This is a genomic window from Microbulbifer elongatus, from assembly GCF_020524885.1.
GTDB classification, from domain to species: Bacteria; Pseudomonadota; Gammaproteobacteria; order Pseudomonadales; family Cellvibrionaceae; genus Microbulbifer; species Microbulbifer elongatus_A.
Genome location: NZ_JAIVKJ010000001.1, coordinates 519044 through 634386, shown reverse-complemented (window position 1 = coordinate 634386; position 115343 = coordinate 519044). Strand labels below are relative to the sequence as shown.

Annotated in this window: 112 protein-coding genes, 1 other RNA gene and 1 riboswitch (2 of these 114 running past the window's edge); of the genes, 45 read left to right on the top strand and 68 right to left on the bottom strand. The window is 57.8% G+C overall.

Annotated elements, in window-relative coordinates; translation table 11 throughout:
* The 14 genes from ftsZ to mraZ form a co-directional block, all read right to left on the bottom strand.
* On the bottom strand, window positions 1-1097 hold the 5' portion of the coding sequence (gene ftsZ, locus LC059_RS02580; RefSeq protein ID WP_226702263.1) for a cell division protein FtsZ. 109 nt of this gene lie to the left of the window's left edge; the window shows 1097 of its 1206 coding nt (coding positions 1-1097); the start codon lies at window positions 1095-1097; its stop codon lies off the left edge, out of view.
* 76 nt (window positions 1098-1173) lie between these two features.
* Entirely contained in the window at window positions 1174-2409 is a 1236-nt protein-coding gene (ftsA, locus tag LC059_RS02575) for a cell division protein FtsA (RefSeq protein ID WP_226702262.1), read from the bottom strand.
* 92 nt (window positions 2410-2501) lie between these two features.
* Window positions 2502-3347: a cell division protein FtsQ/DivIB gene (locus LC059_RS02570; RefSeq protein ID WP_226702261.1), complete on the bottom strand. Its 846-nt coding sequence runs from the start codon at window positions 3345-3347 to the stop codon at window positions 2502-2504.
* Window positions 3348-3378: 31 nt separating this feature from the next.
* On the bottom strand, window positions 3379-4836 hold the full coding sequence (gene murC, locus LC059_RS02565; protein WP_226702260.1) for a UDP-N-acetylmuramate--L-alanine ligase: 1458 nt from the start codon (window positions 4834-4836) through the stop codon (window positions 3379-3381).
* Window positions 4837-4879: 43 nt separating this feature from the next.
* Window positions 4880-5974: an undecaprenyldiphospho-muramoylpentapeptide beta-N-acetylglucosaminyltransferase gene (gene murG, locus LC059_RS02560; protein WP_226702259.1), complete on the bottom strand. Its 1095-nt coding sequence runs from the start codon at window positions 5972-5974 to the stop codon at window positions 4880-4882.
* Entirely contained in the window at window positions 5974-7212 is a 1239-nt protein-coding gene (gene ftsW / locus LC059_RS02555) for a putative lipid II flippase FtsW (RefSeq protein ID WP_226702258.1), read from the bottom strand. Before ftsW ends, murG begins: the two co-directional genes overlap by 1 nt.
* Window positions 7209-8609, bottom strand: coding sequence for a UDP-N-acetylmuramoyl-L-alanine--D-glutamate ligase (gene murD, locus LC059_RS02550; RefSeq protein ID WP_226702257.1), 1401 nt, complete (start codon window positions 8607-8609; stop codon window positions 7209-7211). The genes ftsW and murD overlap by 4 nt, the downstream gene beginning before the upstream one ends.
* Before the next feature lie 59 nt (window positions 8610-8668).
* A complete protein-coding gene (gene mraY / locus LC059_RS02545) occupies window positions 8669-9754 on the bottom strand; it encodes a phospho-N-acetylmuramoyl-pentapeptide-transferase (protein ID WP_226702256.1) in 1086 nt (361 codons plus the stop codon).
* A gap of 12 nt (window positions 9755-9766) precedes the next feature.
* Entirely contained in the window at window positions 9767-11137 is a 1371-nt protein-coding gene (locus LC059_RS02540; RefSeq protein ID WP_226702255.1) for a UDP-N-acetylmuramoyl-tripeptide--D-alanyl-D-alanine ligase, read from the bottom strand.
* Window positions 11134-12678, bottom strand: coding sequence for a UDP-N-acetylmuramoyl-L-alanyl-D-glutamate--2,6-diaminopimelate ligase (locus LC059_RS02535; RefSeq protein ID WP_226702254.1), 1545 nt, complete (start codon window positions 12676-12678; stop codon window positions 11134-11136). Before LC059_RS02535 ends, LC059_RS02540 begins: the two co-directional genes overlap by 4 nt.
* Window positions 12675-14438: a peptidoglycan D,D-transpeptidase FtsI family protein gene (locus tag LC059_RS02530; RefSeq protein ID WP_226702253.1), complete on the bottom strand. Its 1764-nt coding sequence runs from the start codon at window positions 14436-14438 to the stop codon at window positions 12675-12677. The genes LC059_RS02535 and LC059_RS02530 overlap by 4 nt, the downstream gene beginning before the upstream one ends.
* Before the next feature lie 131 nt (window positions 14439-14569).
* Window positions 14570-14830 carry a cell division protein FtsL gene (ftsL, locus tag LC059_RS02525; RefSeq protein ID WP_264189149.1) on the bottom strand — a complete coding sequence of 87 codons (261 nt, stop codon included), beginning with the start codon at window positions 14828-14830 and terminating at the stop codon, window positions 14570-14572.
* A gap of 46 nt (window positions 14831-14876) precedes the next feature.
* Window positions 14877-15803, bottom strand: coding sequence for a 16S rRNA (cytosine(1402)-N(4))-methyltransferase RsmH (gene rsmH / locus LC059_RS02520; protein ID WP_226702252.1), 927 nt, complete (start codon window positions 15801-15803; stop codon window positions 14877-14879).
* 52 nt (window positions 15804-15855) lie between these two features.
* Window positions 15856-16299 (bottom strand): division/cell wall cluster transcriptional repressor MraZ, encoded by a 444-nt coding sequence (gene mraZ, locus LC059_RS02515; protein ID WP_226702251.1) that lies wholly within the window; start codon window positions 16297-16299, stop codon window positions 15856-15858.
* A gap of 586 nt (window positions 16300-16885) precedes the next feature.
* On the opposite strand from mraZ, the gene LC059_RS02510 reads away from it, so the two are divergent.
* Window positions 16886-17563 carry a phosphoadenosine phosphosulfate reductase family protein gene (locus LC059_RS02510; RefSeq protein ID WP_226702250.1) on the top strand — a complete coding sequence of 226 codons (678 nt, stop codon included), beginning with the start codon at window positions 16886-16888 and terminating at the stop codon, window positions 17561-17563.
* Between the two features lie 150 nt (window positions 17564-17713).
* Here LC059_RS02510 and rnpB read toward each other — a convergent pair.
* Together rnpB and rsmI are read right to left on the bottom strand one after the other, a co-directional pair.
* Window positions 17714-18078, bottom strand: an RNA gene (gene rnpB / locus LC059_RS02505) — RNase P RNA component class A.
* A gap of 99 nt (window positions 18079-18177) precedes the next feature.
* On the bottom strand, window positions 18178-19029 hold the full coding sequence (gene rsmI / locus LC059_RS02500; protein ID WP_226702249.1) for a 16S rRNA (cytidine(1402)-2'-O)-methyltransferase: 852 nt from the start codon (window positions 19027-19029) through the stop codon (window positions 18178-18180).
* A gap of 35 nt (window positions 19030-19064) precedes the next feature.
* On the opposite strand from rsmI, the gene LC059_RS02495 reads away from it, so the two are divergent.
* From LC059_RS02495 to LC059_RS02480, 4 genes are all read left to right on the top strand, one after another.
* Entirely contained in the window at window positions 19065-20984 is a 1920-nt protein-coding gene (locus LC059_RS02495; RefSeq protein ID WP_226702248.1) for a penicillin-binding protein activator, read from the top strand.
* Between the two features lie 63 nt (window positions 20985-21047).
* On the top strand, window positions 21048-21407 hold the full coding sequence (locus LC059_RS02490) for a YraN family protein (RefSeq protein ID WP_226702247.1): 360 nt from the start codon (window positions 21048-21050) through the stop codon (window positions 21405-21407).
* A 27-nt stretch (window positions 21408-21434) separates the two neighbouring features.
* A complete protein-coding gene (locus LC059_RS02485; protein ID WP_226702246.1) occupies window positions 21435-22028 on the top strand; it encodes an SIS domain-containing protein in 594 nt (197 codons plus the stop codon).
* A gap of 3 nt (window positions 22029-22031) precedes the next feature.
* Window positions 22032-22631, top strand: coding sequence for a BON domain-containing protein (locus tag LC059_RS02480; RefSeq protein ID WP_319005064.1), 600 nt, complete (start codon window positions 22032-22034; stop codon window positions 22629-22631).
* Between the two features lie 101 nt (window positions 22632-22732).
* Here the strand turns inward: LC059_RS02480 and LC059_RS02475 are convergent, their stop codons facing one another.
* Entirely contained in the window at window positions 22733-23923 is a 1191-nt protein-coding gene (locus LC059_RS02475) for an acetyl-CoA C-acyltransferase (protein ID WP_226702245.1), read from the bottom strand.
* Between the two features lie 212 nt (window positions 23924-24135).
* On the opposite strand from LC059_RS02475, the gene LC059_RS02470 reads away from it, so the two are divergent.
* Entirely contained in the window at window positions 24136-24732 is a 597-nt protein-coding gene (locus tag LC059_RS02470) for a LemA family protein (RefSeq protein ID WP_226702244.1), read from the top strand.
* A 9-nt stretch (window positions 24733-24741) separates the two neighbouring features.
* Window positions 24742-26763, top strand: a complete 2022-nt coding sequence (locus LC059_RS02465) for a M48 family metalloprotease (protein ID WP_226702243.1) — start codon at window positions 24742-24744, stop codon at window positions 26761-26763.
* A 183-nt stretch (window positions 26764-26946) separates the two neighbouring features.
* Here LC059_RS02465 and LC059_RS02460 read toward each other — a convergent pair whose 3' ends face one another.
* The 8 genes from LC059_RS02460 to zapE all read right to left on the bottom strand — a co-directional run bounded on the left by LC059_RS02460 (window position 26947) and on the right by zapE (window position 34328).
* Window positions 26947-27564, bottom strand: a complete 618-nt coding sequence (locus LC059_RS02460; RefSeq protein WP_226702242.1) for a Yip1 family protein — start codon at window positions 27562-27564, stop codon at window positions 26947-26949.
* A gap of 205 nt (window positions 27565-27769) precedes the next feature.
* The gene (locus LC059_RS02455; RefSeq protein WP_226702241.1) at window positions 27770-28162 is read right to left on the bottom strand and encodes a ClpXP protease specificity-enhancing factor; all 393 of its coding nucleotides are present in this window, start codon (window positions 28160-28162) and stop codon (window positions 27770-27772) included.
* Window positions 28163-28185: 23 nt separating this feature from the next.
* Window positions 28186-28815 carry a glutathione S-transferase N-terminal domain-containing protein gene (locus tag LC059_RS02450; protein WP_226702240.1) on the bottom strand — a complete coding sequence of 210 codons (630 nt, stop codon included), beginning with the start codon at window positions 28813-28815 and terminating at the stop codon, window positions 28186-28188.
* Between the two features lie 137 nt (window positions 28816-28952).
* Window positions 28953-31154, bottom strand: a complete 2202-nt coding sequence (locus LC059_RS02445) for a ubiquinol-cytochrome c reductase (RefSeq protein WP_226702239.1) — start codon at window positions 31152-31154, stop codon at window positions 28953-28955.
* Window positions 31151-31750 carry a ubiquinol-cytochrome c reductase iron-sulfur subunit gene (gene petA, locus LC059_RS02440; RefSeq protein ID WP_226702238.1) on the bottom strand — a complete coding sequence of 200 codons (600 nt, stop codon included), beginning with the start codon at window positions 31748-31750 and terminating at the stop codon, window positions 31151-31153. Before petA ends, LC059_RS02445 begins: the two co-directional genes overlap by 4 nt.
* A 502-nt stretch (window positions 31751-32252) precedes the next feature.
* Complete coding sequence (rpsI, locus tag LC059_RS02435; protein ID WP_043317418.1) at window positions 32253-32645, bottom strand: 30S ribosomal protein S9; 393 nt, start codon at window positions 32643-32645, stop codon at window positions 32253-32255.
* Between the two features lie 14 nt (window positions 32646-32659).
* The gene (gene rplM, locus LC059_RS02430) at window positions 32660-33088 is read right to left on the bottom strand and encodes a 50S ribosomal protein L13 (protein ID WP_010132512.1); all 429 of its coding nucleotides are present in this window, start codon (window positions 33086-33088) and stop codon (window positions 32660-32662) included.
* Between the two features lie 136 nt (window positions 33089-33224).
* Window positions 33225-34328: a cell division protein ZapE gene (gene zapE / locus LC059_RS02425; RefSeq protein ID WP_319005081.1), complete on the bottom strand. Its 1104-nt coding sequence runs from the start codon at window positions 34326-34328 to the stop codon at window positions 33225-33227.
* Between the two features lie 286 nt (window positions 34329-34614).
* Between zapE and LC059_RS02420 the strand changes: the two genes are divergently transcribed.
* Window positions 34615-35091, top strand: a complete 477-nt coding sequence (locus LC059_RS02420; RefSeq protein ID WP_226702236.1) for a YhcB family protein — start codon at window positions 34615-34617, stop codon at window positions 35089-35091.
* A 103-nt stretch (window positions 35092-35194) separates the two neighbouring features.
* On the opposite strand, the gene sat is transcribed toward LC059_RS02420, so the two are convergent.
* The gene (gene sat, locus LC059_RS02415) at window positions 35195-36385 is read right to left on the bottom strand and encodes a sulfate adenylyltransferase (RefSeq protein ID WP_226702235.1); all 1191 of its coding nucleotides are present in this window, start codon (window positions 36383-36385) and stop codon (window positions 35195-35197) included.
* A 383-nt stretch (window positions 36386-36768) separates the two neighbouring features.
* Here sat and LC059_RS02410 point away from each other — a divergent pair, with 383 nt between their 5' ends.
* Entirely contained in the window at window positions 36769-37680 is a 912-nt protein-coding gene (locus LC059_RS02410; RefSeq protein ID WP_226702234.1) for a S1C family serine protease, read from the top strand.
* A gap of 49 nt (window positions 37681-37729) precedes the next feature.
* Here the strand turns inward: LC059_RS02410 and hisD are convergent, their stop codons facing one another.
* From hisD to LC059_RS02385, 5 genes are all read right to left on the bottom strand, one after another.
* A complete protein-coding gene (gene hisD, locus LC059_RS02405) occupies window positions 37730-39046 on the bottom strand; it encodes a histidinol dehydrogenase (protein WP_226702233.1) in 1317 nt (438 codons plus the stop codon).
* Between the two features lie 82 nt (window positions 39047-39128).
* Window positions 39129-39767, bottom strand: coding sequence for an ATP phosphoribosyltransferase (gene hisG / locus LC059_RS02400; protein ID WP_226702232.1), 639 nt, complete (start codon window positions 39765-39767; stop codon window positions 39129-39131).
* 183 nt (window positions 39768-39950) lie between these two features.
* Window positions 39951-41213, bottom strand: coding sequence for a UDP-N-acetylglucosamine 1-carboxyvinyltransferase (murA, locus tag LC059_RS02395; protein WP_226702231.1), 1263 nt, complete (start codon window positions 41211-41213; stop codon window positions 39951-39953).
* Between the two features lie 40 nt (window positions 41214-41253).
* Window positions 41254-41487, bottom strand: coding sequence for a BolA family protein (locus LC059_RS02390; RefSeq protein WP_226702230.1), 234 nt, complete (start codon window positions 41485-41487; stop codon window positions 41254-41256).
* A gap of 103 nt (window positions 41488-41590) precedes the next feature.
* Window positions 41591-42247 carry a phospholipid-binding protein MlaC gene (locus tag LC059_RS02385; RefSeq protein WP_226702229.1) on the bottom strand — a complete coding sequence of 219 codons (657 nt, stop codon included), beginning with the start codon at window positions 42245-42247 and terminating at the stop codon, window positions 41591-41593.
* Between the two features lie 564 nt (window positions 42248-42811).
* On the opposite strand from LC059_RS02385, the gene LC059_RS02380 reads away from it, so the two are divergent.
* The 12 genes from LC059_RS02380 (at window position 42812) to yjgA (ending at window position 52472) form a co-directional block, all read left to right on the top strand.
* On the top strand, window positions 42812-43783 hold the full coding sequence (locus LC059_RS02380) for a KpsF/GutQ family sugar-phosphate isomerase (RefSeq protein ID WP_226702228.1): 972 nt from the start codon (window positions 42812-42814) through the stop codon (window positions 43781-43783).
* A gap of 31 nt (window positions 43784-43814) precedes the next feature.
* On the top strand, window positions 43815-44378 hold the full coding sequence (locus LC059_RS02375) for a KdsC family phosphatase (RefSeq protein WP_226702227.1): 564 nt from the start codon (window positions 43815-43817) through the stop codon (window positions 44376-44378).
* Window positions 44379-44488: 110 nt separating this feature from the next.
* Window positions 44489-45052: an LPS export ABC transporter periplasmic protein LptC gene (gene lptC, locus LC059_RS02370; protein WP_226702226.1), complete on the top strand. Its 564-nt coding sequence runs from the start codon at window positions 44489-44491 to the stop codon at window positions 45050-45052.
* Window positions 45039-45635 carry a lipopolysaccharide transport periplasmic protein LptA gene (lptA, locus tag LC059_RS02365; protein ID WP_226702225.1) on the top strand — a complete coding sequence of 199 codons (597 nt, stop codon included), beginning with the start codon at window positions 45039-45041 and terminating at the stop codon, window positions 45633-45635. Before lptC ends, lptA begins: the two co-directional genes overlap by 14 nt.
* Window positions 45636-45728: 93 nt before the next feature.
* Entirely contained in the window at window positions 45729-46454 is a 726-nt protein-coding gene (gene lptB / locus LC059_RS02360; protein WP_226702224.1) for an LPS export ABC transporter ATP-binding protein, read from the top strand.
* 232 nt (window positions 46455-46686) lie between these two features.
* Entirely contained in the window at window positions 46687-48162 is a 1476-nt protein-coding gene (locus LC059_RS02355) for an RNA polymerase factor sigma-54 (RefSeq protein WP_226702223.1), read from the top strand.
* A gap of 168 nt (window positions 48163-48330) precedes the next feature.
* A complete protein-coding gene (gene hpf, locus LC059_RS02350) occupies window positions 48331-48624 on the top strand; it encodes a ribosome hibernation-promoting factor, HPF/YfiA family (RefSeq protein WP_226702222.1) in 294 nt (97 codons plus the stop codon).
* A gap of 54 nt (window positions 48625-48678) precedes the next feature.
* Window positions 48679-49140, top strand: a complete 462-nt coding sequence (gene ptsN, locus LC059_RS02345) for a PTS IIA-like nitrogen regulatory protein PtsN (RefSeq protein ID WP_226702221.1) — start codon at window positions 48679-48681, stop codon at window positions 49138-49140.
* Between the two features lie 97 nt (window positions 49141-49237).
* On the top strand, window positions 49238-50098 hold the full coding sequence (gene rapZ / locus LC059_RS02340; protein ID WP_226702220.1) for an RNase adapter RapZ: 861 nt from the start codon (window positions 49238-49240) through the stop codon (window positions 50096-50098).
* A 39-nt stretch (window positions 50099-50137) separates the two neighbouring features.
* Window positions 50138-50407: an HPr family phosphocarrier protein gene (locus tag LC059_RS02335; RefSeq protein ID WP_226702219.1), complete on the top strand. Its 270-nt coding sequence runs from the start codon at window positions 50138-50140 to the stop codon at window positions 50405-50407.
* 139 nt (window positions 50408-50546) lie between these two features.
* Window positions 50547-51890, top strand: coding sequence for a magnesium transporter (mgtE, locus tag LC059_RS02330; protein WP_413231543.1), 1344 nt, complete (start codon window positions 50547-50549; stop codon window positions 51888-51890).
* Between the two features lie 51 nt (window positions 51891-51941).
* Window positions 51942-52472 carry a ribosome biogenesis factor YjgA gene (gene yjgA / locus LC059_RS02325; RefSeq protein ID WP_226702217.1) on the top strand — a complete coding sequence of 177 codons (531 nt, stop codon included), beginning with the start codon at window positions 51942-51944 and terminating at the stop codon, window positions 52470-52472.
* Window positions 52473-52485: 13 nt separating this feature from the next.
* Here the strand turns inward: yjgA and LC059_RS02320 are convergent, their stop codons facing one another.
* From LC059_RS02320 to mpl, 5 genes are all read right to left on the bottom strand, one after another.
* Window positions 52486-53091: a lipase family alpha/beta hydrolase gene (locus LC059_RS02320; RefSeq protein ID WP_226702216.1), complete on the bottom strand. Its 606-nt coding sequence runs from the start codon at window positions 53089-53091 to the stop codon at window positions 52486-52488.
* A gap of 178 nt (window positions 53092-53269) precedes the next feature.
* The gene (locus tag LC059_RS02315; protein WP_226702215.1) at window positions 53270-55885 is read right to left on the bottom strand and encodes an efflux RND transporter permease subunit; all 2616 of its coding nucleotides are present in this window, start codon (window positions 55883-55885) and stop codon (window positions 53270-53272) included.
* A 62-nt stretch (window positions 55886-55947) separates the two neighbouring features.
* Window positions 55948-56220 carry a SelT/SelW/SelH family protein gene (locus LC059_RS02310; RefSeq protein WP_226702214.1) on the bottom strand — a complete coding sequence of 91 codons (273 nt, stop codon included), beginning with the start codon at window positions 56218-56220 and terminating at the stop codon, window positions 55948-55950.
* Between the two features lie 10 nt (window positions 56221-56230).
* A complete protein-coding gene (locus LC059_RS02305; protein ID WP_413231542.1) occupies window positions 56231-56812 on the bottom strand; it encodes a flavin prenyltransferase UbiX in 582 nt (193 codons plus the stop codon).
* 70 nt (window positions 56813-56882) lie between these two features.
* Complete coding sequence (gene mpl / locus LC059_RS02300; protein WP_226702212.1) at window positions 56883-58265, bottom strand: UDP-N-acetylmuramate:L-alanyl-gamma-D-glutamyl-meso-diaminopimelate ligase; 1383 nt, start codon at window positions 58263-58265, stop codon at window positions 56883-56885.
* Between the two features lie 382 nt (window positions 58266-58647).
* On the opposite strand from mpl, the gene LC059_RS02295 reads away from it, so the two are divergent.
* Entirely contained in the window at window positions 58648-59916 is a 1269-nt protein-coding gene (locus LC059_RS02295) for a 6-phosphofructokinase (RefSeq protein WP_226702211.1), read from the top strand.
* A gap of 73 nt (window positions 59917-59989) precedes the next feature.
* Here the strand turns inward: LC059_RS02295 and LC059_RS02290 are convergent, their stop codons facing one another.
* The 5 genes from LC059_RS02290 to LC059_RS02270 all read right to left on the bottom strand — a co-directional run bounded on the left by LC059_RS02290 (window position 59990) and on the right by LC059_RS02270 (window position 65594).
* Complete coding sequence (locus LC059_RS02290; protein ID WP_226702210.1) at window positions 59990-61378, bottom strand: glutamine synthetase family protein; 1389 nt, start codon at window positions 61376-61378, stop codon at window positions 59990-59992.
* Window positions 61379-61487: 109 nt separating this feature from the next.
* The gene (locus LC059_RS02285) at window positions 61488-63305 is read right to left on the bottom strand and encodes an adenosylcobalamin-dependent ribonucleoside-diphosphate reductase (RefSeq protein ID WP_226702209.1); all 1818 of its coding nucleotides are present in this window, start codon (window positions 63303-63305) and stop codon (window positions 61488-61490) included.
* Window position 63306: 1 nt separating this feature from the next.
* Complete coding sequence (locus LC059_RS02280; RefSeq protein WP_226702208.1) at window positions 63307-64272, bottom strand: ribose-phosphate diphosphokinase; 966 nt, start codon at window positions 64270-64272, stop codon at window positions 63307-63309.
* 3 nt (window positions 64273-64275) lie between these two features.
* A complete protein-coding gene (locus tag LC059_RS02275) occupies window positions 64276-64941 on the bottom strand; it encodes a dienelactone hydrolase family protein (RefSeq protein ID WP_226702207.1) in 666 nt (221 codons plus the stop codon).
* Window positions 64938-65594, bottom strand: coding sequence for a phosphoribosyltransferase (locus tag LC059_RS02270; protein ID WP_226703170.1), 657 nt, complete (start codon window positions 65592-65594; stop codon window positions 64938-64940). The genes LC059_RS02275 and LC059_RS02270 overlap by 4 nt, the downstream gene beginning before the upstream one ends.
* A 93-nt stretch (window positions 65595-65687) precedes the next feature.
* Between LC059_RS02270 and LC059_RS02265 the strand changes: the two genes are divergently transcribed.
* Entirely contained in the window at window positions 65688-66698 is a 1011-nt protein-coding gene (locus LC059_RS02265; RefSeq protein WP_226702206.1) for a hypothetical protein, read from the top strand.
* A 25-nt stretch (window positions 66699-66723) separates the two neighbouring features.
* On the opposite strand, the gene LC059_RS02260 is transcribed toward LC059_RS02265, so the two are convergent.
* The 8 genes from LC059_RS02260 to LC059_RS02225 all read right to left on the bottom strand — a co-directional run bounded on the left by LC059_RS02260 (window position 66724) and on the right by LC059_RS02225 (window position 72141).
* Window positions 66724-67212, bottom strand: coding sequence for a GNAT family N-acetyltransferase (locus LC059_RS02260; protein WP_226702205.1), 489 nt, complete (start codon window positions 67210-67212; stop codon window positions 66724-66726).
* A 10-nt stretch (window positions 67213-67222) separates the two neighbouring features.
* On the bottom strand, window positions 67223-67630 hold the full coding sequence (locus tag LC059_RS02255; RefSeq protein ID WP_226702204.1) for a DoxX-like family protein: 408 nt from the start codon (window positions 67628-67630) through the stop codon (window positions 67223-67225).
* A gap of 9 nt (window positions 67631-67639) precedes the next feature.
* Window positions 67640-68098: a thiol-disulfide oxidoreductase DCC family protein gene (locus tag LC059_RS02250; protein WP_226702203.1), complete on the bottom strand. Its 459-nt coding sequence runs from the start codon at window positions 68096-68098 to the stop codon at window positions 67640-67642.
* 130 nt (window positions 68099-68228) lie between these two features.
* The gene (locus tag LC059_RS02245) at window positions 68229-68867 is read right to left on the bottom strand and encodes an RpiB/LacA/LacB family sugar-phosphate isomerase (protein ID WP_226702202.1); all 639 of its coding nucleotides are present in this window, start codon (window positions 68865-68867) and stop codon (window positions 68229-68231) included.
* Between the two features lie 171 nt (window positions 68868-69038).
* Entirely contained in the window at window positions 69039-69734 is a 696-nt protein-coding gene (locus LC059_RS02240) for a DUF6064 family protein (RefSeq protein WP_226702201.1), read from the bottom strand.
* Between the two features lie 36 nt (window positions 69735-69770).
* Complete coding sequence (locus LC059_RS02235) at window positions 69771-70703, bottom strand: aldo/keto reductase (RefSeq protein WP_226702200.1); 933 nt, start codon at window positions 70701-70703, stop codon at window positions 69771-69773.
* A 30-nt stretch (window positions 70704-70733) separates the two neighbouring features.
* On the bottom strand, window positions 70734-71150 hold the full coding sequence (locus LC059_RS02230; protein WP_226702199.1) for a hypothetical protein: 417 nt from the start codon (window positions 71148-71150) through the stop codon (window positions 70734-70736).
* Window positions 71143-72141: an LLM class flavin-dependent oxidoreductase gene (locus LC059_RS02225; protein WP_226702198.1), complete on the bottom strand. Its 999-nt coding sequence runs from the start codon at window positions 72139-72141 to the stop codon at window positions 71143-71145. The genes LC059_RS02230 and LC059_RS02225 overlap by 8 nt, the downstream gene beginning before the upstream one ends.
* Before the next feature lie 132 nt (window positions 72142-72273).
* Window positions 72274-72390, top strand: a riboswitch (TPP riboswitch).
* Window positions 72391-72444: 54 nt separating this feature from the next.
* Between LC059_RS02225 and LC059_RS02220 the strand changes: the two genes are divergently transcribed.
* From LC059_RS02220 to LC059_RS02205, 4 genes are read left to right on the top strand one after another with little or no spacing between them, the layout of a single operon-like run.
* A complete protein-coding gene (locus LC059_RS02220) occupies window positions 72445-74586 on the top strand; it encodes a TonB-dependent receptor (RefSeq protein WP_226702197.1) in 2142 nt (713 codons plus the stop codon).
* Between the two features lie 14 nt (window positions 74587-74600).
* Window positions 74601-74861: a YkoF family thiamine/hydroxymethylpyrimidine-binding protein gene (locus tag LC059_RS02215; RefSeq protein ID WP_226702196.1), complete on the top strand. Its 261-nt coding sequence runs from the start codon at window positions 74601-74603 to the stop codon at window positions 74859-74861.
* A gap of 3 nt (window positions 74862-74864) precedes the next feature.
* Window positions 74865-75503: a nicotinamide riboside transporter PnuC gene (gene pnuC / locus LC059_RS02210; RefSeq protein WP_226702195.1), complete on the top strand. Its 639-nt coding sequence runs from the start codon at window positions 74865-74867 to the stop codon at window positions 75501-75503.
* The gene (locus tag LC059_RS02205; RefSeq protein WP_226702194.1) at window positions 75500-76372 is read left to right on the top strand and encodes a choline kinase family protein; all 873 of its coding nucleotides are present in this window, start codon (window positions 75500-75502) and stop codon (window positions 76370-76372) included. Before pnuC ends, LC059_RS02205 begins: the two co-directional genes overlap by 4 nt.
* 48 nt (window positions 76373-76420) lie before the next feature.
* On the opposite strand, the gene crtB is transcribed toward LC059_RS02205, so the two are convergent.
* From crtB to LC059_RS02150, 11 genes are all read right to left on the bottom strand, one after another.
* Window positions 76421-77365, bottom strand: a complete 945-nt coding sequence (crtB, locus tag LC059_RS02200) for a 15-cis-phytoene synthase CrtB (RefSeq protein WP_226702193.1) — start codon at window positions 77363-77365, stop codon at window positions 76421-76423.
* The gene (locus LC059_RS02195; protein ID WP_226702192.1) at window positions 77355-78866 is read right to left on the bottom strand and encodes a phytoene desaturase; all 1512 of its coding nucleotides are present in this window, start codon (window positions 78864-78866) and stop codon (window positions 77355-77357) included. The genes crtB and LC059_RS02195 overlap by 11 nt, the downstream gene beginning before the upstream one ends.
* Entirely contained in the window at window positions 78863-80053 is a 1191-nt protein-coding gene (gene crtY / locus LC059_RS02190) for a lycopene beta-cyclase CrtY (RefSeq protein ID WP_226702191.1), read from the bottom strand. The genes LC059_RS02195 and crtY overlap by 4 nt, the downstream gene beginning before the upstream one ends.
* Before the next feature lie 24 nt (window positions 80054-80077).
* Window positions 80078-81139, bottom strand: coding sequence for a type 2 isopentenyl-diphosphate Delta-isomerase (fni, locus tag LC059_RS02185; protein WP_226702190.1), 1062 nt, complete (start codon window positions 81137-81139; stop codon window positions 80078-80080).
* On the bottom strand, window positions 81129-81620 hold the full coding sequence (locus LC059_RS02180; RefSeq protein ID WP_226702189.1) for a sterol desaturase family protein: 492 nt from the start codon (window positions 81618-81620) through the stop codon (window positions 81129-81131). The genes fni and LC059_RS02180 overlap by 11 nt, the downstream gene beginning before the upstream one ends.
* Before the next feature lie 14 nt (window positions 81621-81634).
* Window positions 81635-82843: an ABC transporter permease gene (locus tag LC059_RS02175; protein WP_226702188.1), complete on the bottom strand. Its 1209-nt coding sequence runs from the start codon at window positions 82841-82843 to the stop codon at window positions 81635-81637.
* Entirely contained in the window at window positions 82840-83829 is a 990-nt protein-coding gene (locus LC059_RS02170) for an ABC transporter ATP-binding protein (RefSeq protein ID WP_226702187.1), read from the bottom strand. Before LC059_RS02170 ends, LC059_RS02175 begins: the two co-directional genes overlap by 4 nt.
* A 9-nt stretch (window positions 83830-83838) precedes the next feature.
* Window positions 83839-84819 (bottom strand): polyprenyl synthetase family protein, encoded by a 981-nt coding sequence (locus tag LC059_RS02165; protein WP_226702186.1) that lies wholly within the window; start codon window positions 84817-84819, stop codon window positions 83839-83841.
* A 91-nt stretch (window positions 84820-84910) separates the two neighbouring features.
* The gene (locus LC059_RS02160) at window positions 84911-86137 is read right to left on the bottom strand and encodes a sensor histidine kinase (protein WP_226702185.1); all 1227 of its coding nucleotides are present in this window, start codon (window positions 86135-86137) and stop codon (window positions 84911-84913) included.
* On the bottom strand, window positions 86137-86814 hold the full coding sequence (locus LC059_RS02155) for a response regulator transcription factor (protein WP_226703169.1): 678 nt from the start codon (window positions 86812-86814) through the stop codon (window positions 86137-86139). Before LC059_RS02155 ends, LC059_RS02160 begins: the two co-directional genes overlap by 1 nt.
* Before the next feature lie 80 nt (window positions 86815-86894).
* A complete protein-coding gene (locus LC059_RS02150; RefSeq protein ID WP_226702184.1) occupies window positions 86895-89276 on the bottom strand; it encodes a TonB-dependent receptor in 2382 nt (793 codons plus the stop codon).
* A 34-nt stretch (window positions 89277-89310) separates the two neighbouring features.
* On the opposite strand from LC059_RS02150, the gene LC059_RS02145 reads away from it, so the two are divergent.
* Both LC059_RS02145 and LC059_RS02140 read left to right on the top strand, forming a co-directional pair.
* Window positions 89311-89595: a hypothetical protein gene (locus LC059_RS02145; protein ID WP_226702183.1), complete on the top strand. Its 285-nt coding sequence runs from the start codon at window positions 89311-89313 to the stop codon at window positions 89593-89595.
* Window positions 89596-89608: 13 nt separating this feature from the next.
* Entirely contained in the window at window positions 89609-90391 is a 783-nt protein-coding gene (locus tag LC059_RS02140) for an OmpW/AlkL family protein (RefSeq protein WP_226702182.1), read from the top strand.
* 165 nt (window positions 90392-90556) lie between these two features.
* On the opposite strand, the gene LC059_RS02135 is transcribed toward LC059_RS02140, so the two are convergent.
* Genes LC059_RS02135 through LC059_RS02125 form a run of 3 tightly spaced genes read right to left on the bottom strand, consistent with a single transcriptional unit; the run spans window position 90557 to window position 94656 of the window.
* The gene (locus LC059_RS02135; RefSeq protein WP_226702181.1) at window positions 90557-91735 is read right to left on the bottom strand and encodes an iron-containing alcohol dehydrogenase; all 1179 of its coding nucleotides are present in this window, start codon (window positions 91733-91735) and stop codon (window positions 90557-90559) included.
* Between the two features lie 8 nt (window positions 91736-91743).
* A complete protein-coding gene (locus LC059_RS02130; RefSeq protein WP_226702180.1) occupies window positions 91744-93141 on the bottom strand; it encodes an aldehyde dehydrogenase family protein in 1398 nt (465 codons plus the stop codon).
* Window positions 93142-93189: 48 nt separating this feature from the next.
* Window positions 93190-94656 carry a glutamine synthetase family protein gene (locus LC059_RS02125; protein ID WP_226702179.1) on the bottom strand — a complete coding sequence of 489 codons (1467 nt, stop codon included), beginning with the start codon at window positions 94654-94656 and terminating at the stop codon, window positions 93190-93192.
* Window positions 94657-95032: 376 nt separating this feature from the next.
* On the opposite strand from LC059_RS02125, the gene ppa reads away from it, so the two are divergent.
* Together ppa and LC059_RS02115 are read left to right on the top strand one after the other, a co-directional pair.
* Complete coding sequence (ppa, locus tag LC059_RS02120) at window positions 95033-95569, top strand: inorganic diphosphatase (protein ID WP_226702178.1); 537 nt, start codon at window positions 95033-95035, stop codon at window positions 95567-95569.
* A 112-nt stretch (window positions 95570-95681) separates the two neighbouring features.
* The gene (locus LC059_RS02115; RefSeq protein WP_226702177.1) at window positions 95682-96305 is read left to right on the top strand and encodes a DNA-3-methyladenine glycosylase I; all 624 of its coding nucleotides are present in this window, start codon (window positions 95682-95684) and stop codon (window positions 96303-96305) included.
* On the opposite strand, the gene LC059_RS02110 is transcribed toward LC059_RS02115, so the two are convergent.
* The 3 genes from LC059_RS02110 to LC059_RS02100 form a co-directional block, all read right to left on the bottom strand.
* The gene (locus LC059_RS02110; protein WP_226702176.1) at window positions 96294-96845 is read right to left on the bottom strand and encodes a hypothetical protein; all 552 of its coding nucleotides are present in this window, start codon (window positions 96843-96845) and stop codon (window positions 96294-96296) included. The genes LC059_RS02115 and LC059_RS02110 overlap by 12 nt on opposite strands.
* A gap of 120 nt (window positions 96846-96965) precedes the next feature.
* Window positions 96966-97724: a serine O-acetyltransferase gene (gene cysE / locus LC059_RS02105; RefSeq protein WP_226703168.1), complete on the bottom strand. Its 759-nt coding sequence runs from the start codon at window positions 97722-97724 to the stop codon at window positions 96966-96968.
* Window positions 97725-97811: 87 nt separating this feature from the next.
* On the bottom strand, window positions 97812-98540 hold the full coding sequence (locus tag LC059_RS02100) for a M15 family metallopeptidase (protein ID WP_226702175.1): 729 nt from the start codon (window positions 98538-98540) through the stop codon (window positions 97812-97814).
* Between the two features lie 366 nt (window positions 98541-98906).
* Between LC059_RS02100 and LC059_RS02095 the strand changes: the two genes are divergently transcribed.
* From LC059_RS02095 to LC059_RS02080, 4 genes are all read left to right on the top strand, one after another.
* Window positions 98907-99191, top strand: a complete 285-nt coding sequence (locus LC059_RS02095) for a TfoX/Sxy family protein (RefSeq protein ID WP_226702174.1) — start codon at window positions 98907-98909, stop codon at window positions 99189-99191.
* A 212-nt stretch (window positions 99192-99403) separates the two neighbouring features.
* Entirely contained in the window at window positions 99404-100291 is an 888-nt protein-coding gene (htpX, locus tag LC059_RS02090; RefSeq protein ID WP_226702173.1) for a protease HtpX, read from the top strand.
* A 67-nt stretch (window positions 100292-100358) separates the two neighbouring features.
* On the top strand, window positions 100359-101432 hold the full coding sequence (locus LC059_RS02085) for a S1C family serine protease (protein WP_226702172.1): 1074 nt from the start codon (window positions 100359-100361) through the stop codon (window positions 101430-101432).
* A 45-nt stretch (window positions 101433-101477) separates the two neighbouring features.
* On the top strand, window positions 101478-101822 hold the full coding sequence (locus LC059_RS02080; protein WP_226702171.1) for a Rieske (2Fe-2S) protein: 345 nt from the start codon (window positions 101478-101480) through the stop codon (window positions 101820-101822).
* Window positions 101823-101842: 20 nt separating this feature from the next.
* Here LC059_RS02080 and sfsA read toward each other — a convergent pair whose 3' ends face one another.
* Window positions 101843-102553 carry a DNA/RNA nuclease SfsA gene (gene sfsA / locus LC059_RS02075; RefSeq protein WP_226702170.1) on the bottom strand — a complete coding sequence of 237 codons (711 nt, stop codon included), beginning with the start codon at window positions 102551-102553 and terminating at the stop codon, window positions 101843-101845.
* Window positions 102554-102847: 294 nt separating this feature from the next.
* Between sfsA and dksA the strand changes: the two genes are divergently transcribed.
* From dksA to LC059_RS02025, 10 genes are all read left to right on the top strand, one after another.
* The gene (gene dksA, locus LC059_RS02070; protein ID WP_161860171.1) at window positions 102848-103285 is read left to right on the top strand and encodes an RNA polymerase-binding protein DksA; all 438 of its coding nucleotides are present in this window, start codon (window positions 102848-102850) and stop codon (window positions 103283-103285) included.
* A gap of 69 nt (window positions 103286-103354) precedes the next feature.
* Complete coding sequence (gluQRS, locus tag LC059_RS02065) at window positions 103355-104230, top strand: tRNA glutamyl-Q(34) synthetase GluQRS (protein WP_226702169.1); 876 nt, start codon at window positions 103355-103357, stop codon at window positions 104228-104230.
* 97 nt (window positions 104231-104327) lie between these two features.
* Window positions 104328-104504 carry a hypothetical protein gene (locus tag LC059_RS02060; RefSeq protein WP_226702168.1) on the top strand — a complete coding sequence of 59 codons (177 nt, stop codon included), beginning with the start codon at window positions 104328-104330 and terminating at the stop codon, window positions 104502-104504.
* Window positions 104494-107502: an ATP-binding protein gene (locus tag LC059_RS02055; RefSeq protein ID WP_226702167.1), complete on the top strand. Its 3009-nt coding sequence runs from the start codon at window positions 104494-104496 to the stop codon at window positions 107500-107502. The genes LC059_RS02060 and LC059_RS02055 overlap by 11 nt, the downstream gene beginning before the upstream one ends.
* Window positions 107503-107630: 128 nt before the next feature.
* Complete coding sequence (locus LC059_RS02050) at window positions 107631-109028, top strand: sigma-54-dependent transcriptional regulator (RefSeq protein ID WP_226702166.1); 1398 nt, start codon at window positions 107631-107633, stop codon at window positions 109026-109028.
* 1039 nt (window positions 109029-110067) lie between these two features.
* Window positions 110068-111534, top strand: coding sequence for a polynucleotide adenylyltransferase PcnB (gene pcnB / locus LC059_RS02045; protein ID WP_226702165.1), 1467 nt, complete (start codon window positions 110068-110070; stop codon window positions 111532-111534).
* A gap of 13 nt (window positions 111535-111547) precedes the next feature.
* Window positions 111548-112024: a 2-amino-4-hydroxy-6-hydroxymethyldihydropteridine diphosphokinase gene (gene folK / locus LC059_RS02040; RefSeq protein WP_226702164.1), complete on the top strand. Its 477-nt coding sequence runs from the start codon at window positions 111548-111550 to the stop codon at window positions 112022-112024.
* Between the two features lie 129 nt (window positions 112025-112153).
* Complete coding sequence (locus tag LC059_RS02035; protein WP_226703167.1) at window positions 112154-112798, top strand: deoxynucleoside kinase; 645 nt, start codon at window positions 112154-112156, stop codon at window positions 112796-112798.
* Between the two features lie 62 nt (window positions 112799-112860).
* Complete coding sequence (gene panB, locus LC059_RS02030) at window positions 112861-113676, top strand: 3-methyl-2-oxobutanoate hydroxymethyltransferase (protein ID WP_226702163.1); 816 nt, start codon at window positions 112861-112863, stop codon at window positions 113674-113676.
* A gap of 49 nt (window positions 113677-113725) precedes the next feature.
* Complete coding sequence (locus tag LC059_RS02025; RefSeq protein WP_226702162.1) at window positions 113726-114508, top strand: thioesterase family protein; 783 nt, start codon at window positions 113726-113728, stop codon at window positions 114506-114508.
* A gap of 3 nt (window positions 114509-114511) precedes the next feature.
* On the opposite strand, the gene zntB is transcribed toward LC059_RS02025, so the two are convergent.
* Window positions 114512-115343, bottom strand: partial view of a zinc transporter ZntB gene (gene zntB / locus LC059_RS02020; protein ID WP_226702161.1) — the 3' portion only. The gene runs 137 nt beyond the window's last position; 832 of the gene's 969 nt are visible here — the last part of the coding sequence; its start codon lies off the right edge, out of view — the gene reads right to left on this strand; it ends in the stop codon at window positions 114512-114514.

Below are 115343 nucleotides of genomic sequence, written 5' to 3'. Positions count from 1 at the left end.
CTGCCTCGCACATCCTGAGGCTCGCGTGCGGATTCCGCCGCTGCAGCCGGACGTGTTGATTCACGCGGCTCTGGTCGACGGGTGTTATCCACAACCTTGGTTGGACGTGCAACCTGAGCACCTGCCTCTCCCAGGCCAGCAGCAACAACGGTCACGCGCATCTCATCACCCAGCTTGTCGTCTACCGCAGTGCCGATTACCACGGTGGCATCATCAGAGGCGATTTCCTGAACGATCTGGCCAACTTCAGAGTATTCACCCAGGGTAAGTTCCTGACAGCCGGCCTCTTCGCTACCGGTGATGATATTCACCAGGATACCGCGTGCTCCCTGCAGGTTTACATTGTCCAACAGCGGGCTGCGAACGGCTTTCTCCGCCGCTTCTCGGGCGCGATTTTCACCAACTGCGGCGCCAGAGCCCATCATTGCCATTCCCATCTCGGACATGACGGTGCGCACATCGGCGAAGTCCACGTTCATGATACCGGGGCGGATCATCAGGTCGGCGATACCTTGCACCGCCCCAAGCAGCACATTGTCCGCTTCTTTATAGGCAGCCTTCATGGTGATCTTATTGCCGAGCACTTCCAGCAGGCGATCGTTGGGGATGGTGATCAGGGAGTCCACCTTGTCGCGCAGCTCGAGGATTCCCTCTTCCGCAACGGTGGTGCGCTTACGCCCTTCGATCATGAATGGGCGAGTCACTACCGCAACGGTAAGAATGCCCAGGTCTTTGGCGATCTCCGCAACAATCGGTGCACCACCGGTACCGGTACCACCACCCATTCCGGCAGTGATGAAAACCATGTCCGCACCGGTCAGCACTTCGGCAATGCGCTCGCGATCTTCCAGCGCAGACTGGCGACCCACGTCCGGATTGGCGCCGGCACCAAGTCCGCGGGTAATAGTATTACCCAGCTGCAGGATGGTCTGCGCTTCCACATCTTTCAGCGCCTGCGCATCGGTGTTTGCGCAGATAAAGTCCACACCGCCAACTTCGCTGGCGATCATATGCTTGACGGCATTACCCCCACCGCCACCAACACCGATCACTTTAATGACAGGCTTGTCCTGTACGCTATCTACGAGTTCGAACATTGCTGTTCCCCTTTTTTGCTCATGTCCAAATTTAATTATCGATCCAGGTAATTATTCTCTGCTTCAGGGCGCCAACTTACAGATTGCCCCTGAACCAGTGCTTGACCTTATCCCACCACTGGTTTTCGCTGCGCTGAACCGCGGGATTACTGCCTTTGTTGTCTTCCACCTTGATCGCATACATCAGCAGACCAACACCGGTGGAATAGATCGGGTTACTGACGATATCGGTTAGCCCCGAAATTCCCTGAGGTACCGCCAGACGCACCGGCATATGGAAGATCTCCTCCGCCAGTTCAACAGCACCTTCCATTTTTGAAGAACCGCCGGTGAGCACGATGCCCGCCGCACACAGGTCCTCAAATCCGCTGCGGCGCAGTTCCGCCTGCACCAGCGTAAACAGTTCGTCGTAACGGGGTTCCACTACCTCGGCCAGCGCCTGACGGGAAAGATCCCGAGGTGCGCGATCGCCCACGCTGGGCACCTTGATGGTTTCCCCTTCCCGCGCCAGCTTGGCCAGAGCGCAGGCGTATTTAATTTTCAGTTCTTCCGCGTGCGGCGTCGGAGTGCGCAGGGCCATGGCGATATCATTGGTGACCTGGTCGCCAGCAATCGGAATCACTCCGGTGTGGCGAATGGAGCCGCCGGTAAACACCGCAATATCAGTGGTACCACCACCGATATCCACCATGCATACGCCCAGCTCTTTTTCATCGTCAGTCAGGACCGCATAACTGGACGCGAGTTGCTCGAGAATGATGTCTTCGACTTCGAGACCACAGCGGCGAATACACTTCTCAATATTTTGTGCCGCGTTTACTGCACCGCTGACCAGATGCACTTTGGCCTCCAGCCGCACACCAGACATACCAAGCGGCTCTTTAACCCCTTCCTGACTGTCGATCAGGTATTCCTGTGGCAGGGTGTGCAGGATTTTTTGATCCGCGGGAATCGCCACCGCTCGCGCGGCATCGATCACACGGTCCAGATCCTGCTGGGTTACTTCGCGGTCCTTGATCGCCACGATTCCGTGGCTATTCAAACTGCGGATATGGCTACCAGCGATACCGGCATAGACAGAATGAATCTCACAGCCGGCCATCAGCTCCGCTTCTTCAACCGCGCGCTGGATGGACTGCACCGTGGACTCGATATTGACCACCACACCCCGTTTCATACCGGTAGAGCGGTGAGAGCCGATACCGACGATATTCAGTTCGCCGTCTCCGGTTACCTCACCGACAATCGCCACGACCTTGGATGTACCGATATCCAGACCGACGATCATGCGTGGTTCAGTTGTTTGCGTCATTGAATTTTCAACCTCGCCGGTCTTAAGCGCCGACCCACATTAGATATGTCGGATCAGGGCTGGGGCCGGCTTTTTATCTGCCTGTTTTGTTGTCAGTTTTCTGTTTTGTCTTTCGCTTTCCATTCCACCGCAACTGCATTGTTATAGCGGGTATCAACGCCCACAATTTTCTGCAGATGCGGTGCCAGTACGCCGCGCGTCAGGCTGAGGAAACGGCCCACACGCTCCAGCAGCTCATCGTGTCCGAGCTGCAAGCGGATACCGCTCACCAGCTCCAGTTGCCAGCCTGCCAGGTCGTCAAACGACAGGCGACGCACTTCCATATCTTTGGTGGTCAGCAACCCAGCCAGCGCTTGGTACTGCGCCATAATTCGCTCCACCAGCTCCGCGTCGCCGGCCAATTCTGGCAGGCGCAGCCCTTTCAGGTTCTCGGGCCGCGGTAACAGTTCGCCACTGGCAATCAGCAGCTGATCCCCGCCCCAGATGGCGAGGGGTTCAGCTTCCTCCACCATCACTTCCACTCCGTTTGGCCAGCGGCGGCTTACCGCCGCATTGACGATCCACGGATGGGCCATCAATGCCCCGCGCAACTCGTCGATGTCCAGCGAGAAGAACCCCTGACGCAAATGCGGCAGCAGGATATCTTCTACCTCAGTCTCCGTCACCGCGCGAAATGGCGCTTTGACCCGAACATTTTCCAGTGCGTCTACACGGCTTAATTCCACCGCGGGAGCCTGCTGCCACAACCAGCGGGCGCTGTACCCGAGGCCCGCGGCAACCAGTAAAAGAAAACTCACGGTCAGAGCCAGCCGCAGCGGGCGCAGACCAACTTCTTCGTTGGGATCCGGCAGCGCACGGGCGCCACGGGTCGCCTGCTTACCGCGGTCTTTTTTTTGTGGGGCCTTTTTGCCCCTGGTTACTGCCTTATCTTTTGCCACGAAGATCCAGCTTCCCGCTTGTGCTCACTGCTTATTTATCCGCTGCAGAACTATCGCCGAGGCGCCACTCCGACAGCTGCTGAGCCAAGCCTCCGACATTACCGGCGCCTTGAGTCAATACAATATCCCCCGGCTCCAGCAGATCTGCCAATACCGGTGGAACCTGCTCCACTTTTTCCACAAAGATCGGGTCTATCTGGCCGCGATTACGAATACTGCGTGCAAGTGTGCGGCCATCCGCACCAGGAATCACGGCTTCACCCGCGCTATATACATCCAGAAGAACCAGTTTGTCGACCTGAGAAAGCACCTGCACAAAATCCTCGAACAGATCCCGCGTGCGGGTGTAGCGATGCGGCTGATACACCATCACCAGCCGGCGCTCTGGCCAGCCGTCGCGCACTGTCTTGATGGTTGCCGCCACTTCCCGCGGGTGGTGGCCGTAATCATCCACCAGCATCACTTTTTCTGCGCTGGTGTCATCACTGACCGGATACTCACCGTAAATCTGGAAACGGCGTCCCACACCCTGGAATCCATTCAGTCCTTCGCGGATTGCCTCGTCACTAACACCTTCTTCCGTGGCCACCGCAATCGCCGCCGTTGCGTTCAGGACATTGTGAATGCCCGGAATATTTACGCATACATCCAGCGCACTGCCATCGGGGCGGTGTACCGTAAAACAGCTCCGCAACGGCTCCTGCTTTACATCGCTGATCCGAAAATCGTTGCTTTCATCAAATCCATAGGTGGTCACTGGTCGCGCCATGCGCGGTATGACTTCCTGAACATTGGCATCGTCACCACACACGACCGCGAGACCGTAAAATGGCAGGTTGTGGATAAAATCGATGAAGATTTGCTTGACCTTCTCGAAATCCCCACCGTAGGTCTCCATGTGATCGGCATCGATATTTGTCACCACGGTGACCATCGGCTGCAGATGTAGGAAAGACGCATCACTTTCATCGGCCTCCGCAACCAGATAGCGGCTCTCTCCCAGCGCGGCGTTGGCTCCAGCGCTGTTCACCAGACCGCCGATCACAAAAGTCGGATCCTTGCCATCGGCGGCAAAAATCGACGCAATCAGGCTGGTGGTGGTGGTTTTGCCATGGGTGCCGGCCACCGCGATGCCGTAGCGGTAGCGCATCAGCTCCCCGAGCATTTCTGCGCGACGCACAACCGGAATGCGATTATACCGAGCGGCTATCAGTTCCGGGTTATCACCGTAAATGGCTGACGAGTTGACCACCACATCCACATCGCTGACGTTTTCTGCGGTGTGGCCAATCTGCACCTTGATACCCAACTTGCGCAGTCGTTCAGTGACCTTGCTCTCGCGCAGGTCAGAACCGGACACCTCGTAGCCCTGGTTCTGTAGCACCTCGGCGATACCACTCATACCCGCGCCGCCCACGCCAATAAAATGGATACGGCGGATACGGCGCATTGCGGGCACGTGGTAATGGCTCTCGCCTTTTTCGCTCATGTTTTTACCAATACTTTGTCTGTTCTTACTTTCGCGAGACATATCAACACCCCATCTCTTCGCGACATGCGGCCAACACCCGGTCGGTCGCATCGGGCTTGGCCACGCGGCGCGCCGCCTCGGCCATAGCCAGTAATTTTTCCGGGTCGGCAAACAGCGACGCCAGTAACCGGGCCAACTCGTCTGCATCCAGGGCATCTTGCTGGATGACCCGCGCTGCCCCCGCCCGCTCTAACCATTCACCGTTTTTGGTCTGGTGATCATCGATGGCGAACGGAAACGGCACCATGATTGCGCCCAGTCCCGCGGCGGCAATTTCCGAAACGGTAAGCGCGCCGGAGCGACAAATCACCAGGTCGGCCTGCCCGTAGGCCTCTGCCATATCCGCAATAAATGGCACAACCTCAGCTTCTACACCCGCGCGCTCGTAGGCTTCTTTCGCCAAATCCAGATGCCGCTGTCCGGCCTGGTGTATCACCTGAGGCCTTACTTCCGCCGGCATTTTTGCCAGGGCTTCGGGCACCAGCTCATTGATTGCCACGGCCCCGAGACTGCCGCCAAGCACCAGCAAACGCTGCGGGGTGTTTTTCCCCACGCGCTCCGACGGCGCCGGCAGTTCAGCGATTTCCGTGCGCACCGGATTACCCACCTGCTGGGCCCTCGGCAAACCACTGGGGAAAGCCTCCAGCACCCGGCTGGCAATTTTTGCCAGTAAACGGTTAGTGGTACCCGCCACTGCATTCTGTTCATGAATAATCAGCGGAACACCGGCAAGTCGCGCCGCGACACCACCCGGTCCCGTGGCAAAGCCGCCAAACCCGAGCACCGCATCCGGTTTCACCTGCTTCACCACTGCACGCGCCTGCCAGATCGCCTTGCTGATTTGTAGCGGTGCTTTAAGCAGCGCCGCTTTGCCCTTGCCTCGAACACCTTCCACTGTGATGAAGTGCAGCGGAATTTCCGCTGCGGGAATAAGCTGTGCCTCGATACCGCGCATGGTGCCGAGCCATTCCACTGAGCCGCCCTGAGCCTGCAGGGCACGTGCCACCGCCAGCGCCGGAAACACGTGTCCACCAGTGCCGCCGGCCATCACCAGAAACTTTTTACCGGCAAATGGTGCGCTTGCCATGTCTTTCATTACGCAGCCTCCCCCGTTTTCCGGTCGCCCAGTTGCAGCGGATTGAAAATAGGCAGCTGACGAATCTTCGCAATACTCCCCTCTTCGGTCTGTTCTTCACTGTTCAATTCTTTCTGCGCACGCCAGGCGAGTCCAAACAGGGCAAAACACACCACCAGGCTGGATCCCCCGGAGCTCACAAATGGCAACGTCAGCCCCTTGGTTGGCAGCAGCCCGGAGGCGACCCCCATATTCACGAACGCCTGACCCGCCAGCAGCACAGCGATACCAAACGTCAGGAGCGCGGCAAAAAAGGCCTGTTTCTCCAGTGCCTTGCGCACCAGGCGCAACAACGCCCAGGTGAGTGCGGCGTAGAGGCCGATAACTACCAGGCCACCCAACATGCCCCACTCCTCCGCGAGAATCGCAAACACAAAGTCTGTGTGGGCTTCCGGCAGATAAAACAGTTTCTGCACACTATTCCCCAATCCCACGCCGAACCATTCGCCGCGGCCAAATGCGATCAGCGACTGGGTCAACTGGTAACCGCCGGCAAACTGCTCGCCCCAAGGGTCAAGAAACGTGGTCAACCGCTGCAATCGGTAGGGGCTGACCAGCGCCATCAATGCAAGTCCGCATGCGGCTAGTCCCACCAGCAGAAAAGTGTGCGGCAGTCGCGCACCGGCGAGAAAAACCATCGCCAACGCAGTGCCGGAAATGACCACCACTGAGCCGAAATCCGGCTCCAGTAACAGCAGTACCGCTACAATACCCAGTACGGAAATGGGCACCATAAAGCTGCTCCAGTGCCTCAGTTTCTCGTGACGCCGAGTCAGAAAGCTGGCGAAGAAAATCAGGCAACAGAACTTGGCAATCTCCGCGGGCTGCACGGTAATCGGTCCCAACGCAATCCAGCGCATACTGCCGTTAACCGCGCGCCCTACTCCGGGAATCAACACAACCAGCAACATTCCCAGGGCGAAGATCAGCAGGGTCCAGGACAGGTTGGACCAGATAGCCAGGGAAATCCTGCTCACAATAAAGGCCCCGACCGCCCCCGCGGCCAGAAATACCATATGCCGCTTGAGGAAGTACCAGGAGTCGTTGTACATGTCCGCGGCAAAAGCGATGGACGCAGAGGCCACCATCACCACACCGATACTCGCCAGTGCCAGCACACAGAAGGGCAACACCCAGGCGAACTCGTCGTACTGATCGTTCGCTGCCGCACTCAATTTTTTCTGTTCCTTACGGCTCACGATTCCCCCCCGGCGCTTTGCGCCGCAGAAGAGACGATCAATTCACGCACCGCGCGGCGAAAATCTTCACCACGCGCCTCGAAATTGCGGTACATATCGAAGCTGGCGCAGGCTGGGGAGAGCAGTACGAAATCCCCGCTCTGCGTCATCGCCATCGCCTCGGCAACGGCGTCATCCATCGTTTTTGCCGACTGGTGCGGTACCTTATCGGCGAACGCCCGGGCGACTTTCGGGCCATCCACTCCGATGGTCACCAACCCACGCAGGGTATGTGCCGCTTCTGCCAGAGGCGTGAAGTCCGCACCTTTGCCATCGCCACCAGCAATCAAAACAATTTTCCGCTCGCCTTCGGCGAGACCATCCAGCGCCGCGCGTGTAGCGCCGACATTGGTGCCTTTGGAGTCATTTACAAAGATTACGCCAGCAATGTCCGCCACACGCTCGCAACGGTGAGCCAGGCCGGTAAAGGTACGCAGGGTTTCCAGCATCGCGTCCATCGATAAGCCCACAGCGTTACCCAGCGCCAGTGCTGCCAGCGCATTGGCTACATTGTGGCTGCCTACCATGGCCATTTCATCGGTGGGCATCAGCTTTTCCGCGCCCTGTGCCAGCCACTTCTTACCTGAGGCCGAAATAACACCAAACTGCTGCAGATCGGGACGGTCGAGACCAAAGCTCCACTCGCGGCCCTCGCGCGACAATGGACCACGGGTGAGCGGGTCAGCGCGGTTGATCACGAACTGCTGCGCGTGACGATAGACCCGCTGTTTGGCGCGATGGTAGGCGGCCATATCAGGGTAGCGGTCCATATGGTCCGCGCTCATATTGAGAATGGTCGCTACGTCCGACTGCAGAGAGTAGGTGGTCTCCAGCTGGAAACTGGAGAGCTCCAGTACAAACATTTCCGGCAGCGGCTGGTCATTGGCCAGCAGATCCAGAACCGGCACACCAATATTCCCGCCCACACGCACTTTTTTCCCTGCGGCGTCCGCCATCTGCCCTACCAGGGTGGTGACTGTGCTCTTTCCGTTGGATCCGGTAATGGCAATCACTTTTGGCTGGGGCTGGGTAGCCGCCAGCTCGCGGGCAAACAGCTCGATATCACCAATGACGGGGATATCTGCCGCGACCGCTGCGGCAATCGCCGGCTCGGCAACGCCGATCCCGGGGCTCGCAATAATTTCACTGGCCGCAAGCAAGGTCTCTTTTTTCAGCGGGCCGCACTCGACTGGCACACCAGGAAACTCTTTGCGGAAGCTTTCGAGAGCCGGAGGCGCTTCGCGACTGTCTACCACAACCGGAGAGATTCCCTGGCGCAGCAGAAAACGCACTACCGATTGTCCGGTAGCGCCCATTCCGATCACCACTTTTTTCTCTGAGGTTGCGATGAGGCTCATTGGTTTTTTATCAATTCTCGTTTTTCGAATTCACTGTTTCAGTTTGTTACTGCGTCGCGTCAGCGCAGCTTCAGGGTCGCCAGCCCGGCGAGCACGAGCACCACGGTGATAATCCAGAAACGTACAATCACCCGCGGCTCCGGCCAGCCCTTCAGTTCAAAATGATGGTGCAGCGGCGCCATACGGAAAATTCGCTTGCCCGTCAGCTTGAACGACGCCACCTGCAGAATCACCGATACCGTCTCCATTACGAAAACACCGCCCATGATGAACAACACGATTTCATGGCGGGTAATCACCGCGATGATGCCGAGCGCCGCACCGAGAGCCAGCGCACCGACATCCCCCATAAATACTTGTGCCGGGTAGGTGTTGAACCACAGGAACCCGAGACCTGCACCGCCGAGCGCGGCACAGAACACCGCCAGCTCGCCCGCCCCCGAGATGGATGGAATATGCAGGTACTCCGCGAATTCCACATGCCCCACCAGGTAGGCAATTACCCCCAGAGCGCCACCAACCATCACTGACGGCATAATGGCAAGGCCGTCAAGGCCGTCGGTTAGATTCACTGCATTACTGGAACCGACCACCACAAAGTACGTCAGCAAAATAAAGGCAACGGGCCCCAGATTGATTGCCACATCCTTGAAAAAGGGCACAAACAACTGGGTCTCCGCCGGCGAAGTCGCACTCATATACAGGTAAATTGCAGCTCCCAGACCAGCCACCGACTGCCAGAAATATTTCCAGCGGGCGATCAGGCCGCGGGAGTTCTTTTCGACCACTTTCTTGTAGTCATCTACAAAACCCACCGCGCCGAATACAAATGTCACCAGAAGCGTGACCCACACCAAGCGATTGCTGAGATCGGACCACAGCAGCGATGCGGAAAAAATTGCCGCAAGTATCAAGGTGCCCCCCATGGTGGGGGTTCCCGACTTGCTCAGGTGCGATTGCGGGCCGTCGTCGCGAACCGCCTGCCCCACTTGCAAACGGTTCAGCGCGGTGATCATACGCGGCCCTACCAAAAGCGAAATACCGAGCGCGGTCAGCGCACCCAGGATTGCCCGCACCGTCAGGTAGTCGAAGACCGAGAAGCCTTTCCAAAACTGTTGTAAATATTCAGCCAGCCATAGCAGCATGGGTAAAACCTTTTATTGATTCCCGTTGGTCAGTGCCTGCACTACCAGTTCCATACGCGCACTGCGGGAACCTTTCACCAGCACGGTGGTGTTTTCATCCAGCTCCGGCGCCAGCGCCTTGATCAGGGCCTCGCGCTCGGAGAAATTCCGTTGTTTGTGTTGATGCCCGGCGGCAAATTCGATACTCGCCGCGGCACTCAGGGTCCCGAGGGTAAACAGCTGATCGATACCGCGCTCCAGCGCCAACCGCCCCATATCTCGGTGGGACTGGTCCGCCTCCGGACCCAGTTCAGCCATATCCCCAAGCACCAGGATTTTCTTGCCATCGCGCTGGGCCAGCAGCTCGATGGCGGCGGTTACCGAGCCCGGGTTTGCGTTGTAACTGTCGTCAATTACCGAGGCTCCCGACGCGCATGTAAACGACTGCATGCGGCCACCCACGCCGGCCGCTGAGCTCAGTCCCTCGGCGATTTCAGCCAGGGAAATACCGGCGGCGAAGGCGCAGCCGGCGGCCACAAGTGCATTGTGCACATTGTGTTCACCGAGGACCTGCAGCTGCACCGGATGGGATACGCCCTCGATGACCAAATCAAACGAGGGACACCCTCGGGCATCCAGCGCCACGTTGTCCGCGTGCACCGCCCACTGGTGACCCAGGCCAATTTCCAGGGTGCGTACACCTTCAGGCATCCGGCCGCGCCAGTAATCCGCATAGTTATCGTCGGCATTGACCACCGCGATACCGCCATTCTGCAGGCTGGTATAAATCTGGCCTTTGGCGGTGGCAATGCCATCGACAGAACCAAACCCTTCCACGTGCGCGGGCCGTACGTTGTTGACCACCGTAATTTGCGGCTTGGCAATTCCGCACAGATAACCGATTTCGTTCGGCCCACTGGCTCCCATTTCAACAATCAGCACCTGGTGCTCGGGCGCGAGGGAGAACAGGGTCATGGGCACCCCGAAATGGTTGTTCAGATTTCCGCGAGTCACGCACACCTTATGGCGCTGTCCGAAAATTGCCGCCAGCATTTCCTTCACAGAGGTCTTGCCACAGGAGCCAGTAATGCCAATCACAGGCCCGTCAAACTGCTCGCGACACAGTCGGCCGATCTGCCCCAGCGCTACGGTGGTATCAGGCACCACCCACTGCGGCAAATTCGATTTCTCGATAGCTTTTTCTGTGACAACACCAAGCACCTTGCCGTCCAGCTCGCCAAGAAAGTCGTGCGCGTCAAAATTCTCCCCACGCAGGGCAACAAACAGTGCATTGGCATCCAGCTTGCGCGTGTCGGTACACACTGCAGCGAAATTGACGGAGCCGTTAACCAGCTCGCCGCCGAAGCGCTGCTGTAACTGTTCAAGCGAGAGTGGTGCGATCATCCGCGACTTCCCTCCACTGCCTGCGCTGCGCGATCCGCGAGCGCCCGCGCCGCCTGCTCCCGATCGCAGAAATGCAGTTTTTCACCGGCGATCAGCTGGTAGTCTTCGTGGCCTTTGCCGGCAATCAGAATCGTATCGCCCGCAGCGGCTGTGTTAATTGCGTAGCGAATAGCTTCGGCGCGATCGAGTTTTACCTTGCATCGCTCGCTTTCGGCGCCCCCATCAATTCCCTCGACAATATCGTCGACAATGGCCTGGGGGTCTTCACTGCGAGGGTTATCGCTAGTGACGACGGCATAATCCGCAAGCTCGGTGGCAATACGTCCCATGGGTGCGCGCTTGCCGCTGTCGCGATCACCACCACAACCGAACACGCACCACAATTTTCCGCGGCAGTAAGGGCGCGCGGCCTCCAGCGCTGCGCGCAATGCATCCGGTGTATGTGCGTAGTCCACCAGCACGTTGATATCGTCAGAGCGATTATCGCCGTCGGCCACACGCTCCATGCGCCCGGGCACAGGCTGAATATTCGGGAATTCGGCCAGAATCTGATCCAGCGGCATTCCCGCTGCGGCCACAGCGGCAACCACGGCCAGCGCATTGTGAATATTGAAATCACCAATCAACGGTGTGCGCAGTTCACCCTCACCCCAGGGGGTAATCAGGTCTACGGCAAAACCGTCATCCAGACGCTTCAGGTTACGCACTTGCAGGTCACCGGACTGCAGTCCGTAGGTGATCACTTTCAAACCACGCAGTTTGCAGCGCTCGACCATCTGCGCACCAAAGGGGTCATCAATGTTGATCACCCCGCGCTTCAGCTTCGGCAGCCCAAACAGCTTCTCTTTGGCTGCGCCGTAAGCGGCCATATTGCCGTGGTAATCCAGGTGGTCACGAGTCAGGTTGGTAAACACGGCAGTGTCAAAAACCAAACCGTGCACGCGCCCCTGTGACAATGAATGCGAGGACACCTCCATCGCCGCAGCGCGCGCACCCTGCGCATAGAAGTCCGCATAATCCGCTTGTAAGCGCACTGGGTCCGGCGTCGTCAGGCCGGTTTCCTGCAGGGAGATTGCACCGTCTTCCCACACGCCGTTGCCGATGGTGCCCATCACCGCGGCACGGCCGAAATACTTCGCCAGCAGCTGAGAGGCAAGGTAAGCACAGGTGGACTTGCCGTTGGTCCCGGTTACGCCAACCAGATACATGGACTCGGATGGGTGGCCGTAAAAACGTCCGGCGATCTCACCCACGCGGGCTGCGAGACCCGGAACCGTTACAATCTGAACCCCCCTGTGCTCTTCGCTGCCGAGTTCTTCACCATCTGCAAGCACGGCCGCCGCACCGCTGTCGATGGCGGAATCGATAAATTCGCGCCCATCCACTACGGTGCCACGCAGGGCCATAAATACGTCGCCCGCCTTTACCTTGCGGCTGTCCAGCGCCACGCCGGTAACCTGGACATCCGGAATACCGGCGTAGCCGGGCACCAAGGTCACAAGGGAAGCCTTGCGGTTCGGCTGCTCAATCTGCTGGGTCACGATGTAGTACCTCTTTCGTCCAGCTGCGTCGCCAGCTGCTGCGTTGCAGGGGCGACCTTTTCCGGCGGCACCTGCAGCAGACGCATGGCGCCGGTCATTACTTTGCCGAATACTGGCGCGGCCACTTCACCGCCGTAGTATTTGGCGTTGCTCGGGTCATCAATCACCACCACCGCGGCGAGGCGGGGATTATCCGCCGGTACGAAGCCGGCAAATACCGAGCGGTAGCGGTTGTCGGCATAACCGTCACTACCCACTTTGTGCACAGTGCCGGTCTTGCCCGCCACACGGTAGCCATCTACAGCAGCGCGTTTGCCCGTCCCCTCTGGACCGATAACCGTTTCCAGCATGGCGGTAACTTGTCGCGCCAGTGCCGACTCGACCACGCGCTCACCCTCCGGCGCAGAATTTTTTCCTTGCGCCAAAATCAGCGAAACCGGGCGTTTGAGCCCGGCGTTGGCGACCACACTGTAGGCCTGAGCCAGTTGCACCGCGTTCACTGTTAAACCGTAGCCGAAGGCAAAGTTGGCGAGCTCGATGGGATGCCAGCGATCCCGGGTGGGCAGGATGCCCGGTGCCTCCCCGGGGAACCCGCTGCCAACCGCCTCACCGAGCCCCAGGCGATAGAAAAGTGCGCGCAAAGTTTCAGGCTCCAGGTCCATCGCCACTTTGGTGATCCCCACCTGGCTCGACTTGGTGATGACTTTCGTCAGGTCGATCTCTCCGTAGTTCACCGGGTCCAGCAGGGTTTTACCCGGCAGCCGGATATAACCTGGACTGGTATTTATGCGCGTGTGTGGCTGGTAGCGCCCGGTCTCCAGCGCCGCCAGCGCCGTCAGGGGCTTAATAGTGGAGCCCGGCTCAAACTGGTCGATCAGTGCGCGATTGCGCATTGCCGCCGCCTTAACCCCTTGACGGTTATTGGGGTTAAAGGAAGGCTGGTTGGCCATGGCCAGCACTTCGCCACTCTGGGTATCCAGAATCACCATAAAGGCGGAAGCGGCGCCATTCTCTGACACCGCTTTTTTGAGTTCCCGGTACGCGAGATACTGCAAGCGCATATCGATGGTGAGCTGGAGATCCCGCCCAGGGCGCGCCTCCTGCCTGATCGCCAGGTCCTGCACCGTGCGCCCCTTAAGGTCTTTCACAACCTGACGCTTTCCGGCCTCCCCCGCGAGAGACTGCTCGTACGCCAGCTCCAGCCCCTCCTGACCAAGGTCGTCAATATTAGTAAAGCCCAGCAACTGGGCAGTGACCTCGCCGGCAGGATAAAAGCGGCGGTATTCCTTTTTGCTGTATACCCCGGCGAGATCCAGCGCCAACACATTGTTGGCCCGCTCCGGCGTCATATGCCGACGCAGGTACATAAAGCCTTTATTGCGATACTTTTCCAGCCGCTTGGCGAGGCGTGCCGGAGGTGTACCGAGCGCTGAAGCGAGAGCGCGCAATTCTTCCGCACTCGCCTCTTTCAACAGCTGGGGGTTTGCCCAAATAGTCTGCACAGGAGTACTCACCGCCAGCAGCTCACCGTTGCGGTCCAGAATAGAGCCACGGTAGGCAGCGATTTCCTCGGTACGGATGGTGCGAGCACGGCCCTGATCCTGCAAAAAGCGGTACCCTTTATCCTGCTCCGGCAGCACCTGCAAGCCAGCGAGATGCACCACCAGGGCCACAGCCAGCAGACACAGCAGGCCAGCCACTAGCGCAAAGCGCCAGCGGGCAATTCCCGGCTGTTGTTGCTGTATTTTCACTGCACCCATGATTGAAGGTTTCCCTGCGCTGACTTCGCACTCTTTATAATTCGCCGATATCGGCTTTCATTGACCGCCCAGATGACGGCTGTGTTCACGATGGCTTTGTACCCGCTTGCTGCGAGTTTCTTTATTTGCCTTTATTTGCCTTTGGCGTTCACCAGCACCCTTTGTGAGGGAGTCGGCGCCCGCATTTTCAATTCTTCCCGTGCGACCTGTTCGATCCTGCTGTAAGCCGACCAAGCGCCGCGCTCCAACAGCAGCCGCTCCTGCTCGTAACGCAGTTCGTCGCGATGACGCTGCGCCAGCCCCAGCTTTGCGGTTAGCGCGCGACTCTGCTGTGTTGTGTGCACCACCCCCAGGGAGGACACCATCACCAGCAACCAGAGCCCTGCCAGCAACCACCCGTTTCCGCTACTCCCGCGCACGCCGCTCAACCCACCGCTCTCAGGCCAGGCGCTCGGCAATGCGCATCACTGCGCTGCGGGAACGCACGTTGTCGCCAACTTCCTCAGCTTCGGCCTTTACCGCCTTACCCACGGAACGCAACGTCTTGTGAATCTGGCTATCCATCACCGGCAACCCCCGTGGCAATTGCGGCCCCTTTTCCTGCTCGCGAATAAACCGTTTTACGATCCGGTCTTCGAGAGAATGGAAGCTGATCACCACCAGCCGGCCACCGGGTTTCAACAACGCCAATGACTTCTTCAATGCTGCGTGCAGATCATCCAGCTCACCGTTGACGTGAATCCGGATCGCCTGAAATACCCGCGTCGAAGGATGCTTACCCTTTTCCCAGGCCGGATTGGCCGCCTTGACCACCTCCGCCAGATCGAGGGTGCGCTCGAACGGCTTTTCCGCCCTTCTCCGCACAATGGCGCCAGCCATGCGGCGCGCGAAGCGCTCCTCGCCATACTCCTTGAACACACGGGCCAGCTCCGCTTCAGATTCGGTATTCACCCACTCCGCTGCACTGATGCCGCGACTGGTGTCCATACGCATATCCAGCGGACCATCCTGCATAAAGCTGAAGCCGCGCTCGGCCTGATCCAGCTGCGGGGACGAAACCCCGAGGTCCAGTAAAATACCGCTGACCTGACCAGCGTCTGCCGCTGCGGCCTGATCCATGTCAGCAAATGAGCCGTGCCAGATACTGAACCGAGGCTCATTGCCAAAACGCTGCTCAGCAAACTCGATCGCCTGAGGGTCTTTGTCGACGGCCAGGAGGCGACCAGACTCGCTCAGTTGTTCAAGCACCAGAGCGCTGTGACCGCCCCGTCCGAAGGTTCCGTCTATATAGAAGCCATCAGGATCCACCACCAGGGCGTCCACAGCCTCGCGCAACAACACACTGCGATGCAGATCTTGGGACACCCATCTCTCCTGCGATTGTCAAAATTCGTTAACAGACCGGTCTGCCGCCTCACTAAAGCGACAAAGAGGCCATCTCTTCGGGCATCTCGCCGTCGCCTTCGCTGTCATCCAGCCAATGCATCCAGCGATCCTCGCTCCACAACTCCAACTTCTTACCCTGACCCACCAGCATCAGCTTCTTCTCCAGACCCGCGTACTCACGCAGGGTCGGCGGAATCAGCACCCGGCCATTGGCATCTACCTGCAGCTCACAGGCGTAACCGATCAACAGCCGCTGGGCTCGACGGGCCACCTTGTTAAAGCTCGGCAACGCCTCGATCTTAGGAAGAATCTCGCGCCACTGTGCTTCAGGATAGACGAGTAAGCAGCGCTCTTCCGTATGCGCCGTCACAACCAGCCGACCACCGCAATCTTCCAGCAGCGAGTCTCTTACCCGCGCCGGAATGGCCAGACGCCCCTTGGCGTCCATATTGATTGCGTGACTTCCCAGATGCATGGATCAGGTTCCGCGATCGTTCCTGGCTGCTTTACTTTGTGATCGGCGGAAAAGTGTGCGACTTCACTCAAATGGGCGTGATTAACCACTCACTTCCACCTCAATCCCACTAAGCCCCACAAAATTCCACTTTTCTCCACCTACGACACTATAAATCTGGCCGACATAAAGTCAAGGAAATCGACGGTATCCCATGAGAAAAAGCCCAGTATTTTCGCGGGCTGCAGGCGAAGTGTTTACATTTCAGACAGGAATGCGGGCGGACAATTATTCAACAGAGCAAGCACTTACTTTTGCAAGTTCACAAGTTACTTTAAGTTTGCTCAGGAGCCTACTGACGGGGAAGAAAAAGCGTTCTTGCGAGTGACCACTAACCGAGGGCAGCCACAAGTGTTGGAAACTGCGCCACGCGGGAACGCTTGGGAAGGAAACCGAGCGCCGGCACCCCGACTGATCCACAGGAAAATTGACGCCGGGAAGTCACTTTAGAACGTGAAGGCATATAAAGATCAGCTTTTATTATTTTTAACCACGATCAACACCCTGTAGCTTTGCGATATCGGAAAACCAGCAGGAACTCACAGCCATGGGCCTTTCAGCAGGACTGAGCACACAGACCGCGCCCTCCCGCACCTTTCACCACGGTGCCGACCTGGACGCACTCAACCAGCGCTTCAAGGACAGCAAGCCCAGCGAGATCATGAAATTCACCATCGCCGAGGCGGAAAACCCGGTGGTCTTCACCAACTTTCGCCCGCTCGCCATCGCTTTCCTGCACCTGGTCACCCGCGCCAAGCCGGATATCCCCGTCATCTGGGTGGATCACGGTTACAACACCCCGGAGACCTATCGCCATATCGAGAATGTGATCAAACTGCTGGACCTGAATCTGCACACCTTCTCCCCGAAGATGTCTGCAGCCCACTTCAACGCGGTGTATGGCGGTATTCCACCCCTGGACACCCCCGAGCACGACTTTTTCTCTCGCACGGTCAAGCTGGAGCCCTTCAACCGCGCCATGCAGGAGCTGAAGCCCGACATCTGGCTAAATGGCATTCGCCACGACCAGAACGCACATCGCCAGGGCCTGGACATTTTCACCAAGGGTAACCACGGCACCGTCCGCGTGGCGCCAATGTTCCACCTCAGGGAAATTGATGTGGAAGAGTACGTTTACGAGAACGACCTGCCGGACAACGATGCGTACTTCGATCCCACGAAAGGGGAAGAACACCGCGAGTGCGGCCTGCTACTGCAAAAGTAAGACGACCGCACCGGGCATCAAAGAATTGGACAACAGGAAGATACACGGATGTACTGCCATGGATGGCACCTACATGGGTGCTTACACGGGTACTTGCAAGAAAGAATCTGGCCCATTGCGAATACACCGCAATGGCCAGACAACAGGAATTAGGCGAGTCAGCCGATAAGCCGGGTTCTGTCGCGGACAATCATTCATCTGGGATGCCTGTCACCAGACACCTCAAGCGACCTACCCGCCCTCAGTGCGGGTCACACCTGTAGAGGGCCTATTTGGTCTTGCTCCGAACGGGGTTTACCGTGCCACGAACTGTTACCAGTCGCGCGGTGCGCTCTTACCGCACCCTTTCACCCTTACCTGTGCTTCCGAGGAAGCCATCGGCGGTCTACTCTCTGCTGCACTTTCCGTAGGCTCGCGCCCCCCAGGCGTTACCTGGCGTTCCACCCTATGGAGCCCGGACTTTCCTCCATCTCACCACCCGAAAGCGGCTCGACAGCGATTGCCTGGCTGACTCGGCGCGAAGAGTAGTGAGCACAACGTATCAATGCAAGCGAAAAGCGAACTTCGTGGCGGCGCCGCTATCGGGGCGAGCTTTCATCTCAAGCTCGTCAGCCTCAAAAACCGTATTTCTGACCCAACGACCAGTTATACAGCAGCTTTTTGTTCACACCAGTAATCTCCGCCGCTACCGCCGCCGCTCGCTTGGGCGGCAACTCTGCCAGCAATAGCTTCATCACCCTTTCTGCCTCTGCGTCCAGCTCGGAGGACTTGCGCTCGGCCGCCCCCCGCACCAGCAGGGCGATCTCGCCACGCTGCTGATTGCTGTCCGCGCGCACCCACTCCACCAGCTCCGCCAGCGGCAGTTGATGGATTGTCTCGAAGGCCTTGGTCAGTTCCCGCGCAATAACCGCCTCGCGGGTATCCCCAAATACCTGCCGCATTGTCTCCAGGGTATCAAGCACCCGATGTGGGGCCTCGTAAAACACCATGGTGCGGGTTTCCGCGGCCAGGGCCTGCAAGGCCTTTTCACGCGCCAGGGGCTTGGCTGGCAGGAAACCCTCGAAAGTAAAGCGGTCACTGGGCAGGCCAGCGGCCGACAGGGCCGCCACAAAAGCGCAGGGACCGGGAATCGGGACCACCTTGATACCGCGTTCACGAGCTTCGCGGACCAGCCGGTACCCCGGGTCGGAGATCAGCGGGGTACCGGCATCAGAGATCAGTGCCACCGTCTGACCCTGCTCTAGACGCTGCAGAATTTTTGTGGTCCGCTGGTCATCCGAGTGGTCATGGTAGGCAACCAGGGGCGTTTCGATGGAAAAGTGAGAAAAAAGTCTCTGACTGTGACGAGTGTCTTCCGCCGCCACAAGATCCGCGGATTGTAGAACTTCCACAGCTCGCGGTACCATATCCGCCAAATTGCCAATGGGCGTCGCGACGATATATAGCACCGCTGTATCCAGCCCCATAGTTCACTCCAGAATAAGTTTTGTGGGAGAAGAATATGTCCGCCCTGTACCGGCGAATCCCCTTCATGATCAATGGCCTGGCGGCCGCCACTCTGACACTGGCTCTGGCCGGCTGTCAGACGCCGAGCAACCAGCCAAATACGCAGATACCGGCCGACCCGGCCAATATTGCGTCCGCCGACCGCCAGAGCGCCATCCGCCTGCTGAATGACGCTCGCCAGCTCGCATCACCGGAAAAAGACCGGGTGCAGCTGCAGGCGGCCGCCATTCTATACACTCTGGGCGATAACGCGACGGTCCGGCAAGCGGCCAGTAGCATTGACGCCGAACAACTGACCGATACCGAGTACGCAAAGTACGCCCAGGTCTACGGCGGCGCCCTCGCCGCTGACGATGAGTTCTTTACCGCGCTGGACCTGGTAAGTGCGCCGCGTCTGGAGCAATCCTGGTTCCAGATCCCCGCCGAAACCGCTCTGCCCCTGCGCAACCTGCGCGCCGACCTGTGGAGCCTGATGGGGGATATCGATAGCGGTATCGCCGAGCGCCAGCGTATCGCCCCGCTGGCACTGGATGACCAGACAATCGCCGCAAACAACGACGGTTTGTGGCAACTGCTGACCCAACTCCCCTCCCGGGAGCTACGTGTGCGCGCAGAAGAGAGCCTCGACCCGAAAATGCGCGCCTGGTACGAGCTGGCGCTGCTTGGCCGCGACACACAGGCCGACATCAGCTCCCAGCTGACAGCGCTGAGCCGCTGGCGCCAGCAGTGGCCGAGCCACACTGCGGTTTCACATCCGCCGCAGGCGCTGCAGCTGCTTGAACAGTTGGCGACCCAGCGCGCGCAGAATGTGGCGCTGCTATTACCGCTTTCCGGCCCCCTCGGCAGCGCCGGGCGCGCCATTCGCGACGGATTTATGGCGGCCTACTACAGCGCACTGGACGCAGGCGCACCCACACCCCAGGTTCAGGTCTACGACACGGGGCTGGACCAGCCATTCGAAGAAATTTACCAGACCGCGGTGAACAACGGCGCCCAGGCAATTGTAGGCCCCCTGGACAAGGGCAAAGTCGCCAACCTGCTGGCCACCGAGAAACTGCCAGTACCCACCCTGGCACTGAACTATGCCGAAGTCAGTGGTGAGCAAGGCCGCCTAACCCCGGACCTGGTGCAGTTCGGTTTGGCAATCGAAGACGAGGCCCGCCAGGTTGCCCGCCAGGCCTACAGGCAGGGGCACCGCCAAGCGATGATTCTGGCTCCGGAGTCCAGCTGGGGACAGCGTGGCCTGGAAGCCTTTACCGAAGAGTGGAACGCCCTCGGCGGCAGCATCACCGAAAGTCGCAACTACCGCGACAACACCAATTTTTCGCAGCTGGTGAGCGACGCCCTGCTGATCTCCGAGAGTAAAAACCGCGAGCGCGAGCTGCGCAGTAAACTGGCCGCGCCTTTGAAATTTACCCCGCGCCGCCGCGGCGATGTGGACATGCTATTCGTACTGGCTCAGCCGCAGCAGGCCCGCCAGATCAAACCCATGCTGTCGTTCTTCTATGCCGGGGAGCTTCCGGTATTTTCAACCTCTCAGGTTTTTGCTGGCAATGTAGATCGCCAGCGCGACCGCGATATAAACGGTGTTCGTTTCACCGCCATGCCGTGGCTGTTTGAGGACGATAACCAGACAAAGCAGAACATCGTCAAACAGGCCGCGCCTGCGCCGGCTTTCGCGCGCCTTTACGCGCTGGGTGCGGATGCCTTCCGCCTGTACCCGCGCCTGCCAATGTTACGGCAGTTCCCGGAGCAGCAGGTATACGGACTGACGGGCGCCCTGAGCTTGACCGCGGATGGTCGCATCGTGCGCGAACAAATCTGGGCAAAAATTGACCGGGGGGCTCCAGTGCCGATTACCAAAAATGATAGCGGCGGAACCGTGTCCCCTGACGGCAGCGTGCGTATCGATTAATCTCGAGCGTATTCTTTTAACAACAAGCTTCCTACGGACTCGGGAAGTGCGGATACCGACAGTATGGACACAACAAGTATTGGCAATCAGATGGAAGCGGTTGCCGAGCGGTATCTCATAAACGCAGGACTGCGCATCGTAGAGCGAAATTTCCGCGGCCGATTCGGCGAGATTGACCTGATCGCCCGCGATGGCAGCACCCTGGTTTTTGTCGAAGTGCGCTACCGGCGCAATCGCAGTTTTGGCGGCGCCGGTGTTTCGGTAGACTTCCGCAAACAACGCAAGTTGCTGGCAACTGCCAACGGGTATTTACAATATCGAAAAGTCGATTGCCCCTGCCGCTTTGATGTCATCACTATTGAGCGGGACTGTCACCGCGAATCGCTGAATATCGACTGGATAAAAAATGCCTTCGGGCAATAGGCTCACAAAATGGAAACCACAGAATAAATGGAACAGAGAGTAGTAACCCTGTTTCACCACAGTATTGAAGCAACCATGAATGCTGGTGAACTTTTGGCCCCCCTGATTGCCGAAGCCAGCGAAATGATCGTGCATACACTGCTGGCCGAAAACAAACTATTGATCTGTGGCAATGGCCTGAGCGGTGCGCTTTCACAAAGTTTTTCCGCACAGCTGATGGGCGGAATCGAAAGGGAGCGCCCCGGCCTCCCAGCACTCGCCCTGAATGGTGACGCAATCACCACCGGCACGGTTGCACGCAATCACGGGCGCGCCGATTCTTACGCGCGCCAGATTCGGGCGCTGGGCCAGCCGGGCGATCTGCTGGTGATAATCAGTACCGACGGCAGTGACTCCAATCTGGTGCAGGCTATTCGCGCGGCCCACGACCGGGAAATGGGTGTGCTCGCCCTTACTGGCGGTGAAAGCGATAGCGACTGCTCCGCCCTGCTGGATGTGCACGATATCGAACTGCGTGTACCTTCTGTCGTGGCATCAGAGGTTCACCAGGTGCACCTGTTGACCCTTTTCTGCCTGTGCGACCTGATCGACAGCAGTCTGTTTGGCGGATACGAGGAATGACCCATGCAAATGACTACAGGTAAACCCTTTATGAAACCGGTCAAGCTGGCCATTGCGGCCTGTGCACTTTCCATTCTCGGCGGCTGCGCCACTGTGCTGGACGCTACTCACGACGGCCCCATCCAGCCCGATCCAGGTGAGCGCAGTTTCGGCACCTATATCGATGACCAGCAATTGGAAACTATCACCAAGGTCAATATCGGCAAAGCCCACCCGGACTTGAAAGCGGCCAACATTGATGTGGTCAGCTTCAATGGCGTCGTGCTTCTCACAGGCCAGGTACCCTCCAACGAGTTGCGTAATCTGGCCGGCGGCACGGCGCAACAAGTCCACTCTGTGCGCCAGGTGTATAACGAGATCCAGGTGCGCGGTACCACGTCCATGCTTGCGCGCACCAGCGATACTTGGCTGACCACCAAAGTCAAAAGCGCCCTGCTGACCGACAAGGAAATCGACAGCGGTCGCATCAAGGTGGTAACGGAAAATGGCGTGGTCTATCTGATGGGCCTGCTGACTCGGCAGGAAGCGGAAAATGCGGCGGAAAAGACCCGCACCGTAGGTGGCGTGCAGAAAGTAGTGAAAGCGGTGGAATATATCGATTGACCGTATCGACTGACACTAGACAGATTGTCGCGCACAAAAAAAACGGAGGCTAGGCCTCCGTTTTTTTGTGCGCGACATAACTGTGGCTCAGAGTGCTCGATCTAGGGGCGCTCGATGGCCACCGCAGTCGCTTCACCACCACCAATACACAGACTGGCCACGCCCTTTTTGAGGTCGCGATTTTCCAGGGCTGCAAGCAGGGTCACGATGACTCGCGCACCACTGGCACCCAGCGGGTGACCCAGTGCACAAGCACCGCCGTTGACGTTCACCTTGTCGCGCGGCAGGTCCAGCTCTTTCATCGCCGCCATGGTAACGACCGCAAAAGCTTCGTTGATTTCGTACAGGTCCACATCTGCCGCTTCCCAACCGGTCTTCTTCAGCAGGTTAGCCATTGCGGAAACCGGCGCTGTGGTGAACCACTCCGGCTCGTGTGCGAACTGACTTTGCCCTTTCAGCACCGCCAGAATCCGGATGCCACGGGCCTTGGCTTCACTTTCACGCATCAGCACCAGCGCGGCCGCACCATCGGAAATCGAGCTGGCATTAGCGGCGGTAACGGTGCCGTCCTTGCGAAACGCCGGGCGCAGCTGGGGAATTTTGTCCGGACGCGCACTGCCGGGGCCCTCATCCACAGAGACTTCCACATCGCCTTTGCGCGTGCTGATGGTCACTGGCGAAATTTCCCGCTTAAACGCATCGGATTCGATTGCGGCATTGGCGCGCGCCAGGGATTCCAGCGCAAATGCGTCCTGCTCTTCCCGGGTGAAGGAGTATTTATCTGCGGTGCACTCAGCAAAGTTACCCATCAACTGGCCGTCGTAGGCATTTTCCAGGCCGTCGGTAAACATATGGTCGAGCACTTCACCGTGACCGAGGCGCATACCCGCGCGGGATTTGGGCAGCAGGTAGGGCGCATTGCTCATGCTTTCCATCCCGCCAGCAACTACGACCTTGGCATCACCGGACAACAGCGCGTTACGGGCCATCATCACGGTCTTCATGCCGGAGCCACACACCTTGTTGACGGTGGTGGTCGGCGTACCTTCGGGGATACCGGCACCCAGGGATGCCTGGCGCGCCGGTGCCTGACCCAGCCCGGCCGGCAATACACACCCCATCAGAACTTCGTCCACGTCGCTTGCGGCAACACCGGCGTCCGCGAGTGCGCCGCGAATTGCTACCGCACCCAGTTCCGGGGCACTCAGGCCAGACAGCGCGCCCTGCATTGCTCCCATGGGAGTGCGGGAAATACCAACAATGACCACAGGGTCTGTAACTTGCTCACTCATTCTGTTTTGACTCCAGATTTAACGGCAACCGCCACAAAAAGATGACCAGCATTGCGACGAGTCGTAATTTCGCGGCTGATTATACCCCAACTATTGCGTGCGTCGGCTATCCACCTTTCGTTGTATTGTCCATGGTAGTATCAGGCGCAACCTTGGGATAAACCCTTCCGAATCAACAAGACTGACTTTTCACAACAGGAAGAAGAGAATCAATGGAAGTTTCAACCGTCGTCTGGCTGGTGGTTCTGGCCGCACTGGTGTTTTACGTCATCAGCATCTACAACAAACTGGTTTCCCTGAAGAACCGCTATGAAAACGCATTTGCGCAGATCGAAGTGCAGCTGAAGCGCCGCTATGACCTGATCCCCAACCTGGTGGAATCCGCCAAGGCCTATCTTAAGCACGAGCGGGAAACCCTTGAAGCGGTAATCAGCGCCCGCAACTCCGCGCTCGCCGGCCTCAAGGCCGCTTCCAGCAATCCGGGCTCCGCCGCTGCCATGGCCGACCTGGGTAATGCGGAAGGTGTACTCGCGAATGCGCTGGGCCGCCTCAACGTGGTAATGGAAGCCTACCCGGACCTTAAGGCCAACCAGACGGTACAGCAGGTGATGGAAGAACTGACCAGCACCGAAAACAAGGTCTCGTTTGCGCGTCAGGCATTTAACGATGGCGTGACCGCCTACAACACCTTCCGCCAGAGCTTCCCCCCGGTATTCTTTGCCGGCTTTTTTGGCCATCGCGAGAACGGCAAGCTGCTCGAGTTCGCCGACTCAGAGGTTTTTCAGGCAGCTCCCAAAGTCCAGTTCTGACGTGCAGCCATGAATTTTTTTGAATATCAAGACAAGGCCCGCCGTAACTCCACTCTGCTGGTGGCGCTGTTCGCTGTCGCTGTGCTCGGGCTGATCGCCATTACCACGCTGTTTATCGCCCTTCTCACCCACTATTCCCGCGGCCAGGGCTCGGCATCACTGGTGCAGATGATCGGTGGGCTGGGCTGGGATACGGTGGCGACTATCGCGGTGACCATTACCGCAATTATTGCCATTGCCAGCTTTTTCCGCCTGCGCCAGCTGGCGGCGGGCGGTCGTGCAGTCGCGGAGTCGCTGGGCGGCAAAAAAATCAACCTAGCCCCGGAAGGGCTCGCCGAGCAGCGCGCTCTCAATGTAGTGGAAGAGATGGCCCTGGCATCAGGCACCCCGGTGCCCGACGTCTATATCATTGAGGACAGTGCCATCAATGCCTTTGCCGCGGGCTACAAGCCTTCGGATGCAGTAGTGGGGCTCACTCGCGGCTGTATCGAGCAGCTCAGCAGAGAACAGCTCCAGGGGGTTGTAGCGCACGAGTTCAGCCACATTTTCAACGGCGACATGCGCCTAAATATTCGTATCGTCGGGCTGTTGCACGGGATCCTGATCATCGGCCTGCTGGGTAGCTGGCTGTTGCGCGGAAGCCATTTTGGAGGACGCGACAACCGAGGGCGAGCGGCGGTATTCGGGATTGGTGCTGGACTGCTGGTAATCGGCTACACCGGGACCTTTTTCGGCAACCTGATCAAGTCTGCGGTCAGCCGCCAGCGGGAATACCTGGCAGACGCATCCGCGGTCCAGTTCACGCGAAGCAACCAGGGTATCGCCGGTGCGCTGAAAAAGATCGGCAACCACGCCCCTGGCTCCAATCTGCAGGCAGCCAATGCGAGCGAATTCAGCCATATGTATTTCGCCAGTAGTCTCAAGCATTCCCTGCTGGGTTTCTTTGCCACTCACCCGCCTCTCACGGCCCGGATCACCCGCCTGGATCCAGGCTGGAAGGGATTCGGCGCGCAAGTGACATCGCCCTCGCAGGCCGGATCAGCGATTGGCAGCGCTGCGACCTCAGGAAACGATATACACATATCCAGTCTTCATGAGGCAGAAACCTATGCCGCCGGCTCGGCGAGCGACGCAGGCACTCCCTATCAGGCACGCCTTGATCAGGTACTGGAAACCGTTAATAACAACATCGCAGCGCCATCAGCGGATCAGCTGGAGCTGGGGCGCAGCCTGCTGTCCCGTGTTCCCGCGGACCTGAAGTCGGCCGCGCACGACCCGTTTGCCGCCCGGGCATTGGTATACGGGCTCTTAATAGCTCCCCAGCAACGAGAAGACGAGCAGCAGCAAATTCAGCGGGATATTCTGACGCGCTCTGCACACCCCGCGGTGCTGAGGGAATTCAATAAACTTGAACCGTCGCTTGCGCGATTGCCACTCGAGTGTCGGCTACCGCTGCTCGACCTTAGTATTCCTGCTCTCAAGGCACTGGCACCGCAGCAGTATCAGATTTTCAAACGCAACGTGATCAAGCTGTTGCGAGCAGATGGCAAGGTAGAGATCTGGGAGTGGGCGCTTTACCGCGTTCTGGTGCACGGACTGGAGCCAAAGCCCGATGTTCAACGCAAGGTAACCAGCGGCACAAGCAAGGCTATTGCGGACGCCCAGCGATTCCTGCTGGCGACAATGGCCCACGCCGGGAATAGCGACTACCTGGCTGCAAAGCGTGCTTTCGAGGCAGGCCTGAAACAATTGGGGGCTTCCCCCACTCCCCTCCCTACCCGTTCAGATATTACCCTGCAGCGACTCGACAAAGCCCTCGTGATTGCAGCGGATACCGCGCCACTCAAGAAACCGGCGTTTCTGAAAGCGCTGGTGGTGACCCTCGCTCATGACGGGGTGGTGGAAGGCTCGGAGATTGAGTTACTCAGGGCGATCGCCGACTGCCTGGACTGCCCTATGCCGCCAGTGCTTCCGTCCACCAACCCAAAAGCCACGGAATCGATGCCCGTAGCTGACGTGCAGTCGGCATAGTATGCAAACCCGTGGCAGCTCCTAGCAGCCCTGGGCATAAACCTGTTTCAGTCGAGACACGCAAACAAGAAAGCCGGCAATTGTGCCGGCTTTTCTCTATGTTTTCTCTATGCCCCGCTGCACCACCCCCATCACACTGCCGCAGAAAACAGGCGCGGTGGGGGGCTCCCTGCGGGTTTCTCATCAAATATTCTGGTAAACGGGCCCCACTCCCATACCCCAGAGGATAACGGTACCAATACGCACCGTAACCAAAAGAACCAGCCCAACCGTCACTACCGACGACGCATATACGAAGGCCCTCTCCTTATCAATGTTCATCAGGATCGGTATCCCCTCGTAAATCAGGTAGACCGAATAACAGGTGGCCAGCAGTGTCACCCCGGCGTTCAACCATAGGCTGGGATACAACCCGACAAACCCCACCAGGAATATTGGCGTCGTCGCAAACACCGCAAGCGCGGTACCCTCATAGTGGCGGGTCTCTTCATCCCCTGGCACCCGGAACGACTTGGCCATCCAATTGATGAACTCACCAAAGATATACACACCAAACAGGATCGCAAAATACGTGATCACAGCCAGCGTCAGGGCGCTGGATGGTGTCAACTTTTCAACATTTTCCCCGATACGGAATCCCACCTGAGTCACGCCAATATAGCCCGACACTACCGGGATAAGTGCCAGGATCGGGACATGACTTAGAAAGACCTGCACAAATGAATGCTTGTCTGATCGGATTGACTGCCACTCTTTATCTGGGTTGGTAAAAATACCGATTGTATGGCTGAGTAATTTCACTAGGGTCCTCCTGCGCACCGCTTGATTGCAGTATCGGAAGGCCGTCGCCAATTCACCAATCAATAACAGGAATAAGGCGTCATTTTTTACGCCAGTGGCGTCCAGGGACGATAAAAAGAAGGGCTACGCCGATTTTTCGGGAAGCAAAAAGGAGTGGCAACGCGAACCCCGGTAGAAACCGGGGCTCATGTGCCGTGGAGACAGATTACTTAACCACCCGCAGGGACGGCTTTTTGGAGGGCTTTTTTAGGGTCGTTGGCGGCGTGGGCTCCGGGGGTTCCGGAGTCTCCTCGGGCTCGAACACCATTCCCTGTCCATTTTCGCGGGCATAGATCCCGACGACGGCACCGACGGGTACCTGAATATCCGTGGGCACTCCGCCAAAACGCGCATTGAAGCGGATGGCGTAGTTGTCCATGGTCAGCCCCATCACTGCAGTTTCAGAGACATTCAGAACAATCTGCCCGTCTTCGTTCACATGCTGTTGGGGAACGAGCACACCATTCAGATGGGTGTCCACCAACAGATACGGGGTGCACTTGTTGTCAGTGATCCACTCGTAAAACGCCCGCAACAAATACGGGCGATTAGAGTTCATCGGCGGTTTATTCAATCAGCACCTCAGGAGCGCATTTCGCGCTCAAACTCGGTCAGGCTCTGCTGGAATGCTTCGCGGGCAAACAGTCGGTCCATATAGTCCAGCAGCGGTTTGGCCTGCTTGGTTTTGGGCAGCGCAATTTCGAGCTGATCCAGGCGCCACAGCAGCGGCGCCATACAGCAGTCCACCAGAGAGAACTCTTCATTGAAGAAGTACGGCAGGTCGGTAAACATCGGGGCAATCCCGACCAGGCTGTCGCGCAATTCTTTGCGAGCTGCAGCCACATCTTTGCCGCCAGCGAGGATCTTATCCACCAGCGGACACCAGTCTCGCTCGATACGATGCATGATCTGGCGACTCTGCGCACGCGCTACCGGGTACACCGGCAGCAGCGGCGGGTGCGGGAAGCGCTCGTCCAGGTACTCCATCATCACCTTGGTCTCGAACAACACCAGGTCGCGATCTACGAGGGTCGGCAGGGAGTTGTACGGGTTGAGGTCCGCCAGCTCTGCAGGCTTATCGTCGGGATCAACATCAATAATGTCTACGGAGACCCCTTTTTCCGCCAGGACGATCCGTACCCGGTGGCTGAAATGACAACGACCATCGGAAAAGAAGGTCATGGAGGAGCGCTTGTTGGTCGGCACACCCATTGTGGAACTACCTCAATCTACTGGCCGGTGAATCCGGCCCATTCAAAAACGAAAGATGGTCAAAACGGAAAACGGGCGGTAGGGCCAATACCGGTATACCGGCGGCCCACCACCCGGGAAATCTGTTTGCCTGACACTCAGTGGTGAATGTCTTTCCAGTATTCGCGATTCAGCAACCAGGCAAAGACAAAGAACACCAGAATAAACGCCAGCACGTAAAAGCCGATGTTCTTGCGGGTCTCAGCCATAGGCTCAGCGATGTACTCCATGAAATTCACCAGATCGTATACCGCCTGATCGTACTGAACGTCATCCATAGAGCCTTTTACGCTGCCCACTTTCAGGCTGCCGCAGTCCGCATCCATGATGGCATTACCCATTTCGTCGCGTGCCACCTTGCCGTGATCACGCTTGGGGCCAGGCGCACATTCCGGCAGCCCCTGTAGCTCCATCAGAACATGGGGCATACCCACATTGGGGAATACCTTGTTGTTAACGCCCAGCGGACGACTGTCATCCTTGTAAAAGCTGCGCAGGTAAGTGTACAGCCATTCCGGAGAGCGAGCCCGTGCAACCAGGGTCAGATCCGGCGGAGTGGCGCCAAACCAGGTCTTGGAGTCTTCAGGGCGCATGGAGATCTGCATCAGATCTCCAATTTTGTCGTCTCCCAACACCAGGTTCTGCGTCATCAGCTCGTTGGGGATGTCCAGATCAGTGGCAACTCGCTCCCAGCGGGAAAAGTTGGCGCTGTGACACCCCATGCAGTAGTTCACAAAGTACTTTGCGCCGCGCTGCAGTGATGGTTTGTCGGTGAGATCCGTATTGATGTAATCCAGCTCAACGGAACTTGCTGCACCCACCGCCTTGATCGGAATAAACGTCAGCAGCAGAACCGAAATAATACCGGCGAACAGCACGATGAACGTCTTGCTTCCAGACGGGCTGGTCACGCGTGCCGGCTCCGGGTGTACCTCATCGCGAGCGGTCAGCCAGGGCAGAACCGCAAAGAACACCGCGAATACCATGGACATGGCGAACACGAACAGGCTCGCTTTGAAGTTCACCACCGCCATCCACAGGAACAAAACACCGAAAATGCCGCTCACAATCCAGGACGCCAGCCCCTTGCGGGTAGTCGGATTAGTCCAGATCGGCATGGTAACGAAGAAGGCGAAATAGAACAGGGTTGCGACCTGCGCCAGGAAGTTACGTCCAGGCGTCGGAGATTTCACACCCAGGTAACCCAGGATAATGAAGATCGCAGCGAACACCATCAGCAGCACTTTCGGCAGCCAGCCCTTGTAACGAATGGAGCGTACCGGGCTCTTGTCGAGCCACGGCAGCACAAACAGGATGGCAATAGCCGCACCCATAGCCACAAGGCCAAGGAACTTCGCCGTCAGCGGACCAATATCAATGGTCACCGCACGCAGAACCGCATAGAACGGGGTGAAGTACCACACCGGCGCGATATGCTCGGGCGTCTTCAGCGGGTTCGCCTCTTCAAAGTTGGCGTACTCAAGGAAGAAACCACCCATCTCCGGGAAGAAGAACACCACCACGCAGAAAGCAAACAAGAATACTGCGATGCCAACCAGGTCGTGCACGGTGTAGTAAGGATGGAAGGCTACGCCGTCCAGCGGTACGCCGTTCTCATCTTTGTTCTTCTTGATGTCGATACCGTCGGGGTTGTTGGAGCCCACTTCGTGCAGCGCAAGAATGTGCAGTACGACGAGCAGCACCAGAACCAGCGGTAGTGCAATTACGTGCAGAGAGAAGAAGCGCGTAAGCGTAATGCCGGAAATCAGGTAGTCACCACGAATCCATTGCACCAGGTCTTCACCGATACCCGGGATAGCGCCAAACAGGGAAACAATAACCTGCGCGCCCCAGTAGGACATCTGGCCCCACGGCAGCACATAGCCCATGAAGGCTTCGGCCATCAGCACCAGGTAGATACACATCCCGAAAATCCACACCAGCTCGCGCGGTGGCTTGTACGAGCCATACATCAACCCACGGAACATGTGCAGGTACACCACAACAAAAAACGCCGAGGCGCCTGTGGAGTGCAAGTAACGGATGATCCACCCCATCTCTACATCGCGCATGATGTATTCCACAGAGGCAAACGCGCCTTCTGCGGTGGGGCTGTAGCTCATGACCAGCCAGATACCGGTCAGCAGCTGGTTCACCAGAACCAGCATGGAAAGAACGCCGAAGAAGTACCAAAGATTGAAGTTTTTCGGCGCGTAGTATTTACCCATATGGGTATCCCACGCGCGATAGATTGGCAGACGCTGGTCGACCCAATCACCCAGTGCGGTTAGCCAGTTCATGCGCTGCCCTCCTGATCTACGCCAATTACGATTACGTCGTCACCCTCGTAGGAGTAAGGGGGCACTTCCAGGTTCAGAGGTGCAGGTACGCCGGTATAGACACGCCCGGCCATATCGTATTTGGAACCGTGACAGGCACAAAAGAATCCGCCCATCCACTGGTCGCCACCGAGGTCGGCAGTACCGACTTCCGGGCGGAACATGGGAGCGCAACCCAGATGGGTACACAGGCCTACAAGAACCAGGGTCTGAGGCTTGATCGCGCGGTTTTCAGGATTCACATATCCCGGCTGCTTGGACTCCTGAGACTCAGGGTCACGCAGGAAAGGAGCAACTTTAGACAGGTTATCCAAAGCCTCCTGGGTACGGCGTACCACGTATACGGGCTTGCCACGCCACTCGACGGTCACCATCTGGCCCGGCTCCAGCTTGCCGATATTATATTTGACCGGCGCGCCGGCGGCCTTCGCCTTGGCACTCGGATTCCAGGAAGCGACAAAAGGTACTGCAACTCCCACCGCACCAGCACCACCTACTACAGAGGTGGCCGCGGTCAGGAATCGACGACGCCCCACATTTACACCGTCATCACTCATGACGTAGTTCTCCCATCACAGCGCCCCATCACTTACTGCAAAGCAAGCGCGAAGCTGACTGGCCCAAACCCAAAAAAAATTCTGACAACCTTCCGTAATAAAGCCACGCTACCCAAACCAGCGGTGTATCAGGGCATACCGCGAGTAGTAGCGACGGCGCTGCCTAGTGGTTGAAAACCAGATAGAACAGGGCACCCGCACAGCAGCAAACGACTCACTACTGCAAAATCAGAGACTTACTACAGAAACTCCCCTACAAATGGCCCGCTCGCTTGACCATAGAACAAAGTGGCCAAACCCCAAGTGCAAGCGGATAGAAATTCGCGCAATGTTAAAGAAAATGCCAAATCGATACAAGGCGAAACCGGAAGGGAACATCGGCAACCTCGCAGCGAACTGGCGGCATTTTATACAATCCAGACCTGCAGCATCGCGCGTAGAAACCGCCGCAGGCAAAAAAAAGCCCGGCAATTGCCGGGCAAATAAATCGAGAAATTCTCGCTTAACGCTTGGAGAATTGCGGCTTCTTACGCGCTTTGCGCAGACCGACTTTCTTACGCTCAACGGCGCGAGCGTCGCGAGTTACGTAGCCGGCTGCACGCAGCGGCTGACGCAGAGACTCGTCGTACTGCATGAGAGCGCGAGTCAGGCCGTGACGGATAGCACCCGCCTGACCGAAGGAACCGCCGCCCTTCACAGTAACGTTGATGTCGAATTTTTCGACCATGTCGACCATTTCCAGCGGCTGACGCACGATCATGCGTGCCACTTCGCGGCCGAAGTATTCGTCCAGGGAGCGACCGTTGACGCTGATTTTACCTTCACCCTGCGCGATGAATACACGAGCGGTGGAGGTCTTGCGGCGGCCGGTACCGTAGTATTGAGTAGTTGCCATGAGAATGATTCCGTTTAGATCGACAGTTCAATCGGCTGCTGGGCCGCATGAGGATGTTCGCTACCCTTGTACACCTTCAATTTCTTGAACATGGCGCGACCCAGAGGGCCCTTCGGGAGCATGCCTTTCACAGCACTTTGAATAGTGCGCTCAGGCGCCTTGTCGATCAGCTTCTCAAAGCTGATGGATTTAAGACCACCGGGGTAGCCGGAGTGGCTGTGGTAGATCTTGTCTTTGGCCTTGTTGCCGGTCACGCGAACCTTCTCGGCGTTGATTACTACGATGTAATCACCGGTGTCCACGTGGGGCGTGTATTCAGGCTTGTGCTTGCCGCGCAGGCGGTGGGCGATCTCGGCGGAAATACGGCCGAGAGTCTTGTCCGCAGCGTCAACAATGTACCAGTCGCGAGTAACCGCTTCCGGCTTGGCACTGTAAGTCTTCATGTTATAAAACACCTGTATATGGCTCCCGAAATGGGGGCCGTCCCACGAAAAGAGCGCGAATACTACATAAGCGCCCAGGGCTTTTCAAGCAAAAATTGACCGATATATAACCAGCTGAGCAGGCACCGAACGCCGGCTATTCCGGCCGATGGGGCCGCGCCAGATACTCACGCGACTGCATCTCCTGCAAGCGGCTCATGGTTCGGTCGAACTCGAACTTAAGCTGCCGCCCGCTGTACAGCGACTCGATCGGTTCTGCAGCCGACACCACCAACTTGACGCGGCGGTCATAGAACTCGTCGACCAGATTAATGAAGCGACGCGCCTGACTCTCCATCCGCACATCCATCTGCGGCACATTGGCCAGCAGCACCGTGTGGAACTCCCGGGCGAGCTCGATGTAATCGTTCTGCGACCTGGGGCCGTCACACAGCTCCGCAAATTCAAACCAGGCCACATCGTCCGCCACCTTGCTGGCAACAATCGGACGCCCCTCGATATCCAGGGTCACCAACTCCCGGACCTCACACCCTTCCACCATCAGGCTAGCGAAGGAGCGGGCCAGGCTCTTGTCCGCCCCGGCATCCAGGGGGCTATGGTAAAGCTCCGCCATCTCCAGCGCCCGCAGCCTGTAATCCACACCATTGTCCACGTTGACCACCTTGGTGTGCTCAAGCAGCAGATCAATAGCCGGCAGGAAACGGGCACGTTGCAGCCCATCCTTATATAGTCCTTCGGGAACAATGTTTGACGTGGCAACCAGCGTGACGCCGCGCTCAAACAGGGCCCGCAACAGGTTGGCCAGAATCATGGCATCAGTGATATCCGACACAAAGAACTCATCGAAGCACAATACCCGCGCCTTGCCTGCAATGCGGTCCGCCACCTTCTCCAGCGGATTCTTCTCCCCTGCCAGCGTCCGCAGCTGCCGGTGCACGTCGCGCATAAACCGGTGGAAATGGGTCCGCTGCTTCTTTTCGAACGGTAGGGCCTCAAAAAACGCATCCATCAGATAGGTTTTGCCGCGGCCGACACCACCCCAGAAATAAAGCCCCTTTTCCGGCCCACCGTCCCGCCTCCAAAAGCGCTGCAGGCGACGCAACACACTGGCAGAGCCACTCTGGGCCGCCAGCAGGCGCTCGTAAAGATCCTGCAACTCTTGCACCGCAGCCATTTGCGCCGGATCTTCTACAAAGTCAGGGCGCTTGAGGTCTCGCTGGTACCTCTCCATTGGAGACAAACGCGAGAATTCAGATAGAGGCTGTTCCGTGACCATCCAATCAAAACCGTTCAGAGAAATTTATATCAACAACCGCAACCGGCAGGCGTCTCTGCCAGGACCGTGATAGGCAACATGTCGCCAAACACCAACAAGAAAGGCCGGAACTCGGCCAGGCGGCGCGCACTTTACCAAATCCGTCACGACTTGGCACAAACCACAGCAGGGCATGACCGGTGGATTTGCGTATAATGGGGGCACCGTCACGGATGGCTGGTGCCACAACTTATCTTGAGGAGGATGTAACGTGCACTCAACTTCAGTATTAATTCTGGTCGGCGTCGTCGGCCTGGCCCTGGGAGCCCTGCTGGCCTTCCTCGCGACACGCGGCCGCCAGAACATCGATCGCACCCAGGAGCTGGAATTGCGCCTGAAAGAAGCCAACACCAAACTGGAGGACTTCCAGGTACAGGTGAACGAGCATTTTGACCAAACATCCCAACTGGTTCACAACCTGACCCAAAGCTACAGAGATGTTCATGAATATTTGGCCAATAGTGCCATGCGCCTGTCCAGCCAGGACATAGGCCGCCAGATGCTGGAGGCCGGTAGCGGTCAGCTGAGCGACAACGACGAAAATCTGAGCGTATTCCCGCCGCGCGATTGGGCACCGAAAGAGCCCGGCTCAAAGGGTACACTCTCCGAGGAGTTCGGCCTGGAAAAAGAGGTGCAAGCCCCGTCGCCTGCGGTTGCCCCCTCCTCGGAAACAGCAGTTAATCGCTGACCGCAGGCCCTTCAATTAGCCGGCAGGCACAAAAAAAGGCGGGGCCATCCCCGCCTTTTTTGTGTCTGACCAATCCGTGTCAGAGCTTGAAGCTTCTGGCACTTTACAGGCTCTGATAGTAATCCATCAGAATCTGCGCAACTTCCGGGCGTGAAAACTCCGGAGGCGGCGCAATACCATTACCCAACATCTCGCGCACCTTGGTACCAGACAGCAGGATAAAGTCCTCTTTGGAGTGATCTGGCACATCGCGCATCATCACAACCTTGTTCAGCTTCTTGGAATAAGCGGTGTGGTCTGCACGGAAAATTTCGATCTCCAGTGCACCCTCAGGTACTTTTTCATCGAAAATGGTCTGTGCATCAAATGCACCGTAGTAATCACCAACGCCCGCGTGATCGCGGCCGACAATCAGGTGGCTACAACCACAGTTCTGACGGAATACTGCGTGTAAAACGGCCTCGCGCGGACCAGCATACAGCATGTCAAAGCCGTAACCGGTAACCATTACGGTGTTTTCGGGGAAGTAATCTTCCACCATCTTACGAATTGCTGCATCGCGGACATTAGCGGGGATATCGCCCGGCTTCAGCTTACCCAGCAGCATGTGAATCAGTACCCCGTCGGCCTCAACCGCATCCAGCGCCATCTTGCACAGCTCTTCGTGAGCACGGTGCATTGGGTTGCGAGTCTGGAATGCCACGACCTTGTTCCAGCCGTGCTCGACAAATTCATTGCGAATTTCCACTGCAGTACGGAAGGTATCCGGGAAGTCCGCCTGGAAATAGCTAAAGTTCAATACTTCGATCGAGCCGGAAATCAACTGACGGCCGGCGCTATTGAAGGTAGCCACACCAGGGTGTTTGTCATCCAGGGTACCGAATACAAGCTCGGCGATGGTGTTCACCTGCTCATCGGATACCGCCTCGATCGCCTCTACGTCCATCACCGCCAGAACAGGATTGCCGTCGACGTTGGGATCACGCAGCGCAATGCGCTTGGCACCAGCAATCGCGGAGGTGTCCTCCACCATATTCACCACCGGCACCGGCCAGAACAGGCCATCCACTGTGTGCAGGGATTCCGCCACACTCAGGGTGTCTGCCAGATTCATATAGCCTTGCAGCGGGTTGAAGTAACCAGCACCCAGCATGACTGCGTTGGCAGCGGCAGCAGAACTGACCACGATGGACGGCAGGGACTCTGCCTCCTGCATGAGCTGATGATGGCGCTCACTGTCGTAAACGAAACGGGGCTGCAGCTCGGCACTGCCGTGTGGACGAACCAGGGACATTGGGTACTCCTGAGGTTAATGCAATTTCGGACCGAATTTTGAGCGCAACATTATACGGATTCCTCTGCCGGGACCAAGCACAACCTCTTGAAGCAATGGGAACTCTTGGAAGGACAGAAGAGCTCAAAGACGTATAATGACCGCAAATCAAGGAGCCCCCGGTGTCATTACAACGTTTCCTGCAAGACTGGGCTATTCCAGCCCTTATTGGACTCGCGGTCGCAGCCGCGCTGCTACTGTTGTTCCCTCACCTGCAGGGACAGAGCGACAGGGTACCAACCGCTGCCAACTCTCAAGGCCCAATATCCTACGCCAGCGCAGTCAATCTCGCGGGCCCGGCGGTGGTTAATGTGTACAGCAGGAGACCCCTACGCAACCTTCCAATGGCTAACCATCCGCTGTTCCGCTATTACCTGAAAAGAATGACCCCGCTGCAGCGGGAGCGCTTGCGACAAAACCTGGGCTCGGGCGTCATCGTGAACGAAACAGGGTATATTCTGACCAACTTCCACGTTATCTCAGGCGCAGAACAAATTACCGTCCTACTAGCGGATGGGCGTGAGGCCCAGGCGGAGCTGGTGGGTTCTGACGACCGCTTTGATCTCGCCGTTCTCGAGATTGACCTCCCCAACCTGACAGCCATCGAAGTGGGTGAACCAGACAAGGCGCAGGTGGGGGATGTAGTGTTGGCGATCGGCAACCCGTTCGGCATTGGCCAGACGGTAACCCAGGGCATCATCAGTGCGACAGACCGGGATCTGGGGAACACTGGCGGGGGCAGCCTTCTACAAAACTTCCTGCAAACCGATGCGGCCATCAACCCCGGCAACTCTGGCGGTGCGCTTGTGGATGCCCACGGCCGGTTACTCGGTATCAATACCACGTCAGCACTAAACCAGACCGTGCCCAGCGTTAGCTTCGCGATTCCGGCGAATATCGCCCTCAAAGTCATGCAGGATCTGATTGAGTTCGGGCGGGTAGTACCCGGGTGGCTGGGAGTCTACGCAGACCCACTCACCGAAGATTTAGCGCGTGCGTTCAACCTGGCGTCGACCAATGGGGTACTCGTAACCCACATCCACAACCAGGGACCGGCACACCAGGCGGGCTTGAAACCTGGAGATGTGATCACCCACATCAACTCAGATCCGATCAATGATGGCAACCACGGCTTGGCCGCCATGGCCATGCTGCGTCCCGGCGAAGTCGTTAGCATAACTTATATACGCAACGGGAAAAGCATCACCACGCAGACCAGAGTCTCTGAAGCGCCCGAGCAGCAAGCTGAAGATTGACGCAGGAGATCGCGCACCGCGTCACCTGCCCCACTCCTCTCAGCAGCCTTCAGTTCCGACTACCTTTCACCCGGTATTCTGCCGAGCGGGCGTGCGCGTCCAGCCCCTCTCCTCGCGCCAGCGTCGATGCGATGCGACCAAGCTGGTCAGCCCCCTGCTCTGAGCAGTAAATGATCGAGCTGCGCTTCTGGAAATCGTAAACACCCAACGGCGATGAAAATCTCGCAGTACCACTGGTTGGCAGGACGTGATTGGGGCCTGCACAGTAGTCCCCAAGCGCTTCGGCGGTATAGCGCCCGAGAAAAATGGCTCCAGCGTGGCGAATGCGTGGCAGGTACCGCTCGGGCTGATCCACCGAAACCTCAAGGTGCTCCGGTGCAATTCGGTTGGAAACTTCGATCGCCTGCTCAATGTCCCGAACCAGGATCAAAGCACCGCGGTCCGCAATGGAGCGGCTGGCAATCGACGCCCGCGGAAGCTCTTCGAGCAGTCTCTCAAGCGCAGCTTCCACAGCGCTCAGGAACGCGGCATCCGGGCACAAGAGGATCGACTGCGCCTGCTCGTCGTGCTCCGCTTGCGACAGAAGGTCCATGGCGATCCAGTCCGGATCTGTCTCACCATCGCAGATCACCAGAATCTCTGAAGGGCCGGCGATCATATCAATGGCAACCTGCCCGAAAACCGCACGCTTGGCTGAAGCCACAAAAATATTACCCGGGCCCACAATCTTGTCGACCCGCGCAATCGTATCCGTACCATAGGCGAGCGCAGCTACTGCCTGGGCGCCGCCAATGGTAAATACCTTGTCCACACCGGCGATCGCCGCAGCTGCAAGCACCAGATCATTGAGCTGGCCGTCCGGGGCCGGCACTACCATCTGTATTTCATCAACCCCCGCCACCTTCGCCGGGATCGCATTCATCAACACCGAAGACGGATAGCTGGCCTTGCCACCGGGGACATAGATACCGACGCGCTCCATGGGGGTAATCTGCTGGCCAAGAATGGTCCCATCTGCTTCCTGGTATTGCCAGGAAGACTGCAGCTGGTGTTCGTGATACTCCCGTACCCGGCCAGCGGCGGCCTGCAAGGCATTACGGCTATCCGCTGGAATACGCTTTAAAGCCGCCTGTAACGCATCGGCACCCAGACAGAACTCTGCAGCAATTTCGAGATTGCGACGATCGAAGCGATTAGTAAATTCGATCACCGCCGCATCACCGCGCGCCTTCACCTGCTGCAGAATATCCGCGACAGCGGCTTCAACCCGATGATCGGCAACAGATTCCCAGGCCAGCAAACGGTCCAGGTCAGCGGAAAACTCCGGGCTACCGGCATCCAGCCGGCGAATGGAAAAATCACTCATAGTGTTCGATCGACAGGTATTCGGGAATTCGAAAATAAGCGCAATAATAACTTCAGCAATGGACCGGTGAGCCCGGAACAGCTCAGCCGGCCTTCCTAGCCTCTACCGCTTGCGCCAACTGCTCGATCAGCGCATTGATCGCGGTGTATTTCATTTTCATGGAAGCCTTATTGACGATAAGTCGGCTGCTGATATCGGCAATTTGATCCCGCGCTTCCAGCCCATTGGCTTTCAGGGTATTGCCGGTATCCACGATATCCACAATTTCATCGGCCAGATCCATCAGCGGTGCCAGCTCCATCGCACCGTATAACTTGATGATATCCGCCTGGCGCCCCTGGGCCGCATAGTAGCGTTTTGCGGACTGCACAAACTTGGTCGCCACCTTGATTCGCCCACTGGGCAATGGGGCGCCCTTGATGCCTGCCGTCATCAGGCGACACCGGGCGATATTCAGATCCAGAGGCTCATAGAGATTGCTGTCGTCGTGCTCCAGCAGATTGTCCTTGCCAGCAACCCCCATATCCGCTGCGCCATGCTGCACGTAAGTGGGCACATCCGATCCACGCAAAACCAGCAGGCGCACATTCTCCTGGTTGGTTTGGAATATGAGCTTGCGACTCTTGGCGATATCTTCCAGCGGCTCTAGGCCGGCCGCAGCCAACAGCGGCAGCGTTTCCTTGAGAATTCGCCCCTTGGTCAGGGCTATAGTGATCTGCATAACGATTATGATTATCTGAAAAGCCCGGCAAAAGCCGGGCCTGAAGATGATGGCAACTTTCCCTAATCCCGGAAGCTTATCGCCTCACGGAATCCTGCGCCAATACAAAACGAGCATAAATCTAGTAGAGAAACATCTAGCAAGACCAGCTAAGCACCAGCCATCCCCCCACTCACAGTAGGATCAGCCAGGCACCCGGCGAATATTTGCCCCCAACTGCTGCAACTTTTCCTCGATGCACTCGTAGCCGCGGTCAATATGATAAATACGATCTACCGTGGTGGTGCCTTCGGCAACCATGCCAGCGATGACCAGGCTGGCAGAAGCGCGCAGATCCGATGCCATCACCGGCGCCCCCTTGAGCTTTTCCACCCCGGTCACGATGGCGGTATTACCCTCTAGGACGATATTCGCCCCCATCCGGTTCAGTTCATGCACCTGGATCAGGCGGTTCTCAAAAATCGTCTCAACCACGGTCCCCTTCCCTTCCGCCACGGCATTCATAGCGGTGAACTGGGACTGCATATCGGTTGGGAAAGCCGGGTAAGGCGCAGTGCGGAAACTGACCGCCTTCGGGCGATTGCCCTTCATATCCAGCTCAATCCAGTTATCACCGATACTAAGATTGGCGCCAGCCTCTTCAAACTTGACCAGTACCGCATCGAGGATATCTGCGCGGGTATGGGTCAGGCGGACCTTGCCACGGGCTGCCGCGGCGGCGGCCAGGAAAGTACCGGTCTCGATGCGATCCGGCATCACGGTGAATGAACAGGGATTCAGGCGCGACACCCCGTGCACACGAATAGTGTCAGTGCCTGCACCTTCAATTTCGGCACCCATCGCCATCAGGAATTCAGCCAGATCGACAATCTCCGGCTCCCGCGCGGCGTTGTGCAGTACCGTGGTTCCCTCCGCCAGAGCCGCGGCCATCAGCAGGTTTTCGGTGCCGCCTACAGTGACCTTTTCCATGACGATATTGGCGCCTTTAAGGCGGCCATTACTGCGCGCGCGGATGAAACCCTCATCGATGGTGATTTCCGCGCCCATGGCCTCCAGCCCCTTGAGGTGGATATCCACCGGGCGGCTGCCTATGGCACATCCGCCAGGGAAAGAAACGTTGGCCACTCCGTGCCGAGCCAATAGCGGCCCAAGCACAAGAATGGAAGCGCGCATGGTTTTCACCAGCTCATAGGGCGCCGTCAGCTCGTTTACCGAGCGCGGGTCAATCTCCACCCCCAGCTTTTCATCGATAGTGACATCAGTACCCATGCAGCGAAGCAGGGTGATCATGGTGGTGATATCGTTCAGGTGCGGCAGATTGTGAATCTGCACCGGGCCATCGGCCAGCAGTGTGGCCGCCAGAATCGGCAACGCGGAGTTCTTGGCTCCGGAAATTTTCAAGGTTCCGGAGATGGGGCTGCCCCCTTCGATAATCAACTTATCCATTCGGTCTGGTTTCCAATCGCCTAGCGGTAATACCTACGTATTACTGGCCGGCCTCTTCAGGTGTCAGGGTTTTCATCTGCACGGCGTGCAGGGTGCCGTCGGCAATTTTGTCGGACAGCGCGCCGTATACCAGCTGCTGCTTCTTGAGCCGGCTCAAGCCGCTGAATGCTTCGCTGACAACGGTCAATTGCAGGTGGCTGCCTTCAAACGCCACTTCGACCTGGCTGCCGGGGATTTGCCCTTCTATCAGGGCTTTGATCTGATCTGGTTGCATAGATGGAGATACAGTCGAGTTAAAAAAGCGCGCAAGTGTAACGGAATACAGGTACTGGCGCAGCCGCCACTGGCGAGCCGCGCCCACTCTCATTGATGCAGAATCAGCTAACCTGATCCGCCGCCGACCAGCTGGCAATTACCTTGTCGATATCGCCACCGTTGGCCTGCATTGCTTGTGAGAACTGCCCGCGGAAGGTCTTGCCCAGATTGACGCCATTCAGAATCACGTTGATCAGCTTCCACTGGCCACTGCGGTTGCGCACCAGGGTGTAGGAAACCTTGGTTACGCCCTCTTTACTGCGGACTTCCTGCAGCACGTTGACGCGATTGCCGCTGGGCGCAGAGCCCGGATTCACCACTTTCACATCCATAGTGCCAAAGGTGGCTACACCGCGGGCAAAGGTTGCTACCAGGTCGCGACGGAAAGTACTGGCGAATTTGGCGCGCTGGGCAGGGGTCGCCTTCTTCGCATGGCTGCCCATAACGCCGCGGGCGATAAAATCAAAGTCCACGACAGGCGCCAGCACACGATCTACCGCTGAGTAGTAGCGCTGGGGGTTGGAATTGACGTTTTGCCCCTCGCTACGAATCACACCCAGGAGCTCATTAGAGACACCTTCTATCAGGGCGTAGGGGTTCTGTGCTGCAGACGCGAAAGGCGACATGCAACACAGTAAAAATACAGAAATCAGAACCCGAGCCTTGCTCGAAAGCCGACGGCTGGCGGTGCGGTTCAGGATTGTGGTGAGTGCGCTCACAGAATATCTCCCATTGGCAATTCGTCCCTTGGATGCACACAACACATAAAAGTGTCGCGGCGATACCGAAAATTTTCGCTGGAGGACTTTACAGGCCGAGTCGGGTCGCAGGGCGACACCACCAGGCCCAAGCCTCAAATGCTGCCCTCGATTAAACCCTTGGCCGGTCTCGGTAGCTGACATTAGCGGCGGCAAACTATACCATGGCCGCGTTTTGGACAAGCGGCACTGGGTCACTTTCGCTGCGCCAACGTGCAATGCATTCTCGGCAAACCTCTAGGCGCCCACATCCACACCGGCCCTGATCGACATTAAAAGGTTAGCACGTCAGCACCAGACGCAGCGGATTGCGGTAAAGCGCTCAAGCCGTTATCTGCAGCCAGCACAGCCGGGCACAAAACCTGGCTACAACGGCTGCCTAACAGGCAACGTGAACCGCGTCTCCCGGCACAATGCACAGGCGACCAGACCAGTCAGCCAGGCTTTTCTAAAATGAACTGAATTATCGCGGCCAGCCGCCCCTCGTTCGACGGCGCCGCCCCGGATCATCCAGCGAGAGATATCATGGGAACAGATCTGATCATACAGGCCGGACGCCGCACCATTGCCATGGAAACTGCGGCAGTAGCTGCCCTGGAAGCCCGAATTGGTGACGATTTCAGCAAGGCCTGCGAGCTGATCATGGCTTGTAAGGGCCGGGTAATCGTTTCCGGCATGGGCAAGTCCGGCCATATTGGCCGCAAGATTGCGGCAACTCTGGCCAGCACCGGCACCCCCAGCTTCTTTGTACATCCGGGGGAAGCTAGCCACGGTGACCTTGGTATGATCACCCGACAGGATCTGGTGATTGCCATCTCCAATTCCGGCTCATCCGCCGAAGTGCTCACGCTTTTACCACTACTGAAGCGCCTCGGCATCCCGCTGATTAGCATGACCGGCAAGTCGGACTCTCCTCTGGCACAGTCTGCCGACGTAAACCTGGATATCGCGGTGGATACCGAGGCCTGCCCGCTGAATCTGGCTCCGACGTCCTCCACCACAGTTACCCTGGTGATGGGAGATGCGCTGGCCGTAGCCTTGCTGGAAGCTCGTGGATTTACCGCGGAAGACTTTGCATTTTCTCACCCCGGCGGAGCCTTGGGGCGCCAGCTGCTGCTCAAGGTTGAGGACGTGATGCACGCCGGCGAAGAGTTACCCCAAGTCGCGCCCGAGACCCCTCTGGCCACAGCCCTGCTGGAAATGACCAGCAAAGGCTTCGGCATGACGACCGTGGTTGATAGTAGCGGACACCTTCTGGGAGTGTTTACCGATGGCGACCTGCGCCGGGTCATCGACCAGAAGTTTGAGCTAGACAGCGCCACCATGGACCAGGTGATGAGCCGGAGGCCAAAAACGGTCAGCGCCCAAACCCTGGCCGCCGAGGCGCTGCGCATTATGGAAGACAACAAGATCACCGCTCTGGTGGTCGAGGATCCGGAGCACCACCCCGTCGGCCTGTTGCATATGCACGATATACTGCGCGCCGGTGTCATCTGACACGCTTCGGGACCTATAAAGGAAAACAACCTTGAACGATGCAACCACAGCGCCCAGCGACCAGGAAATTCATAAGAAATTGAGCCGGGTCCGCCACCTGATTCTCGATGTGGACGGCGTACTGACCGATGGCCGACTGTATTTCGACAACCATGGTAACGAGCTGAAGACGTTCCACACCCTGGACGGACACGGCATCAAGATGCTGCAAAAGTCGGGAGTGGCCGTCGCCATCATTACCGGCAGGCGCAGTAACGTAGTAGAAAAGCGCGCGCACGACCTTGGCATTACCCGATTGATTCAGGGCCGCGAAGACAAATACAGCGCATTTCTGGAGCTGTTCGCGAACGAGCCCTACGATCTCGAAAATATCGCTTATATGGGCGACGACTACCCGGATTTACAGCTGATGACCCGTGTGGGCTGCCCGATTGCCGTCCCTGATGCCGCCCCACCTGTCGCAGAGAGGGCATTATTTACCACCAAACGCAGCGGTGGACTGGGCGCCGTGCGCGAGGTGTGCGACCGCATTATGCAAGCCCAAGGTACCTTTGAAGCCGCCCTGGCCCCGTACCTGGCGAAAAGCAGCTCGTAGCGCTCCCGAAAGAAGCTACCGGTAAAAATTGGAACCAAGCTCTCACGATGGCGCCTAACTGACAAGCTGAACGGGAAGTCGCCACAAGGGCACAAGGAAACACTCAATATATGCGCACCTGGCTACCACTGGTTATTGTGGTCACGCTGATCTCGCTTGGGCTGTGGTTCACCGAAAGCCCTCCGGAGCAGCTGATGGGCAAGCGCCCCACCCAGCAGGAACACAACAAGGCCGCGGACCTCATCATCCGGGGCGCTCGCACGCGCCACTACAACATCGAGGGCAACCTGGCGTACGAAGTGGATGCCGAGCGCGTCACATTTTTCCAGTTTGCCCGCCGCGATCGTGCCGACCTTACCGAGCCTCGCATGATGTTTTACCAGGGCGAGGACTCACGCTGGCGTACGGAGTCTCGCACTGGTGTCGCCTACAATAACGGGCAGCGCGTCGTACTGGAGGGAGATGTATCCATCAGGGAGCTGCCGGAGCCCGGCATTACCCTGAGCACCCCGAAAATCGAGATCCGCCCCCGTGAAGAATTCGCCGAGACCGACAAAGTTGTTACCATTACCGACGGCCCCAACCGCACTACCGGCACCGGGCTGCGCGCCGATCTCGAAAAAGACAAGGTAGAAATTCTGTCCGATGTGGAAAGCCTTTATGAAGCCCAGTAATTTCGCCCGCCATCGGCTGCAGGCGCCCCTCAACCTCACCGCCTTACGGGCAGTGACCCGCGCAGTTTGCGCCACCGCCCTTGGCGTCCTGCTGGTTGCCGCCGAAGCTCAGGCGCTACCAAATGATCGCGAGCAACCGGTGAAAGTATCCGCCGACAAACTAGAAGCCAACCGCAGTAAGAACCTGTCTGTTTACAGCGGCAATGTGGTGATTAGCCAGGGGTCACTGCAGATACGCGCAGATCGTGTGGAGGTACACGGCAATGCCAAGGGCGAGATCAATAAAGTCGTCGCCACTGGAGCCCCGGCACACTTCCAGCAGCAGGTTGAAGAAAGCACCAGCCCGGTCAAGGCGCGCGCCAAACGAATTGAGTTTCTTGTGAGCAGCGATGCCCTGAAGCTCACTGGCGAAGCCCTGGTCGATCGCGACGGCAACACCCTCTCCGCCGAGCGCATCGACTACGACCTCAACAGCGAGCAAATGCAGGCACAGGGCCAGTCGGAGAAAAAACGCGTGGAGATGATCTGGAAGCCCGAGGCGCAGACACCAGTGGAGCCACAGGCAGCCGATAACGGCCAGTAAGCCAGCCGCACCACCCGGGGCCCGACATACACTTTTATCGTACACACCAAGCTGAGGAAGCAGGAGCTGCCTCAGCGGAGACTGGAATTTGCCATGCCGACGCTAAAAGCGTTACACCTCGCCAAGCAGTACAAGAAGCGCAAAGTCGTTCAGGATGTATCCGTGAGCGTTTCCAGTGGCCAGGTTGTAGGCCTACTGGGCCCCAATGGCGCCGGTAAAACCACCTGTTTCTATATGATCGCAGGCCTCGTGCAGGCGGACGCCGGCCGAGTCATGATCGACAGCGAAGACATCACCGGCTTGTCTATGCATGGTCGCGCCCGCAAAGGCATTGGCTATCTCCCCCAGGAAGCATCGGTGTTCCGTCGCCTGTCCGTTTCCGACAATATCCTCGCCATCCTGGAAACCCGCAAGGACCTCAATCGTGTCCAGCGCAAGGAACAGCTGGAGGCCCTGCTGGAGGAGTTCCATATCACCCATATCCGCGACAGCCTGGGTATGGCACTGTCCGGCGGCGAGCGCCGTCGGGTAGAAATCGCCCGCGCCCTGGCCACCAATCCGGCCTTCGTCCTGCTCGACGAACCCTTCGCTGGCGTGGACCCCATCTCGGTCAACGATATCAAGCAGATCATTCGCCACCTGCGGGATCGCGGCATTGGTGTACTGATCACCGACCACAATGTGCGAGAAACCCTGGATATCTGCGAAACCGCCTTCATCGTCAGCGAGGGACACATCATTGCTTCTGGCAACCCAAGAGACGTGGCCGAGAACAAGCAAGTGAAAGATGTTTACTTGGGACACGAGTTCACTATTTAAGCGGATCATGACGGCTTCATCAGCCTGACCAGGGATTTCTTAGGCTTGAAGTACCCCTCAAAACCCGCGTGACCGAACGCGCATTATTTTTCGGCACGCTTATTGCTTAAACTGCCCCTTGTGTTCCGATTTGCTCCGGGGTAGTCTGCAGGAAATGAGCTAAACGCCGCCGCTTCAAGCATCAAATCTGCTGTGGCGCGCCAATGACAGAATTTTCTGCCGAACCTCCCTTATGAAGCAGTCACTCCAGTTAAAACTCGGCACCCAGCTGACGATGACTCCGCAGCTGCAGCAGGCCATACGCCTGTTGCAGTTGTCGACGTTGGACCTGCAACAAGAGATTCAGTCCGCGCTCGACAGCAACCCGCTGCTTGAATCCGATTTTGAGGATCATGCTGGCGAGTCCCATCAGGACCAGAATACCCCAGCCACTCCTGAAGGTCAGGAGCGAGAAGCCAGCGAACGCGAAAGCGCCAGCGAGGCCCAGAGCGACTCCAGCGCAGACGGCGACTGGAGCACTGAAATCCCGGACGACCTGCCGGTGGATACCCGCTGGGACGACATCTATACCAGTGGCAGCTACAGCGGCGGTGAGGGAGAGGATTATGCGTTGGAGCAGCGCAATGCCGCCTCAGAGAGCCTGCAGGATCACCTGCTGTGGCAATTGAACCTCACCGGGCTGACCGACAGCGACAAGCTGATCGGCGAGGCACTAATCGACGCCATTGCCCCAAACGGTTTTCTCGACGCCGACCTGGATGAAATGGCCGCGGCCTTCGAGGTCGAAACTGATGAAGTCCTGGCAGTCCTCAAAACCATTCAGCAACTGGAACCCGTCGGCTGCGGCGCGCGCGATCTGCGCGAAAGCCTGCTGCTGCAATTGCGTCAACTGCCGGAAACCACCCCCTGGATGGCCCAGGCACTTGTCGTGGTAGGCCAGCACCTGGACCTGCTCGGAAAGCGTGACTTCCGGCAACTGAGCCGCCGCACGCGACTTAACGAGACCCAGCTCGGCGAGGTGATGCGCCTGATCCAGACCCTCACACCCTACCCCGGCGAGGCTTTCGGCAGTGAAGAGCCCCAGTATGTGGTGCCGGACGTAATCGTGAGTCGCAAACAGCACCGCTGGGTTGTGGAGCTGAACCCGGAAACCACGCCCAAGCTGCGCATCAACGACGCCTACGCGTCCATGATCAAGCGCGCCGATAACTCCAGCGAAAATAACTACTTGCGGGACAATCTGCAGGAGGCGCGCTGGTTCCTGAAAAGCCTGCAGAGCCGCCACGAGACTTTGCTGAAAGTGGCCAGCTGTATCGTCGAAAAGCAGCAGGGGTTCTTTGAACTGGGGCCCGAAGCCATGAAACCCATGGTGCTGGCGAATATCGCCGAGACCATCGGCATGCATGAATCCACCATTTCTAGGGTGACAACGCAGAAGTACATGCTCACCCCCCGCGGCGTGTTCGAGCTCAAATATTTCTTCTCTAGCCACGTCAGCACCGATTCCGGCGAGGATGCATCCTCCACTGCCATCCGCGCCCTGATTCGCAAGTTGATCGACGGCGAGCAGCCCCGCAAGCCGCTGTCGGATAACAAGATCACTCAGGAACTTGACTCCCAGGGCATCAAAGTGGCGAGACGCACCGTGGCCAAGTACCGCGAGTCGATGGGAATCCCCTCCTCCAGCGAGCGAAAACGACTGGTTTGACATCACCAGTCACAAAACGGGACACCGCAGCCTCTTTTCAGACATTTTCCGGGCAACCAATGGTTAGATATTGAGTGTATCCTTCCATTCTGACGCACTTCCTAGTAGGGTTGCCGCCCTGTGCGGGGGTGCCGCCAGATTTGTGTTGCACCCTATGAGGAGAAATCCATGCAGATCAATATCAGTGGCCACCATGTAGACGTTACTCCGGCCATTCGCGATTACTGCGAGACCAAACTGGACAAGCTCTCCCGCCACAATGACCTGATTACCAATACCCAGGTCATTCTTTCCGTCGACAAACTCATCCAGAAAGCCGAAGCGCGGGTTCACGTGAACGGCAACAAGGATATTTTTGCCGATTCGGAATCTGAGGACATGTACGCAGCGATCGATTCGCTGACAGACAAACTCGACCGGCAACTGCTGAAACACAAAGAGAAGTTACGCAGTCACCGCTAGTCGTAACATCACCAGGTTACCGGCTGGCCTGTACCGCTAGATCATCAGTAAGTTATGACATTGGAAGCATTACTCTCTCCCCGCCTGAGCCTTTGCCATCTGGCGGGGAGTAGCAAGAAAAAGCTGTTACTCAATATCGCCCAAGCGATTTCAGAACAATACCCTGAACTGGATTCCGATACCGTATTCAACCAGCTGGTAGCACGGGAGCGCCTGGGCTCTACAGGGATTGGCGAAGGCGTCGCCATTCCTCACTGCCGCCTGCCCGGTTGTGACAAGCCCATCGGTGTGATTTGCACTACCTCTCCAGCCGTAGATTTTGACGCCATCGACCGCCAGCCCGTTGATCTGCTGTTCGCCCTGCTGGTCCCCGAGGACTCTGAGCAGGAGCATTTGGACACCCTGGCGGAAATTGCCGCCCTGTTCAGCGATAGCCGCGTGCGTGAAAAGCTGCGCGAGGCTAGCACCAGCGACGATCTCTACGCACTGGCCATCAACAGCGCCGCCGCGGCATAATAGCTCGCGTAATCCGGCAGCCACCCGCTGCCGGCCCTGCTCAAGTTAGCCATGCCGGCGCCGCACGGCCCCGGATTCAGCAAGGAGTGCTTGTTCTATGCGACTGGTCATCATCAGCGGCCGCTCGGGCTCCGGAAAAAGCTCCGCCCTGCAACTGCTGGAAGACGTTGGCTTCAACTGTATCGACAACCTCCCCGCGAGCCTGCTGCCAGAGCTGATCCGCCGGGTGGCAGAGCAGCCGTCCGAGGAAAACACCCAGCTGGCCCTTGGCATCGATGCCCGCAACCTGTGGCACGACGTGCGCCAGGCCCCCAAGGTGATCAACGACCTGCGGGAGAGCGGCATCGACTGCGATGTCATCTACCTGGACGCGCGCTCCCCAGTTCTGGTGCAACGCTTCAGTGAAACCCGCCGCAAACACCCCCTGAGCGACAGTCACACCCACCTGCTGGAAGCGCTGAACCGCGAAAAGGAGCTGCTCGCCCCGTTGGCCTCCATGGCCGACCTGGTGATCGACACCAGCAGCCTCAGCCTGCACCAATTACGCGACCAGATGAAATCCCGCGTGGTCGGCAAGGACTCACCGGGAATGGCAATCCTGTTCCAGTCCTTCGGTTTCAAACACGGCGTCCCGGTAGATGCCGATCTGGTGTTCGACCTGCGTTGCCTACCCAATCCTTACTGGATTCCGGAACTGCGCAACAAAACCGGACTGGATCCTGAAGTGGCAGAGTTCCTGCGTTCACATCAGGAAACCAGTGATATGCAGCGGGACATCACCAACTTTCTCGAGCGCTGGCTGCCTTCCTACCAGCAGAGTAACCGCAGCTACACCTCGGTTTCCATCGGCTGTACCGGCGGCCGACACAGGTCCGTCTATATGGTGGAGCAACTAGCCAAGACCTTTGCCGGCCAGTTTGAAAATATTCAAATTCGCCACCGCGAACAGCAGAAGTAATTCTGCCCAGAAGAGAACGAGAGCAGACAGTAGGCGCCTATGCAAAGAAGCCGCATCACAATCATCAACAAACTGGGGCTGCATGCCCGCGCTGCCAGTAAATTTGCCCAGACCAGTGCGCGCTTTTCATCAGAAGTGAAAGTGCTCTACGAAGGCAAAACCGTAGATGGTAAAAGCGTGATGGCACTGATGTTGCTGGCGGCAGGCAAAGGCGTGGAACTGGAGCTGGAAGTCTGTGGCCGCGACGAAGACTTGGCGCACGAAGCTATCTGCTCATTGATCAATGACCGTTTTGGTGAAGGTGAATAAGAAGCGAATATCACCGCCGCCATTACTGCAGTTTCCACACGTCTAATCGCTACCCATGCGAATTCTCGCCGTATAATGCCGGCACTCGCCACCCTCTCGAACATCTGGAATTCCTGTGCCCAAGCCCGTCAATACCGACATTAATTTCCGCGCCCAGAATCAGCTCGGCGAGCTGTACGCGGCGCTGGATAGTGGCACCGGACGCGAAGTCCAGCGCATGCTGGCCTCCCTCTCCCCACCGAGCATTGCGCAGCTACTGGAAAGCTCGCCACCCCGTATTCGCCAGGTACTTTGGAAGCTGATCGACCGCGAGGTGGAAGGCGAGGTACTCCAGGAGCTGTCTGACGAGATCCAGAGCCAAATCCTCTCCACCATGGACACCGAAGAAATGGTGGCGGTGATGGAAGGCCTGGATGCGGACGATGTGGCGGACATACTGCAGCAGTTGCCTGAGCGGGTGATGGCGGAAGTGCTCTCTGCAATGAGCGAGCGTGATCGCCAGCGGGTAGAAAGCGTGCTCGCCTACGACGAAGAGACTGCCGGTGGCCTGATGGATACGGAAATCGTATCCGTACGCCCCAACCTGCATCTCGACGTGGTACTTCGCTACCTGCGCCGGCACGAGCAATTGCCGGAATCCACCGACAACCTTTTTGTTGTGAACCGCAAGGACCGGTTTATCGGCCTGCTGCCACTCACCAAACTGCTCACCACCGACCCATCCGTCACAGTGCGCGAGATCATGGTCACGGACGTCGAGCCAATCCCCGCCGACATGCCCGACGACGAGGTAGCGCGACTCTTCGCCCAGTATGACTGGGTAACCGCGCCGGTCGTGGATGAGCAAAAGCGTCTGCTGGGTCGTATCACGATCGATGATGTGGTGGACGTGATTCGCGAGGACGCGGATCACTCACTAATGAGCCTCGCCGGTCTCGACGAAGAAGAAGATACCTTCGCTACCGTTAAACGCACTGCACCACGGCGGGCAATCTGGCTCGGTATCAACCTACTGACCGCGCTGCTGGCCTCCTGGGTGATCAACCTGTTCCAGGGCACCATCGACAAGGTGGTGGCGTTGGCGGTACTGATGCCCATTGTCGCCAGTATGGGCGGGGTTGCCGGCAGCCAGACACTTACGGTAGTGATTCGCGGTATGGCCCTGGGCCAGATAGGGCGAAGTAACCTGGGTTGGTTACTGTCGCGGGAACTGGGCAGCGGCGCGCTGAACGCGATTCTGTGGTCAGCGGTGATGGGCGGCATTGCAGCACTCTGGTTTGGGGATCAGCGCATCGCCTGGATTATCATTGCGGCCATGGTCATCAATCTGATCACCGCTGCACTCGCCGGAGCTATTTTGCCGGTGGCCCTGCGGGCGATGCGAATCGATCCGGCGCTGGCCGGCGGCGTAGCGCTCACGACAGTCACCGATGTGGTGGGTTTTATGTCCTTCCTCGGCCTGGCGACGATATTTTTTGCCTGATTTCTTTTCGCCCGCCATGTCGGGCGAGTCCAATTTTGTTTGAGACTTCTTATGCACAATTCCGACAACAATGACCCTTACAACGAGTTTGACGAGGATCTGCCCAAGAGCAAGACCCAGATCAAGGAAGAGATGCACCAGTTGCAGGAGCTGGGCAAAAAACTCACCGAGCTTAGCGCGGCCAAGCTCGCGGAAGTACCGATGGACGCTGACCTCGCCGAGGGTATCGCCACCATGCACCGGATCAAGTCCCGGGAAGCGCGACGTCGCCAGTTGCAGTATATCGGCAAGCTGATGCGCAAGGCCGACGTGGAGGCAATCGAAGCCGTACTTGAGAAACACAAGGAACAGGACCACCTGCACCTGCGCTTCGACCGTATGGCGGAAGAATGGCGGGAGCGGTTACTGACTCAGGGCAAAGAAGCCCAGAGCGCATTTTTCGATGCATTTCCGGGCGCGGATCACCAGCAGCTGCGCACCCTTATTCGCGAGTCAAACAAGGAAATCGCCAATAAGAAGGCCCCGACCAACCAGCGCAAGCTGTTTCGCTATCTGCGGGATTTTTTCATCCAGCAGAGCTGACGGCTGCGGAGTGCTAGGACGCCCCGCTCTCGAGGGCCCTGGTCAGCTCTGCAATCACGATGTCGATCACCGCTGGGTTCTGGGGTACCCAGCGGTGCAGGCTTACCGGCACCTGGTAAGTGTCACCAATCGGCAGGCGGGAACTGGTGTGCGGCACAATGGTGGTGTCATAGGGTGTCCAGATGGAAACCGGCGCCGCGCCCTCCAGCCCAGCCGCGTCCTTGTTCAGGTTCCCGAGAAACTCACTGCCGATGCGCAGTTGCCGCCCGCCCTTGTAGGGCAACAGATGCGCCCACAGGCTGCCAAAGTGGGGACTGGAGAGGGCAATAAACTTGTGTACCTTTTCCGCCCCACCCAAGCGTTGCAGATAATACCGCGCCACTATCCCCCCCATGCTGAACCCCACCAGCGCGCAAGTCTCCCCCTCACCCGCTAACTCCTCCACCAGTTCGCAGAGCTGCTCAGCCATGGGCTCCATCCCATACCAGCCACTGTTAGTCTTGAGGTGGATAGTACGTGCGGTAAACCCCGCTTTATGAAGCGCGCCCTGCATTCTCAACATTGACTTGCCCCGGTCGAAGATCCCGGGAATCAGTATTGCAACGCGACTTTTCTGCATACCCCTGTCAACCATGCGCCTGTAAACCACCTCTTGAATAATTGGCATCTGCCAATCCTCAAGTGTAGAAGCAGGCACGTGCGCTAGAAATAAAAAGGGCCCGGGGAGGGAATCCGCGGGCCCGAATATTCAGGTGTGAACGCTACGTCAGAATTCTAAAAGCGGTAGATCGACGCGCTCAGCTAATACACGCTTCAGCCACCGCTGGGGACTTTCCCGGCTCATTGCCCTCGGAAGGCCTGGGCAGAGGCTTGATCAGCACCAGTAGCAGCGGCAGCAGGGTCAGCGAGCCCAGCAGCGCCGCCGACATGGCCAGGGCTGTCAGCAGTCCGAAGTAAATTGACGGAACAAACTTGGACAGGGCCAATATCGAGAAGCCGGCGATAATCGTAATCGCTGTGTAGAACATGGCCCGCCCTATGGTCGCGTGGCTGCGATGCATGGTGGCGATATAGTCACCGTCTTTGGCAAACTCCTCGCGGAACCGGTAGAGGTAGTGAATGGCATGATCCACGCCGATACCCACGGTAATAGCGGCAATGGTAATGGTCATCATATCCAGGGGAATATTCGCCAGTCCCATGCCGCCGAGCACCACACAGGCAGCCAGCATGTTTGGCACCAGCGCGATCACCGCCAACCACAAGGAGCGGAACAGCACCAGGAACATCAACAGGATACCCGCAAACACCGCCCCCAGGGTGAGAATCTGGGACTTGAAGAGGCTTTGCAGCATATTGTTGTAAAGCACCAGCATACCGGTCTGGCGAACATTTTCCGGCGCCATGCCCATTTCGGTTTCCGCATAGGCGTAAATACGCTGGATCAACTCGTCGCGGCTCAGGTCAGGATCGGTTTCCATCACCCGCATGGTAATTCGCGCTTCCTGTTGGTCCGGGGACCAATAGGGATGGACCAGTACCTGGTTAATTTCATCCGGCAAGCTCTGGCGAGCCACCGCCAATTCGAAATCATTCAGGCCGCCATCGTTCAGGTCCTGCGCCACTTTGTACAGCGTCGCCAGTGACTGCACCTTGCCAATTTCCGGCTGCGCTTCGAGGAAGTCGTGTAGCCTTTCGATCTGGTTCAGTCCGGCCACAGTAAACCAGTAGGCGTCCGGTACCTGGCTTTCACTGCCGCTGGCAAAGGGGTCGTCTGCTGCAAATGGGTCTTCCGCAGCAAACGGATCCGCTTCTTCCGCCGCATCACTTTCTGATTCATCGCTACCGAAATCCGCTGCGAACGGGTCCTCTTCCCCTTCAAGCACCGCCTCGGCCTGCTCGGGTTTACTGAGCACGACATCCAGGTTGATGGTGCCTCCGAGACGCTGATCGATCACCAGCATCCCCTGATGGATTTCGGTGGAATCATCAAAGTAATCGATAAAACGGTTTTCCACTTTCAGACGGGAAATACCCACCGCACTGATAATCGCCGCCAGCACCGCCACACCCAGCACGATACCTTTGTGGTTTTCGGCAAAGCGGGAAAACAGCTGAGTAAATGCGTGCGAGTTATCTTCACCCTGCCCCGCGTCGCGCTTTTTAAGCAGCATCAGGCTCGCGGGAAGAATCAGGAACGACAACACCAGTGCCACGGTGACACCCATAGTCATCATCCAGCCGAAATCGATTACCGGGCGAATACCGCTGACCACCAGGGAAATAAAGGCCACCATGGTGGTAAGGCCTGTGTACAGGCACGGCTTGGCCATGAATGCCACCGTAGCGGAGGCCAGCTGGAACCGATCCCACTCCGGGTATTGGGCAAAATATTCGCGGTAACGCACCGCCAGATGGATGGTAACGGCCAGGGTGATAATCAGCAGCAGCGCAACAAAGTTGGCGGAGATCACCGTTAAACGCCAATCCAGCCAGGAAAGTAATCCCAACATCATCACCGCAGTGGTAACGCAGGTGACAAGCGGTAACAGTACCCAGCGTGCCTGCCGGAAAATCAACAATAGGGTAATCACGATAAACGCGAGAATACCGGCACCGAACACCACCAGGTCGCTCTGGATAAACGCGATCATATCCGAGGTGATCATGGTGAGGCCGCCGAGGAACAGCTCGGCGTTGTCATCGTAGTGGGTAAGAATTTCCCGCACTTCCTTTACCCGGTCACGCGCTGCAACCTCCTGCACAGTCCGGTGCTGCAGATATTCGGCGGTTACTTTTTCCAGCCGTTGGGCTTCCTCTGTATTCAAACCCTCACTGTTGCGCTGGCGGCGCAGGGCGTCGCGCTCGCGCACCAGATCCAGGCCTTCCTTGTCCAGCGTGAGGTTGAGCATCATGGCGGTGGTCTCGCCATCGGGGCTCAGAATCAGCTCTTTGTAGATAGGGCTCTCGAGAAATTCCTTGCGCGCCAGTTCCTTGTCCACACTGGAGCTGGACAGAGTACGAATACCCTCCGCTACTTCGGTGATGGAAAGCTTTGGACTATAAAGCAGGGGCACATTGAGGATCGACTGTACACCCGAAACGCCATCTACCATCGCCAGCTCATCCTGCAGGCGCCGCATTGTGGCCAGGGATTCGTCGCTGAACAGGTCACCGTTTTTATAGCGGTAGGTAACTACGAGGAAGTCACCGGAGTTATAACGCTCTGAAATCTCCCGGAAGAAATCCAGCGAGTCGTCCGTCTCCAGGGTCAGGGAATCCGCAGAGGCATCCAATTTGAATCGCGGTAGGCCCGCAGCAGCGGCAATGGTGAGCAGAGCCACTAGTGCCAACACGATCTTTGGATGTCCGAGTACCAGTTTCTCGTACCAGGTCTTCAAGCCCAACAACATATTCTGATCACTTATCTTCGTAATAAATCGTGTGCAGAGCACACGGTGTTTTGCTAATGCGATTATTTATCCACGTGGCCCAAATCGCGCTCAGGAAAAAGTACATCGCGCACTTTCTGCTTCAGCTCTTTTGCACCGGGGAAGCCGCCATCCCGCTTGCGCTCCCAGATCAACTGGTCGCCCACTAGAATTTCAAACACACCACCGCTTCCCGGCTTCAGTGCCACCTGCTCCAGATCTTCGGCAAAGGTGTACAGCAGCTCCTGGGCCATCCAGGTTGAACGCAGCATCCAGTTGCACTGCACACAGAAGTGAATGATGACGGTCTTTTGCATGATGCGTTTCTCAGCCGTCGCCCCAGGGGGGCAACAGGGACTGCTCGATATTTAACTGGCTCAGAATCCTGGCCACGACAAAATCCACCAGGTCCTCTACGGTCTGCGGCTTCTGATAAAAGCCCGGGCTCGCCGGCAGGACCACCGCCCCCATGCGGGTCAGCTTGAGCATGTTTTCGAGGTGGATTTCCGAATACGGTGCTTCCCGCGGTACCAGAATCAACTGGCGGCGCTCTTTCAGTGCCACATCCGCGGCCCGCTCGATCAGATTGTTAGATGCCCCGCAGGCCACCGCAGACAAAGTGCCGCCACTGGCCGGACAGATCACCAGGCTGTTGGCAGCACCAGTGCCCGACGCTACCGGCGAGAACCAGTCGCGTTTGCCAAACAGGGCCAGCTGCCCTTCTTCGGCACCATACAGCTCGCGCAGGAACGTCTCAATACGACCCTCCTCTTCTGGGAGGGCCACATCAGTTTCGGTATTAATCACGATGCGCGCGGCATCGGACAGCAACAGCCATACACGCACCCGCGCCGCCAGCAGGCATTGCAGCAGGCGCAGGCCGTACTGTGCCCCGGAGGCGCCGGTCATCGCCAGGGTTACTGTTTTGGGGAAAGTCGGCTCAGCCAAAGAGGTATCCGTTGTCCGCCCCGATACGGGGCTATTTGCCGTATTTCTGTTCCAGGGCGTGGAGCAGCCGCTGGTGTACACCGCCGAAGCCACCATTACTCATCACAATTACGTGACTGCCGGGCCCGGACAGTTCAAGAACGGATTCTACCGCAGCGTCGATACTGTGGAGAACCTTCGCCGGAACTGTGGAATGGTGAACCACCTCATCCAGGGACCAGTTCATCCCCTCCGGTTGATACCAGAGGACCAGGTCGGCACCGGCACAGGCACGCGCCAGCTGGTGCTGATGATGTCCCATACGCATGGTATTGGAACGCGGTTCAATCAATGCGATGACTTTATCTTTACCGACTTTGGCCCGCAGACCGTTCAACGTGGTCTCGATGGCCGTGGGATGATGGGCAAAATCATCGTACAGGCGGATCCCCTGAATGTCCCCGAGGCACTCCATACGGCGCTTTACACCGCCAAACTTGCCCAGCGCTTCCGCCGCCGTCGCCGGTTCAACCCCCACGTGACGGGCGGCGGCGATTACCGCAAGCCCGTTCTTCACACTGTGCAGGCCGGTCTGTTCCCATTGCACACTGGCCACAGTATTGCCTTCCAGCTGCACATCGAAGCGGCTGCCGTCCGCGGCCACGTTTACCGCGCACCAGTCTCCCAGGCACACGCCATCTTCCTGCTCCACATCAAAGCGCTGCACCTCACTCCAGCAGCCCTGATCGAGCACCTGGGTAACTGCGTCCTCCCGGGCGGCGATCACCAGGCCGCTACCCGGCACCGTGCGCACCAGATGGTGGAACTGCTTCTGGATCGCCGCCAGGTCCTCAAAAATGTCCGCATGGTCAAATTCGAGGTTGTTGATGATCAAGGTGCGCGGGCGGTAGTGGACAAATTTGGAGCGTTTGTCGAAAAACGCCGTGTCGTACTCGTCGGCCTCCACCACGAAGAAGGGAGTGCTCCCCAGGCGCGCGGACACATCAAAATTCTGCGGCACACCGCCGATCAGGAAGCCGGGGTCCATGCCCGCAAAGTCCAGCACCCAGGCCAGCATACTGGCAGTGGTGGTCTTGCCGTGGGTACCGGACACTGCCAGCACCCAGCGCCCACCGAGAAAATGATCGCACAGCCACTGGGCGCCGGAGGTATAGGGGAGCCCCTTCTCAAGTACCGCTTCTACCGCTGGGTTTCCACGGGACAGGGCGTTGCCAATGATCACCAGATCCGGCGCCGGATCCAGCTGCGCCGGGTCGTAGCCCTCGGTCAGCGTGATGCCGGCGCGCTCCAGTTGAGTGCTCATGGGCGGGTAAACATTGGCATCGGAGCCAGTGACCTTGTGGCCCTCAGCCACCGCTAATTGCGCCAGGCTGCCCATAAAGGTGCCACAGATGCCTAGAATATGAATATGCATGCCAGTTTGTTCACTCTGTTCAATACGGGCCCGAGCCAACCCAAACCTCAAATGTCGAAAGCGACGCCGCTTGAGACTGCCTGTTCACGCAATTATTCCCCGCTCTACGGGGAAATCCCGGTAAACATCTCGGCCCGGCGCGGTTTTTGCTTCTTTCCCTGTCAATGGCAGGAAGTGCGGGCAGTGCTCGAAAAATCAACGACGCGCAAGCTTATCACGGCCTTTTCCCACAGTAAGTGTCGAATGCCCGCAATTCCATGCAATTGCCATATGAATACATTAGACTTCGCGCCGCGTGAGGTAGCCGTCAAGAGCCGCCCGCCGCCTCCACCCCCGAGCCGAGGGTGACTTTAGACGAGAAACCGAGACCCATAGGACAGACATGTCGAAGAAGAACGCCTTTTACGCGCAATCCGGCGGTGTTACCGCCGTCATCAACGCCTCCGCCTGCGGAGTCATCGAGACCGCCCGCCAGCACAGCGACAAGATCGGCAATGTCTATGCCGGTCTGAACGGCATTGTCGGGGCCCTCAAGGAAGAGTTGATCGATGTCGGCCAGGAATCCACTGAGACCATCGCCGCCCTGCGCCACACCCCCTCCGGCGCCTTCGGTTCCTGCCGCTACAAGCTGAAAAGCCTGGAGCAGAACCGCGCTGAATACGAGCGTCTGATCGAGGTGTTCAAGGCGCACAACATCGGCTACTTCTTCTATAACGGTGGTGGTGACTCCGCCGATACCTGTCTCAAGATTTCCCAGCTGTCGGAAAAGATGGGCTACCCCATCCAGGCCATCCATATTCCCAAGACTGTGGATAACGACCTGCCGTTTACCGACAACTGCCCGGGCTTCGGCTCTGTAGCCAAATATGTGGCCGTCTCCACAAAGGAAGCGGCCCTGGACGTGGCCTCCATGTGCGCCACCTCCACCAAGGTCTTCATCGTTGAAGTGATGGGCCGCCACGCGGGCTGGATCGCCGCAGCCGGCGCCCTGGCTCAGGAGCAGGAAGGCGATGCGCCGCATATCATCCTGCTGCCGGAAGTGGCTTTCGACAAAGAGAAATTCCTCGCCAAAGTGCAACAAACCGTTACCGAGAAGGGCTACTGCGTGATCGTCGCCTCCGAGGGTGCCCAGTATGAAGACGGCACCTTCCTGGCAGATGCGGGCAGCGTCGATGCTTTCGGCCACAAACAGCTGGGTGGCGTGGCACCGACCCTGGCGAAAATGGTGAAAGACGAGCTGGGCTTCAAGTACCACTGGGCCCTGGCCGATTACCTGCAGCGCGCAGCGCGCCACATTGCGTCCGCTACCGATGTGGAGCAGGCCTACGCCGTGGGTAAAGCGGCGGTGGAAGCGGCGGTTGCCGGCAAGAACGCCATCATGCCTACCATCGAGCGCAACGGCACCACCACGGAAGACTACAGCTGGACCATCGGCGAAGCACCGCTTTCTGAAGTGGCCAACGTCGAAAAATTCATGCCCAAGGAGTTTATTTCCGAAGACGGTTTCGGTATCACCAAGGCTGGCCGCGACTACCTGGAGCCGCTGATCCAGGGTGAAGACTACCCGCCGTACAAAAACGGCATTCCCCAGTACGCGCGCCTGAAAAAAGCCCTGGTGGAAAAAAAGCTGATGGAAGGCTTTGACGTTTAATCGTCACCGGCCTCGCCAATAAAAAGGCCCCAACCGTTTCCGGTTGGGGCCTTTTTTGTGCGCCAGCGAAAAACTAGACGTTTAATAACAGGTGCTGGCGCTCCCAGGGAGAAATCTCCCGGTGGAACAGGCGCATTTCCTCATACTTCACCGCCGCGTAGAGCTGGCAGAAGTCCTCGCCCAGCGCCTGGCGCAACTCGCCCGCATCGTCAAAGATACGCAGCGCCTCATCGAAGGTTAGCGGGATATAGAAATTTTCTTCCTGCTCCTCATCCAGCTCCGACGTTGCGGGCGCGCTCGGCTCGATACCATTAATCATACCGAGATAACCACACACCAGACTGGCGGCAATCGCCAGGTAGGGGTTCGCATCCACCCCCACCACGCGGTTTTCCAGACGGCGATCCTGGGCACCGGAATTGGGAACCCGCAGACCGGTTGCGCGGTTGTCGTAGCCCCAGCCAATATTCGTCGGCGCACTGGAGTTATCCGCCAGTACATAGCGGCGGTAAGAATTCACGTTGGGCGCAATAAAGGGCATGATTTCCCGCAGGTGCTTCTGGGTACCGCCGATAAAGTAGCGAAAAAGATCCGAGGCGCTGCCGTCTTTTGCAGAGAACACGTTCTTGCCGGTATCAATATCCACCACACTCTGGTGAATATGCATAGCACTACCAGGCTGGTCGCGCATGGGCTTGGCCATAAAGGTGGCAAACATACCGTTTTTCAGCGCCGCCTCGCGGATGATGCGCTTGAAGTAAAACACCTGGTCCGCCAGCAGCAATGGATCACCGTGAGTCAGGTTGAACTCCACCTGCCCAGCACCGTCTTCCTGAATCACCGAATCGATATGCAGACCAGCGGCTTCGGCGAACTCGTAGATGGTGTCGATCACCGGACCGTATTCATCAATAGCGGTCATGGAGTACGACTGCAGGGAAGTACCGGAGCGGCCGTTGCGGCCAATCGGAGGCTGAATCGGCTCATTGGGATCCACATTCGGCCGGGTCAGATAAAACTCCAGCTCCGGCGCCACAATCGGCTGCCAGCCCCGCTCCCGATACATACCTATCACCCGCTTCAGCACATTGCGCGGCGCGCAGGGGATGGGGTTGCCGTCGAGGTCCTGCAGATCGTGAATGATCTGTAGCGCCGGCGTCTTCGCCCAGGGCACCGCCATGGCCGTGGACATATCCGGCACCAGCGCCATATCGCTTTCCGCCCACTGGTTTTCAATATCCATCTCCACATCCTGGCCGGTGATGGTCTGGTAGAAGATAGAGATGGGCAAGAAGATCGGCGTTTCCGGGGAGAACTTGTTCAGCGGCATCGCCTTGCCACGGGACATGCCGTTAAGATCCGGGACTATGCACTCGACCTCATCCAGGCGCCGGCCATTCAGGTAGGCGAGAAAGGCCTCGGGCAGGTTATCCAGCCAGGTAGTTACATCGGGCTGACTCATACGGGCTCCGTTAGGTTGTCCAAAAATATGGATAGGAACCCGCAGTGTAACGGAAATTCTTCGATTAAATACGGTGGGATTCAGCAATCAGTGTGAGACTCGCACAAGCCTATTCTCCCTCACGCTCGATACCGCAACAGTGGCTCACCGGCAGCTCGTCGATACTAGTGAGAATGGCGTCGGTGACAGGATTGGGACGAAACGTAGTGCAACCCTTGAGACCCAGCCTGAATGCTTCGCGATAAAGGGATTCAAAGTCAGCAAACGAAAAATCCACGGGCACATTCACGGTTTTGGATATGGCATTGTCTACATACGGTTGCAGCGCTGCCTCCATGCGCAAGTGTGCCAGTGGTGAGAGTTCGCGCGCAGACACAAACGACGGCGGCAACGATTCCGCGTCCCCTCCGCGCTCGCACCAGAGCTTCCACGCCGGGTCGACAATCTCGAACTCGCGGTATTCGCCCTGCTCACTCAACATCTGGCGCCGGTGTTGAAAATCGAACACCGGTTCCACACCGCTGGACACCCCATTTGCCAGCAGGCTGATGGTGCCTGTGGGCGCGATGGCGATCAGGTGGCTGTTGCGGATCCCCTTGTTGGCAATTCCCGTACGCAATGCTTCCGGTAGCCCTCGTATATCCGCACCGGCCAAATATTTGTCGCGGTCAAAAAACGGGAACGGCCCCTTTTCTGCCGCCAGGTCGATAGACGTTTGGTAGGCCGTATCGCGTACCCTCGCCATGATCCGCGCGGCGACCGCGCGCGCCGCGTCGCTGTCGTAATGGAGGCCCAGTGCAATCAGCGCATCCGCCAAGCCGGTGATGCCAATACCGATACGCCGGCTACCCTGCGCCTGCTTTTTCTGCGACGGCAGCGGGTAATGGGACAAATCGATCACATTGTCCAGCATCCGTACCGCCACCGCCGCGCATTCTTCGATAGCAGACCAGTCCAGATCCGCGCGCGCGGTAAACGGCGCCCGCACAAAACGCATCAAATTGATCGAGCCCAGGTTACAGGCGCCATAGGGAGGCAGCGGAATTTCACCGCAGGGATTGGTGGCACTGATCAGTTCGCGGTAGTACAGGTTATTGTGCGTATTGATGCGATCGACAAACAGCACCCCGGGCTCCGCGCAGTCATACGTGGCACGCATGATTTTCTGCCACAGCCCGCGGGCGCGAATCCGTTTCAATACCCGACACGGCAGTGGTTTCGGTGCGCCACTCCAGGTGCGCGGCAACAGCTCGCGGCCATCGCCGTCGAGCATCCGCTCGGGAAAGACCAGAGGCCAATCCCGATCCTCATCCACCGCCGCCATGAACGCATCGCTCACCAGAACCGACAGATTGAAGTGACGCAGTTCGCGGGCATCGCGCTTGGCGTCGACAAAGCGCTCGATATCCGGGTGGTCACAGCGCAGGGTCGCCATCATGGCACCGCGCCGACTGCCGGTAGAAAGCAGCGTAGCGCAGGTGGCATCCCAGATCCGCATAAACGACACCGGGCCCGATGCAATGGTGCCGGTATAATGGGCACGGCTGCCAGCGGGGCGCAGGGTGGAAAAGTCACACCCGATGCCTCCACCCTGCTGCATGGTGAGGGCCGACTCCTTGAGGCGCTCGAAGATCGCCTCCATGGAATCCTCGATATTGCCCATCACAAAACAGTTAAACAGGGTAACGCGGTGATCCGTACCGGCGCCCGCCAGAATGCGTCCACCGGGGAGAAAGTGGAACCCCTCCAGGCAGCGAAAAAACTGCAGTGCCCAACGCCCTCGCTGACGCCCCTCGACTCGTGCCAAGGCCCGCGCCAGACGACGCCAGCTGTCCTCCAGGGTGGCATCACACACCTGGTCACCAATCCGGTATCGGTACTTGGTGTCCCAGATAAAGCGGGAAATTTCCGCCTCAAAATAGTCCATGTCAGACGCTTAGCTGCGTCGCCGGACCACCCTCATGCAAGCGCCGGATAGCTTCCGCCAACAGCGGTGCGCAGTCGACCACCTGCAGGTGCGCTGCGGTTTGCTGTGGCAGTGAATTAGTGACTGCGACGACTTCGAGCGGCAGTTGCGCCAGCTCCGCGAGAGCGTTTGCGCAGAATTGGCCGTGGCTGGCAAGTGCAATAACGCGTGCTGCGCCGCCGCGATACAGGGCCTCGGTGGCCCTCTTGATGGTGCCGCCTCCCGCGATCAGGTCATCCACAACCAGCACACTGGCCCCTTCCACATCGCCCACCAGTACGCCGCCTGATAACTTGTCTCCGCTACGGTATTTCTCTACAAACGCCCGCCCCACCTCACAGGCAAGCCTTGCACCGAGCGCTTGTCGGAAAGCCTCCGCACGCTTGACCCCGCCTACATCCGGAGACGCCACGACCAGTGGGTTGTTATTGCCCACTAGTCGCGCTGCCGCAAAGTCCACAAACAACGGCTGCGCCGGCAAATGCAGGGTGCGGATACGGAAAGCATTTTCAAATGCGGCCAAGTTGTGTACATCCAGGGTTACCACTACATCGGTGCCCATGGATTCAAACAGCGACGCCACATAGCGGCTGGAGAGCGGGTCGTGCAATTTTGTGCGGCGATCCTTGCGCGCATAACAGAGATAGGGAATCACCGCCGTCACGCGCGCGGCACCGGCATCCTTGAGCGCACCGATGTAAAACAAAAGACGAATCAGCTTGTCGTCAACACTACTGTCGGCACAGCTATATAGTGATTGGATAAGGTAAACATCCGCGCCCTCAACTTCATCCAGGGGACGCAGCTTGTGTTCACCGTCGACGAAATCCCGCTCCTCGTGAGCCGCCAGCGGCTCGCCAAGCGCAGCGGCGACACGCCCCGCAAAATCCGCACCTATATCGAGGCTGAACAACTTCATGGGGCGCATTGGTCACTCATCCCGCAGAGTTTGCTGAAACCAGTAGATGGCGAGTGCCACAACAGATTCCAACGTACCCGGCTCCTCGAAAAGGTGAGTAGCACCAGGGACCAAATGCAGTTGTGGGTCGCATTGCATACGTGCCGCTGCCGCGCGGTTGAGCTCGATCACCTGGTAGTCCTCGCCGCCGACAATCAGTAACGTCGGCGCCACCACATGCGGCAACGCCTCACCCGCCAGATCCGGACGTCCGCCGCGAGATACCACCGCCTCCACCACATTCGCGCGACGTGCCGCAGCGATCAGTGCTGCCGCGGCACCCGTACTGGAACCAAACAGCCCAAGGTGTAATGCGCCTGTAGCCGGTTGTGCGACGGTCCAGTCCAGTGCCTCCACAAGACGTCGCGCCAGCAGCGCGATGTCGAAACGGTATTCCCGGGTGATTTCATCAACACGGTGTTCATCCGCAGTGAGGAGGTCAAACAGGAGTGTGCCTATTCCGGCTTCGTTCAGTGCCCGAGCCACCATACTGTTGCGCGGGCTGAAGCGACTACTCCCACTGCCGTGGGCAAACAGTACCAGGGACTGGCTGCCCGCTGGCAAGGCGAGAAAGCCCTCCAGTGGTCCTGCGCCGGTATCGATAAGTACCTCGCGCGGGAGCGTGGCGGTCGCACTCACGGTACTTCTCCGCGCAGGTTATCGGCCTCGCGCATCATCGCGATCACCTGCTCGTCACTAAGTTGCGTAAAATCCCGGTACCAGGCGCCGATAGCCCAAAAAGATGCCGGCTGCAGCGGGCACTCGACACGATCCGCAAGCCCGGCAAAGTGCTCCACGGTCGATGGCGGCGCGACCGGCACAGCAATAACCAGCTCTGCCGGGTGCTGCGCTCGCACAGCACGTACTGCGGCCTCCATGGTGGCGCCGGTGGCGATGCCATCATCCACCAAGATCACGCAGCGTTCCTCAAGTAGCGGCCAGGGGCGATCCCCCCGGTAGCGCCGGTCACGGCGCTCCAGCTCCGCTTGCTCCAGACGGGTCTCGCGCGCCAGATCTGCCTCGCTGACACCGCAATTCAGAATCACGCTCTCATTGAGGACACGAGCGCCGCTGCTAATAGCGCCCATTGCGAGCTCTTCGTGCCCGGGCACCCCCAGCTTGCGCACCAGCATAAGGTCCAGTGGCGCGCGCAGTTGACGTGCCACTTCCAGGCCCACAGGTACGCCGCCCCGGGGCAACGCCAGTACGATCACATCGTGGCGATCACGATATTCATCAAGGGTTTCTGCCAATCGGCGTCCGGCCTCACGGCGATTCTGAAAGGGCTCCATCACATACTCGCCCCCTATCGAAAAAGCAGAGAAATAAACAAATGGAGTAATACACTAGACTAGCAAACAGGTTCCGTTTAACGCTTTAAATGTATGCGCTCCGCTCACATCGAACTTCCCGGCCTTGAGGAGAAGACACAATTTCTGCTAAAGCCGGAGGTGTATCCGGAAGAAACAGCCTCGGTACGGCTAGTCGAAACCCACATGGCGCGAATATTCCTCACCGACCACTTCGTCTACAAGATGAAAAAGCCGGTGCACTTCAGTTACCTGGACTTCAGTAGTCTCGACAAGCGCTATGGTGCCTGCAGTGAAGAGTTGCGCCTGAACCGCCGACTGACCGACGACGTTTATCGGGAAGTAGTGGCAATTCGGATGTCCGCGGCGAACGGCTTGCGCCTGTCCGGGACCGGCACACCCGTAGAGTGGCTAGTTAAAATGCGGCGTCTACCCGAGAAAGCCTGCCTGGCAGAACAAATCGACGCTATTCAAGTGCAAGCCCTCGAGCCAATACTGCAACGGCTGAAAAGTTTTTATCGCACTGCCGCGCCAATATCACTTACTGCAGAGCAATATCTGACGCGGCTGCGCCAACGGGTGGAGTCTGTCCGCCAGGGGCTCTGCGTGGAAAAGCTCGCTCTGGACCGCATTGAGATCCAAAGCCTCACCGAGAGCCTGACCGCATTTACCCACTCCCACGACAAACTGATTGGGCAGCGTGTAGCAACCGGTCCCATCGTCGAGGGGCACGGCGACCTGCGACCAGAGCACTGTTTCCTCACCCAGCCCCCGCAGGTGATTGACTGTCTTGAATTCAATTATGTACTGCGCTGCGTAGACCCATTGGATGAGCTCTGCTACTTGGCGCTCGAATGCGAATTGCTGGGGAGATCCGATCTGGCCACAATAATCGTGAACAGCTACTCGATGGACGGCGCGCCGGATCCTAGATTGGTGGATTTTTACCAGTGCTATCGCGCGCTGCTACGTGCACAGTTAGCAGCGGCGCACCTACTGGACGATGACATAACGGATATTTCCAAGTGGCAACGTAAAACCCGAATGTACCTGAATGCCGCCGAGCTACACCGGCCAACTGCGTAGAATAACCCGCTCTACCAAAGCCGCTTTACGGTTGCAGCCATTTATACATAACCAGAGCGTCCACATATCCCTGATCTGGATGATTGAATGCACCGGGCAGGCGCCCAACCACTTCGAATCCCAGTTTCTGCCACAGCCGCACCGCGCCCTCATTGGAGGACGCAACAAAGTTGAACTGCATCGCCTCGTACCCAAGCTCCTGGGCAACATTTTGAGAGTGTTCACACATGGCAGAGGCGAGTCCCCTGCCCCGGGCACTGCCTGTCACCATATAGCCGCAGTTACACACATGGGAACCCGGGCCAGCCTGATTGGTTTTCAGGTAATAGGTACCGAGGATCTTCCCGTTTTCCTCACAGACATAAGTCTTGCGCGGTGCATCCATCCAGATTTTGCGGGCCTCGTCACGTGAGATTTCCGGTGCGTAGGCGTAGGTGTCCCCGGCGCTCACTACCTCATGAAAGATGGGCCAGATTTGTTCGAAGTCGGTTGGCAATGCTTCTCTTAATTCCATAAACCCTCCCCTACCGGCTAGCCTCCGCATTCTGCGCCAGAGTTGCTTCGGGCAAATTTTCTATCTGCCTCAGTGCCACCAGTGAAAGTATTAGTACACATAAGTTAGTGGTAACCGGATTAAAGGCGCCCATCGCCAGATTTGGTACAGCGAGTAGTGAGAAGATCAACAAGATAATCATGCCAACAGCCGTAACAACCAGAGGCCAGCGCTGCGTCCAAAACAGAACAACAGCAACAGAAAACAATATTTCCGATACACCACCGACTTTCGCCAGTAGTTCCGCATGCTCGATGGACAACCCCACAGACATATTCATTGCCAATTCATCTTTGTGTGGGCCAAGTAATTTGGGCACCAGACCATGATAGAGCCAGACAAACGCGACAGATAAGCGACAGAGGGCATAACTGCTCATGAAAGTTACCTATTTAGTGCGTTTTTTCTTGGTGAGAAATCGAGCTTCATCTTCTGCGCTGGGGACAACACACACCTCAGTTTTTCCGAACAACCGATAACGGTTGCGTGCGATGCGATCATAAGCCCAGTCGCGGATGGGCGATGGAATCAGTCGAAAAAAAGTCAGCGTCGGCCATGGAAACGGGAGCAGCCTGAGGATGCGCAGTATCGCATCAGACTTTACGTACATCTGGCGGCTCTCGACCAGAAGCAGGGTTTCATATGTGTCCAGCGGCATGCCAAAAAATGCCAGAATCGCCTGCCCTTCTTCAGACTGCACAGTAGCGAGCTTAAAACGACGATCGCGATCAAACTTCAACAGAAAACGCGCCCAGGCGGAGCATAGCCGACATACCCCATCGAACAGAACCACGCGATCACCGTCCTTAAGGTAGGGCACAGTATCGTTCAGGTTTCCATCGGACATTTGCGCAGATCCTTAGCCAATTACTTCAACCAAATACTTCAAAAGTGACGGACGACTATAAACAAAAAAGGCCACTCCGGATATTCCGGAGTGGCCTTTGGGAAAACGCGCTTGTCCAGCGCTACCTCACTCAGGAATCCAGCACACTGCGAACAAAGTCAGTTAACTCCTGGTCCTGGCTGTTCTCAAAGAAACAGGCCTGGAAGCGCTCGCCGGTTACCGCGGTTTTCACCAGCTCCGGGTCGATGGCCTTGAGACCGTCCAGGTAGGCTTTGCCGGTGGCTTCCTTAATGTGATTCAGGATGCCGGCGTTGGCGACCTGAGACTCTTTACGCTCCGGCGGGTAGCCCTGGCCTTTTACACCAGTGAAGGCTTTTTCAAACATGTAGCGGATATTCAGCTCCGCACCCCAGCCGAAACCCTTGGCGAAGGGGATAGCCAGCGCATTGCCATTATTGATTTGCGCAAATAGGAAGGCGTCCGCCGGATCGATGCAGTAGCCACAGGTGACGCCCGGGTAAGCATTCAGGGACATCAGCGCGCCTTGGCCGGTGCCACAGCCGCTCACCACAAAATCCACCGCTTTGGAGTTCAGCAACAGGCTGCCCATGATACCCAGGTGGATGTAGGTCAGGCGGTGATCGTTGTCGTCGCTCATACCGGTGTTGTACACGGTGTGACCCAGCTCGCCGGCAACCTCTTGCAGCTCTTTCAAAACCACAGCGTTTTTGGCTGCCTGGCTGAATTCATTCATCAATGCGATTTTCATAAATCGGTCTCCATTAGTCCCCGCCGTTGGCGGAGGGGGCGGAACATGAGCCGCTATCGGCAGTCGTTCAAATATCGAACAGGACAATGCGATGCGCACGAATTATTGGTCCGGGGAGTATATGTGTTTGGCCGATTAATAAAAACCGGTCAGGCAGATTTGCAAAGCCATTTAGCGGGAAGATCGGCGGTATGGGCGGCCAGAACCCGGGTGAGACTGCCCGATCAAGCTACCAAGTGCCGCGGCAACCACTGCAAACAGCGCTGGCCACCAGGGGGCCTCCAGCACCTGCAGGGTGAGCGCGGAGAAACTTATCCACAGCATGGGAATAATACAGGCCAGCCACTGTGCCCAGCCACGGAGGGCAATCAGGAAGACCCCGAGACTGACTATCGCCGTAGGGTCCGGGTGCAAGCCGAACACCTCTGCTTGCGTCCAGCCGGAACCGAGAACTGGCGCCAACAGCGGAAACATCAGCAGGCCAACCAGGGTAACCAGCACGCCGGTGATGGTGCCCCCAGACAGCAATCCAGCACGATGGGCAGCGCCGCGCCCCGAGATACCAAGCATTACGAGAAGAGCGGCCTGCACAATCCAAACCCAGCACAGGACATGCCCTGCCCAGTTCAGATTTGCATAGCGCTGCGCAAAAAAGGCCACCCCGACAAAACCCCACACCGGCGCGAGCAACAGGAGAGCGAGCCGAGCTTTGCCTCGCAATGCGAATACCAACACGGCAACGCCCAGCCCCAGGCTAAAAAGTTGTAACGGCCAGAAAGTTTCGCTTACTCGCTCCAGCAGGCGAAAATAAACGTCCGCACTGAAGGGAATAAAATCCTGAAGCTGATAGCTGTCCCATTCGTTCATCGTGCGCATACCAGGTAGGCAATTTGGGAGAGGCAATTACAGGGAATCGATATAGGCAGCCATTCTCTGTCGGGTACTGGCATCCGGTAGCGGCGCGGCGCCCGCCGCCATATTCTCATTCATATGCTCCACACGGGAGGTTGCCGGAATAGCGCAGTTAACCGCGGGGTGGCTGACAATAAACTTGAGCAGAAAATCTGCCCAGGTACGGCAACCAAAGGCTTCCGTTGCCCACTCGGGTACTTTTTCCCTGTGCTTCAGCCCCTTGATCAGGCTGCCACCGTCGTAGGGACGATTGGCGATAACGGCGACACCTTTTTCCTTCGCCAGCGGTAGCAACCGCGACTCCACTTCCCGATGGGTGATGTTGTAGGTCATCTGGGCGAAATCGAGCTCGGTCGTCGCCATCACCTGTTCGAATTCCTGATGACGACGGCCGTGGGAAGTGGTGATACCGAGATAGCGGATGAAGCCGCTTGCCTTCAGTTCACGCAAAACAGCGAGGTGCTCCTGCCAGTCGTCGAGATTGTGCACCTGCACCAGATCAAAAGTTTTCAGCCCCCAGCGATCGGCGAGGCTCGCGACCTGCTCACGAGTAGTACCGCCAGCGGGGCTCCAAACTTTTTCCGCACTGAAAAGCGTCTTCGGCATCCCCAGCTGCTTGAGTGCAAACCCGAGGGTATCCGGCGCGGAGCCATACATGGGAGAGGAATCGACCAGGCCACCGCCACTGGCGAAAAATGCTTTCAATACCTGTGTGCGTGCGGCGAGAAGCTCCTGATCATTTCCAACATTGAAGGTCCGCCAGGTTCCCATACCGATAACCGGCAGCGATTCGCCACTACTGGGAATTGGCTTGGTCTGCAATGCTGACGAATGTGCACTCACTCCCCAGGGAAAACCCCAGGCACTGACCACCCCAGCGCCCAGTAATTTGAGAAATTGACGGCGTAACGTCTGACCTTCCATGGTATTTCCCTCCAATCAAAGCTCACAATATTAAACCTTTTCACTCAGGGCGCGCGGCCGTGCCAAAGCAGTGGCAAGAATCAAAATAAAACAGGCAAGTACAAAGACCTTGTTAACGAACCAGTTGGTTCGCCAGATATCCCACTCAGGCTCCGCGAGAAACAGGGCAAACTTGATGACGATAATCACGATCTCCACTACCGACATCACAAGGGCAAGGGGGCGAAGGTAACCCGGCTGAGTGAGTAGCGCCCAGCCCAGCCATAGATGCGCGAGTGGCCACAGGTCCCAGTAAATATGACTGTCCCAGCGCGCGCCGCCGGAAAGCGCAACGGCGATGGGAAACAGGTATTTGATAAATACCGTCCAAGCCACCAGCAAAAAAAGGAAGTGGGCGAGGAACAATCGCCAGGAAGCCCGCCGGGCAGCCGGGCCACTCTCAACCATCAATCCGCTCCCGCAACACTTCCGCAGCCAATTCGAAGGATCGCAGGCGTGCGGTGTGGTCATAGATGGCACCGGTGACGATCAGCTCATCCACACGGGTGCGCTCGACAAAACGGTCAATCCACGCTGCAACCGTATCGCGCGTACCCACCGCGCTCTCCGCCAGCGCCTGCGCCACCTGCATCCGCTCGCCGGGTGTCGCTATGGTCTCAGGATCGTCCACTGGCGGTTTGATTTGGCCGGGTGTACCCCGGCGCAGGGCGACAAACTGCTGTTCGATAGAGGTCATCAGCTTGCGCGCTTCGCCGCCATCGTCCGCGGCAAAGACATTGATCGCCGCGGCCGCATAGGGTTCGGAAAGCGATGCCGACGGCTTGAACTGGGCCCGGTAGAGGTGCAACGCCTGATCCAGCATGGCCGGGGCAAAATGCGAGGCAAATGCGAAAGGAAGCCCCATGGCCGCGGCCAACTGCGCGCTGTAGAGACTGGAACCCAGCAACCAAATTGGCACCTCTAGCCCTGCCCCCGGTACCGCACGCACCCGCTGGCCCGGCTTTTCCGGGGCAAAGTAGTGCAGCAGCTCGCGCACATCTTCCGGGAACTGGTCCGCGGCGTGCAGCGGGTCGCGACGCAATGCGGTCATGGTGGCGCCATCGGTACCGGGCGCCCGCCCCAGCCCCAGGTCCACCCGGTCCGGGTAGAGTGCGGACAGGGTACCGAACTGCTCGGCAATCACCAGTGGCGCGTGATTCGGGAGCATGACGCCACCGGCGGCGATGCGAATTGTGTCGGTGCCCGCGGCGATATAGCCGAGAGCCACCGCCGTCGCCGCACTGGCCACCCCGGTCATATTGTGGTGTTCCGCCATCCAGTAGCGCCGGTATCCGAAGCGCTCCGCGTGCTGGGCCAGATCCAGAGAGTTCATCAACGCTGTGCGAGCGTCACTCCCCTCGGTGATGGGGGAAAGATCCAGTAGTGAAAAGGCGCGCATATCAACTCCTGTACGCGGTTGGTCTTTCACGATGGGTCGCAAAAGACAATTCAGTTATGACCATCGTAACCAACCTGTTCTCCGCAAACACCCTTGTTCCTGCGCCACGCCAATTCTGGTAGCATCGCGCCGGTAAAACCTAAGGGGTGGCGTAAGCCTGAGATGCGGCGGAATTCGAGAGAATCCTGCGGGCAAACCCTTGAACCTGATCCGGTTAATACCGGCGTAGGAATAGGTAGTCCTCCAGCTTCCCACTTCACGTCGCGCACCGGGTCTCTTTCACTTAAATACCGAGAGAGAGCCATGAATTCCAAACACTGCATCAAGCCCGCTCTGAAACCGGTCGCTCTGGCTGTCGTCATTGCACCTGCATTGACCTGCATTGCTGCCCCCGCTGAAACTGCCATTGAAGAAGTGGTGGTCACCAGCCAATTGCGTGAATCCAGCCAGCTCGACACCCCCACCAGCGTAAGCGTGCTGGATGCCGCCGACATTGAAACCCGCGGTGCCACTAACCTGGAGCAAGTGCTGAACCTTGCCCCCAACGTGAATTACTCCAGCGGCGCCTCCCGCGGTCGCTTTGTACAGATCCGCGGCATCGGCGAGCGCAGCCAGTTCATTGACCCGGTGAATCCATCCGTGGGCCTGATCGTCGATGGCATCGACTTCACCGGCCTCGGCCTTGCCGCCAGCACCCTGGACATGCAGCAGGTTGAAATCCTGCGCGGCCCGCAAGGCACCGTGTACGGCGCCAACGCGCTGGCGGGCCTGGTGAGCATGACCAGTAACGCGCCAACAGAAGAGCGTGCAGCGAGGGTATCGGCTGAGGCAGCTCACTACGGCGCCCACACGCTGTCGGCCGTATCCAGTGGCCCGCTGTCCGAGCAGCTGAGCTACCGCTTAGCTGTGCAGAACCAGCAGTCCGACGGCTATGTGCACAATCGATACCTGGGTCGCAAGGACACCAACAATATTGATGAGACCGTGGCCCGCGGCAAGCTGCGCTACCAGGCCAGTGACGACCTGCAACTGGACTTCACCCTCCTTTTCCTGGACGCGGACAACGGCTACGACGCCTTCACCCTGGACAACTCCCGCAATTCCCTGTCCGACCAGCCGGGCTGGGACCGTCAGGAAACCCTCGCCGGCGCGATGAACGCGCAGTGGAGCGGCAGCGGACTGTTCACCATCAAGTCCGTGCTGAGCGCCGCCAGCTCCGACACCGAATACGGCTACGACGAAGACTGGACTTACGTGGGCTTCCACCCCTGGGAATACAGCTCCACCGACAACTACCTGCGCAATCGCGACAACCTGAGCGCCGATGTACGCTTGATCTCTACGGAAGAAAGTCGCCTGTTCGGCGGCAGCACCGGCTGGGTCGCCGGTGTTTATCTACGCACCGAAGATGAAGCACTGGCGCGCAACGCCAGCTTCACCAGTCAGTTTAATACCGACAATGCGGCCGTTTACGGGCAGCTGAATACCGCCCTTGGCGCACGCTTCGAACTGGTCACCGGCCTGCGTCTGGAGCAACGCCGCGCGGACTACAGTGACTCGCTAACGGTTACCAGCGACACCAGCGAAGACCTGTGGGGCGGTAATATCACCTTGCGGTTCAGCGCCACTGACAACACCATGCTTTACGGCACCCTGTCCCGCGGTTACAAGGCGGGCGGCGTCAATGGCCGCATTATTTCCGCCTCGGAAAGCAACCCGGCCATTGGCAACGAGACCTTCCTGTTCGATACCGAAAGCATGCTGAACTACGAATTCGGGGTAAAAGGTGACTGGCTGGAAAGCCGCCTGCAGGCCCAGGTCGCCGCGTTTTACCAGGACCGCAACGACGTTCAGGCCAAGCAGTCCATTTTCAACCCGGAAGACTTTTCCTTTGATGACTACCTGGCGAATGCCGCCGGCGGCCACAGCACCGGTATTGAGGCGGAGGTTAACTTCCAGGCCAGCGATGCCCTGCAGCTCTTCGCCACTTTCGGTTGGCTGAACGCGGAATTCAAAGACTTTGTCAGCAGTACCCACGTAGACGCCCGCGACGACTACACCGGTGAAACGTCCCTTGTGGACCTCGGCGGCCGCGACCTGGCCCACGCCCCCAATTACCAGTACTTCACCGGTGCCGAATATGCACTGACAAACAACCTGACCGCGCGCGTAGAACTGGAAGGCAAGGACGATTTTTACTTTTCCAACAGCCACAACGAAAAGTCTACCGCCTATGAGCTGGTCAACGTCCGCCTCACCTACCGCGGCGACAACTGGGATCTATCCTTGTGGGGCAGAAATCTGACCGACGAAGTGATCTACACCCGCGGTTTCTATTTCAGCAATCAGTTCGGTAACAACCCGGCCAATGGTTATGCGCCAGAAGCCTACTACCAGCTTGGAGAGCCGCGCACTGCCGGCATCTCTGGCAGCTACACCTTTTAATCAGGAGTCTTGATATGCAACTCTCCGTTGAGATCAGCATGTACCCGCTGAAAGACGAGTACATCCCGGCCATCAAGGATTTTATCCAGCGCCTGAACGAACAGCCGCAGCTACAGGTAATCTCCAATACCATGAGCACCCAGATATTCGGTGATTACGATGTGGTTATGGATGTTCTGAAAGCGGAGATGGCTAAATCCTGGGAGCAGTTCGGGCGCGCAATTTTCGTGTGCAAATTTATCGACGGCGACCTCAATCCGAATATCGGGCTCTGACCCATGCTCTCCCCGGAAATTCGCGAAGCCATCGCCACCGCCTACGCCGCCATGACTCTGTGGGAAGTTGCAGCGGTAGTGCTGGCACTGACCTATCTGCTGCTGGCCATGCGTGAAAATATCCTGTGCTGGTACGCGGCCTTTGCCAGCACCGCCATTTACCTGTTCCTGTTCTGGGACGTCAGCCTGTTGATGGAATCCGCGCTGCAGATTTTTTACCTGGTGATTGCCGTATACGGCTGGTGGCAGTGGCGGCACCGCAATCAGGATGGAGAAACCCTGCATATCCACCGCTGGCCCGCCGCCATGCACATCTTCGCAATTACCGGCGTTGGCGTACTTACCCTGGTGTTTGGCTATATGCTGAATAACTACACCAGCGCAGCGCTGCCATATCTGGACTCCTTCACCACTTGGGGTGCCGTGGTAACCACCTATATGGTTACCCGCAAGGTTCTGGAAAACTGGCTCTACTGGATCGTGATCGACGGTGCTGCCATTTATCTGTACATCGACCGCGGGATGTATCTCACCGCATTGTTGTTTGTCCTCTATGTGATACTGGTCATCATTGGTTTTTTCCAGTGGTATACGCTGTACCAAAATCAAAGTAGCAGCCAGGACCAGACTGTTACCGCATGAACCTGAGCGTCGAATATCTAGTCGCCAACGAGTGGCAACGATGGAGTGACAAACCGCCGAGATTGATTTGCCCTCTGGATGGGGGGCTGACCAACCGCAGCTTTCTGATAGATACAGACGGTAAAAAACTGGTGCTGCGCATCAACGCCTCTAATTCTCAGGCTCTGGACCTAAACCGCGTCGCCGAGGCAGAGGCACTGCAACAGGCAAGCCCGAGAGACCTGTGCGCACCGCTGGTGTATGTGGATCCAGACCAACGCTACCTGCTGACCGAATTTGTCGACGGCGCGCCACTGGAAATCGACCAGCCTCAGACTATTGCCCAACTTGCACAACTGCTACGACAGATTCACCAGCTGCCACCGATTTCCGTACACCTGGATATTGCCGAAAAGGCGAGCCGTTACTGGCAGTCCATCGACAGGAGTTCAGAATTTTTTCCGGCACTGGCTCGGTTGCACCTGTTGATGGAACCGCAGCTTAATCAAATCAGCACATGTCCCGAGAACGATCGGCTTTGCCATAACGACCTACTGCCCGGCAACCTGCTACAGGATATGTCCGGCCAGCTCAGGGCCATTGATTGGGAGTACGCCGCATGCGGCGATCCGTTCTTTGACCTTGCGACAGTCACCGTAGGATACGATCTGGAACGGCAACAGCAGCGGGCACTGCTCACCGAGTACTTCCTACGGCCAGCGCGCGAAGCTGACCTGCAATGGCTGGACCACTGGAAGCGAATTTACCGCTACGTTTCTGTGCTTTGGTACGCGATCCAGCTCTCCCACTCACTAGGGAACACCTCGCCACAGATCGAACGATCAGCGCTGTACGCAGAAATTACTCAACTGCTGTCGAGTTTTTATTAGGCATCCAGCTGAATTTTGCTTTTTTGTGTATTTACTTACTGCCCACCTTTACGCTGGACGCTGCCACAGATTGCCAGATCTTGGCGCTGGCCTGTACCAGCGGGATGCCATCGCCTGAGCGAGTCCTTGCCCCAATAATCGCGTCTTGTCCACTGGACCGGTCGAGATGCGTGTGTCCCAGGCCCGGGCCCCCTGCGCTTTCACCTTGATCCCAATCTCCCGATAGACGCCGCGGGCGGTCGCGATGGCCCAGGCACAGCGAGGTGGCAAGGCCGTCAATCCAACCTGTGCGGATTCATAGTAGGGTTCCGCCAGATCAACCAGTTTTCGAGCCAGACCAGCCAGCGCCTCACGATACTGTGGCGCGCTCATCTCCTGCCGCGGAATGCCGGCTTCTTCCAGCCACTGTTCCGGTAAGTAGCAGCGACCGATCTGTGCATCCTCGATGACGTCACGGGCGATATTGGTCAGCTGAAAGGCCAGCCCCAAATCGCAGGCGCGATCCAGGGTCTCCTCATCCTTCGCGCCCATGATCCAGGCCATCATGATGCCCACCACGCCGGCGACGTGATAGCAGTAGTCCACGGTATCGTCGAAGGTGACATAGCGCCGCTGTGCCACGTCCATAGCGAAACCGTCCAGGTGGGCCAGAGGATAGCGCTCGGGAATCCCGTGGCGGAGTGCGACCTCCTGAAAGGCGGCGAAGGCCGGACTTTGCATTGGCTCCCCCGCGTAAGCGCGCCGCGTTAACTCTCGCAGCGCATTCAGACGCGACTCGCTGCTTTCGCTCCCAGTTTCGTGAGCTTCATGAGTTTTCTGCGAGGGAAAGCCCAGCTGCTGGTCGTCGATCACGTCGTCGCAATGGCGACACCAGGCATAAAGCATCATGGCGCTGCGCCGAGTGGCAGGATCGAACAACTTGGCGGCGGTGGCGAAACTCTTGGAGCCCGCGGCGATCGTCTGCGCGGCGTGCTGCCCGAGCTTATCCGTCATCGAGTCCCTCCAACATCAGGCCCGCGGTGGCTTTGGCGGAACCGATTACGCCGGGCACCCCGGCGCCGGGATGGGTGCCGGCCCCCACCAGATAAAAGTTGTCGATCCTGGCATCCCGGTTGTGGGGCCGGAACCAGGCGCTCTGGGTGAGCGTCGGTTCCAGGGAGAAGGCGGAACCCAGGTGGGCGTTGAGCTCCTCGCGGAAGTCCACGGGAGTGAAGTGCCGGCAGGTCACCAGGTGCGCCCGTAGCCCGGGAATATAGTGACGCTCCAGATAGCCGAGGATGCGGTCGCGGTATATCGGCCCCTGGGTTTCCCAGTCGATGTTCGCCTTGCCCAGGTGCGGCACCGGCGCCAGAACGTAGTGCGCGCTGCAGCCTTCCGGCGCCAGGCTCGGATCGGTGACGCAGGGGGAGTGCAGATAGAGGGAGAAATCTTCCGCCAAGGTGTCCGCGTTGAAGATTTCGTCGATCAATTCCCTGTAGCGGGGGCCGAAGCACACCATATGGTGCTCGAGGTCTTGCGGTGGTTTGTCCAGGCCGAAATAAATCACGAACAGCGACATGCTGTAGCGCTTGCGGCCCAGCGCCCTGCTCTTGCGGGCACCGCGGGGATGTCCGCCCAACAGTTTGCTGTAGGTATGCATCACGTCTGCGTTAGAGGCCAGCACATCCGTCGGAACATGCCGGCTATCGGCCAGGGTGACGCCGCTCACCCGATCCCCCGCGGTCTCGATGCGTTCCACTTCCGCGTTCAGTTCGAGGCTGCCGCCGAGGTCCTCGAATAACTGCACCAACCCCTGCACCAGGGCGCCGGTGCCGCCCCGTGGAAACCAGACGCCCCACTCCCGCTCCAGTGCGTGGATCAACGTGTAAATCGAGGAGGTGGCGAAAGGGTTGCCCCCGACCAGAAGGGAATGAAAGGAAAAAGCCTGGCGCAGGTGCGGGTCTTCAATGAATTTCGAGACCATGGAGTAGACGCTGCTCCAGGCCTGAAGCCGTGCCAGTTGCGGCCCGGCGGCGAGCATGTCGCGAAACGAGAGAAACGGCACGGCACCGAGCTTGCGATAGCCCTCCTCGAACACCGCCTTGGAATACCTCAGGAACTGACGATAACCTTCCACGTCTCGTGGATTGCGCTCGGCGATCTGTCGATCCAGAGCGGCTTGATCGTTGACGTAATCAAAGGCCGGGGCATCTTCCCAGCAGAGCCGGTAGAAGGGCGTGACCGGCAGCAGCTCGACATAATCCGCCATGTCCTTGCCCGCCAGTTTAAAAAGCTCTTCCAGTGCGGAGGGATCGGTAATCACCGTAGGACCGGCATCGAAGGTAAACCCCTTGTCCTCATAGACATAGGCCCGGCCACCGGGCTTGTCGCGCTTTTCCAGCAGCGTGGTCTGGTAGCCGCCGGCCTGCAGTCGAATCGCCAGGGCCAGGCCGCCGAAGCCGGCGCCGATCACCAGGGCGCGCTGGGGTTGGAGTCCGGGTCGGGGTCGTGTCATGTGCGTATTCCGAAGGAAGTGGATGCGATCTTTTGTGGTGAATTCAGCCGCACCGCCTTGAGTGCTTCGCCAAGCGGTACCGGCGGCTTACCCATCAGGATGCGCACCTTGTCTGCCCCGGTCAGGCGCCCCGCGTAAAAGCGTTCGATCAACGGTTCCGACAGGCCGTAGAAGCGCTGCATGACCTGCCAGCGTCGCTCCGGGCGGCCCGCCAGGAACAGCATGCGATTGAGCAGGCGAAAGTAGCTCTGGCGCTGCCATTCACGGGCGGCGAAGGCATGGATGGTCTGGAACAGCGACTCCGCATCAAGATTGCCAAGCTCGGCGATGCGCTCCGCCAGAGCCATGGCCTGAGGCAACGAGTAACCAGTGGTGGGGTGGAACAGACCGGCGCGCAGGCCACTTCGCGGCTGGCCCTGGGCGTCCTGCCAGAAGGCATCGAAATCGCCCGCCAGGGTGATCGGCAGCACGCCGCTCTCCTCTCGCAGCGTATCGACGATCTGCCAGCCGCGATCCTGCGCATAAGCGTCGATATGCGATCGCAACCGGGACGCGTCCACCTCCGGTCGATCCACATAGTGGGTATCCTCGATCAGCAGAGTGTCGTGGCTGAACGGCAACACGTAGACGAACCGGTAGCCGCCCTGCTGAGGCACGCTCGCGTCCATGAGGATCGGTTCTTGCAGACCGTGGGGCTTGCCCAGGCGCACTTCCCGCCCGAGAAATGCCTGATAGCCCAGGGTCAGATGCGCGCTGTCGGTCGGACCCCGGCCGTCGATCACCGCGTTCGCGTACAGCACCCGGCCATCCTCGAGCTCCACCCGGTCCGGGGAAACCCGGGCCACGCGCGTGTTGACCCACAGCCTGTCACCCAGGGCTTCTTCAAGAACGCGGGCGAAATCCCGGGAAAAAATGCTGGCATAGCCTCCGCTCAACAGACGCTCGCGGTGCGGAAATATCACTCGGTGCTGCGGCCAGCGTTGGCCTATCAAGGGGCCCAGCCAGGCATGTTGGGCTTCGGAGAGATCACCATCGTGAAACGACCAGGTGTGCTCACCACCAGGGCGGCGCTCGCTTTCCAACACCAGCAGACGCAACCATGGCTTTGCCTGTATCAGGCGCAGGGCGATCAGGCCGTTGGCCAGGCCGCCGCCCACCAGTATCAGGTCATGGCCCGGCGCGTTCATGGGTCATACCCCCAGGCGATAACCCTAGTCATGAGGCCCTTCCAAAGGGTCGCCGCGATCATCCAGCATTACCGCCGCACGCAAGGCATTTAGATTGGCACTGCCGGTACAAAAACAGGCGATAAGCAGCTGCTGAATGACCACCTCGAAATGCTCGATCACCGCCTGACTGGATTCGGTGGCACTCTTGAGAACTGCGGCGGCCTGGCCCACCAAGTCCGCACCCAAGCGTATTGCCTTCGCAGCATCCACCCCATCACGAATACCGCCGGAAGCGATCAGTGGCGTCTCCGGCAGGGTCTGGCGTACCGCCCGAATGGCTTGAGCAGTCGGGGTGCCCCAGCCAGCAAAAGCCATGGCGACCCGGCGCTGAGTCTCATCTGTCGCGCGTTCCGCCTCCACCGCTGCCCAGCTGGTGCCGCCAGCGCCGGCCACGTCGATCATCGCCACCCCCTCTTCCACCAGCGCCCGGGCCACTTCGGGGGAGATGCCAGCGCCCACTTCCTTAACCACCAACGGCACCCCGAGCGACCGGACCAGAGTACCGATGGCCTGGAGCACGCCACGCCAGTCCCGATCGCCGCCCTCTTGCACGGCCTCCTGCAGGGGGTTGAGATGGATGATCAGTGCATCCGCCTCGATCATCTCCACCGCGCGGAGTGCCCATTTGATTCCTTGGGGCTCCCGTAGCTGACCTGCGCCGATATTGCCAAGCAGGGGAATATCCGGGGCGATGCGCCGTAACTGATTCGTCAGCCCATGATCGCTGCCAGACTGTAGGGCGACTCGCTGGGAACCGATGGCCAGGGCAATCCCCAGATGTTGGGCGGCTTCCGCCAGGTGATGATTGATCGTGTTAGCCCGCTCGGCACCGCCGGTCATGGAACTGATCAACAGCGGCGCGTTCAAGGGTTTATGGAATAGCCGTGTGCTTAGATCGATATCGTCCAGGTGCAACTGCGGCAATGCGCAATGGGAAAAGCGATAGTCGGCAAATCCCGTATGTGTCGATGTACTGGCCCGACGCGCGTCCAGCACGATGTCGAGATGATCATTCTTACGTTTCACCAAACTGTCATCGGTCATGTTGCGCTCCCGAAGGCTGTTGTTGCTTTAAGCGTTTCTTGAGTTTCTTGACACCCGGTGCGTAAAGAAAACCGAAGGACACCGCACCCTCACGCGTGCGCACGGCATGATGTATACGGTGCGCCTGAACCAGACGCTTCAGGTAACCGCTCTTTGGCTGCCAGCGCATCGGCCAGCGCCGGTGAACCAGACCATCGTGAAACAGTGAGTAGACGACGCCGTACAGAGTAATGCCTGATGCGATTGCCATTAGTGGCTCCCAGTAAAGGTCGCCCACCGCAAACATGCCAACCACCACCAGCGAAAATACAACAACGTACAGGTCGTTTTTCTCGAACACGCCGTCAGTGGTTTCATGATGGGATTTGTGCCAGCCCCAACCCCAGCCGTGCATAATGTATTTATGGGCGTACCAGGCGAACACTTCCATTCCCAGGAAAGCTGCGATCATAAGCACGAGTGTCCACAACCAGTCCATCATGGATTGCTAGCCCCTTATGCCGGCGTCTTGAATAAAGGTACTGCCGCTAAAAGCAGGCACACCAGGCCAACGGCAGTCAATATACCGCCGGACTGAGCTAGCTGGGCCCAGCTGTCGCCGCGAATCAACGCCCCGTAAAAGCCTTCGATCGCCCAGGCATTTGGCGTAAACAGGCTCACCGTCTGCAACCAGTCAGGCATCATAAAACGCGGCACCATAGAGCCGCCGACGGCTGAAATGATGAGCACAAAAAATGAAGAAAAGGTTGTCGCCTGTTGTGTTGTTCGACACAGCGACAAAAGTAAAAGTGCCAGCCCAGCACTAGCGGCGGCGCAGGCAAATGCCATAACAATAACTTGCGCCAAAGCGCTCCCTATCTTTAGTCCAAAACCGAACCTTGCGACTAAAAAAATAGCGCTAGCCTGCAAAAATCCCAGAGTGAGCAAAAACAGAAACCGCCCCAGCAGTAAACGAGCATGCGAAGCTTTGCTCAGCAGGAGGCGTTCGGAGATACCGTTTTGGCGCTCTTCCAAACTGACCATGCCGGCGTTTACGGCGGACAACAACAAGAACAGAATTGTGGTGGCACCCGCATAGTAAGCAATGCCGCTAAGCCCAGATATAGAAGCTGGCGCCTGGCCATAAACGGGCTGAAATTCGATAAGCGCGTCTTCGGCAGCTGGGCTGTCGGATTCTCGAGCCATTGCACCTAAAGCGGCGTCCAAGCGCGCCTGCTGTTCGGGCGTGAAGCCATTCACTAAAGCTGCTGTACTTTGTGCAAGACGTTCGGCGAGAACCTGTGGTTGTTGGGCGGCCAGGCTTTGTCGCAACCAGCCTTGTAACGACAGGGCAGCAATTTCACGGGTAGGCTCGCTGACGATGGTAAACAGTGGACTGCTGCTATCGTCTGCTGGCCCGCGGATGATTACCGCGGTGTCGAAATTACCTTGTCGCACATCTTCCAGTAGTTGAGCGCGGTTCGAATCGGGCAATGCCGTAATCTCCACGTCTTTGGATTCTGTCAGGTACTGCGCGAAGTCCTGCATCACCGGATCTTCCGTTTCCAACACCAGCCCTACCCGTAAGTGCAAGTCGCCTTCTGCCGCGCCGGAGAAGATACTGGCAAATATGGCGAATACCAGGCTCGGCAAAGCAAATGCCAAAAGTAACGCGCCGCGGTCGCGCCACAAGCCCAGGGCCATCACCCGGAAAATTGCCCTCATGACGCCTGCTCCGACTCCGGCTCCGAATCCGGCTCCACCACAGAATCGGTTAGGGCACCGGTATAGTGCTGCATGACGTCTTTTAATCCGGGCCGGCGCACCGAGACCTCGACAAGTGCATCACGTTCTCCGTCAAAGTCACGGTAAAGGCGATCAATTAACGTATCCAGCGGCTGGTCACTTTGAAGCCACCATTCACTGCTCTCTCTACTGTCACGTCGAAAACCGATCACCTGTAGCCGCTCACAGAGTGCCGGCGGGAGCGGGTGTTCCATACGTACAACGAAAAACTGATCTTTACCGAAGGTTTCGTGTACTAGCATTTGCGGCTCGGCTAGGGCTCTCAGCTGGCCTTCATGAAGGAGGGCCACGCGGTCGGATAGCTCTTCCGCTTCATCCAACTCATGGGTAACAACGACCACCGTCGTGCCTTGCTCGGCGCGGCGGCGAATAAGGTCGTGAATTGACATGCGAACGCCCAGGTCGACCCCGGCAGTGGGTTCGTCCAGCACAAGTAGCGATGGCTGCGAGACCAGGGTAGCTGCCAGGTGTAAACGCCGTTGCATACCACCGGACAGCTGGTCTACCCGCACATCGGCCTTGTCTGTTAACTCGATTTCTTCCAGCGCCTGACTAACCCGTGCGCTTATTAGGTCACGACGGACACCGGTGCAGCGCGCGAAAAACTCCAGGTTCTCCCGCCCAGTCAGGTGCCGGTATAAACCCAGGAACTGGGGAGTGAAGCCGATGGAATGCTGATAGGCCTTGCCGGGAAAAAGTGCTTTTCCTGCAATAAATATTTGCCCAGAGGTGGGGCGCAACTTGCCGGTAATGGCGCGCAACAAGGTGGATTTCCCTGCACCATTCGGGCCGAGGATAGCGAGTATTTCCCCTGGACGCGCCTGCAAAGAAACGTCGTCTAAGGCCGCGTGGCTGCCGTACACCACCCGCAGTTGGTCAATGCTGAGAGCTGCCGTCGCCGTCATTCGCCGGGTTCAACTCCAGAGCCTTTGCGCCGCACCGTTGAAGGTAGCGAACTGTTCTTCCACGAGCGCTGCAAGTAAGGATTCCTCGTGCCCTGCCCTGCGCAACTGCTCTATTGCCATTGCTTGTGCGTCGCTCAATGCGCCACGAGCTTCTTCCGGAGTGTAAAGTGAAAGCAATGTGGTTTTCCCTGCATCCTGCTGCGTGTCCTTACCGGTCTCTTGCGCAAAGGTACTGTGGTCCAAGATGTCATCGTAAAGCTGAAACAACAGACCAAAGGCACGGGCAAAGCGCGTAAATGCCTCTATCGCTTCTGCATCCATCCCACTGAGCCGCGCACCGGTGACGACAGAAAACTCAATCAGACAACCTGTTTTCTGGTGATAAAGCTGTTCAATTTCGCTCTTGGCGCGCACAGGCTCATTTTGTAAATCAGCGATCTGCCCGCCAACTAATCCCATAGAACCGATAACATGACTGAGATGCGCGCTAATGGCGACTTTGGTAGAAGCATCCACGTTCGGGCAATTGGCGATAACGCCGTACGCGAGGTTAAGGAAGTTTATTGATGCGAGGATCGCTGTGCTTTCGGAAAAACGAATGTGCGTACAGGGGCGGTCACGGCGCATCGTCGCATCGTCCATACAAGGCAGATCGTCGAGAATCAGCGAAGCGGTATGCACCAGTTCCGATACGCAGGCCATACGGAGGAAGTGACTGTCAGTGGCCGAGTTCGCAGCCAGAAGTGTAAGAAGAGGACGCAAACGCTTGCCAGGTCCCAGTACAGCGTAATGCATGGCTTGATGCAGATGCGTGGGTGATATTTCTTTAGCTGGCAAAAGTTCCAGCAAGGTTGCGTTTACCATGCTCTTTAGATGGACCACTTCCATCATTGGAGCCGATACAGTAACTGGAGCCTGTCTCTTACAAGCTTGAGACCCGATAATCGCGAGTTCTGCGACCGACGCTTGCGGATTGCGAGTAAAAGTCACCCTATTCCCTCGGTTGAATTATTCTACACGTGACAGCATAGCCTACGGACGGCTTGCCATTGCCTGTGACTGCATGGAGGGCCTGCCATCGTCACCACGCAAGACGGGCGACAACGCGCGCCTCGTCCGCGTGCAAGGAAAAAGACCAGCCATTGCGCTCACACAGCCGTTGTACGATACCCAGCCCCAGACCATACCCTTGAGGCGACTCGGTCGGTGTGTACTGCTCTTCCGTGTCACTGCACACCTGATTGGTAACGAATAACTCTTGTTCTCTAATGCGAATCGTAATCGGCACCTGCCCATTGAGCGTGTGCTCGAACGCATTTCGCACCAGATTATTGACCGCGATAGAAAAAGCTCGTGGATGTCCGCAGACGCTGGGTTTTGCGAGATCGTCGATATCAAGATCGACACTCTTGCCATTTAGCAGGTGGCGCTGTTGGTCGACTGCCTGAGTGACCAGCGGCATCACAAGAAACTGCTCGTTGTACAACCCACTGTCGGTTTCGCGCGCGAGGCATAAAAACATTTCAATTGTGGAATTCATCTCGAACGTCGCATGCTTCACTCGATCTACCACTTTCGCGTCCGCCGCTGACAAATCGCTTTGTTCTAACAGCTCAAGCGCCCCCATAATCACAGTAATCGGCGTACGCAACTCATGACTGGCTGAACCGGTAAAGTACCTCTCCCTTTCCACAAATGCGCTGATACGCTCAAGCGTCTTTTCAATGGTCCTGGCGAGCACACCAACCTCATCATCGCCGAACCGACTGGACTCAATGCGTTTAAGGTCTTCCGCCGTCAGTTGCTCCGGGTCGATGTCTGCGACCACTTTAGCGAGCTGCGCGACAGGGGCGACTGCTCTACGCATCACAAGAACGCCCAACCCGAAACCAAGCGCCCCGAGCGCGCTCACGACACCCGAGATAACCAGCAGCAACCACCAATCCTCTGACGAAGCAGCCTCAATCTCAGAAACGTCGAAAACCACAAATGCGCGTCGCTGTCCATTGCCGCCAGGTACCACCGCAACATGCAACTCTTCGGCTTCGAACTCGTACAGTCCCTCATCGGGGTTTGTCTGCGCCCATTCCCTGAGTGACGCCGGCAAGCTACCAACTTCCTCGTATCCGCGAAGGTTCATCGTCAGAGATGGATAGTTTTCGGCGGCACTCTGTAGCTGCTGCGCCAGCACACGGTCTTCGCTCAACCGGATCGCAGCGAAGAACGCAAATCCCCAGACCACGCTGAGCACAGCAACACACATCGCGAAGGCAATGGCAACACGCGTGCGCAAACCGTGTCGGTACATTACTCGACTTCCTCCGCAATGCGGTACCCGATGCGATGCACCGTGTGAATGAGCGCGCTATCAAACGGCCGATCGACGACCTGCCGCAGTTTGTACATGTGCGAGCGAAGCGCGTCACCATCGGGACGCTCGTCGGCCCACAACAAGGTTTCGAGATCATCGCGAGCCACGACGGACGGAGCCGCCTCCATCAATCGCTGCAGCAGTCTCATCCCGGCGGGAGCAAGATCAATACGCTGCCCTGCGCGATGCACTTCCAGCGTGGACCTGTTCATCGTCAGATCACCTACCGTCAGCAGGCTGGAGGCCTTTCCCCGGCTTCGTTTGTACAGCGCCTGAAGTCGAGCGTGTAGCTCTTGTAGTGCGAATGGCTTAACCAGATAGTCATCGGCTCCCGCCTCGAACCCCTTGAGCTTATCGTCGAGTGTGTCTCTCGCGGTCAGCATAAGCACAGGGGTTTCTATTGATGCATCAGCGCGCAGCTTGTGACAGAAACTCAGCCCATCCATCCCCGGGAGCATCAGGTCCAGAACAATCACGTCAAACCGATTCTTCAACGCCAGGTGCATCGCACTGATCCCGTCATAGGCAAAATCCATAAGATACCCATGCTTTTCGAGATACGCGGCAATGTTCTCGCAAATACCGCGGTTATCTTCGACAACCAACACTCTGATCGGCGCGGCACCTAGCGCGTGCACCATCCGCTATCCCCTTTCCAAGTTCAAATTACCAGGCACTATTTACCACGCACTTTCTACCACGCATAATCCAACCGCAGACCAATAAGCGGCTCGGCCTCGCTATCATCTTGCACTACAACACCCCGGCGGTAGTCAAACTCAGACTCGTCGCTCGACGACGCGGCCGTTACGTTGATGACATCGAGAAAGGCGGTGACATCAATGGGACCGAATGCACGCCGGTAGTCAACACGAACATTTAACGAACCGGAACCATCAGTACGGCCTACATTTCGCTCAGTAATCTCTTTCGAGTAACGCAGAGGCTGCCCCGCCCCCAACACATCTGAGTGAATAATAAAGAGGTCATCCGGAGTACCGGAAAGGTATTTGTAGCGCCCGGCGACCTTCCAGCGACTGCTGATTTCCCAAGTCAGGCCGAGGGTAGCCACATGCTCACGGCTGAAGTCAGCGGCAACGTCACCGCGACCGTCTTTCCGGTCGACTACTGCATCGTTGTACGAATAGGTTGCGGTAGCGTAAATGCCCTCGCGAATCATACCGTTGGCCACAACATCGACGCCGTACGATGTGCCGTCACCAATATTCGCAAAGGTCCCGCTTGCCCGGTCAAGGTCTACCACCAGGCTATCGAGATTTTGATAATAAGCTTCCGTCAACACTGACCAATTGCTATTCGGGAAGTATTCATAACCGATACTGGCATGGGTAATTTCTTCATTCTCTAGAGCGTTCGATTCGTTCGCGGCCAGTTCCAAGAATCGTGGTGACTGGTGGAACATCCCGGCCGTTGCAAAATATCGAACCTTTGTACTCGGCCGCCAATTGACGCTGAATCTGGGCGACGCAAAGCTCTGGTCAGCAAAGCCATCGCGTTCAAACCGCATGCCTGTGCGGATATCCCAATCACCATGTTCAAACAGTTGCTCGATGTAACCGGCATAGTTAGTTTCTTTCTGGACGAGCGAAGAGTTGATACTCTCGGGAGTCAACACAACAAAGCGCTGATCGGGGTCTGGCCTGAAATCATCATCGTCGTAGACATATCGGATCCAATCGCCATCAAGAACGGTTTTGTAGTCCAGTTCAATCTGCGTAACTCGCGTACCGGCACTGAACACGCCCCACGGGTTCACCGTCTCGAAGTCGCTGCGCCAGCCGATCTCTGTCTCGGCCTCACCGACGGTAATAATGTTTTCCCGCACCGGAAACTCGGACGCAGGCGATCCCTCAGGTACGAGATCAGGAAATGATTCCCCCTCTGAACTGACCTTGTCGCTTGTGCGGTAGTACACCTTGTTGGTCCAGACAGCGTCTTCACCGACTAGAGAGCGCAACGTCATACCGTACAGATCACTATCCTGTTCAGAATCCTGCAGTGACGCATCCTCGAAATTGGGCGACGCAAACACGTGGGTTACGCCGCGAGTGTAGTCCTCGTGCGTATCCATCAACAGAACTTCAAACGTGTGGTTCTCGTTAACAGGGATCACCGACTTCACGATCACGTCTCTCAAGACCGGCTCGCCGATATCGAGCTCTTCGATCGTTTCAAACAAAGCGCCGAAATCCAGCCGTCGAGCAGAAACCAGCAAGGTAGAGTCTTCAGTAATACCGGTAGGACCGTCGTAACCAATTTCATAGCCCGCAAGGTCGTAACGAAAACTGGCGGAAGGACTGGGGTTGCCGTCGGCAACTTCCAGATTGAGTAGTGACGCCGCCCGGCCGCCATAAGCCGCACTCCACCCACCCGGTGAAAACTCGGCACCGCTGATCACATTGGGTGCGAAAATAGAGAAGCGGCCACCACCACCGACATCTTCCTCTTCACCCAATGTCGCATCAAAGTGCACCGCTTTATCAAAGGGAAAGCCATCCACGAATATCAGATTATCCCGGGGGCCACGGCCGCGCACACTGAAGCTCGCGAACTCACTGGCGGATGCCAGGCCCGGTAAACCATCCAGCGAAAGGAGCGGGTCTGCGCCGCCACCAACAGCACTGCGCAACGCCTCGCGATCGAGGTAGGTACTGTTAGCGGCTAATGCTTCCGCCTGCTGTGCTCGTACCTCCACTTCCTCGAGTGCCTGCTCGCCAAGTTCAAGTTCAACCTTGACGTTTTTGCGCGTAACTACCCGAATACTCGGCTCATACAGGGAATTGAACCCGCCTTTGGCGACGCTCACCGAATAGAGACCGGGATCCAGTTGATCAATGACGATGCGACCTTGAGCATTGGTCTGTACAGACCGCGTGCTATTGGTTTCCCGCTCCTCGAGCGTGATCTGCACGGATGAGAGTGGCCGGTCGGTATACTGGTCTTTGACGATGAAGGTCAATGCACCGGGTGCATCTGCGGCGTGTGCGACAAGTGGTAATCCCACCAGGTGCGCCGATAGAGCCAACCACGATACCTGTCTCAATTGCTTGCTCATGTTGCCATCCCAAATTATTGGCCGAATTTATTTGATGAAACGCTGGCAGGCTAGCAACACCAATGTGACCAAAATGTCGCTGGGGTGTGAAAACGAAGTGAAGGTGCCGAAGCTGATTACTATTCACACAGATGCGATGACTGAAGTTGCCCACCGTAAAAATAGTCAGAACAGCACATTGCGAATCTGGGTACAGCTCTTCTCGATACTATTTGAGTTCCCTTTCGTGTCAACAGATTGCGATTTTGGCACGCAAAGCTGGTTATTTTTTAAACTACAAAAAACGCTGTATTACACTTTTTATTCCACGGGTATTTAAGGAGTTACCTTGAATGAAACGGATGTTGAAATTTTCACCGATCTTGGCGCCTCTGGCTTTGGCGCTAAGTACTACCGCCTCGGCCAATCCCCTCGGCATGACCGGACCGCAGGATTTTATTGTCCGAGTGGGCGGCTATTATATGGAGCCCAATGAAGACCAGGTTAGCTTTGTCGACGAGACCTTCGAGAATTTCGATGCGTTTCGCTCTACCGTTGACCCAGGTTCCGAGTGGGGCTGGTATATGAACCTCGAGTGGAAGCCACACGAGCACTGGGGTATCGAGCTTGGCTATATGGATGGCGACGACCATACCAGCAGTCACGCTGACGGTTTTTTCACCTTCGGCTTCGACGATGTCGACTATCGCGACGTGGTCAGTTTTGATGCTGATATCAGCACCGCAAGCCTGAAATACTACCCTTTGGATGAAACTTGTATGGTTCAGCCGTATATAGGTGGTGGAATTAGCTATACCGACTTCGGTGACGGCAGTCTTAGTCGTGCAGTGCGGGATGACCTGGCTGAATTTGGACTGCGCGGCAACTTCGATTTGGGGTACTCCTGGGGCTATACCTGGCAAGCGGGGGTAGATTTTAACTTCGGACGGGAAAGCGCCTGGCTGGTCAATGTCGCCGCGGTATACGCACGGTCCGTGACCGACATGCGGATACAGCTTTTTGATGACGTCCCGCCACCCCAGGATGTAGAGCCGATTTTTGAGTCCTATTCCGGTGACTACATCTATGATCCATGGATGTTCAATTTATCAGTAGGGTACAAATTTTCGTTCTGAAGCTTCAAATTCGGCAGATAATATTGGGCGCTTCTGCGCCCATTTTTATGCATGGGAAACGCCGCCTGCCCCCATCATCACCTGGGGCTCCGCGGCAACTTCCTATATGACAACCCGCAGGGTACCGGCAATCACAATGCGTACCATCAGGCCGTAAGGTTTTTTTCAGGCAGTTCCCAGATGGCCATTGCAAGCACTCTCAAACAGTGTTTTGTAGCCAAGCTTGTCCAACGGAACTGGATTTCCCGCTGAGGAAGGATCTGACGCTGCGGCTTCACCGATTTTTTCTGACATTGCCGTATCGATACCGATCTCCGCCAGCGTGTGCGGTATACCCAGGTCCCTGCGTAAAAACAGGACCCAGTCGAGCACACCGGCAAAGCCCGCCTGCGGCAGCGCCAGGAAACGGGAAAGCCGGCTCATCGGTTCCTCAATAGCTTCTCTGTTTACCAGAAGGACGTAGGGCATAAGTATCGCGTTGAGCAAGCCGTGGTGTTTATCAAACAGCGCGCCGAGCGGGTGAGCCAGCGCATGCATCGCGCCAAGACCGCGTTGAAACGCTGTGGCACCCATACTGGAAGCGACCAGCATCTGCATGCGCGCTTCGAGATCACTGCCGTCGGCAACCGCGCGAGGGAGATATACGTAGATCAGGCGCATGGCTTCCAGTGCGATCCCCTCGGCCATTGGGTGGAAGTTCTTTGAGCAGAAGGCCTCGAGGCTGTGGGACAGTGCGTCCATCCCTGTCGCCGCTGTTATCGGTGCCGGTAATCCCAGAGTAAGCTCTGGGTCCAGGAGAACAATTTCCGGCAGCATACGCGGGTGGAAAATAATTTTTTTCAGCTTCGCCTCTTCATCGGTAATCACTGACGAGCGCCCTACCTCCGAGCCGGTGCCGGCGGTTGTTGGCACTGCGATCACAGGAACCATGCCGTGTGTGGTTACCCTGAGGTAGTTATCCCCCACATCCTCGAAATCCCAGATGCTATGGGTCTGCCCCACCATGAGTGCAATGGCCTTCCCCGCATCCAGTGCAGAGCCGCCCCCCAGGGCAATCACGCCATCACATCCGTGGGCTTTAAAGATGGACACACCGTCGCTTACATTCCTGCCGGTAGGGTTACCTTTTATCTCACTGAACACCATCAGCGGTACTCCGGCCACCAGGCAGTTTTCCACAATCCTTTGCACTAGCGGCAGCGCTGCGAGACCTGGGTCGGTGACGAGCATGGGGCTTGCCATACCCATTTCCCGACACAGCTGCGGAAGCTCATTAACGCGCCCGGGACCAACGCGCATATCAGTGGGGTAATTCCAGTTGGTGAAAAATTTGGTGTCGGACATACTGAGGCTCAGTGTCTTAGTTTGAAGTGGAACGATTTCGGTCGGGTGAGTTGCTCAAATCCAATGCCGGACAGGGTGCAGCCGCGCCCGGAGTTTTTTATTCCAGTCCAGGCCAACGCAGGGTCGAGATAATCGCAGCGATTTAGAAATACAGTGCCTGTCTGCAACTTATCCCCAATTTCCAATGCAACGTCTTCATCTTCGGAGAAGATCGCCGCTGTGAGCCCATATTCACTGTCATTCATCAATGCGATGGCCTCGGCGTCATCCGCAACCGACATTGCTCCCAGTACAGGGCCAAATGACTCTTCGCTCATAACCCGCATATTGTGATTAACATTGGTGAGCAACTGCGGCGCCATATAGGCGCTACCACGCTGGTCCAGGGCAAAGTCGCCGTCATCGATATGAGCATGGGCCCCCTGCTCCAGCGCCTCATCAATCTGGTCGCGCACGAAATCGGCTGCACTGGCACGCACGAGCGGGCCCAGTGTCGTGGGGCGCTCATCGGAGCGACCTAAACGATATTCGCGAATCTGGGCGGTCGCACGCTGCACGAACTCATCAAACAGGGACTGGTGCACATAGAGCCGCTCGATACCACAGCAGGACTGACCGGAGTTAAAAAAAGCCCCATCTACGACCGCGGCCACCGCATGTTCCAAATCGGCATCCGCCCGCACATAGGCAGGGTCCTTTCCGCCAAGCTCGAGGCCGACAGAGAGAAAGCGCCCCGCAGCAGCCGTTTCCACCGCCGCACCGCCGGCGACAGAGCCGGTAAACGCAACATGCTGCACACTGCCATTGATAATGATCTGCTCCGCATCGCGATGATCCAGATGCAGATACTGGAAAACTCCCGATGGCAATCCGGCCTCAGTAAACGCTTCCACCAGCCGCTCCGCACAAAGTGGCGTCTGCGCAGAGTGTTTCAGGATAACGCTGTTACCGGCCAGTAATGCCGGCGCTATCGCATTGATGGCCGTGAGATAGGGGTAGTTCCACGGTGCTATTACGAAACTGGTACCCAGTGGCTCCCGGCGAATAAAGCGTGAAAAACCCGTTTTTTCCGCAAGCGGAATGTCCGCCAACGGACTGCCACTGCTCTCTGCCAGATCCGCCATATACAGCGCACGCTCAGCGAGGCCATCGATTTCACCACCCGCGTATTGAATCGGTCTTCCCATCTGCCAACAAATTTCTTCCCCCAACTGGCTTTTTTTCTGTTGCAGAATTTTTACCGCAGCGCGCACCAGTGTGGCGCGCTCGGAGATAGGAACTCGCTTCCAGTTCAACTGGGCACCCTCAGCTCTGCCCAGGGTATTCTGAATTTCGTATTCTGTGGCCAGTGGACGCTCAACGTAGACGCTGTTATCGATCGGTGAAATACACTGGAGTTTTTGCATAAGCTTGAGTGGCTTCCTGCCCATGTCTAAGGAAATTAGATCTGAGAATCAAATAATCTCGAAGTAACGCTGTAGCTCCCAGTCCCCGATATGCTTGCGGTATTCCCTCTCTTCCCATTCACGGCTCGCGGCAAAATGCTCTACAAAAGTATCGCCAAACAGATCCCGTGCGGCATTGGATTGCTTGAGTCTTTGCGCCGAATCCCACAGGGTGCGCGGTAAGGCCAGTTCCTGGGGATGCTCAGCTTCATAAGCATTCCCCTCAACCGGTTGGCCCGGCTCCCAACCCTGCTCGATACCGTAGAGACCTGAACCCAGTGCGACAGCCAATGCAAGATAGGGATTGGCGTCGGCAGCACCGAGGCGATACTCCTGACGCTGGGACTTGTCACTGCCGGGAATCACTCGCAGTGCCGCGGTACGGTTTTCCACACCCCAGGTGGCATCGGTAGGCGCCCAGAAACCAGGTATCATGCGACGATAGCTGTTAATGGTGGGAGCAACCATGCAAAGCATCTCCGGCATCAACCGCTGCTGACCAGCAAGAAAGTGCCGCTGGGTGTCGCTCATGGAATGTGGCTGACCTTGGGCATAGAACGCTGAGGCATTGCCTTCCTTACTGCGCAGGGAAAGGTGAATGTGCCCGCTCTGGCCCGGGTAATCGTTGGACCACTTGGCCATAAAAGTGGCCATCAATCCACGCCGCTCCGCCAACACCTTGATAAACGTCTTGAACAGCGCCGCCTTATCACCCGCAGCTTCGGCGTTGTCGACGGTAATCGCCGCCTCCAGTACACCAGGCCCGGTTTCCGTGTGCAGCCCCTCTATGGGGAAGTCCATCTGCTCGGCGAGTTCCAGGATCTCGTGGTACAGATCCGCGTGTACCGAATTGCGGATCATTGAGTAGCCGAACCAGCCAGGTGTAAAAGGCTTTAAATTCCGGTAGCCCTTGGCACGGGCACTATCTGGCGTTTCGTCGAACACAAAGAACTCGTATTCCAGCGCCGCATAGGGCGCGAAGCCCGCCTCCTCACAGCGCTCGATCACGCGCCGCAACAGCGCCCGAGGGCACACCTCCTCGGCGGCGCCTTCAAATTCCGCCAGGAACAGCAGCATGCCATTCTCAAACGGCACCTCGCGACAGGTGTGAGGCAGAATGCGCACCGGAGCATCCGGATAGCCCGTATGCCAACCGGTGTAGCGGGCGTTGTCGTACAACTGATCCTGGATATCCCACCCCAACACCACGTCGCAAAAGGCAAAGCCCTTGTCGAGGGCAGAGAAAAACTTCTCCCGGCTCATGTATTTGCCGCGCATCACCCCATCGTTATCAAACAGGCCCACTTTTACATGGGTCAGGTTGCGCGCCTCTACGATCCGCTTGGCCTCCTCCACGGTACGCACCTGGCGGGGGTTCAACGCCCTTGGCGTACCATTGGCGGCGGGTGATGGGGAAGGTACAGAAGTGGTGAGAGTAGCCGCCGAGGCTGGCGGCTGTTCAGTGGAATCGTCCATGAGAAGCTCCGTTATTGTGACCAGCTCGTCACACATGGATGACGGGCGGATTCTTGCGCTCAAGCATAGTCAACATACCAAAGTCCTGCGCGAAGGGATCGATTGCGGGCAAAGCCTTGCGAGACGTTGATTCGGGCTTAAGCCCTCACCCTACGGGCGCCAGTGGCGTCCAAAGCTCTCGCTTGGTCCGCGAGAGGGACCTCGTGGAAGAGCCCCCATGGATGGGTTAAGGGGGGGCGCCTAGCTCGTGTCTCGCAAGGCTTTGCCCGTAAGCGGTCCCGCCACCGGACCAAAAACTGACGACTATGTTAGCGACCGCTCAGGGTATATAATCCGGCCTCCAAATTTTCCGATCACATATCATTCAGGACCAGCAATGAGCTTCGACAAGGTTTCCGCAGGTAAAGACCTGCCCAACGATATCAACGTAATCATCGAGATCCCGGCCAACCACGATCCGATCAAATACGAAGTCGACAAGGACGCGGACGCGGTATTCGTAGACCGTTTCGTAGCTACCCCCATGTTCTACCCGGCCAACTACGGCTACGTGCCCCAGACCCTGTCTGAAGACGGCGACCCCCTGGACGTGCTGGTTGTAGCGCCCTACCCGGTAATGGTTGGCTCCGTAATCCGCTCCCGCGTAGTCGGCGTGCTGAACATGACCGACGAATCCGGCGTAGACGCCAAGCTGCTGGCGGTACCGCACACCAAACTGACCAAGCTGTACGACCACGTCAACGAAATCGGCGACCTGCCGGAGCTGCTGATCAAGCAGATCGAGCACTACTTCGAAAACTACAAAGCCCTGGAAGCGGGCAAGTGGGTGAAAGTAGACGGCTGGGCCGATGCTGAAGCAGCACGCAAGGAAGTGATGGCTTCCCGTGAGCGCTACCTGAAAGAAGAAGGCTGATCCGCACGAGTGATCACCCAATCTTTCCGAAAGCCGGCCTTGCGCCGGCTTTTTTGTGCCCGTTAAATACTCTCAACAAACACAGAGAACAAAAATTTACGGAGCAGCATTCATGCCAAATACCGTCAATGGGCCCGATGGCAAACCCCGTTGCGGCTGGTGTGCCGCCACTGACGACTTCTTTCCCTACCACGATAACGAGTGGGGTTTCCCGGTGGACGACGACCAGCGCCTGTTTGAAAAGATCTGCCTGGAGGGGTTTCAGTCGGGGCTGAGCTGGCGAACCATTCTCGCCAAGCGGGAAAACTTTCGCGCAGCCTTCAAACAGTTTGACTTCAACAAGGTGGCGAGATTTTCCGAAAAAGATGTGGAGCGGCTGCTACAGGACGAGGGAATTGTGCGCCACAGGGGCAAAATTGAGGCAGTGATCAACAACGCCCGGCGCGCCCGCGAGATGATTAAAGAGGAAGGTTCACTGGCGGCCTATTTCTGGCGCTTCGAGCCCGAGGAATCCGCAGATACCGCACCGCAAAGTGTTTCTACTTCTGATGCTTCCAAGGCCATTTCAAAGGACCTAAAAAAGCGCGGCTGGAAATTTGTTGGCCCCACCACCGTTTACGCGTTTATGCAGGCGATGGGACTGATCAATGACCACGTGGAAAATTGCGTCACACGCAAAGCCGTGGACAAAGCCCGGAAGCAGTTTAAGCGACCTTCCACCCACTCAGTCCGGTAGCTTGAACGAAGCCTTACCGGTAGCGTGACCGCCCAGCTGCCAGTCTGGCACCTGCACCTCGACGGGCGGCACTTGTTGCTGCTCGCTCGCTTCCACCAGGTTCCCAACTGCGGGCTTCAGGCTGAGGTGACTCACCGGTACCTGCACCGGATCCACCTTCGAGCGCTCGTGCTCCTTCAGCAAGTTGCCCTCCATCGGGGCCAGCGAAAGACCGCCTGCCGGTTCAACTTCCGGTACCGCGGGAACGGATGACACTGGCTGTGGCGCCGCGGCCGCCGGCTCAGGTTTAGATACGGGCTCAGGCTCGCCCTCCGCCTTGAGCGCAGACTGCGCCCCATGACGTGCCAGGGTTGCCTGCAGCTGCTCCGCCTGGGCGTGATTCAGCCCTTTCTTGATCGCCAACGGACGACCACTAAACAGCTTCTCCACGGTTTCCGGGCCCGCCTTGAACAGGCGCGCAAAATTGGCTTTCACGTCCGCCGCGGTGTACCCGGGCAGCAGGTCACCACGGAAAATCACGCTATAGGTCGATTCGCTCATTGCCTTACCTCAAAAGTGGGCTCGAAGGTATTGCCGGTGCCTGCCGGCAGTTCTTATTTCTCTTATTGTTTCTTTATCTTGCCACGACTGGCGCGGCTTACAGCGACTATTCAAACCAATTTAGTCGTCGGAATCCAGTGTCTGATCCATGGTGTAGGCCGGTGCCCCTTCACATTTTCCACCCACCACACGCGCCGGAACACCAGCGACTGTGGAATGGGCCGGCACGTCCCGTAACACCAGGCTGCCCGCCGCAACTTTTACACCTTCGCCAACCCGAATGGGCCCCAGAACCTTGGCACCGGCACCAATCATGACACCGCGTCCGATTTTGGGGTGACGGTCCCCACCGCCGCTACCGCTGCCACCCAGGGTCACCGAGTGGAGGATGGAGACGTCATCCTCCACCACGCAGGTCTCACCCACCACAAATCCGGTGGCATGGTCGATCATGATGCCGCAACCAAAACGGGCGGCGGGATGAATATCCACCGCAAACTGTTCGGAAACCTGGCTCTGGAAATACAATGCCAAGGTGTGGCGTCCCTTCTTCCACAACCAGTGTGCGATGCGATGGGACTGCAGGGCGTGGAAACCCTTGAAGTAGAGGAACGGCATCAGGTACTGGTCGCACGCCGGGTCGCGGTCGAACCAGGCGCAGATATCCGCCTGCATACACTGGGAAATACCCGGATCGTCGGCGAGGGCCGCGGCGATCACTTCCTGCAAGGCCGTCGCCGTCAGTGCCGCATGATCCAGTACCGACGCCAGCTGATAGGCCAACGCACGGTCAATGGTGTTGTGGCGCAAAACCGTATTGTGGAAATAGCTGGCCAACACCGGCTCGCCGGAAGCGGCGGCAGCGGCCTCTGCGCGCATGGCGGTCCAGATATCGCGCTGTTTCAGTTCGTGGACTTTCACTTCGCTAAGAGAAATGGCGGTAGCTCCTGTGCTGGCACCTGGTCATCATAGTCGGGTGATATTTGTGGGGTAGGCCGCATCCGGCACCGCTATAAAACGCGGGAAGATTTCCGGCATCTGGTCGCAAATGCATTCAGTCAGTGTCAGCCCCTGCGTTTGCTCGCAACTCAGGATTTGCTCCAGCAGGGCCTGCTCGGTCAGGAGATCCTGAAACTCGCGCGCGCGCGGCGCGTAGCTCAGGTGCCAGCGCTCGGGAGCCACACCGCCGCGATCTACCGCGTAAGGGCGGAAAAGACCATAGCTTTTTCCTTCGGCGATTCGCTCGTCGAGCCAGCAGTGGAATGGGCCAAACACACCCTCGTCTGCCACTTCCTCCGGAGTCAGCTGAACCCGAAAATCCTCCGGTACTGCGGCGGCATCAATCACATCAAAATCCGTACCCCAGTGGTGACGAGAGCCTCCGGGCAGTGCCGACCAGCGCAATATAGCGAATACAATTTCCTCTGGCGACATTCGCGCCACATCCAGCTCTCGCCCCTCACTGTCGAATACCGGTCGCTGCCCGCAAGCCTTGGCATTCCAGATGGTGCGCTGACGCGCGAAATCGCGAAATCCGGAGACCACCTTCGGGTCGAAACCTGCCAACCGGGCATCACGTCGCAATTGGTCAAATGCCGTGAGCGCTTCCGGGTGCATCAGCTGGCCGGAGACCGGCTCAAGAATCACGTGCGCATCGGTGAACCCAAATAGGATATTTTTCAGAAGTTGGTGCATTTAAGCGGGCCTCTGGTACAAAAAAGCGCTCACACAGGGAACACGAAATACTGCAAAAGCGAATAATACAGACTAGGCTTTTGCTGCGGACGTGACTAAATAGTACAAGTGTGCCGCGTGCTGACGGCGGCCGCAAATTTCCGGACTGTTCCCTGCTATTGCCCTCTCAAGTGTTCGCATCGAAGTGGAACCTACAATCTCTGGCAGTGAGCAACACGGTTTGGGCTTTTGTGCTTTTGTGCTATGTTGGACGCCCGTTGCATCTGGCTCAGGGTAGAGCCGGATCGAAAGTGCCGCGGCAGGCTGTTACGCCGCGATGTATCAGCGCGATGCAACAAAAGCATCAACAGTTCAGGGAATGAATTTATGCACCCAAGTCAATCAGAGTTGTTAAAACTGAAAAACCTGGGACTCGCCTCCGTCAATATTCTTCATTCCATTGGCATTCGCACTCAGGATGACCTGCACCGCGTGGGGCCGGCTGAAGCGTTCGCCAGTATTCGCCGTCGCGGTATCAACGCCTCCCGCGTTCTCCTTTATGCTCTGCAGGGTGCCCTGCTGGACGTCCACTGGAACGACCTGGACCCAGACCTCAAGGCTTCACTCGTCACTGAGGCTGAGCAGCTGATGTCCCGCAAAGACAGCGCCTGACCCTATACTCTCCTGAAATTGCGCCCGAACAGACTTGTAAATGGCGCAATCAGACCCTATCTAACCCCTGACGCCCCGCCTGAGAGGTGGTGTATACCTGCGCCGTGCCGGTCAGCTTAAACTGGACCCGGGCCGCCTGAGTAGCGTCCTCTTTAAGTTTCGTTTGTGTTCCTCGATCTCGTGTTTTCCTCAATGTCTCTCGGAGAAGTCTGATGTTGCGAATAGGGCTCTTTTTGCTTACCAACCTGGCGGTGATGGTGCTCGTCGGCATCATATTCAACTTGCTGGGTATACAGGGCATTCTCGATGCCAATGGCGTCAACCTGAACCTGCCTGGCCTGCTATTGATGTGTGCCATTTTCGGTATTGGCGGCGCGCTGATTTCTCTGCTGATGTCGAAAACCATCGCGCGTATGTCCACCCGCACCCAGGTGATCGACCAGCCCCAGACCGCGGACGAGCGCTGGCTGGTGGAAACCGTACGTGAGCTGTCGCAAAAGGCCGGGATCGGCATGCCCGATGTGGGTATTTTTCCCATGCCCCAGGCCAATGCCTTTGCCACCGGCTGGAACCGGAATAATGCGCTGGTGGCGGTCAGTGCCGGCCTACTGCAGCGTTTCAATCGGGATGAGGCACGCGCGGTGATCGGTCACGAAATTGGCCACGTGGCCAACGGCGACATGATCACCCTGGCCCTGATCCAGGGCGTAGTAAACACCTTCGTGATGTTCTTTGCGCGCATTGTCGGCTTCTTCGTCGACCGCGTACTGCTGCGCAATGAGCAGGGACTGGGCATCGGCTACTACATCACATCCATCATCATGGACATGGTGTTTGGGGTGTTTGCGATGATGATCGTCGCTTGGTTCAGTCGCCGCCGCGAATACCGTGCGGACGCCGCCGGCGCCCATCTGGCCAGCCCCAACGCCATGATTGCGGCGCTGGCCCGTATCAAGGCGGAGTCCGAGGCAGGCCGCGAGGAGCCGCTGCCGGCGAACATGAAAGCCTTCGGCATCTATGGCAACAGCATGGCCGCCCTGCTCGCCAGCCACCCGCCTCTTGAGGATCGGATCCTGGCACTGCAAAATTCTGCTCGATAATTGCCAAACCTCGGGGGGCCTGCCCCCCCGACCCGAGCAAAACCCACGTGCAGGAATTCATCCACCAATGCTTGTGAAAAATTTTCGCTCCAGTTTCGCCCTCGCCCTTCTGCTGATTTGCTCGGCGTTTAGTACCCTGAACAGTGCCATCGCAGACTCCCGTATCCCACAGTTCGCCACCGATGACGAAACCAACACCATGCAGGTGTTCAACTTCGCCAGTCCGTCGGTGGTTTACGTCACCAATGAAACCGTGGTCCGCGACCGCTGGACCCTGCGCCTGCACACGGTGCCCAAAGGGGCCGGCAGTGGCTTCATCTGGGACGAAAAGGGTCATGTAGTAACCAATTACCACGTGATCGAAGAAGCCCGCAAAATCACCATTACCCTGCAAGATCGCAGTGAATGGCCGGCGGAGTTGGTGGGTTCTGCGCCAGAAAAGGATCTGGCGGTACTGAAGATCAATGCCCCGCGAGAGCTACTGAAGCCGCTGCTTCCCGGTGAGTCCGCAGGGCTTTCGGTGGGGCGCAAGGTACTCGCCATCGGCAACCCTTTTGGCCTGGACACTACGCTAACTACCGGCGTGGTCAGCGCCCTCGGCCGCGAGATCGAGGCGACCGGCAATCGCACCATTCGCAATGTGATACAGACGGATGCGGCGATCAATCCGGGGAATTCCGGCGGGCCGCTGCTCGACAGCAGTGGGCGCCTTATCGGCGTGAATACAGCGATATACAGCCCCAGTGGCGCCAGTGTCGGTATCGGCTTCGCCATTCCAGTAGATACCGTGAAGAAGATCGTACCCGAACTGATTGCCCATGGACGCCTGGTAAGGCCCATCCTGGGAATCGAATCGGCGCCGGATCAGTGGGCAAACCGTTACGATTTCAAAGGCGTTGCGGTGCTGCGCACTGCGCCTGGCCTGCCGGCAGAGCGCGCGGGGCTGCGCGGCGTGTATCGCGGCAGTCGTGGAGGCTGGCAACTGGGGGATGTGATCGTCGGTATCGACGGGCTCCCGGTCAGTAATTACGACGACCTGATGAATGTGCTGGAGAACCGTCGCCCCGGGGACGAGGTGAAGGTGGAGTACCTGCGTGACGGCGAGGCCTACCAGACCTCCCTGGTGCTCGCCGCGCCCTGAGCAGTTACACTGCGCGCCAGAAATTCATCCGACACGTGTATATCCATGCAAAAACATTTTCTCTGCAGCTACGACGAACTCAGCGAAGGCGAATCCAAGGGCTTTCCCCTCGGCGACAAGAGCGCGGGCATGGACAATGTGTTTGCGGTCAAGAAAGACGGCGAAGTCTTCGCCTATAAAAACATCTGCCCGCACCGGGGCATCAACCTGGAATGGCAGCCGGACCAGTTTCTGGATTCGGAGAAGGCTCTGATCCAATGCGCCTCCCACGGTGCGCTGTTTGAGATTACTACTGGCGAGTGCATCGCCGGCCCCTGCGCGGGCGATGCGCTGACGCCAGTACCGGTGGAATACGCTCAGGAAGGGCTCTACGTTTTATTGGCAGACTGATTCCAGCGCAACTTTCATCTTCAGCCCTGCTCCCCGATAAACGGCACTGGCTCACTCAGGCAAATCTCGTCGGCTCCAAGCCGTGCCCGATAGGCGATCACTTCCACCCCCGCCTTGACCGCCGCTGTTAACGCCGCGGCGTAAGCCGGATCGATCTCGGCGGCCGCCTCCACGGTTTCGATCTGCGAGTGCTGCACGCAGTAGAACAGCACTGCCCGGGTACCCGACTCCACCAGCTTCTGTAACTCCCGCAGGTGTTTGGCACCACGCGCGCTGACCGCATCCGGGAACAGGCCCCGGGCACCCTCAGCCAGGGTCACATTTTTCACTTCTACATAGCAGTCGCCCTTTTTCCCACTGAGCAGAAAATCAATGCGGCTGTTTTCCTCTCCGTACTTCACTTCCCTGCGCAGGGTGTCGTACCCCTGAAGCTCAGATACCACGCCATTGGTGATGGCCTCTTCCACCAGGTGGTTGGCACGACTCGTGTTGACACCGGCAAGCGCCCCTTCCGGGGTGGTGGTAATTTCCAGGGTGTGGCGGTATTTCCGTTTGGGGTTGCCGGAGTCGGAATACCAACAGGGCGTTTTTTCCTCCCAGCAATTTTTCATCGATCCGGTGTTGGGGCAATGAATGGTTATAATTTCGCCAGCAGAAGTCTCCACATCGGCGAGAAATCGCTTGTAACGGCGCAGCAGTCTTCCCTCGGTGAGGGGCGGGTTGATTTTCACGCAAGAGCCTACAAAAAGTCAGGTTTGAATGGATTTAACGACAAGCTGTCGAAAAAACGGCCGCCAGAATACACCATCAAGCCAATTCTTCACGGTCGGATTGTCGACGGAACCTCAAGGAGGCAACATTTTGTGGCGCAGTTCTGAGAGATTTGATAGTTTCCTCGCCTTGGTCGCATTAGCGGCCTGAGGATACAGCCGGCGGTCGCTTAGGCTTCGTGCAGCCTGCTAGGCTTGAATTTGGTTGTAATGCCCCCATAAATCGGGGCCCGTATTACGAGAGAGGCAATGACTATGCCCAATACTGCTGCGAAATCCGATTCTCTTCACGGCTTCGAGCCCTATCAGGAACAGAAGGGCGAGGAGTACATGAATGAGAAGCAGCAGGAGCATTTCCGCAAACTGCTGCTGGCCTGGAAGGCCGAACTTATGGCAGAAGTGGATCGCACCGTAACTCACATGAAAGATGAAGCTGCGAACTTCCCGGACCCTGCGGACCGCGCCAGCCAGGAAGAAGAGTTCAGCCTGGAACTGCGCACCCGCGATCGCGAGCGCAAACTGATCAAGAAGATCGATGCCACCATCGAACTGATCGACCAGGACGACTATGGCTTCTGCGAGGCTTGTGGCGTCGAAATCGGCATTCGCCGTCTGGAAGCACGTCCCACCGCCACCCTGTGTGTGGACTGCAAGACTCTGGCGGAAATCAAAGAAAAGCAGATCTCCGGCTGATCGGGCGTTTTTCGGGTAGCGCCTGCAGGCGCTGCCCGGTTCCCTCCTCTCATACCGAATACATTCCCAGTGTCTGTATTAACCACTCCTCCGGCACACTACATCGGTCGCTTTGCGCCGTCCCCCACTGGCCCCCTGCATTTCGGCTCACTGGTCTGCGCCCTCGGTAGCTACCTCGACAGCATCGCCCACGGCGGCCACTGGCTGGTGCGCATGGAAGACCTGGACCCACCGCGGGAAATGCCCGGCGCGGCACAGCGCATCCTGACATCCCTCGATGCCCACGGCCTCCACGCCCACGGGCCGGTGGAATGGCAGAGCCGGCGCCACACTCTTTATCTGGAAGCGCTGGAGCAACTGCGGGCGAAAGACTTGGTATACCCGTGCTCCTGCACGCGCGAGCAGGTGCGCAAGGCCGGCGGCCACCGCCGGGAAAGCTGCGTAGGCGAACAGGGGCAATACGCCCTGCGCTTTGCGTGCGCCGGTGCCACCGAAACTTTTACCGATATCTGGCAAGGGGAGCAAACCCAGCCGATTGCCGAAGACCCGATCCTCAAGCGCAAGGATGGCCTCTACGCGTACCAGCTGGCCGTAGTGGTGGACGATATCCAGCAGAACGTCAGTTGCGTGGTGCGAGGTGCCGACCTTCTGGATTGCACAGGCATCCAGCGACAACTATTTCGCGCACTGGACACCGAGCCGCCACTATTCGGCCACCTGCCGCTGGTGATGAATGAGGGCGGGCAGAAGCTCAGTAAACAGAACCACGCTGCCCCCCTGGACGATGCCACCCCGTCACAAAACCTGGTCCAGGCACTGACGTTTCTCGGCTTTCACCCGCCGCCCCCCCTGGCAAACGAGGCGCCTGCGCAGATTCTCAGCTGGGCGAGTGCGCGCTGGCAGCGGCATGCTGTAGATCGCCGCAATCGATTACTGGGACAGTAACCACAGTTGAATTCCCCCCTCCCCGCGCATTAACATTTTGCGCCAACTTTCCCGTTCCGCGCATTATCTCGCCGCAGGACGCACCGACAGGTTTTAGATGAGCAACCGTACCCTGTTAATCCTGCTGGTACTGGTGGGCTACGTGTTCAGCCCCACCGTATTCACCTGGATGATCAACCCTTCCGGCGCCTGGTATCGCCCCTTTATTCTTTGGTTCGTCCTGATCCTGCTGGCGATCTTTATTCAGCGGAGGCGTGAGCCCGATGACCTTTGAGATCGTCAATATTGCGCTGATCGGCGTCGCCTACATTTTTGCCCTGTTCTTTGTTGCCTTCGCTACCTCCAAGGGCTGGCTTCCCAGCAACTGGGTACGCAACCCGTTCTTTTATGTGCTGTCCCTCGGGGTTTCTCTCAGTGCCTGGACCTACTACGGCATTGTCGACCTGGCCTGGCAGCATGGCTATGGCGTACTCGCCTACTATCTTGGCACCGGTGCCATGTTCCTGTTTGCCCCTGTGGCACTGGAGCCTCTTGCGCGCCTGGCCCAGCGCTACCAACTTACCTCCCCTGCGGACCTGCTGGTGTTCCGCTATCACAGCCGCGAGGCCGGCACCCTCGCCACCCTGTTCATGCTGCTCGGCCTGCTACCACTGATCGCCCTGCAGATTCAGGCGGTGGCGGAAACCCTGGCGCTGCTGTCCCGCGACGACGCCGCAGCCCTGGCGTTACCAGACAGCGGAGTCACCAGCAAAAACCTGATCGCGTTTCTTTATTGCGTTTTGTTGGCATTGTTCACCAGTACCTATGGCGCGTCTCGCAAGCGCAGAGCCGGCCTCGCCAGTGCTATGGCGCTGGAATCCCTGGTGAAACTACTGGCACTGCTAGCGGTAGGGCTTTACTCGGTGTACGGGGTATTCGGGGGTCTGGATGGCCTGGACCAGTGGCTAATGCAGAATAATGACATGCAGCAGCTGCTCTACACGCCCATCAAGCAGGGCTCTTCCCATACCCTGCTGCTGGTATTTATCGCCACCGCCGTGGCCATGCCGCATATCTTCTACCTGAGTATTGCCGAGCGCCCGGCCACTCAGGCGCTGCGTACCGCCAGTTGGGGTTTCCCGCTATTTCTGCTGCTGATGGCATTGCCGATCTTCCCGATCATGTGGGCGGGCTTCGCCATGGATATATCAGAGCCGGTGCAGTACTTCACCCTCGCCGTGCCCCGGGCCAGCGGCTCCGCGCTTCTGACGATCGTCGCATTTGTCGGCGGCCTTTCCGCCGCCACTGGCGCCCTGATCATGATTACCCTCGCGCTCTCCACCATGGTGATGAACCACTGGCTGCTGCCAGGCACCCGCTGGCAATCCGATGACAACATGTATCGCCAGCTACTGTGGTTGCGCCGGGCTTTGGTTGCGGCACTTTTCCTGGCGGGATTCGGTTTTTACCTGCTACTCAACAATCGCCTGTCTCTTTCCGACCTGGCGATCATCGCGTTTATCGCGTCACTGCAATTTTTGCCGGGCATCTTTGCAGTGATTCACTGGCCGCAAGGTAACCGCCGTGGATTTATCGGTGGGCTACTGGCGGGCATGTTTATTTGGGCAGCGGGTTTGCTGTTACCGGCCATGTTCGGCAATAGCGGCATCGCGTTTGGCGGTTACCGTATCCCCCTGGGCATGGAGATCTGGCCACAGATCACCACCCTGTCACTATCGGTGAATGTGCTGCTATTTGTGGGCCTGTCGATTTTTACCCGTACCAGCAGCCTCGAGCGCTATGCCGCGGACCTGTGCAGTGACGACTCCATCAGCCAGGCCCTGCGTCTGGAGCTCGATGTCCAGTCCGCCGCAGAATTTCGCATGCGCCTGTCAGAAAGCCTCGGTGCCGCTACCGCAAGTCAGGAAGTCAGCCGGGCCCTGCGACAACTGAACCTGCCAGAAGATGAACGACGACCCTATGCGCTGCGGCAGCTGCGCGACAAACTCGAAGCCAACCTGTCTGGGCTGCTCGGCCGGGTACTCGCCGGCCAGATCGTGGACCGTCACCTGCCATTTGTGACCAGTGACCAGCCGGCAAACAAAGACATCAACCTGATCGAAACTCGCCTGAGTCGCTACAAAAATCAGCTCACCGGCCTGGCTGCAGAACTGAACAACCTGCGCCTTTATCACCGGCAGATGCTCGAAGAACTGCCTATGGCGGCATGTTCTCTCGGACGCGACGGCGAAATACTGCTGTGGAATTACGCCATGGCCGACCTCACCGGGGTAAGCGCCAGCGAGGTAATCGGCTCGAAACCGGAGTACTTGCCAGAGCCCTGGCGCACCCTGGTAACCAAATTTGCGGAATCCGAAGATGCCAGTCGTTTCAAGCAACAGGTGGAAATGGACGGCAACAGCCATTGGCTCAACCTGCACAAAACGCGACTCAAGCACCGCACCGGAAAATACGGGCGTGAAAACAAGGAGAGCGGCAAGGACACCCGCGGCGACGGCCAGATGTTGCTGATGGAAGACATAACCGAAACCCAGGTACTCGAGCAGGAATTGATGCACAGCGAACGGCTGGCTTCTGTAGGCCGCCTCGCCGCCGGTGTGGCCCACGAGGTCGGCAACCCGGTGACCGGTATTGCCTGCCTCGCGCAAAACCTGCAGTTCGACTCCGACAACCCCGAAGTGCTCGAAACCGCAGACCAGATCCTGAGCCAGACCCAGCGAATCAGCCGTATCGTGCACTCCCTGGTGAGCTTCTCCCACAGCGGAAACCAGGAGAGCGAAAAGGCACCGGTGGACCTGCACGCCTGTGTAGAGGAAGCGGTGCAGCTGCTGTCCCTGCAACGAGACAAGACCCAGGTGACATTCGCCAATAATGTGCCGGGCGACCTTTTCGCACTGGGCGATAACCAGCGCCTGATCCAGGTGTTTATCAACCTGCTCAGCAACGCCCGGGATGCCAGTCCGGACGGCGGACATATCGAGGTGGAAGGGTATATTCGCGCGGGTCTTGCCTGCATCGCGGTCACCGACAATGGACCGGGAATCTCGCCGGCGCACCGGGAGCGGATTCTGGAGCCGTTCTTCACCACCAAAGAACCCGGTGAAGGCACCGGCCTCGGTCTCGCCATGGTGTACAGCATCGTGGAAGAACACGGCGGACAATTGGAACTGGTCAGTCCCGCCCACCCGGAAACCGGCCGCGGCGCGCGCTTTATCGTGCAGTTGCCACTGGAACGGCCACTGGAAAGTGGCTCAAGCGCGCAGGATTACTGACCAATCTGTTACAGGCAGGCGGCAATTTTAGATCATTTTTCAATCAATAAGGGTGTTTTGGGTTGCATCGAAACGCTCGACAGGTAAAACTTAGCCCCCTCTGAACATTTTGTAACCAGGCGTAACACATGAGCCACATCCTGATCGTAGAAGATGAAGCCATTATCCGCACAGCCCTGCGCAAGCTGTTGGAGAGGCACCGCTACAAGATCAGTGAAGCCGGCTCGGTGCGTGAGGCGACCACCAAGTTTCGCATCACGGATATGGATCTAATCATTTCCGACCTGCGCCTGCCCGGCGCCCCCGGCACCGACCTGCTGAAACTGGCGGGTGACGTGCCGGTTCTGATCATGACCAGCTATGCCAGCCTGCGCTCTGCGGTAGATTCCATGCGCATGGGGGCCGCCGACTATATCGCCAAACCCTTCGACCACGACGAGATGCTGGCCACCGTGCGCCGCGTCATCGGCAAGGCCGAGCAGAACCGCGCCGCTGGCGCCGCCGCTGCAAACAGCAAAACCGAGGGCCGCGCCATCGCCGGCATGATCGGTGACAGCCCGGTCATGCGCGAGCTTTACGCGCGCATCCACAAAGTCGCCCCCACTGACGCCACGGTGCTGGTGCACGGTGAAACCGGCACCGGTAAAGAGCTGGTGGCGCGTGCCATCCACGAGGAGAGCAAGCGCAACGGCAAGCCGCTGATCTCGGTGAATTGCGCCGCAATTCCGGAAACCCTGATCGAAGCGGAACTATTTGGTCACGAAAAAGGTGCCTTTACCGGCGCACAGACTGCGCGCGAGGGTCTGGTCGCCGCTGCCGATGGCGGCACCCTGTTCCTGGATGAGATCGGCGAGCTCCCCCTGGAAGCCCAGGCACGACTGCTGCGTGTGCTGCAGGAAGGTGAGGTACGCCCCATCGGTGCCATCGAGTCACGCAAGGTCAATGTGCGCCTGGTCGCGGCGACCCACCGCAACCTTCGCCAGTTGGCCGCCGAGCGCAAATTCCGGGAAGACCTTTATTACCGTATCAATGTGGTCCAGATGACGCTGCCGCCACTGCGGGAGCGTGGCAAGGACGTTTTGGCGATTTCCGAGAGTCTGCTCGAAAAGTTCTGCGCCAAGATCAATCGCCAGACCCTGAAATTATCCCCCGAGGCCATTCAGGCGGTGACCACTTACACCTGGCCGGGCAACGTGCGTGAACTCGAAAATGCCATACAGCGCGCGGTGATCCTTACCGAGGATACGAATGAGATTGACCACCGCACGCTGGATATTGACCTGGACTTGGTCCCCATCGAGGAGGCTGACACCGAGCGCCGCCCGCGCATCAACAGCTTGCACTCGGACCCCCGCGAAGACCTCTCCCTTGAGGACTACTTCGCCCGCTTCGTGCTTGAACACCAGGAAACCATGAGCGAGACCGAGCTGGCCAAGAAGCTGGGCGTCAGTCGCAAATGCTTGTGGGAGCGGCGCCAGAAGCTCGGTATTCCCCGCAAAAAGGCCAAGCGCGTAGTGGAAGCCTGACTTTTTTCGACGAAAATTTCTCAATTAAGGCCCCGGACAGCCACGCTGCCGGGGCTTTTCCGTTATATAGCCCCTGTAAAGCCCTCACCTGTCACAACCGATCGTTCGCTTCTCCTCACCCGACTTGAGCACGAAATTAGCTTGAAAATCAATGCGTTACACGTGCAACGGGGCCAGCGGCCAGCAACGCAGCCAAAGCGGTAACACATCACAAAATTGGTAACAGATGAAAGTGTTACCTCCTCTCCCAGTGGAGTAACAACTAACGCGATATGTGTAACGTAAAAGTGTGTTTAGGCGACGTAAAAAAGTTCCAAGAAATGTTAAGTTGTTGATTTATAAGAAATTTTTAAAGTTGGCACGCTATCTGCTTTGTATAGGTCAAACAACGACAACAGCCAAGAATAAAAATAAATGACTGTTTAAGCCCTAATAACAACTAACAATAAGCGGGCGAAGCACAATAACAATAAGAGAACGGGCAGATCGATAATAAAAGCCAAAGTGATCGATGCCGGAGCAAAAGATTGAGCAATAAAAACAATAAAGCTCAGAACAACAATAAAAATAAACAAAAAAATTGTTACCCGAGGGTAACTACTGAAAAACAATAAAAATCAATAATAAAAATAAACAATAAGAATAAAGAGTAATAAGAAAAACAACAATTTGTAGAAGACAACAAAAATAACGACAAGCACGTGACAAACTGACTGATTGTGCCTGGGAGAGGGTTTGCTGAAAAGCAAATTGATAGCGCAAGGAAGCCGCTGCCTTCATTCCGAATAAGAATAATTCCCTTCTTTTCTTTCTTTTCAATGAATGCACACAATTTGCTGGCCCCCGCGGAAGCGGGACCGGCAGCTGTGCGTTGCGCTGTGTGTGTTAGAATCCGCCTCCATAATATGTCCGGAACCAGGCCCAGCGAGGCACAACTGGTGAATCAACCCGGAGCCATGCGCCGGAGCTACAGTCTGAACAGCCCCGGAAGACCACAGCCGCCCGACACAAGCGGGCAGCGGACAACACAGAAAGCCGTATGTTCAACTCACTGATCAGCAGTATCAAACGCTGGCACAGCAAGCCCAAGGCCGATCGAGGCGCCGAGCCCAAGCCGCCCTCCGACAATGGCCAGAAGCCAAAACCTGCCAAAAAGTCCCCCCGAGCCCCCAAAACTTCCCGCGTTGTGGTTCCCCGTAGCGACCACAGTCTATCCCGCCGCGATGTCAGCCGAGCGGCCCTTACCGTCATGAAAAGGTTGCAGGAAGCGGGTTTCGAGGCCTTTATCGTCGGTGGTGGTGTGCGCGACCTGTTACTCGGCGGGCACCCTAAAGATTTTGATGTAGCTACCGACGCTACACCGGAACAGGCCAAACAGCTGTTCCGGGGCGCACGCATCGTCGGCCGCCGGTTCCGTATCCTGCACGCCCGTATAGGCCGCGAGGTGATCGAGGTCACCACCTTCCGCGGCCACCATAGCGACGGCGAGGCACACGAAGCGCAACAGTCCGAGCACGGCATGCTGCTGCGAGACAATGTGTACGGGGACCTGGAGAGTGACGCTGTGCGTCGGGACTTCACCGTCAACGCCCTCTACTACACCACCAACGGCTTCGAGATCCACGATTACACCGGCGGCATCCGCGATATCGAGCAGCGCCAGATCCGCATGATCGGCGACCCGGAGACCCGCTACAAAGAAGACCCGGTCCGCATGCTTCGCGCTGTGCGCTTCGCTGCCAAGCTGGACTTCGAAATCGAGCCTACCACTGCCGCTCCTCTCAAGGAGCTGGCGCCGCTACTGCGTAACATCGCTCCGGCGCGCCTGTTCGACGAGGTGTTGAAGCTTCTGATGAGTGGAAATGGCGAGCGCACCTTCGATCTGCTGCGCGAACACGAACTCTGGCCACACCTGTTTCCGGACAACGCCCGCGAGCTGGAGACCCCGGAAGCCCTGGCCCTCACCCGCCAGGCCCTGCGTAACACCGACGACCGCATCCGCAATGACCAGCGGGTAACACCCGCGTTTCTGTACGCCGCACTGCTGTGGCCAGCGGTTAACTCCGAGCAGAAATTCCTGACGGAGAAGGGCATTCCTCCAGTGCCGGCCCTGGCTCAAGCGGCGCAGAAAATTACCAGTAACCAACTAATACACACCGCCATTCCCAAACGCTTCTCCATGCCCATGCGGGAAATCTGGGAAATGCAGTCCCGCCTGCCCCGCCGTGGTGGCGAGCGCGCCTTCCGTCTGATGGAGCACCCCAAGTTCCGCGCTGCCTACGACTTCCTGCTATTGCGCGAAGACAGTGGCGAGATTCCCGCGGGTTTGGGCCAGTGGTGGACCGATTTCCAGCAGGCCGACGAGCAGCAGCGCCAGCAGATGGTTCGTGACGTTCCCCGCAATGGCGCTCGCGGCAGCAAAAGCCGCGGCCGACGCAATCGCGGTGGGCGCAACCGCAACAGCAGCAAGCGCCCCAACGGCGGCGCAGATCACCCGTCAAATTGAGCGGAATTCCCAAGTGACTCGCTGTTATATTGGCCTCGGCAGCAATCTGGACGATCCCGCTGCGCAGCTGCGCAGCGCGCTGCAGCAGATGAATGAAATCCCGCGTACCGTGCTGCAAAGCTGTTCCGGATTCTTTGCCAGCGCCCCGGTAGGGCCGGGCGAGCAACCGGACTATGTCAACGCGGTTGCAAGCCTGGAAACCGAGCTGCCCCCGGAGGCACTACTTGATGCCCTGCAGGCCATCGAGAACCGGCACGGCCGCGAGCGTACCCTGCGCTGGGGTGCGCGTACTCTGGACCTGGACATCCTGCTGTTTGGTAATGAGCAACTGAACACGGCGCGTCTTAGCGTCCCACACCCGCGTATGGCAGAGCGCAACTTTGTGCTGGAACCCCTGGCGGAGCTGGCTCCAGACCTGACCATGCCCGATGGCACTGCGTTGCAGGCGATGCTGACCCGATGCCCACCCAACCGATTACACCGCCTGTAGTCCTGGGCAGGGGTAACAAAAAGTAAGAACAAGGCTAGAAAAGGTGCACCTCCGGTGACAAGACTCTCCGACTCAGCTTCCACTCCGGGCGAAGACTACAGTGCAGAGAACCTCGCGCAGGAACTCGACCTGGACGGCAAAACCCTGCCGCGATTTATTGCCGTGGAAGGCAATATCGGTGTGGGCAAAACCACCCTGGCAAAAAAGCTTGCGGCCACTTTCAATTACGACACCCTGCTGGAACTGCCGGAGGAAAACCCTTTTCTGGAGCGCTTCTACCGCGACCCCAAAAGTGCTGCGCTGCCGACTCAGCTGCACTTTCTGCTGCAACGCTCGCAGCAGATTCAGGCTCTGCGCCAGGATGACATGTTCAAGCCGGTGCGGGTCGCGGACTTCCTCATTGAAAAAGACCATCTGTTTGCCGAGGTCACCCTGGACAGTGATGAGCTGCAGCTGTACCAGCAGGTGTACCAGCACCTGACCCTGGAAGCCCCCAAGCCGGATCTGGTGATCTACCTGCAGGCGCCATTGAACGTTTTGCAGGAGCGTATCCACAAGCGCGGTATTTCCGCCGAACGCAGTATCAGCAACGAGTATCTGGCCACACTCAACGAGGCTTACACCAACTTTTTCCATTACTACGATCAGGCACCACTACTGATCGTGAACTGTGCGGAAATCGATATCGTCGACCAGCAGAAGGACTATCTGCAGCTGGTGGAATATATGCTGAACGTTACCAGCGGCCGCCACTACTACAATCCCGGCCGGTAATCCGCAGCGGATACCTGCCCCATGTGTTACCGGGCTCTACGCCCACAACGTGAGTCATCACCATGCCCTATGCCCCGAGTGAGCTGACCAAACCGATCACGATCCAGACCCTGAGAAAAATGAAGGCGGACGGAGAAAAATTTATCTGCGTCGCGCTTTACGATGCCCCCATGGCCGCCATGGCCGAGAAAACCGGGGTGGAAAGTGTGCTGATCGGCGACTCCCTTGGCATGACGGTACTGGGCTACGACAGCACCATTCCCGTCACCATGGAGCAGATGATCTACCACGTAGAGGCCGTGGCCCGGGGCAATAAAAAATCGCTGATCATGGGCGACCTGCCCTTTATGACCTATGCCACTCCGGAGCAGGCGCTCACCAACGCTACCCGCATCATGCAGGCCGGCGCGCACATGGTGAAAATCGAAGGCGGCGCCTGGCTCGCACCGACCGTGAAAATGCTGTCCGAACGCGGTATTCCCGTGTGCGCGCATCTGGGCCTGACCCCGCAATCCGTGCACAAGCTGGGCGGCTTTCGTGTACAGGGCCGTAACGACGAGCGCGCCGGGGAGATTCTCGACGACGCCGTACAACTGGATGAAGCCGGTGCGGACCTGCTGGTGCTCGAGTGCGTCCCCTCTGAACTCGGCAAACGCATCACCGACACCGTTTCCATGCCTACCATCGGCATCGGCGCAGGCCCGCATACCGATGCCCAGGTATTGGTGATCAACGATATTCTCGGGCTTACGGAAAAGCCGCCCAAGTTCTCCAAGAACTTCCTGGCGGAAGCCGGGGACATCCCCGGGTCGCTGCGCAAGTATGCGCAAGATGTAAAGAACGGGGTATTCCCGGACGAAGAACACAGCTTCAGCTGACGCCTGGTTTTGACGTTTGGATTTAACGTTTGGTCGTAACGGTTGTTTTATGAATTTCTCCGAAGCACTGCGCAGTACGCGCGGCGAGATGGACACCCATGTACCGGAAGGCTGGATGCAAGGCCGGGCAGCCTTCGGCGGCCTTGTGGCCGCACTGGTTTACCAGGCCATCGAAGAACAATCGGAAGGTGCGCCCCTGCGTTCACTGACCGTCTCTTTTGTGGCTCCCACCAGCCAGGGTGCGCTCTCTCGCCGGGCAGAGGTACTGCGCCGCGGCAGCTCGGTTACCCAGATCGAGGGCCGCGCAGTACAGGGCGAGCAGGTAGTGGCCGCAGCACTGGCAAGCTTTGGCCGCGCACGCGAATCCTCCATCAGCGTTGCATTCCCCAGTGCGCCCAGCTTTACCGCCCCGGAAGACTGCCAGGCATTTCCGGATATCGAAGGCCTGACACCGGAGTTCGCCCGTCACTTCGACTACCGCATCGCACAGGGTGCCCTACCCTATAGCGGGATAAGCGATACCCGCTTTGGTGGCTGGGTGCGCTTTCGCGATTGCAATGACGAGGTCACTATCAACCATTTGCTGGCCCTGATCGATGCCTGGCCACCGGCGGTGCTGCAGATGCTGAGTAAACTGGCGCCCGCGAGTTCCCTGACCTGGACCCTGGAAGTGATGGAGCCCCTGAGCCAGTGCCGCGCCGGCGACTGGTGGCAGTATCTTGCGGAAATTGAACAGGCCGATGACGGCTATGCGGTAATTCAGGCAAAAATCTGGGATGCCGACGGCAACCCCGTGGCCCTGTCGCGGCAGACGGTTACGGTATTTGGCTGACGTTCAGAGCCACTTTTTCCAGCGAAAAACCACCAGCTGAACCGCCACGGTAATCGCCAGCAGCACACTGAAGATCAGAAACGCCCAGGGATTTTCCGAGCCCGGGATGCCGCCCACGTTAATGCCCAGCAGACCGGTCAGAAAACCGAGGGGCAGAAAAATCGCGGCGATGATTGAGAGTACATACATGCGGCTGTTGAGCTGCTCGGAGATGCGACTCATCAACTCCTCCTGGGTAACCGCTGCCCGTTCGCGCACCGCATCAATATCCTCGATGTGGCGCAGCAAGCGATCGCTCACTTCTCGCAGCTGCAGCCGGTCGGGCTCTCCAATCCAGTCCAGCTTTTCCACCATCAGGCGCGCCAGCGCCTCCCGCTGGGGCGACAGGTAACGTCGCAGCGTAATGGTCTGCTTACGCAGCACCGCGAGGTCCAGCCGCAGGCTGCCGCTGGCACCGGCCACAACCCGGTCCTCCAGCTCGTCGATGGTATCCTCGAAAGTGTCCACGGTATCGCTCATGCGCCATACCAGCAGATCCGCCAGCTCCACCACCAGCCCGGCGGTGGTACGCGGGCCGCGACCGGCATCCAGCTGCTGGCACAGGTCGCTTACCGACAGCAGTTGCCGCTTGCGCGTGCTGATCACTCGCGATTCCTCTGCCCACAGGCGAATAGACACCATGTCCTCCGGCTGGGATTCCGGGTTGAGGTTCACCCCGCGCAGGGCGATCAGCAAGCCGTCTTCCATGGAGGTGCTGCGGGGGCGGGTCTCCTCTGTCAGCAGCGCTTGTGCGACCAGGGGTTCGAGACCAGCGCCACCGCTGACCCAGCGCCTG

Excerpts from the sequence above, each read along its gene's own strand:
- ftsA (WP_226702262.1), bottom strand. The coding sequence starts at position 2,409 with ATGACGCAAACAACTGAACCACGCATGATCGTCGGTCTGGATATCGGT.
- murC (WP_226702260.1), bottom strand. The coding sequence starts at position 4,836 with ATGAGCGAAAAAGGCGAGAGCCATTACCACGTGCCCGCAATGCGCCGT.
- murG (WP_226702259.1), bottom strand. The coding sequence starts at position 5,974 with ATGAAAGACATGGCAAGCGCACCATTTGCCGGTAAAAAGTTTCTGGTG.
- murD (WP_226702257.1), bottom strand. The coding sequence starts at position 8,609 with ATGAGCCTCATCGCAACCTCAGAGAAAAAAGTGGTGATCGGAATGGGC.
- mraY (WP_226702256.1), bottom strand. The coding sequence starts at position 9,754 with ATGCTGCTATGGCTGGCTGAATATTTACAACAGTTTTGGAAAGGCTTC.
- LC059_RS02540 (WP_226702255.1), bottom strand. The coding sequence starts at position 11,137 with ATGATCGCACCACTCTCGCTTGAACAGTTACAGCAGCGCTTCGGCGGC.
- LC059_RS02530 (WP_226702253.1), bottom strand. The coding sequence starts at position 14,438 with ATGGGTGCAGTGAAAATACAGCAACAACAGCCGGGAATTGCCCGCTGG.
- mraZ (WP_226702251.1), bottom strand. The coding sequence starts at position 16,299 with ATGCATCTGGGAAGTCACGCAATCAATATGGACGCCAAGGGGCGTCTG.
- LC059_RS02510 (WP_226702250.1), top strand. The coding sequence starts at position 16,886 with ATGGGCCTTTCAGCAGGACTGAGCACACAGACCGCGCCCTCCCGCACC.
- rsmI (WP_226702249.1), bottom strand. The coding sequence starts at position 19,029 with ATGGGGCTGGATACAGCGGTGCTATATATCGTCGCGACGCCCATTGGC.
- LC059_RS02495 (WP_226702248.1), top strand. The coding sequence starts at position 19,065 with ATGTCCGCCCTGTACCGGCGAATCCCCTTCATGATCAATGGCCTGGCG.
- LC059_RS02490 (WP_226702247.1), top strand. The coding sequence starts at position 21,048 with ATGGACACAACAAGTATTGGCAATCAGATGGAAGCGGTTGCCGAGCGG.
- LC059_RS02485 (WP_226702246.1), top strand. The coding sequence starts at position 21,435 with ATGGAACAGAGAGTAGTAACCCTGTTTCACCACAGTATTGAAGCAACC.
- LC059_RS02480 (WP_319005064.1), top strand. The coding sequence starts at position 22,032 with ATGCAAATGACTACAGGTAAACCCTTTATGAAACCGGTCAAGCTGGCC.
- LC059_RS02475 (WP_226702245.1), bottom strand. The coding sequence starts at position 23,923 with ATGAGTGAGCAAGTTACAGACCCTGTGGTCATTGTTGGTATTTCCCGC.
- LC059_RS02470 (WP_226702244.1), top strand. The coding sequence starts at position 24,136 with ATGGAAGTTTCAACCGTCGTCTGGCTGGTGGTTCTGGCCGCACTGGTG.
- LC059_RS02465 (WP_226702243.1), top strand. The coding sequence starts at position 24,742 with ATGAATTTTTTTGAATATCAAGACAAGGCCCGCCGTAACTCCACTCTG.
- LC059_RS02455 (WP_226702241.1), bottom strand. The coding sequence starts at position 28,162 with ATGAACTCTAATCGCCCGTATTTGTTGCGGGCGTTTTACGAGTGGATC.
- LC059_RS02450 (WP_226702240.1), bottom strand. The coding sequence starts at position 28,815 with ATGGGTGTGCCGACCAACAAGCGCTCCTCCATGACCTTCTTTTCCGAT.
- LC059_RS02445 (WP_226702239.1), bottom strand. The coding sequence starts at position 31,154 with ATGAACTGGCTAACCGCACTGGGTGATTGGGTCGACCAGCGTCTGCCA.
- petA (WP_226702238.1), bottom strand. The coding sequence starts at position 31,750 with ATGAGTGATGACGGTGTAAATGTGGGGCGTCGTCGATTCCTGACCGCG.
- rpsI (WP_043317418.1), bottom strand. The coding sequence starts at position 32,645 with ATGGCAACTACTCAATACTACGGTACCGGCCGCCGCAAGACCTCCACC.
- rplM (WP_010132512.1), bottom strand. The coding sequence starts at position 33,088 with ATGAAGACTTACAGTGCCAAGCCGGAAGCGGTTACTCGCGACTGGTAC.
- sat (WP_226702235.1), bottom strand. The coding sequence starts at position 36,385 with ATGTCCCTGGTTCGTCCACACGGCAGTGCCGAGCTGCAGCCCCGTTTC.
- LC059_RS02410 (WP_226702234.1), top strand. The coding sequence starts at position 36,769 with ATGGCTAACCATCCGCTGTTCCGCTATTACCTGAAAAGAATGACCCCG.
- hisD (WP_226702233.1), bottom strand. The coding sequence starts at position 39,046 with ATGAGTGATTTTTCCATTCGCCGGCTGGATGCCGGTAGCCCGGAGTTT.
- hisG (WP_226702232.1), bottom strand. The coding sequence starts at position 39,767 with ATGCAGATCACTATAGCCCTGACCAAGGGGCGAATTCTCAAGGAAACG.
- murA (WP_226702231.1), bottom strand. The coding sequence starts at position 41,213 with ATGGATAAGTTGATTATCGAAGGGGGCAGCCCCATCTCCGGAACCTTG.
- LC059_RS02390 (WP_226702230.1), bottom strand. The coding sequence starts at position 41,487 with ATGCAACCAGATCAGATCAAAGCCCTGATAGAAGGGCAAATCCCCGGC.
- LC059_RS02380 (WP_226702228.1), top strand. The coding sequence starts at position 42,812 with ATGGGAACAGATCTGATCATACAGGCCGGACGCCGCACCATTGCCATG.
- lptC (WP_226702226.1), top strand. The coding sequence starts at position 44,489 with ATGCGCACCTGGCTACCACTGGTTATTGTGGTCACGCTGATCTCGCTT.
- lptA (WP_226702225.1), top strand. The coding sequence starts at position 45,039 with ATGAAGCCCAGTAATTTCGCCCGCCATCGGCTGCAGGCGCCCCTCAAC.
- lptB (WP_226702224.1), top strand. The coding sequence starts at position 45,729 with ATGCCGACGCTAAAAGCGTTACACCTCGCCAAGCAGTACAAGAAGCGC.
- LC059_RS02355 (WP_226702223.1), top strand. The coding sequence starts at position 46,687 with ATGAAGCAGTCACTCCAGTTAAAACTCGGCACCCAGCTGACGATGACT.
- hpf (WP_226702222.1), top strand. The coding sequence starts at position 48,331 with ATGCAGATCAATATCAGTGGCCACCATGTAGACGTTACTCCGGCCATT.
- ptsN (WP_226702221.1), top strand. The coding sequence starts at position 48,679 with ATGACATTGGAAGCATTACTCTCTCCCCGCCTGAGCCTTTGCCATCTG.
- rapZ (WP_226702220.1), top strand. The coding sequence starts at position 49,238 with ATGCGACTGGTCATCATCAGCGGCCGCTCGGGCTCCGGAAAAAGCTCC.
- LC059_RS02335 (WP_226702219.1), top strand. The coding sequence starts at position 50,138 with ATGCAAAGAAGCCGCATCACAATCATCAACAAACTGGGGCTGCATGCC.
- yjgA (WP_226702217.1), top strand. The coding sequence starts at position 51,942 with ATGCACAATTCCGACAACAATGACCCTTACAACGAGTTTGACGAGGAT.
- LC059_RS02320 (WP_226702216.1), bottom strand. The coding sequence starts at position 53,091 with ATGCAGAAAAGTCGCGTTGCAATACTGATTCCCGGGATCTTCGACCGG.
- LC059_RS02315 (WP_226702215.1), bottom strand. The coding sequence starts at position 55,885 with ATGTTGTTGGGCTTGAAGACCTGGTACGAGAAACTGGTACTCGGACAT.
- LC059_RS02310 (WP_226702214.1), bottom strand. The coding sequence starts at position 56,220 with ATGCAAAAGACCGTCATCATTCACTTCTGTGTGCAGTGCAACTGGATG.
- LC059_RS02305 (WP_413231542.1), bottom strand. The coding sequence starts at position 56,812 with ATGACCGGCGCCTCCGGGGCACAGTACGGCCTGCGCCTGCTGCAATGC.
- mpl (WP_226702212.1), bottom strand. The coding sequence starts at position 58,265 with ATGCATATTCATATTCTAGGCATCTGTGGCACCTTTATGGGCAGCCTG.
- LC059_RS02295 (WP_226702211.1), top strand. The coding sequence starts at position 58,648 with ATGTCGAAGAAGAACGCCTTTTACGCGCAATCCGGCGGTGTTACCGCC.
- LC059_RS02290 (WP_226702210.1), bottom strand. The coding sequence starts at position 61,378 with ATGAGTCAGCCCGATGTAACTACCTGGCTGGATAACCTGCCCGAGGCC.
- LC059_RS02285 (WP_226702209.1), bottom strand. The coding sequence starts at position 63,305 with ATGGACTATTTTGAGGCGGAAATTTCCCGCTTTATCTGGGACACCAAG.
- LC059_RS02280 (WP_226702208.1), bottom strand. The coding sequence starts at position 64,272 with ATGCGCCCCATGAAGTTGTTCAGCCTCGATATAGGTGCGGATTTTGCG.
- LC059_RS02270 (WP_226703170.1), bottom strand. The coding sequence starts at position 65,594 with ATGGAGCCCTTTCAGAATCGCCGTGAGGCCGGACGCCGATTGGCAGAA.
- LC059_RS02265 (WP_226702206.1), top strand. The coding sequence starts at position 65,688 with ATGCGCTCCGCTCACATCGAACTTCCCGGCCTTGAGGAGAAGACACAA.
- LC059_RS02260 (WP_226702205.1), bottom strand. The coding sequence starts at position 67,212 with ATGGAATTAAGAGAAGCATTGCCAACCGACTTCGAACAAATCTGGCCC.
- LC059_RS02255 (WP_226702204.1), bottom strand. The coding sequence starts at position 67,630 with ATGAGCAGTTATGCCCTCTGTCGCTTATCTGTCGCGTTTGTCTGGCTC.
- LC059_RS02250 (WP_226702203.1), bottom strand. The coding sequence starts at position 68,098 with ATGTCCGATGGAAACCTGAACGATACTGTGCCCTACCTTAAGGACGGT.
- LC059_RS02245 (WP_226702202.1), bottom strand. The coding sequence starts at position 68,867 with ATGAAAATCGCATTGATGAATGAATTCAGCCAGGCAGCCAAAAACGCT.
- LC059_RS02240 (WP_226702201.1), bottom strand. The coding sequence starts at position 69,734 with ATGAACGAATGGGACAGCTATCAGCTTCAGGATTTTATTCCCTTCAGT.
- LC059_RS02235 (WP_226702200.1), bottom strand. The coding sequence starts at position 70,703 with ATGGAAGGTCAGACGTTACGCCGTCAATTTCTCAAATTACTGGGCGCT.
- LC059_RS02230 (WP_226702199.1), bottom strand. The coding sequence starts at position 71,150 with ATGGTTGAGAGTGGCCCGGCTGCCCGGCGGGCTTCCTGGCGATTGTTC.
- LC059_RS02225 (WP_226702198.1), bottom strand. The coding sequence starts at position 72,141 with ATGCGCGCCTTTTCACTACTGGATCTTTCCCCCATCACCGAGGGGAGT.
- LC059_RS02220 (WP_226702197.1), top strand. The coding sequence starts at position 72,445 with ATGAATTCCAAACACTGCATCAAGCCCGCTCTGAAACCGGTCGCTCTG.
- LC059_RS02215 (WP_226702196.1), top strand. The coding sequence starts at position 74,601 with ATGCAACTCTCCGTTGAGATCAGCATGTACCCGCTGAAAGACGAGTAC.
- pnuC (WP_226702195.1), top strand. The coding sequence starts at position 74,865 with ATGCTCTCCCCGGAAATTCGCGAAGCCATCGCCACCGCCTACGCCGCC.
- LC059_RS02205 (WP_226702194.1), top strand. The coding sequence starts at position 75,500 with ATGAACCTGAGCGTCGAATATCTAGTCGCCAACGAGTGGCAACGATGG.
- crtB (WP_226702193.1), bottom strand. The coding sequence starts at position 77,365 with ATGACGGATAAGCTCGGGCAGCACGCCGCGCAGACGATCGCCGCGGGC.
- LC059_RS02195 (WP_226702192.1), bottom strand. The coding sequence starts at position 78,866 with ATGACACGACCCCGACCCGGACTCCAACCCCAGCGCGCCCTGGTGATC.
- crtY (WP_226702191.1), bottom strand. The coding sequence starts at position 80,053 with ATGAACGCGCCGGGCCATGACCTGATACTGGTGGGCGGCGGCCTGGCC.
- fni (WP_226702190.1), bottom strand. The coding sequence starts at position 81,139 with ATGACCGATGACAGTTTGGTGAAACGTAAGAATGATCATCTCGACATC.
- LC059_RS02180 (WP_226702189.1), bottom strand. The coding sequence starts at position 81,620 with ATGATGGACTGGTTGTGGACACTCGTGCTTATGATCGCAGCTTTCCTG.
- LC059_RS02175 (WP_226702188.1), bottom strand. The coding sequence starts at position 82,843 with ATGAGGGCAATTTTCCGGGTGATGGCCCTGGGCTTGTGGCGCGACCGC.
- LC059_RS02170 (WP_226702187.1), bottom strand. The coding sequence starts at position 83,829 with ATGACGGCGACGGCAGCTCTCAGCATTGACCAACTGCGGGTGGTGTAC.
- LC059_RS02160 (WP_226702185.1), bottom strand. The coding sequence starts at position 86,137 with ATGTACCGACACGGTTTGCGCACGCGTGTTGCCATTGCCTTCGCGATG.
- LC059_RS02150 (WP_226702184.1), bottom strand. The coding sequence starts at position 89,276 with ATGAGCAAGCAATTGAGACAGGTATCGTGGTTGGCTCTATCGGCGCAC.
- LC059_RS02145 (WP_226702183.1), top strand. The coding sequence starts at position 89,311 with ATGAAACGCTGGCAGGCTAGCAACACCAATGTGACCAAAATGTCGCTG.
- LC059_RS02140 (WP_226702182.1), top strand. The coding sequence starts at position 89,609 with ATGAAACGGATGTTGAAATTTTCACCGATCTTGGCGCCTCTGGCTTTG.
- LC059_RS02135 (WP_226702181.1), bottom strand. The coding sequence starts at position 91,735 with ATGTCCGACACCAAATTTTTCACCAACTGGAATTACCCCACTGATATG.
- LC059_RS02130 (WP_226702180.1), bottom strand. The coding sequence starts at position 93,141 with ATGCAAAAACTCCAGTGTATTTCACCGATCGATAACAGCGTCTACGTT.
- LC059_RS02125 (WP_226702179.1), bottom strand. The coding sequence starts at position 94,656 with ATGGACGATTCCACTGAACAGCCGCCAGCCTCGGCGGCTACTCTCACC.
- ppa (WP_226702178.1), top strand. The coding sequence starts at position 95,033 with ATGAGCTTCGACAAGGTTTCCGCAGGTAAAGACCTGCCCAACGATATC.
- LC059_RS02115 (WP_226702177.1), top strand. The coding sequence starts at position 95,682 with ATGCCAAATACCGTCAATGGGCCCGATGGCAAACCCCGTTGCGGCTGG.
- LC059_RS02110 (WP_226702176.1), bottom strand. The coding sequence starts at position 96,845 with ATGAGCGAATCGACCTATAGCGTGATTTTCCGTGGTGACCTGCTGCCC.
- cysE (WP_226703168.1), bottom strand. The coding sequence starts at position 97,724 with ATGCGCGCAGAGGCCGCTGCCGCCGCTTCCGGCGAGCCGGTGTTGGCC.
- LC059_RS02100 (WP_226702175.1), bottom strand. The coding sequence starts at position 98,540 with ATGCACCAACTTCTGAAAAATATCCTATTTGGGTTCACCGATGCGCAC.
- LC059_RS02095 (WP_226702174.1), top strand. The coding sequence starts at position 98,907 with ATGCACCCAAGTCAATCAGAGTTGTTAAAACTGAAAAACCTGGGACTC.
- htpX (WP_226702173.1), top strand. The coding sequence starts at position 99,404 with ATGTTGCGAATAGGGCTCTTTTTGCTTACCAACCTGGCGGTGATGGTG.
- LC059_RS02085 (WP_226702172.1), top strand. The coding sequence starts at position 100,359 with ATGCTTGTGAAAAATTTTCGCTCCAGTTTCGCCCTCGCCCTTCTGCTG.
- LC059_RS02080 (WP_226702171.1), top strand. The coding sequence starts at position 101,478 with ATGCAAAAACATTTTCTCTGCAGCTACGACGAACTCAGCGAAGGCGAA.
- dksA (WP_161860171.1), top strand. The coding sequence starts at position 102,848 with ATGCCCAATACTGCTGCGAAATCCGATTCTCTTCACGGCTTCGAGCCC.
- LC059_RS02060 (WP_226702168.1), top strand. The coding sequence starts at position 104,328 with ATGAGCAACCGTACCCTGTTAATCCTGCTGGTACTGGTGGGCTACGTG.
- LC059_RS02055 (WP_226702167.1), top strand. The coding sequence starts at position 104,494 with ATGACCTTTGAGATCGTCAATATTGCGCTGATCGGCGTCGCCTACATT.
- LC059_RS02050 (WP_226702166.1), top strand. The coding sequence starts at position 107,631 with ATGAGCCACATCCTGATCGTAGAAGATGAAGCCATTATCCGCACAGCC.
- pcnB (WP_226702165.1), top strand. The coding sequence starts at position 110,068 with ATGTTCAACTCACTGATCAGCAGTATCAAACGCTGGCACAGCAAGCCC.
- panB (WP_226702163.1), top strand. The coding sequence starts at position 112,861 with ATGCCCTATGCCCCGAGTGAGCTGACCAAACCGATCACGATCCAGACC.
- LC059_RS02025 (WP_226702162.1), top strand. The coding sequence starts at position 113,726 with ATGAATTTCTCCGAAGCACTGCGCAGTACGCGCGGCGAGATGGACACC.